This window comes from Neobacillus cucumis (genome assembly GCF_023715505.1).
Genome location: NZ_JAMBOH010000002.1, coordinates 57672 through 173014, shown reverse-complemented (window position 1 = coordinate 173014; position 115343 = coordinate 57672). Strand labels below are relative to the sequence as shown.

Annotated in this window: 94 protein-coding genes, 2 pseudogenes and 1 riboswitch (2 of these 97 cut by a window edge); of the genes and pseudogenes, 35 read left to right on the top strand and 61 right to left on the bottom strand. The window is 38.2% G+C overall.

From position 1 onward, the window contains the following. The 4 genes in view from M3226_RS03500 to M3226_RS03485 are tightly spaced (at most 60 nt apart) and all read right to left on the bottom strand, a layout consistent with a single transcriptional unit that may run on beyond the window. Window positions 1-809, bottom strand: partial view of a Gfo/Idh/MocA family protein gene (locus tag M3226_RS03500; RefSeq protein ID WP_251562635.1) — the 5' portion only. It extends 211 nt beyond the left edge of the window; the window shows 809 of its 1020 coding nt (coding positions 1-809); its start codon is at window positions 807-809; the stop codon falls past the left edge of the window. 60 nt (window positions 810-869) lie between these two features. Beyond that, window positions 870-2294: a sulfatase family protein gene (locus M3226_RS03495; RefSeq protein ID WP_285857714.1), complete on the bottom strand. Its 1425-nt coding sequence runs from the start codon at window positions 2292-2294 to the stop codon at window positions 870-872. An 11-nt stretch (window positions 2295-2305) separates the two neighbouring features. Next, entirely contained in the window at window positions 2306-3130 is an 825-nt protein-coding gene (locus M3226_RS03490; RefSeq protein ID WP_251562631.1) for a sugar phosphate isomerase/epimerase family protein, read from the bottom strand. Then, the gene (locus M3226_RS03485) at window positions 3127-4149 is read right to left on the bottom strand and encodes a Gfo/Idh/MocA family protein (protein ID WP_251562629.1); all 1023 of its coding nucleotides are present in this window, start codon (window positions 4147-4149) and stop codon (window positions 3127-3129) included. Before M3226_RS03485 ends, M3226_RS03490 begins: the two co-directional genes overlap by 4 nt. 409 nt (window positions 4150-4558) lie before the next feature. Between M3226_RS03485 and M3226_RS03480 the strand changes: the two genes are divergently transcribed. Next, the gene (locus M3226_RS03480; protein WP_374110535.1) at window positions 4559-5494 is read left to right on the top strand and encodes a DMT family transporter; all 936 of its coding nucleotides are present in this window, start codon (window positions 4559-4561) and stop codon (window positions 5492-5494) included. Window positions 5495-5505: 11 nt separating this feature from the next. Further along, the gene (locus tag M3226_RS03475; RefSeq protein WP_251562625.1) at window positions 5506-6078 is read left to right on the top strand and encodes a cysteine dioxygenase; all 573 of its coding nucleotides are present in this window, start codon (window positions 5506-5508) and stop codon (window positions 6076-6078) included. A 98-nt stretch (window positions 6079-6176) separates the two neighbouring features. Here the strand turns inward: M3226_RS03475 and M3226_RS03470 are convergent, their stop codons facing one another. From M3226_RS03470 to M3226_RS03405, 14 genes are all read right to left on the bottom strand, one after another. Continuing rightward, window positions 6177-8183 (bottom strand): beta-galactosidase, encoded by a 2007-nt coding sequence (locus tag M3226_RS03470; RefSeq protein WP_251562623.1) that lies wholly within the window; start codon window positions 8181-8183, stop codon window positions 6177-6179. Between the two features lie 39 nt (window positions 8184-8222). Beyond that, the gene (locus M3226_RS03465) at window positions 8223-9041 is read right to left on the bottom strand and encodes a carbohydrate ABC transporter permease (protein ID WP_251562621.1); all 819 of its coding nucleotides are present in this window, start codon (window positions 9039-9041) and stop codon (window positions 8223-8225) included. After that, window positions 9041-10000 carry a carbohydrate ABC transporter permease gene (locus M3226_RS03460; RefSeq protein WP_251562619.1) on the bottom strand — a complete coding sequence of 320 codons (960 nt, stop codon included), beginning with the start codon at window positions 9998-10000 and terminating at the stop codon, window positions 9041-9043. Before M3226_RS03460 ends, M3226_RS03465 begins: the two co-directional genes overlap by 1 nt. An 85-nt stretch (window positions 10001-10085) precedes the next feature. After that, entirely contained in the window at window positions 10086-11366 is a 1281-nt protein-coding gene (locus tag M3226_RS03455; protein WP_251562617.1) for an ABC transporter substrate-binding protein, read from the bottom strand. Window positions 11367-11465: 99 nt separating this feature from the next. Then, on the bottom strand, window positions 11466-12533 hold the full coding sequence (locus tag M3226_RS03450) for a response regulator transcription factor (protein ID WP_251562615.1): 1068 nt from the start codon (window positions 12531-12533) through the stop codon (window positions 11466-11468). A 1-nt stretch (window position 12534) separates the two neighbouring features. Then, the gene (locus tag M3226_RS03445; protein ID WP_251562613.1) at window positions 12535-14343 is read right to left on the bottom strand and encodes a cache domain-containing sensor histidine kinase; all 1809 of its coding nucleotides are present in this window, start codon (window positions 14341-14343) and stop codon (window positions 12535-12537) included. Between the two features lie 166 nt (window positions 14344-14509). Further along, on the bottom strand, window positions 14510-15871 hold the full coding sequence (locus tag M3226_RS03440) for an MATE family efflux transporter (protein WP_251562611.1): 1362 nt from the start codon (window positions 15869-15871) through the stop codon (window positions 14510-14512). Window positions 15872-16125: 254 nt separating this feature from the next. Beyond that, on the bottom strand, window positions 16126-17529 hold the full coding sequence (gene thrC / locus M3226_RS03435; protein ID WP_251562610.1) for a threonine synthase: 1404 nt from the start codon (window positions 17527-17529) through the stop codon (window positions 16126-16128). 397 nt (window positions 17530-17926) lie between these two features. Beyond that, complete coding sequence (locus tag M3226_RS03430; RefSeq protein ID WP_251562608.1) at window positions 17927-18469, bottom strand: GNAT family N-acetyltransferase; 543 nt, start codon at window positions 18467-18469, stop codon at window positions 17927-17929. A gap of 75 nt (window positions 18470-18544) precedes the next feature. After that, on the bottom strand, window positions 18545-19648 hold the full coding sequence (locus tag M3226_RS03425; protein ID WP_251562605.1) for an iron-containing alcohol dehydrogenase family protein: 1104 nt from the start codon (window positions 19646-19648) through the stop codon (window positions 18545-18547). 73 nt (window positions 19649-19721) lie between these two features. Beyond that, a complete protein-coding gene (locus M3226_RS03420; protein ID WP_251562603.1) occupies window positions 19722-20915 on the bottom strand; it encodes an aminotransferase-like domain-containing protein in 1194 nt (397 codons plus the stop codon). A gap of 49 nt (window positions 20916-20964) precedes the next feature. Then, window positions 20965-21978: an ABC transporter substrate-binding protein gene (locus M3226_RS03415; protein ID WP_251562601.1), complete on the bottom strand. Its 1014-nt coding sequence runs from the start codon at window positions 21976-21978 to the stop codon at window positions 20965-20967. A 41-nt stretch (window positions 21979-22019) separates the two neighbouring features. Next, the gene (locus M3226_RS03410; protein ID WP_251562599.1) at window positions 22020-22784 is read right to left on the bottom strand and encodes an ATP-binding cassette domain-containing protein; all 765 of its coding nucleotides are present in this window, start codon (window positions 22782-22784) and stop codon (window positions 22020-22022) included. A 19-nt stretch (window positions 22785-22803) separates the two neighbouring features. Then, window positions 22804-23586 (bottom strand): ABC transporter permease subunit, encoded by a 783-nt coding sequence (locus M3226_RS03405; RefSeq protein ID WP_251562597.1) that lies wholly within the window; start codon window positions 23584-23586, stop codon window positions 22804-22806. 375 nt (window positions 23587-23961) lie between these two features. On the opposite strand from M3226_RS03405, the gene M3226_RS03400 reads away from it, so the two are divergent. Next, on the top strand, window positions 23962-24657 hold the full coding sequence (locus M3226_RS03400; protein WP_251562595.1) for a hypothetical protein: 696 nt from the start codon (window positions 23962-23964) through the stop codon (window positions 24655-24657). 306 nt (window positions 24658-24963) lie between these two features. Here M3226_RS03400 and M3226_RS03395 read toward each other — a convergent pair whose 3' ends face one another. From M3226_RS03395 to M3226_RS03355, 9 genes are all read right to left on the bottom strand, one after another. Further along, the gene (locus M3226_RS03395; protein ID WP_251562593.1) at window positions 24964-26322 is read right to left on the bottom strand and encodes an aspartate aminotransferase family protein; all 1359 of its coding nucleotides are present in this window, start codon (window positions 26320-26322) and stop codon (window positions 24964-24966) included. A 67-nt stretch (window positions 26323-26389) separates the two neighbouring features. Then, complete coding sequence (locus M3226_RS03390; RefSeq protein ID WP_251562591.1) at window positions 26390-27856, bottom strand: CoA-acylating methylmalonate-semialdehyde dehydrogenase; 1467 nt, start codon at window positions 27854-27856, stop codon at window positions 26390-26392. A gap of 45 nt (window positions 27857-27901) precedes the next feature. Then, window positions 27902-28129, bottom strand: a complete 228-nt coding sequence (locus M3226_RS03385) for a hypothetical protein (RefSeq protein ID WP_251562589.1) — start codon at window positions 28127-28129, stop codon at window positions 27902-27904. A gap of 80 nt (window positions 28130-28209) precedes the next feature. Continuing rightward, the gene (hydA, locus tag M3226_RS03380) at window positions 28210-29628 is read right to left on the bottom strand and encodes a dihydropyrimidinase (protein WP_251562587.1); all 1419 of its coding nucleotides are present in this window, start codon (window positions 29626-29628) and stop codon (window positions 28210-28212) included. 37 nt (window positions 29629-29665) lie between these two features. Further along, entirely contained in the window at window positions 29666-30952 is a 1287-nt protein-coding gene (preA, locus tag M3226_RS03375; protein ID WP_251562585.1) for an NAD-dependent dihydropyrimidine dehydrogenase subunit PreA, read from the bottom strand. Window positions 30953-30986: 34 nt separating this feature from the next. Further along, window positions 30987-32363 (bottom strand): NAD(P)-dependent oxidoreductase, encoded by a 1377-nt coding sequence (locus tag M3226_RS03370; protein ID WP_251562583.1) that lies wholly within the window; start codon window positions 32361-32363, stop codon window positions 30987-30989. Between the two features lie 35 nt (window positions 32364-32398). Continuing rightward, the gene (locus M3226_RS03365) at window positions 32399-33622 is read right to left on the bottom strand and encodes a Zn-dependent hydrolase (protein WP_251562580.1); all 1224 of its coding nucleotides are present in this window, start codon (window positions 33620-33622) and stop codon (window positions 32399-32401) included. Between the two features lie 460 nt (window positions 33623-34082). After that, the gene (locus M3226_RS03360; RefSeq protein ID WP_251563209.1) at window positions 34083-34694 is read right to left on the bottom strand and encodes a DNA-3-methyladenine glycosylase; all 612 of its coding nucleotides are present in this window, start codon (window positions 34692-34694) and stop codon (window positions 34083-34085) included. A gap of 51 nt (window positions 34695-34745) precedes the next feature. After that, entirely contained in the window at window positions 34746-34964 is a 219-nt protein-coding gene (locus M3226_RS03355; RefSeq protein ID WP_251562578.1) for a hypothetical protein, read from the bottom strand. Between the two features lie 323 nt (window positions 34965-35287). On the opposite strand from M3226_RS03355, the gene M3226_RS03350 reads away from it, so the two are divergent. The 8 genes from M3226_RS03350 (at window position 35288) to M3226_RS03315 (ending at window position 42095) form a co-directional block, all read left to right on the top strand. Next, complete coding sequence (locus M3226_RS03350) at window positions 35288-35434, top strand: hypothetical protein (RefSeq protein WP_251562577.1); 147 nt, start codon at window positions 35288-35290, stop codon at window positions 35432-35434. 448 nt (window positions 35435-35882) lie between these two features. Further along, complete coding sequence (locus M3226_RS03345; protein WP_251562575.1) at window positions 35883-37250, top strand: alkaline phosphatase; 1368 nt, start codon at window positions 35883-35885, stop codon at window positions 37248-37250. Between the two features lie 95 nt (window positions 37251-37345). Next, the gene (locus M3226_RS03340) at window positions 37346-38044 is read left to right on the top strand and encodes a DUF4352 domain-containing protein (protein WP_251562573.1); all 699 of its coding nucleotides are present in this window, start codon (window positions 37346-37348) and stop codon (window positions 38042-38044) included. An 84-nt stretch (window positions 38045-38128) separates the two neighbouring features. Then, a riboswitch (TPP riboswitch) is annotated at window positions 38129-38237 on the top strand. Between the two features lie 160 nt (window positions 38238-38397). Beyond that, the gene (locus tag M3226_RS03335) at window positions 38398-38985 is read left to right on the top strand and encodes a thiamine phosphate synthase (RefSeq protein ID WP_251562571.1); all 588 of its coding nucleotides are present in this window, start codon (window positions 38398-38400) and stop codon (window positions 38983-38985) included. After that, window positions 38969-40096: a glycine oxidase ThiO gene (thiO, locus tag M3226_RS03330; protein WP_251562569.1), complete on the top strand. Its 1128-nt coding sequence runs from the start codon at window positions 38969-38971 to the stop codon at window positions 40094-40096. Before M3226_RS03335 ends, thiO begins: the two co-directional genes overlap by 17 nt. 10 nt (window positions 40097-40106) lie before the next feature. Continuing rightward, complete coding sequence (thiS, locus tag M3226_RS03325) at window positions 40107-40310, top strand: sulfur carrier protein ThiS (protein WP_251562567.1); 204 nt, start codon at window positions 40107-40109, stop codon at window positions 40308-40310. 1 nt (window position 40311) lies between these two features. Then, window positions 40312-41079: a thiazole synthase gene (locus M3226_RS03320; protein ID WP_144562287.1), complete on the top strand. Its 768-nt coding sequence runs from the start codon at window positions 40312-40314 to the stop codon at window positions 41077-41079. Further along, window positions 41076-42095 (top strand): thiazole biosynthesis adenylyltransferase ThiF, encoded by a 1020-nt coding sequence (locus tag M3226_RS03315; protein ID WP_251562565.1) that lies wholly within the window; start codon window positions 41076-41078, stop codon window positions 42093-42095. The genes M3226_RS03320 and M3226_RS03315 overlap by 4 nt, the downstream gene beginning before the upstream one ends. A 94-nt stretch (window positions 42096-42189) precedes the next feature. On the opposite strand, the gene M3226_RS03310 is transcribed toward M3226_RS03315, so the two are convergent. Further along, window positions 42190-43221 (bottom strand): LacI family DNA-binding transcriptional regulator, encoded by a 1032-nt coding sequence (locus M3226_RS03310; RefSeq protein WP_251562564.1) that lies wholly within the window; start codon window positions 43219-43221, stop codon window positions 42190-42192. A gap of 327 nt (window positions 43222-43548) precedes the next feature. On the opposite strand from M3226_RS03310, the gene M3226_RS03305 reads away from it, so the two are divergent. Continuing rightward, complete coding sequence (locus M3226_RS03305) at window positions 43549-47976, top strand: pullulanase X25 domain-containing protein (RefSeq protein ID WP_251562562.1); 4428 nt, start codon at window positions 43549-43551, stop codon at window positions 47974-47976. A gap of 229 nt (window positions 47977-48205) precedes the next feature. Further along, complete coding sequence (locus M3226_RS03300) at window positions 48206-48610, top strand: DoxX family protein (protein ID WP_098530700.1); 405 nt, start codon at window positions 48206-48208, stop codon at window positions 48608-48610. A gap of 113 nt (window positions 48611-48723) precedes the next feature. Here the strand turns inward: M3226_RS03300 and M3226_RS03295 are convergent, their stop codons facing one another. The 4 genes from M3226_RS03295 to M3226_RS03280 all read right to left on the bottom strand — a co-directional run bounded on the left by M3226_RS03295 (window position 48724) and on the right by M3226_RS03280 (window position 51696). Further along, a complete protein-coding gene (locus tag M3226_RS03295) occupies window positions 48724-49095 on the bottom strand; it encodes a hypothetical protein (RefSeq protein ID WP_251562560.1) in 372 nt (123 codons plus the stop codon). A 25-nt stretch (window positions 49096-49120) separates the two neighbouring features. Further along, window positions 49121-49636 (bottom strand): acyl-CoA thioesterase, encoded by a 516-nt coding sequence (locus M3226_RS03290; protein WP_251562558.1) that lies wholly within the window; start codon window positions 49634-49636, stop codon window positions 49121-49123. Window positions 49637-49853: 217 nt separating this feature from the next. Then, window positions 49854-50756: a LysR family transcriptional regulator gene (locus M3226_RS03285; RefSeq protein WP_251562556.1), complete on the bottom strand. Its 903-nt coding sequence runs from the start codon at window positions 50754-50756 to the stop codon at window positions 49854-49856. 376 nt (window positions 50757-51132) lie between these two features. Next, a complete protein-coding gene (locus M3226_RS03280) occupies window positions 51133-51696 on the bottom strand; it encodes a GNAT family N-acetyltransferase (protein ID WP_251562554.1) in 564 nt (187 codons plus the stop codon). A gap of 203 nt (window positions 51697-51899) precedes the next feature. Between M3226_RS03280 and M3226_RS03275 the strand changes: the two genes are divergently transcribed. From M3226_RS03275 to M3226_RS03240, 8 genes and pseudogenes are all read left to right on the top strand, one after another. Next, complete coding sequence (locus M3226_RS03275) at window positions 51900-53120, top strand: ATP-grasp domain-containing protein (protein WP_251562553.1); 1221 nt, start codon at window positions 51900-51902, stop codon at window positions 53118-53120. Window positions 53121-53134: 14 nt separating this feature from the next. Then, the gene (locus M3226_RS03270) at window positions 53135-55123 is read left to right on the top strand and encodes a hypothetical protein (RefSeq protein ID WP_251562552.1); all 1989 of its coding nucleotides are present in this window, start codon (window positions 53135-53137) and stop codon (window positions 55121-55123) included. A gap of 104 nt (window positions 55124-55227) precedes the next feature. Continuing rightward, window positions 55228-56262 (top strand): annotated as a pseudogene (gene argC / locus M3226_RS03265) (N-acetyl-gamma-glutamyl-phosphate reductase). A gap of 12 nt (window positions 56263-56274) precedes the next feature. Continuing rightward, window positions 56275-57504 carry a bifunctional ornithine acetyltransferase/N-acetylglutamate synthase gene (argJ, locus tag M3226_RS03260; protein WP_251562551.1) on the top strand — a complete coding sequence of 410 codons (1230 nt, stop codon included), beginning with the start codon at window positions 56275-56277 and terminating at the stop codon, window positions 57502-57504. A gap of 16 nt (window positions 57505-57520) precedes the next feature. Then, window positions 57521-58294, top strand: a complete 774-nt coding sequence (gene argB, locus M3226_RS03255) for an acetylglutamate kinase (RefSeq protein WP_251562550.1) — start codon at window positions 57521-57523, stop codon at window positions 58292-58294. Continuing rightward, window positions 58291-59469, top strand: coding sequence for an acetylornithine transaminase (locus tag M3226_RS03250; RefSeq protein WP_251562549.1), 1179 nt, complete (start codon window positions 58291-58293; stop codon window positions 59467-59469). Before argB ends, M3226_RS03250 begins: the two co-directional genes overlap by 4 nt. A gap of 393 nt (window positions 59470-59862) precedes the next feature. Further along, window positions 59863-61692 carry a hypothetical protein gene (locus tag M3226_RS03245; RefSeq protein ID WP_251562548.1) on the top strand — a complete coding sequence of 610 codons (1830 nt, stop codon included), beginning with the start codon at window positions 59863-59865 and terminating at the stop codon, window positions 61690-61692. A 162-nt stretch (window positions 61693-61854) separates the two neighbouring features. Next, window positions 61855-63459, top strand: a complete 1605-nt coding sequence (locus M3226_RS03240; protein ID WP_251562547.1) for an amidohydrolase — start codon at window positions 61855-61857, stop codon at window positions 63457-63459. Between the two features lie 244 nt (window positions 63460-63703). On the opposite strand, the gene M3226_RS03235 is transcribed toward M3226_RS03240, so the two are convergent. Together M3226_RS03235 and M3226_RS32685 are read right to left on the bottom strand one after the other, a co-directional pair. After that, entirely contained in the window at window positions 63704-63862 is a 159-nt protein-coding gene (locus tag M3226_RS03235) for a hypothetical protein (protein ID WP_251562546.1), read from the bottom strand. A gap of 558 nt (window positions 63863-64420) precedes the next feature. Continuing rightward, window positions 64421-65129 (bottom strand): annotated as a pseudogene (locus M3226_RS32685) (alkaline phosphatase). A 592-nt stretch (window positions 65130-65721) separates the two neighbouring features. Here M3226_RS32685 and M3226_RS03225 point away from each other — a divergent pair. Beyond that, window positions 65722-66708, top strand: a complete 987-nt coding sequence (locus M3226_RS03225) for a metal-dependent hydrolase (protein ID WP_251562542.1) — start codon at window positions 65722-65724, stop codon at window positions 66706-66708. A 261-nt stretch (window positions 66709-66969) separates the two neighbouring features. On the opposite strand, the gene M3226_RS03220 is transcribed toward M3226_RS03225, so the two are convergent. Beyond that, window positions 66970-68370, bottom strand: a complete 1401-nt coding sequence (locus M3226_RS03220; RefSeq protein ID WP_251562540.1) for an MFS transporter — start codon at window positions 68368-68370, stop codon at window positions 66970-66972. Between the two features lie 132 nt (window positions 68371-68502). Between M3226_RS03220 and M3226_RS03215 the strand changes: the two genes are divergently transcribed. Then, the gene (locus M3226_RS03215; protein ID WP_251562538.1) at window positions 68503-69642 is read left to right on the top strand and encodes an MGDG synthase family glycosyltransferase; all 1140 of its coding nucleotides are present in this window, start codon (window positions 68503-68505) and stop codon (window positions 69640-69642) included. Window positions 69643-69755: 113 nt separating this feature from the next. Here M3226_RS03215 and M3226_RS03210 read toward each other — a convergent pair whose 3' ends face one another. Continuing rightward, complete coding sequence (locus tag M3226_RS03210; RefSeq protein ID WP_251562536.1) at window positions 69756-70586, bottom strand: alpha/beta fold hydrolase; 831 nt, start codon at window positions 70584-70586, stop codon at window positions 69756-69758. Window positions 70587-70862: 276 nt separating this feature from the next. Then, window positions 70863-72440, bottom strand: a complete 1578-nt coding sequence (locus M3226_RS03205; protein WP_251562534.1) for a bifunctional metallophosphatase/5'-nucleotidase — start codon at window positions 72438-72440, stop codon at window positions 70863-70865. Window positions 72441-73091: 651 nt separating this feature from the next. Between M3226_RS03205 and M3226_RS03200 the strand changes: the two genes are divergently transcribed. Next, window positions 73092-74573 carry a S8 family serine peptidase gene (locus M3226_RS03200; protein WP_251562532.1) on the top strand — a complete coding sequence of 494 codons (1482 nt, stop codon included), beginning with the start codon at window positions 73092-73094 and terminating at the stop codon, window positions 74571-74573. 147 nt (window positions 74574-74720) lie between these two features. Here M3226_RS03200 and M3226_RS03195 read toward each other — a convergent pair whose 3' ends face one another. Beyond that, on the bottom strand, window positions 74721-74879 hold the full coding sequence (locus tag M3226_RS03195; RefSeq protein ID WP_251562529.1) for a hypothetical protein: 159 nt from the start codon (window positions 74877-74879) through the stop codon (window positions 74721-74723). Between the two features lie 335 nt (window positions 74880-75214). Between M3226_RS03195 and M3226_RS03190 the strand changes: the two genes are divergently transcribed. After that, a complete protein-coding gene (locus M3226_RS03190) occupies window positions 75215-75985 on the top strand; it encodes an IclR family transcriptional regulator (RefSeq protein WP_251562527.1) in 771 nt (256 codons plus the stop codon). Between the two features lie 202 nt (window positions 75986-76187). Further along, window positions 76188-76649, top strand: coding sequence for a nucleoside-diphosphate kinase (gene ndk / locus M3226_RS03185; protein WP_144562309.1), 462 nt, complete (start codon window positions 76188-76190; stop codon window positions 76647-76649). Window positions 76650-76700: 51 nt separating this feature from the next. Here the strand turns inward: ndk and M3226_RS03180 are convergent, their stop codons facing one another. Beyond that, window positions 76701-77645, bottom strand: a complete 945-nt coding sequence (locus M3226_RS03180; RefSeq protein ID WP_251562525.1) for an alpha/beta hydrolase — start codon at window positions 77643-77645, stop codon at window positions 76701-76703. Window positions 77646-77703: 58 nt separating this feature from the next. After that, window positions 77704-79350, bottom strand: a complete 1647-nt coding sequence (locus M3226_RS03175) for a flavin-containing monooxygenase (protein WP_251562523.1) — start codon at window positions 79348-79350, stop codon at window positions 77704-77706. Window positions 79351-79632: 282 nt separating this feature from the next. Between M3226_RS03175 and M3226_RS32480 the strand changes: the two genes are divergently transcribed. Both M3226_RS32480 and M3226_RS03165 read left to right on the top strand, forming a co-directional pair. Next, complete coding sequence (locus M3226_RS32480) at window positions 79633-80328, top strand: response regulator transcription factor (protein ID WP_251562521.1); 696 nt, start codon at window positions 79633-79635, stop codon at window positions 80326-80328. Window positions 80329-80455: 127 nt separating this feature from the next. After that, window positions 80456-80905, top strand: a complete 450-nt coding sequence (locus tag M3226_RS03165; protein ID WP_251562519.1) for a hypothetical protein — start codon at window positions 80456-80458, stop codon at window positions 80903-80905. 333 nt (window positions 80906-81238) lie between these two features. On the opposite strand, the gene M3226_RS03160 is transcribed toward M3226_RS03165, so the two are convergent. From M3226_RS03160 to M3226_RS03145, 4 genes are all read right to left on the bottom strand, one after another. Next, window positions 81239-82708, bottom strand: a complete 1470-nt coding sequence (locus M3226_RS03160; protein WP_251562517.1) for an NCS1 family nucleobase:cation symporter-1 — start codon at window positions 82706-82708, stop codon at window positions 81239-81241. A gap of 319 nt (window positions 82709-83027) precedes the next feature. Further along, complete coding sequence (locus M3226_RS03155) at window positions 83028-84953, bottom strand: FUSC family protein (protein WP_251562515.1); 1926 nt, start codon at window positions 84951-84953, stop codon at window positions 83028-83030. Between the two features lie 528 nt (window positions 84954-85481). Next, window positions 85482-86747 carry an MFS transporter gene (locus tag M3226_RS03150; RefSeq protein ID WP_251563207.1) on the bottom strand — a complete coding sequence of 422 codons (1266 nt, stop codon included), beginning with the start codon at window positions 86745-86747 and terminating at the stop codon, window positions 85482-85484. Between the two features lie 62 nt (window positions 86748-86809). Next, a complete protein-coding gene (locus M3226_RS03145; RefSeq protein ID WP_251562513.1) occupies window positions 86810-87823 on the bottom strand; it encodes a zinc-binding alcohol dehydrogenase family protein in 1014 nt (337 codons plus the stop codon). Between the two features lie 152 nt (window positions 87824-87975). Between M3226_RS03145 and M3226_RS03140 the strand changes: the two genes are divergently transcribed. Then, entirely contained in the window at window positions 87976-88851 is an 876-nt protein-coding gene (locus tag M3226_RS03140) for an AraC family transcriptional regulator (protein WP_251562511.1), read from the top strand. 169 nt (window positions 88852-89020) lie between these two features. On the opposite strand, the gene M3226_RS03135 is transcribed toward M3226_RS03140, so the two are convergent. The 4 genes from M3226_RS03135 to M3226_RS03120 all read right to left on the bottom strand — a co-directional run bounded on the left by M3226_RS03135 (window position 89021) and on the right by M3226_RS03120 (window position 93186). After that, the gene (locus M3226_RS03135; protein WP_251562510.1) at window positions 89021-90199 is read right to left on the bottom strand and encodes an NAD(P)/FAD-dependent oxidoreductase; all 1179 of its coding nucleotides are present in this window, start codon (window positions 90197-90199) and stop codon (window positions 89021-89023) included. 36 nt (window positions 90200-90235) lie between these two features. Continuing rightward, entirely contained in the window at window positions 90236-90646 is a 411-nt protein-coding gene (locus tag M3226_RS03130) for a DUF1641 domain-containing protein (protein ID WP_374110543.1), read from the bottom strand. A gap of 668 nt (window positions 90647-91314) precedes the next feature. Next, complete coding sequence (locus M3226_RS03125; protein ID WP_251562506.1) at window positions 91315-92166, bottom strand: aldo/keto reductase; 852 nt, start codon at window positions 92164-92166, stop codon at window positions 91315-91317. A 36-nt stretch (window positions 92167-92202) separates the two neighbouring features. After that, window positions 92203-93186, bottom strand: a complete 984-nt coding sequence (locus tag M3226_RS03120; RefSeq protein ID WP_251562504.1) for an aldo/keto reductase — start codon at window positions 93184-93186, stop codon at window positions 92203-92205. 206 nt (window positions 93187-93392) lie between these two features. Here M3226_RS03120 and M3226_RS03115 point away from each other — a divergent pair, with 206 nt between their 5' ends. From M3226_RS03115 to glsA, 4 genes are all read left to right on the top strand, one after another. Continuing rightward, window positions 93393-94310, top strand: coding sequence for an AraC family transcriptional regulator (locus tag M3226_RS03115; RefSeq protein WP_251562502.1), 918 nt, complete (start codon window positions 93393-93395; stop codon window positions 94308-94310). Between the two features lie 678 nt (window positions 94311-94988). Continuing rightward, complete coding sequence (locus M3226_RS03110) at window positions 94989-95222, top strand: hypothetical protein (RefSeq protein ID WP_251562500.1); 234 nt, start codon at window positions 94989-94991, stop codon at window positions 95220-95222. Next, window positions 95209-96960: a SulP family inorganic anion transporter gene (locus M3226_RS03105; protein ID WP_251562499.1), complete on the top strand. Its 1752-nt coding sequence runs from the start codon at window positions 95209-95211 to the stop codon at window positions 96958-96960. The genes M3226_RS03110 and M3226_RS03105 overlap by 14 nt, the downstream gene beginning before the upstream one ends. A gap of 234 nt (window positions 96961-97194) precedes the next feature. Beyond that, complete coding sequence (glsA, locus tag M3226_RS03100; protein ID WP_251562497.1) at window positions 97195-98124, top strand: glutaminase A; 930 nt, start codon at window positions 97195-97197, stop codon at window positions 98122-98124. 480 nt (window positions 98125-98604) lie between these two features. Here the strand turns inward: glsA and M3226_RS03095 are convergent, their stop codons facing one another. The 5 genes from M3226_RS03095 to M3226_RS03075 form a co-directional block, all read right to left on the bottom strand. Beyond that, on the bottom strand, window positions 98605-99393 hold the full coding sequence (locus tag M3226_RS03095) for an ABC transporter permease (RefSeq protein WP_251562495.1): 789 nt from the start codon (window positions 99391-99393) through the stop codon (window positions 98605-98607). A 1-nt stretch (window position 99394) separates the two neighbouring features. Further along, complete coding sequence (locus tag M3226_RS03090; RefSeq protein WP_251562493.1) at window positions 99395-100168, bottom strand: ABC transporter permease; 774 nt, start codon at window positions 100166-100168, stop codon at window positions 99395-99397. Next, window positions 100158-101138, bottom strand: a complete 981-nt coding sequence (locus tag M3226_RS03085; RefSeq protein ID WP_251562492.1) for an ABC transporter ATP-binding protein — start codon at window positions 101136-101138, stop codon at window positions 100158-100160. Before M3226_RS03085 ends, M3226_RS03090 begins: the two co-directional genes overlap by 11 nt. A gap of 358 nt (window positions 101139-101496) precedes the next feature. Further along, window positions 101497-102276: a Cof-type HAD-IIB family hydrolase gene (locus M3226_RS03080; protein WP_251562490.1), complete on the bottom strand. Its 780-nt coding sequence runs from the start codon at window positions 102274-102276 to the stop codon at window positions 101497-101499. Between the two features lie 326 nt (window positions 102277-102602). Continuing rightward, complete coding sequence (locus tag M3226_RS03075) at window positions 102603-103337, bottom strand: AEC family transporter (RefSeq protein WP_251562488.1); 735 nt, start codon at window positions 103335-103337, stop codon at window positions 102603-102605. 309 nt (window positions 103338-103646) lie between these two features. On the opposite strand from M3226_RS03075, the gene M3226_RS03070 reads away from it, so the two are divergent. Continuing rightward, entirely contained in the window at window positions 103647-103985 is a 339-nt protein-coding gene (locus M3226_RS03070) for a replicative helicase loader/inhibitor (RefSeq protein ID WP_251562486.1), read from the top strand. 135 nt (window positions 103986-104120) lie between these two features. Here the strand turns inward: M3226_RS03070 and M3226_RS03065 are convergent, their stop codons facing one another. From M3226_RS03065 to M3226_RS03045, 5 genes are all read right to left on the bottom strand, one after another. Continuing rightward, entirely contained in the window at window positions 104121-108590 is a 4470-nt protein-coding gene (locus M3226_RS03065; protein ID WP_251562485.1) for a hypothetical protein, read from the bottom strand. Then, window positions 108568-109314 (bottom strand): DUF6063 family protein, encoded by a 747-nt coding sequence (locus M3226_RS03060; protein ID WP_251562483.1) that lies wholly within the window; start codon window positions 109312-109314, stop codon window positions 108568-108570. Before M3226_RS03060 ends, M3226_RS03065 begins: the two co-directional genes overlap by 23 nt. Next, a complete protein-coding gene (locus M3226_RS03055; RefSeq protein ID WP_251562481.1) occupies window positions 109314-110825 on the bottom strand; it encodes a hypothetical protein in 1512 nt (503 codons plus the stop codon). Before M3226_RS03055 ends, M3226_RS03060 begins: the two co-directional genes overlap by 1 nt. Beyond that, window positions 110816-111889: a Wadjet anti-phage system protein JetD domain-containing protein gene (locus M3226_RS32475; protein WP_251562478.1), complete on the bottom strand. Its 1074-nt coding sequence runs from the start codon at window positions 111887-111889 to the stop codon at window positions 110816-110818. The genes M3226_RS03055 and M3226_RS32475 overlap by 10 nt, the downstream gene beginning before the upstream one ends. 274 nt (window positions 111890-112163) lie before the next feature. Next, window positions 112164-112355 carry a hypothetical protein gene (locus M3226_RS03045; protein WP_251562476.1) on the bottom strand — a complete coding sequence of 64 codons (192 nt, stop codon included), beginning with the start codon at window positions 112353-112355 and terminating at the stop codon, window positions 112164-112166. A gap of 172 nt (window positions 112356-112527) precedes the next feature. On the opposite strand from M3226_RS03045, the gene M3226_RS03040 reads away from it, so the two are divergent. Then, complete coding sequence (locus M3226_RS03040; RefSeq protein ID WP_251562474.1) at window positions 112528-112797, top strand: DUF2188 domain-containing protein; 270 nt, start codon at window positions 112528-112530, stop codon at window positions 112795-112797. Window positions 112798-112848: 51 nt separating this feature from the next. Here the strand turns inward: M3226_RS03040 and M3226_RS03035 are convergent, their stop codons facing one another. The 3 genes from M3226_RS03035 to M3226_RS03025 form a co-directional block, all read right to left on the bottom strand. Then, the gene (locus tag M3226_RS03035) at window positions 112849-114525 is read right to left on the bottom strand and encodes an ABC1 kinase family protein (protein ID WP_251562472.1); all 1677 of its coding nucleotides are present in this window, start codon (window positions 114523-114525) and stop codon (window positions 112849-112851) included. 8 nt (window positions 114526-114533) lie between these two features. After that, window positions 114534-114674 carry a hypothetical protein gene (locus M3226_RS03030; protein WP_251562469.1) on the bottom strand — a complete coding sequence of 47 codons (141 nt, stop codon included), beginning with the start codon at window positions 114672-114674 and terminating at the stop codon, window positions 114534-114536. Window positions 114675-115011: 337 nt separating this feature from the next. Further along, a protein-coding gene (locus tag M3226_RS03025; RefSeq protein WP_251562467.1) for an MFS transporter crosses the window boundary here: on the bottom strand, window positions 115012-115343 show its final stretch. It continues 1039 nt past the right edge of the window; the window shows 332 of its 1371 coding nt (coding positions 1040-1371); its start codon lies beyond the right edge, outside the window; the stop codon is at window positions 115012-115014.

The window sequence follows — 115343 nt, the reverse complement described above, 5'->3', positions numbered from 1 at the left end:
AATATCGAGTTTCGAACTACTGTTATTTCATTTTTTCTATGCGGATAATAAGATAAACTTTCAAAGACATTATCAATAATAAATCGTCCTTTGTTACCCGCTACTTCACAAGATTCGATAGGGTGAATGTTATCCATGTCATAACTACCGGTTAAGTGCCCGACAGCACCAGATTCAAATTCAAGATTAATAGAAGCTGTTGACCATACAGTCCGATCAGGTGCCTTTGTCATAAACGACTGAACTCGTTTAATGTTACCGGCAAAGTAACGCATGACATCAATAGAATGCGGGTGAAGCGCTCTCATATGAATCCAAGGGCTTGATTCAATCGGATTGCCAATCGTTAATTTCATATTAACGAAAAGCAAAGTCCCAAGACTGCCATCATTGATTAACTCTTTTGCTCGATAAGCGACCGGCACAAAACGATGGTTAAGGTTGCAAGCCAAACGTACCCCTTTTTTACGCGCATATTCAACTAATTCCCCCGCTTCCTCAATTTTATTAGAAAGAGGTTTTTCTACTAATACATCCTTCCCCGCTTCCATTGCAATCATCGCCGGTTCGTAATGGTGTGACCCCTTTTCCTGACCACCTGTGGCAATACTAACCACATCAATTTCCTCTTTTTCGAACATCGTTTTTATATCCGTAAATGCTTTAACACCAAATTCTTGTCCCACTGTAACTGCTAAGTCTCTATTTAAATCACAGACAGCCACTAATTGGACGTCCTTATTTTGTTGATAGGCACGGCAATGATTCTTACCAATATTATTAACTCCAACAACCGCTGCTTTAAGCATGTTTTATCACCCTTTTCAAGTTATAAATGCTTCGAGGGAAATCCCCTCGAAGCATTTTTTTTACTTGCGTATACTTTCTTCTATCTGAACGATTGGTTCTTCTTTCTGTTTTTCCTGGAGTTTCTGTGCAGTGTTAAGGGAACCAATGTACAAGGATTCGTAGGCTTCTTCAGACGTTTTAAATGGTCCCCGTTCAAGTCCGTGCCAGCTCAAATTTGTATACATTGGATTCGTACGGCCTGTTTCCCTTTCTCGTTTCGCAATGTAGGCATCCATTCTTCCCAAAAGAAGATTAACCATCTGTGGTTCTTTTTCAGCCACATTTTCAAGTTCATTTGGATCCTTAATCAAATTATATAGTTCAATTTCAGGTTTAAAATGAAAATCAGGTTCAAGTGCTCTTATAAGTTTCCACTCTGGTGTCCGCCAGCCATGTTTTCGCATCCATGTACACTCAGTAATGTAAAATTCAGACACATGCTCCATTTCTTCCTTCCTTCCATTGATCAATGGAAGAAGATTTTGCCCATCAAACGGAATGGAAGAATCGATACCAAGCAAGGCAAGAATTGTCGGAGTGATATCCTTAATTAGTGATATATTTAAAAAACGCTTTCCTTCAGGTAATTTCCCTGGATATTTTAATATTAAAGGTACAATTAAATTGTGTTCATATAGGCTGTGGTGATCGTACCAGCATTGATGCTCGTTTAGCGTTTCACCATGGTCCGAAGTCATAATAATTAAGGTTTCTTCCTCGATACCCAATGATTCAACAGTCGCCAGAATATTTTGAATACATGCATCCATATAGGCTAATGCTCCATCATATTGGGCATCTACATATTCAGAATCTGTACAGCCTTCCGGGATCCATGAGCTTAAAAAATCAGCAAATGGCTTAAAATTATACATTTCATTCAAGGAGTCATTGTCAGGGTCCTTCTCATTACCACCATAGAACATTTTTTCATATGGTTTTGGCGGTAAATAAGGAGAATGGGGATCCATATGTCTTAAAAATAAGAAAAATGGCTGATCCTCTTCTGCAAGTCTTTTCAATTCAGGAATTGTCACATCATTTAAATTTCCCGCCTTAGGGCATCTATTAGTTTCATCAGGCTGCCAAGCTTCATAGTCAAGATACTTTTGAAATCCTCGTGCCGATGGATTCCCTGTAAATCCCACACAAGTGGTGTTGTACCCGCTCTCCCCAAGAATTTCAGCAAGTGTTTTCACATGATCTCCCAGGGGTCCATTATGCCTTAACGCAACAACATCTGTCCCAAAGCAATCCATGCCTGTCAACATCGAAGCATAACCTGGGGTGGTGGGAATGCTTGGACTAAAATGATTTTCAAATAACACTCCACTTTTGGCTATTTGATCAATATGAGGAGTTGTTAAGCGATGATATCCATAAGAGCTCATTCGATCCCTTCTTAAACTGTCAATGCCAAAAAGTATCACATTTGCTTTTTTCATGCTTTGCTTACCTATCCTTTCTTTACAAGATTTTTTGACCTGGCACCTAGGGTTTTTAGGCAAGCATTTAAATAGCCATAGCTTTCTGCTGCTATTATAGACACCTCTGCTAATGAGTGTTGATTTGCTCCAATTACTTCCAAACAAACTGGACCAGAGTAATTCCCATCAACCAACGCTTGGCAATAACCGTATAAATCAATGTCCCCGCGGCCGCAAGCCTGATTTTGAATCTCTCCTGGCCCTTTTGCACGTCCTCGACAATCTCGAATGTGAATATGTCTCACATGATTTAATATTTTAGGAAGCTCCTCCTCAGGATTTTCATTGCCCCGATAAATATGGCTAGGATCCATATCGATTCCAAAGGCCTGTGAAGAAATTTCATTCATTGCTCGCAATGTAGTTGGCGTATTGTAAATGGCATTTCCAACATGTGCTTTCACGCAAAGTGTTAAGCCATACGTTTCTGCCTTCATAGACATGAGATTAAGTTTTTCGATTGATTGTAGAAGGTCCTCTTCAACTCCTGCCTTCCCTCCAGGACCTACATTAATAATTGGAATTCCGATCTCTGCTCCAGCCTCAAATGCCTTTGTTAGACGGTCTTCATCAAGCGAGGCAACTTCCATTGACAATAACTCAAGGCCATATTGGTCGGCTATGGAACGTATTTCAACAGCTTGTTCTTTCCATCGGTCAAGCTCAAGATGTTCACACATACCTTTAATAGCCGCAATTTCCACTCCATCATAACCTGCTAACGCTATGTGCTTTGCCGCGGTCGCAAAATCAAAATCCTTAAATAATACTGAATTTACACCTAGTTTAATCATTTTAGCCCTCCTGTTATTGGCTCCAAATTTTTCACTTCGACAATGGTTCCAGTATTCCAAGATTCAATAGCAGCTTCGATAATCAACTGTGCTTTAAGGGCATCTTCACCTGATCCATTTACTTGATCATAGGTAACACCAGAAAGGAGCTGGTCGACGAAAGAGTTGATCCGACTTTTAAACGTTTCGTTAAAATTACGCATTCCACCTAGATAGCTGTAATTTTCTGTCTCAATACTATGACGAGGATAAAAAGATAGTTGTTCACAGGCGTCCTCCAAGACAAACCGGCCTCTTGAACCGACTACCTCACAAAGTTCTAGACCATAGCTAGCTCCGGCATCATAACTTCCTACTAAATTACCAATGGCGCCATTTTCAAATTCAAGGAGAATTTGCGTATTGGACCAAATGGAGCGGCCTTCTCCTTTCATCATAAACGCAGCTACTCTTTTGACATCACCGCAGAAATATCGGATAACATCGAAAGAATGCGGGTGCAATGCACGCAAATGGAACCATGGTGAGCTTTCAACAGGATTGTTAATCCACATTCTCATATTAATCATATGAACTTTGCCAAGCCGGTCATTTTCAATCCATTCTTTGGCTCTTTCAGCAGCTGGTGTAAATCGATGATTAAGGTTAATGGCATAAGGAATACGGTTTCTCTTCGCAAGTTCAACCATTTGGATTCCTTCTTTTATATCATTTGAAATTGGCTTTTCACCAAGCACAGGTATGCCTGCTTCCAACAATTGAATTGTTGGGGTAAAATGTTCACCGCCATTTTCTTCTCCTTTTGTGCATACGCTTACAAGATCAAGTTGAATTCCACTTTCTAGCATTTCGTTGACACTGTAGAAAGCCTGCCCGCCAAACTTTTCCGCAGCTTGATCTGCTTTAGCTTTCACAATATCGCAGACTGCTATAATTTCAGTGTTTGGATTTTCTTTATAAACAGATGCATGAATGCTGCCGATATTACCGACACCGACTATCCCTACTTTTAATTTCATCTTCATTTCCTCCATTTATAGAAATTCTATTAAAAGCTCCTTTGAAGTTTGGTAGACTTTTCAAAATGGTATATTACTGTGCTTATAAGCTGCAGTTATCAATCTGTCATCATCCAGGTTTATTTAAAATAATCAAAATCACCTCCAAAATGTTTATAAAGTAAAACCGGTATGTAACCGCTTTACGATGAACTTTTCTGTGGTAAATTCTTGATTTAATTTAATAGTATTTGAAATTGAAAAAAACATCATTGTCCATTCAGCCAAATAGATGGGCAATTACGCCGTATTCTTGAAAACTTAAATATTTCATTTCGTTTAAATACTGTTCAATAATCCCACTTACAGATTACACATTATTTTTTTAGATAAGCATAAGATTTAAATATCTATTATTTTTGAAAGGAATGTGCAACTATTGCCTTTTAATAGATCAAGATTATCTGCGTCACTTTATGCATTGATATCAATTAGTTTTTGGGGAGTTTCATTTGTATCCACGAAGGCGGTGCTAGAAAAACTTGACCCCTTTTCAATCATTGTTCTTCGTTTTGGCATAGGAGCCTTGTTTTTACTTTTATTATTAGTATTAAAGCGTATCCGGCTACTCGTTTCTATTAAATATCTCCCCCATTTAATAGTACTTGGCATTCTTGGAGTATTCGTCCATCAAGTACTCCAGGCGACAGCATTATTAACCATCAATGCTTCTTCTGCAGGATGGCTAATTTCGTTATCCCCTATCTTTACAGTCATCATATCCATTCTTTTTTTGCACGAAAAGATGACCATAACAAGGGCTGTAGGAATGGTGCTGGCAATTACAGGAGTCCTTCTAGTTACATCGACAAGAAGTGGACATTCCTTTCAATTCTCCATAAATATAGGATTTTTCCTAATGATAATGAGCACGTTGAATTGGGCTGTTTATTCGGTACTATTAAAAAGCTTGCGAATTCCTTATCCGCCTCTTTTGGTGACATTTTATATGAGTTTAATAGGCTTGATCCTGACTACACCATTTATCATACGCAGCAAGGGATGGGTATCCCTTTCACTTTTGAATCATACAGAATGGTCACATATGTTGTTTCTGGGTGTTTTTGTTTCCGGAATTGCTTATTGGTACTGGGGGAAGGCGCTGGAAGTTTTAGAGGCATCCAAGGTTTCGATGTTTCTGTATTTGGAGCCTGTCTCAACATTGGTTGCTGCCGTTCTGCTTTTACAGGAAAAAGTTTTATTCATAAGTGCTGCCGGAGGAATCATAATTATAATTGGAGTCATTATTGTTAATGGTCAGCTAGTGCCTCTGTTGTTCAGCTTCTTCAAGAATAATCGTCCATAGGAGGAGCGCATATGACTTTGACAAGTAGAATAAAGAATGTGTTAGATACCTTAAAAAAGCCCTCTAAAGCACAGTTAAAGGATGCTCTATTAAAACTAGATATAAAACTTAAGGATTTTGATGACTTGCCAGAACCTTCCCTGGGTAAACCATATAATCGTAAACTTCTTTTCAAAAATGAGGAAGTAGAAATGCTCGTAATGAATTGGTCTCATCTGGAATGTACCCCTCATGATCATGGTAATTCCCATGGCTGGATACAAGTCCTTTCTGGTACTTCCCTTAATTCAGTTTATGAGATGAGCGGGACTGGCTTACCTGCTGAATTGTTTCGTGAGTATCACCATCAAGGGAAATATTTTTATGCCCCGAAAAATGCCATCCATAAAATGCAAGCCTCTAATCAGACTGACTTGGTCACACTCCATCTGTATTCCCCTCCTATTACCGGAATGAAAGTCTATAATCTGGAAAAATGTGCGGCTTGTGTTGTATCTGACGATTGCGGGGCATGGTGGCCTGATGAGCAACACCAAAAGGTAAAAGAGATTCAACTTAAGAACAATATTAAAAATAAGGACTGACATATCAAAAAAGGCAACTACCCAAAATAATAGGTTAGTTGCCTTTACATGTTAATTCATTAAACATCAATCACTAACAACAGAACCATGCATAGATTTTACAGCTCTTCTATAATAAGGACTCCCCAAGGCTCTACGTCCAATGTTTGCGCCTTAGTCACAGTACTATGAGTTAACAATTCGACACCGTCTTTATGGGGATACCTTAGAGAATTTGGAACCTCTGAGTAATTAAAGTAATAATGAACATGCTTTCCTTCTTGGTTTATCCCCGACTTAACGATTAACGGAAAGGCGAGCTCTTGGTCTACTCCCCACAGATTCGCCTTTTTTATGGCATGCTCCAATATCTTTTGCATGATCGCTGAACTAGGCATACAACCAATATAGGTTGCTAGTCCTTTACCATACTGATTTTCTGTGACAGCTGCATACTTTCCCCAATGCGGGTGATCATAATATGCTAATACTTTTGCCGTGGTTGGTGTTAGTAGTTCCATCCAAGTTTCCACCGTATTATTTTCTTGGCCAACCTGGAAAGGATCATCTGTTAAGGAAACATTCTTCGGTTCAACGAACATATTGTAATATATTCCGCATGCCTCATTAATAATACCAGGCTGCGGAGTCGTTCTTACCTTTACATGTTCGTCCGTAAATCCACTCTTGAACGTATATATTACGTGACCACCGTTTTTAACAAACTCGTTTAATCGCTCTAGCAAGCGGTCAGGAGCAGTATACAAGGCTGGAACAATGATCATCTCATAGTCTTCAAAATGATCACTAGATGGATGAACAAAATCACAGCCAATATTCATTTTGTAAAGCTCATCATACATCATTCGAACAATATCATTGTAATTTTTGGAACTAGAAAAATTAAATTTAAACCAATCGAGAGCCGTCAATGATTCATTGCTAACTAATATAGCAACTTTATTATTTTTCTTCAGATTTACTAGATGTGGAGAGAGTCTTTCAAAATCTCTGCCGATTGTTTTTGCTTCATTGTAGACAGGATTGGGTTCAAAATCATGGCTGAGCAGCCCTTTCCAATAGGTTTCAAACGAGTTGTGAATAGAATGCCAATGCCAGTAGGCGACCATGTTAGCTCCTGAAGCTAAATGAGAAAATGCCTGAAGCCTTAGCTGCCCCGGATATGGCACCCAATGGGTAAATGCTTGTGCTTCGGTTTCAACAACAAGATAATTGGTTCCCTTTGTAGAGCGAGCTACGTCTCCGCCAAAAGAAATTTCAATTCCGGTTAAATCGTCCTGTGATGGATGATAAATGTCTACTCCAGTAATATCAAATGCCTTAGCCGCTTCAAAATGGTCTACTCTTGGTTGAATCCCGTAGGAATAACCGCGCCATTCAAAATCAAAGTTTTGCATAACAAACTGGTCCTGACGTTTATACTCATTAACTATTGAAACCTGCCAGGAAAGAAACTCCGTTACTAGCTGTCTTTGAAATCTTGCAAACTCTGATCCTAAACTGCCATTTATTGTTCCAACAACTGAAGGGAAATCCTCCCAACTATTAATACGATTGCTCCAGTAATCAAGACCAAAAAGGTTGTTAATATTATCTAGTGTTTTAAACTGTTCTTTCATGTATTTAACGAATAATACCTGAACATTCGGACCCGCAGTGTCATAGTGCTTTGTCTCATTATCCGTCTGGTAGCCTATTACGGCTGGGTGATCCTTTACATGTCCAATCAATTTTCGGATAATCCGTTCGGCATAAAAAAGATAAGTTGGATTGGTGATATCCATTATCTGACGAGCCCCATACTTTCCCGGTCCCTTTGGGGTAATTGCCAAGACATCTGGATGTTCTTTCACCATCCAAGTTGGGATCGCATAGGTTGGTGTCCCAACAATGACTTTGATTCCCGCACTGTGCATGGCATTCAGTACCCGGTCCACTGAAGAAAAGTCAAACACCCCATTCTGCGGTTCATGGGTGCTCCACGTCGATTCAGCGATACGGACAACATTAATCCCTGCCTCTTTCATCATCTCAATATCTTTTTCTAATCGTTCATAAGGCATGTATTCATCATAATACGCAACTCCGTATAACAATTGTTTCATAACATTTTTCACCTTCCTACTTTGTGCTAACCAATTGCTTTATTTAATCGCACCATCTGCAATTCCCTTAAGAATATATTTTTGGAAAATCGCATAGAACACGACAACAGGCAGTGCCGTAATAATAAGCCCTGAAAGAATTTTAGGCCAATCACTGTTGTATTCGCCAAATAACATGTTAACGGATAACATCAAGGTATAATTATTCACATCTGTCAACATAATCAATGGCAATAAGAAATCATTCCATAGCCACAAGATATCTAAAATAAGGATGGTCGCTGTGATTGGCTTTAGAAGAGGAAAAATGATTTTCGTAAAGATCTGAAAGTCATTACATCCATCAATTCTTGCCGCTTCCTCTAGCTCTTTTGGGATGGTTTTAACGAAACCGTGATATAAAAAGATGGCCATGTTAACCCCAAGCCCAATATAGATAAGCCCTAATCCATAAATAGACCCCTGTACATGTAACCCTTTTGCAATTTTGGTTAAGGTAATCATAATAGAATGAAAAGGGACAAGCATTGATGCTAGGAATAAAGTAAAGATAAAATTACTTAATTTCCCTGGAGTCCTAGCTAATTTATAACCTGCCAGGGAACCGCATATAACAATGCCTGCTAATCCTATTACCGTGACAAGGATTGTATTCCAGGCGCTATGAAATAAATCTAGCTGCTCAAATACACCTGTATAATTTTCAAAATGCAATTTAGTTGGCAGCTTTAAAACGGATTTAAAAATTTCTCCTTGTGTTTTAAAGGAATTAATAAAAGCCATGTAGATAGGGAAAAACGATATGGCCGCAAAAATTGCTAGAATAAGAGTAGCCGCTACTCCGTATAGTCTTTTCATTATGCTTCCACCTCTTTCTTTTTCAACACTTTGACTTGGATCAATGTAATCACTAAAACAATCAGAAAGAGTATCATTGCTTTTGCATTGGCATAACCATATCTAAAATTATTGGAGAATGCCTCTTCATAAATATTAAGGGCCATTACCTGTGTCGATCTTCCCGGTCCGCCTGCAGTGAGTGCATAAACAACATCAAACACTTTGAAGGCACCATTCAATGTTAAGAAAGCACAAATGGTAATCGCGTGCATAATCATTGGAATCGTTACATGAATAAGTCTTTGGAATGGATTTGCTCCATCAATCATGGCCGCCTCTTTTAGGTGTGACGGTACACCCTGCAGTGCTGCCATATAAATGACCATCATATAGCCAATCCCATGCCACAATGAGACGATTAGGATAGAATAGAAGGACACTTTTGCGTCACCGATCCATGGTTGATCAAGAAGATGAAAAATGGCTTTTTTCGATAGTTCCGGAAGAACATTTGAAAAAATAAAGGAAAACATTAACGCACTAATAATCAAACTTAACATATTTGGCATAAAGAATATCGTTCGAAAAAATCCTTTCGTCCTAACCCGGGTTTCAATAAAAAGTGCTAGAAGTAACGCGATTACATTTTGGAAAACAAACATGAACGCCGTATATTTTAAAGTAAAGAAAAAGGAATGACGAAAATCTGGGTCATCTTTAAACGCTTCAATATAGTTACTAAGACCAACAAAATGAAAGGTTTGCGATAATGCATTCCAATCGGTAAAGCTATAAAAACCTGCCCCAACCGTTGGAATCAACAAAAACACAAAATAAAAGATAAAAGCCGGAAGAACAAATAATAGTAGACTAAGAGTACCTTTTTGTTTTTTTAAACTTAAGGTGCTTTTAGAGTTTATTTTCGGTTGAACCTGGTTTATAGCGATTTGATTGCTTTGTTTCCCTAACTGTGGCATTGCACCCACCTCACTGACAGTTAATTTTTGATAATGATAAAGACAGCTGTAGAGCTGCCTTTATCCTTGGCTGATCATGATCAATTTACTTATTGTTTTTATTGAATTGATCCCAGGCACGATCCAACCCTTTGATGACATCCGCTTTGGATACATCTCCTGCAAGATAACTTTGGAATAATTTTTGCGACTCGTCTTTAACAGCAGATGGTATTGCAGGGTCCTGGTAAGCCCTTCCTTGTGAAACATAATCAGATGATTCTTTTAACCACGGGAATGGTTCAAATGTATGAACTTTTGAGACGGCATTAAATCCAAGACTCTTATAGAAATCACTGGAATCTTTATCATCAAGAATATAATTGATTAGATCTTTTGCCACAGCTTTGTTTTTACTCATTTTGGAAACAGCAAGTGATGTTGATGTACTCAAATTCAATAAAGTTGCTTTAGGATTATCATTAATAGGCAGTGGTGCAACTCCAAATTCAAAGTCTTTATTTGCACTTACAATAGAATCAGCCATCCATGGACCTTGTACCCACATCGCAGCCTTGCCATTTGCAAAATCAGAAGCACCTTGATCTTGTCCGTTCTCAAATGCACGCTTTGTTCCGTTTGCATTGACTAAATCCATGACATTAAACAAGTCTTTTACATCTTTGAAAGATCCTTTTCCTTCATTCATATCCTTAATAAAGTCAGGTGTAGTTGTACTGATGTCCCCACCTACAGTAAGAGGTAAAAATAATTGCGGGATGTAAGCATCTTTATAAGTTAACAAAAACGGTGTAATATTATGTTGTTTTAGTACTTTAACAGTTTCCTTCATTTCGGACATTGTTTGTGGGATTTTTAAGTTCAAGTCACTAAAGATTTTCTTATTGTATAAGTATCCCCATTGAAGAGTCTCTAGTGGAACTGCTACTACTTTTCCGTCGGTTGTGGTTACAGCTGGTTTAACTGTGTCATACAACTTATCAGCAAACGGTTCCTTTGATAAATCTTCTAGATAACCTGCCTTATTAAAAAGCGGGATATCATTTATTGCATGCAGACTAAAGATGTCAGGGCTATCACCTGAAGCTAATCTGGTTTTTAAAAGCTGTGACGCTTGGTTTACATTTGGTAATTCCAATTTGATTTTGACATCAATGTTTTTATCTTGTTTTTCTTTTTTAACAAACTGATCAAAATATGTTTCATATTGCTTTTTGAATCGTGGTTGTCCAATGAAAACCTTAAGTTCAACTTGTTTTGACGCCTTTGTGTCATTTTGGCTTGAAGCAGTATCATTTGAACTACAACCCGCTAACAAACCAATACCCAGCATTACGCTAAGCACAGACGAAATCGCTTTCTTCATTTTTGTGGCCCCCTGTTAAAGTTTTAACTTACACTTTAATCATAGTCACTTCTCTCAGTTAAGAATATTGAAAATATTAGCGCTTACATTTGGACTTTTTTAACCTTGCCTCATTTCTCCGGGTGAAATTTTGAAGTACTTTTTAAACACACGATAAAAATAAGAAAGATCCTCATACCCCACCATTTGGGCAATGCTTTTAATTTGAAGTTCATTTGCTTCTATCAATTTTCTCGCATATTCCATTCGTCTGCTCACAATATACTCTGTGATATTGCATTCATACATAGCTTTGAACGCTTTGCTTAAGTATTCTTTACTAACAAAAAACTTGTTGGCCAACACATCCAATGAGATATGAGATTCTGCAAAATTTCGTTCTATATACTCTTTAATTTCCTTCAAATCGACTCTACCTTTTCGTTTCTTAAACTGGAGTATATATTCAATATAACGTTTTCCTAATTCCTGTTGTTTCTTCATGATTAAATCCAGTGAAAGGCCGCTATCATAGATTAATTCTTCATTGTTATACACATCTAAGACATTACAATTATTCTTAATCATTAGCTCTTCTAAAATTAGAATAAACTCGTGTTCAATCTTTGCAAGGGCATTGTTGTCAATCCGACCGATTTTCTTTAATTCTTTGAAAAAACGCTGCATACTATTTTCAAAGCCCTCTATATTTAATTCATCCAAAAAAGATACAATCGTTTTTTTATAATCTATAATTAACGTAGATATATCTTTATTTAAAAAGGAAAAAGGTTTCAAATAGGACCTTAGTTGACTTTCAATCTCCTTCGTACATTTTTCTAAGGTAAGATTTAATTCGTCTGCATTGATCGGTTTTAATAGATACTCATTTACTTTCGAGCGAATCGCCTGGCGCATATAGTTAAAATCATCATAGCCGCTTGCCACAATCAGTTTAATCTGAGGGTAACGTTCTGCTACAACTCGAAGTAATTCCATACCATCTACACCTGGCATTTTCATATCCGTGATGACAATGTCCGGGGTCCATTGTTCAATTAACTTCAATCCTTCCTGTCCATCAGGTGCCTCCTTTATAGCTGTGATTCCATAGAACTCCCATTTTCCAAACATTTTGATCGTTTCTCTTGTCCATTTTTCATCATCAACAATTAATGTTTTTATCATTTTATACCTCCAGTAGCGTCCGCGCGGGAATTCTTATAACTATTTGTGTTCCAATACCTAATTCGCTTGAAATATCAAGACCGTATTCATTGCCGAAATACAATCCAATCCTGGCGGCAACATTTTTAATTCCTATGCTTCCTCTTGTATTCAATTGCTGGGAAAATTTATTGATTTGGTCAAGGAGATATTTCAATTTCTCCTCTGGTATTCCTACTCCGTTATCTGTAATGGTTATTTCTATTTCATCGAATACTTTTTGCACCTCAACCGATAGTTTCCAATTTCCAACTTTTTGTTCGAATCCATGAATAAATGCATTTTCCACCAACGGCTGTATCGTCAGCATTGGAATTTTATATCCTTCGGTACCTTCCTCTACAAAAATATCCGTTTCGATTTTGCCATCAAACCGTTGATTTTGAATATATAGATAATTTTTTATATGTTCGATTTCATTTTCTATTAGAACCATATCGCCTTGCTTTCCAGTTATATAGCGGAACATATCACTTAGTGCACTGATGACCCTGTAAATACTTTCCGCATTATGGGCCACTGCCATTCCTCCAACTAACTGAAGGGTATTATAGAGAAAATGGGGATTAATTTGTGCCTGCAGCGCCTTAAACTGAGCCTCTTTAGTGGCAATTTCACTTTTGTACTCTTTTTCTATTAATTCATTAATTCGAAAAACCATTGATGTAAATCTTTTTTCAAGCAGGCCAATCTCGTCATTACGATCGGTTTCAATTCTTACGTTAAAGTTATTTTCCTCGACCTCATGCATTGCATCCACTAATTGAATAATAGGCCTAGTCGTTCTTAATGATATAAAAATAGATAAAAATACTGTTAGTATAATAGAAAAAACACCTATGATAATGGCATAAACCAATGTCTTAGTTACACCATTCATTATGATAGTTTTAGGGATAACCTTTACAATGGCCACTTTATTGTTAAATGCCTTTTGAAAGAAAATATAACCATTTTTAGATTTTAGATAATAAGCATCCTTTTTACTGTTATTGATTTGCTTCGTTATTTTATGTAAATCAACAGCTGGTGCTTTATTAGTGTTAGGGTTATAAACGATTTGTCCTTGGTTATTTAATAAATAAACAGAGCTGTCTTTTTCTGATTTCAACATCTCAATAACACTATCGACTATATTCCAATTAACATCTATAGATACTCCGCCTACCATTTTTCGATCCTCAAATCGAATAATACTTCTGGTTAGTGAAAAATTTTGTTTAGAACCTCTAGTATCAAAAATATAGTGTGGATTGACCCCTAACTTTGCCCAGTTTGTCCCCTCAAGATTAGCTATTTTCGATACTTTAAAATCTTCTTCTGTTATAGAGTAGACTGTACCTTTTTCTTTAGCATAAATTGAGAAACGATCAAGATGCTCATTCCTATAGTAAATCGAATATAATTTGTCTTTTATATAGTTTAATGTACTAAAATTCAATGGTACATTTTCATCATTGGTTTGACTTATACTAGGTATTAATTTCTCGTCAATTAAACTAGCAAATAAGATTTTGTCACTTTCTTTTAATTTTTCATCCACATATTTGCCAGCTAAAACGATTCTCGACTCATTTGAACTGATCACTTCTTTTTCATAATTTCGTTGAGATACATTGATGGAGAAAATTATTAGGATTAGTAACGGGACAATCATGACAGATAACAACAGGAACATTAATTTATATCGAATATTTGCTGCTATTTTACGAAGAATTTTTTGCTGTAAATAATTCCGAACACGATTCGGGAGTCTCCTAATATTCAACATAGTGTTTTTCCTTTTCACTTATATTCTTTTAATTAACTTATCTTTCAATTATAGAATTGTCAAAAGTAATTATGGGGAAATAAAAAAATCCCCTTACGCTATTACTAAATAGCATGAGGGGATATCATTTATGGTAATCGAAATATGACATTCATCGCCGCAAATTTTAAACGTTAACCGACTTGCTTTGAGCAATAGTAGATGATTTGCTCTTTGCCAATGTCCAATTGTAAGACTTAAATCGCCAAGCATTTGTAATACATTGAAAAATGATTAAACTGCAAAAAGCGGTCCAAGCACCCGTCTGTCCAAGATGATAAACTTGAGTTAACAAAATAGTGCACGGAACAAAGAAAATCCAGTTTAACAATAAAGAAGTTCGAGACAAGAAGGTTGTATCTCCTACTCCCCTAAGCCCGCCTGCAAGAATAATACCTGATCCGCTAAACAATAAAATGAACGAAGCTAAATGGATCAGGGAAACAGATGTTAAATACACGGCAGAATCTGCGGTGTACAATTTGGCAACTGGTAAGGCAAAAACAAACAATATGATTGAAATCAAAAACATAAACCCTAAACCAAGGTAAACGGTTACCAAGCCAAACCGTTTCGCTTCCATCGGTCGCCCTTTGCCGATCTCCTGCCCAATACCAACGGTAGACGCAGCACCAAATCCATTTGCTGGCATAAACCCAAAGGACAGAATGTTTAGGGCAATTTCATTGGCTGCAATCGCCACTGTACCAAGCCGAGTGATACAAGCGGTAAACACTAGCATACCCATACTATTGGACAACTCTGTAATTCCTAGTTTCGAACTCTCAATCAGAAGCAATTGAACCTGATGCCTCTCAATCGGAATCCAGGAACGAGTAAAATATTTTTCGTTTAGGAATCGGAAATAAACAAGCAGATTGAGGAGAAACGTAATTCCTTCAGCTACGACCATACTCCAGCCTGCCCCTTGTAATCCTAAGTTTGGAAAACCAATCTTTCCATATGCTAATACATAGGTTAAGAACACCACTAACGCGCTGTTAATTAAAGAGATATTCATTGGTGTACGAGTATCACCCGTTGCCCTCATATACGCATAAAAAATAATATTAAAAACAGTGAACATCATCGCAAACATACGCACTTGAACATATGGAACCCCAAGCTTTATAATTGCTGCGTTTGAACCCATGACTTCTAGAATAAAATGTGGGATAACATAACTAGCAACAAATAAGAGAATGGCTTGTAAAGCCGCTAAGATCAAGGCTATTTGCATTCGCTGATTGCCCAGCTTCATATTTCTTGAACCATAGTTTTGAGCAACCAAATAATTGATGGCTCCTTGATTACCAGAAAACAATGCCCATAAATTGTACATTAAAACATTGGTGATCCCTACGACTGCAATTGCTGTAGCCCCCAACTTTCCAACAATCATCAGGATTAGCAAACCTGTAACGGTCATCGATGAGAAAGTTGCAATTGATGGAATGGCCAAACGAAGAATTTCCTTAACTAATTTCATATCATCCCGCCGGTCTTCTTAATAGTTAAAAAACGATTAGTTTATGTAAATAAGAATTCACATAGCACATGAAAGCGCTTTTCATCTGTTAAAGTTTAAGTTATTTTAATCTTTCAATAAATGGGCAAAATGCACAAAAGAAATATAAAGTTTTTATGCAAGTTGTTTACAATGATTTAGTACAATAAAAATCCCCTTACGCTAAAAAACGTAAGAGGATAACTTTAAGGAAATATATTAATCTAATTCTAGGTTTATTGAACTGAATAACTAAACAGCTTTTCTAACTTCCGAGTGATTTCGTCTTTGTCAGCTTCAACAACTTCTAGGTACTGTGATTTTTCAAACAATTGATTGATTTCCTCAGGGAATGTTTGATCAATGTCACAACGCTCAATCGATTCATTAAATTTTGCCGGGTGAGCTGTGGCCAGAGCGACGCAAACTTCTCTCGGATCATTAAACGTTTCGTATGCAGCCACACCACAAGCAGTATGTGGGTCTAATAAATAGCTTGTTTCAGCATAGTATTTGCTGATCGTTTGCAAGCATTCTTCCCCTTCAACCCCATGTGCAGCAAAATCCTTTTGAACCTGCTTTAGAAGCTCCTCGTTCACAACGATTTCCCCTTCAGTCTTGAATGTTTCCATCAATTCAGAAACGGCATTAGGATTTTCATCAAGCAGATAATATAGGTAGCGCTCAAAGTTGCTGGCTACCTGAATATCCATTGAAGGGCTATAAGTGCTGCGGAACTTACCAGGCTTGTAAACCCCATTTTGGATAAAACCTTCTAAAATATTATTTTCATTTGTTGCAACGATTAGTTTTCCAACAGGAAGACCCATCTTCTTGGCAAGATAACCGGCAAAGATATCACCAAAGTTTCCAGTCGGCACGCTAAAGTTAACACTGTTTATGCCTTTCTCCTTTTGAACTTGGAAATACGCATAGAAATAATAAACAGTCTGTGCCAAGATACGAACAAAGTTAATAGAATTAATCGCGCGAAGATGATATTTGTTTTTAAATTCTACATCTGCAAACAATTCCTTGATGATTCGCTGACCATCGTCAAATGTTCCTTTAATGGCTAAATTTAAGACACTTTTATCATCAACAGTCGTCATTTGTAATTCTTGCACCTTACTCACTTTACCATGTGGGTGCAAAATACAAATGCGAATACCTTCTTTTCCTCTAACACCCTCGATGGCGGAGGCACCCGTATCACCTGATGTAGCTCCAAGAATATGAATGGTTTCACCTGTCTTCTTTGACACGTAGGAATATAAATTTCCTAAGAATTGCAGAGCAATATCTTTAAAAGCAAAGGTTGGACCATGAAACAGTTCGAGCACATACATATTATCCTTAACCTTATGAACAGGTGTTACCTCTGGATGGCGGAAGGTTGCATAGCTTTTCTCGATTAAAGCCTTCAGCTCGTTGTCTGGAATTTCACCATCAACATAATAGGAAAAAATTTCATAAGCTAATTCCTGATAAGTGAGATTAGACATTGCCTCTAACTTCTCCGCTGGGATATGTGGGATTTTCTCTGGCACTAGAAGTCCCCCATCATTTGCCAGACCCATTAAAACAGTATCAATAAATCCAATTTTACTTACATTTCCGCGTGTACTAACAAAGTTCATAATCTTCCTCCAAGTAAAAATTAATAGTATGACCATCTAGACGAAATATTTAGGTAAAGAGGTTATTCAACTTAATATAATGTGTTTTCTTACTGGTTTGTAATTTTCTGAATATTACTCTTAAATTAATCTAACTTAACTGAATACTTATTAACAATACCAAAATCATAATTCCATCCGATATTTCTAAAATAATAATTATAAATTACATTTTAATATATAAATGAACAGCAAGTCTATAAAATGTTGTTAGAATATTCATTTTTATCATTTACAAATATCGGTATATCTATCGAATCCCCTTTCAAACAAAAAAATCCCCTTTAGCAGGTGTAAAAAATCCAATGTGATATCATGGACTGTTACACGGTCTACTTAAAGGGAAAGGGAAAATATTTTAATCTAATTTTTCTCCAAATCTTATATCAAATCGATAGCATTTGGGAGAGTTATCATCATTCACAAATTCTCTTGTAAAATCTCTCTTAAACCCAAACCATTCATAGAGGCGAATGGCTTTGGCCATTTCATTGCCTGTGAATAAATAAATAGATTTAGCTTCTATTTCTTTTGCATAATTTACACATGCTTTTAATAGTTCTATTGCTATCCCGCGTCCCCTTGCTTTTGGATGAACAGCGAGCAATCGGATAAAAGGATCATAGATAGGAACCTCCATTCTCTTATATGCTTTTTCTGCTGTTTTAAAGAGCTGAACTGTGCCTAATATATCTGAACCTTGCTTTGCAACTAAAATCCGATCTACATGCGGATTATCAAGAGACGTCTTTATATCCTCCAGATATCCTTTCCAAAACTCAGGATCTGAAAAGGAATGTTCATACTGTTGATAGCTAGCAATCAATAATTCTTGCACGTTTCCTTTTTCTTCTTCCGCTAATTCTTCTACAATAATATTACTAATAAGATCACTTTTCATTCGCTTTTCCTCCTCTCCATTCTTTGTATTAAAAACCGCTTTACACCCACTTACATGGGGTAACCGGAAGTCAACTTATATAGCTGTTACATTCAAACTCTTTTCCCCTATCTCATTCGCCTTTTTTATCGCATTTTCAATCAATTGATTGTTTACATCAAATGATAAACTGTCTACATCATCTGAGTTTACTTTTACACGGGTTGCTATTTCGTTTATTTTTTTTCCTAAATTGTCTTCTAAACCCAGCTGTTTTAGAGAGACAGGCAGATTATATTTATTAAGCTTTGTAATTAAATCATTTATTTCTGACTGTGGTTTACCCTCTAAAATAAATTGAGCAATCAATCCAAATATCACTTTCTCTCCATGAAGACTTCCATGTGTATCTGAAAGGTAGGTCATACTATTATGAATGGAATGTGCTATCGCCGTTTTATGTCTTTCTCCCACTAAACTTCCAACTAAACCAGCCAAGGCGATGATCGCATTTATCACTTCCTTAAAAGACCGGGTAACGCGTCCTTCTTTATTGGCGTCAATTGCTTGCAGAGAGTTTTCATCAAGAATGGTTAATGCTAGTTTGGCTGAGTTTAAAGAAATTTGCAAAGCGAAATCATATTCCTCATTTCTGACATATGGTACAAACTCATACCACTTCACAATGGTATCTGCAATACCTGCCTGTAAATATCTTACCGGTGCTTCCACAATGATTTTCGGATCTACTAAAATCAATTTCGGAGATTTATTTAATGAAATAAATTCTGTAACCGCCCCATTTTCGTTATAGACAACGGACAGGGCTGACCAAGCTGCGCATGTTGCTGCAATAGTTGGAATGGTCACAACTGGTAGATCAACGTTTTCTGCAACTGCCTTAACTGTGTCGAGTACCCTTCCACCTCCTACTCCAATCACAATACCTGCCTTTGCCTGTTTTGTAAGTAAAGTATATTTTTCAATAGCTTGTTTTGTACAATACCCAGAAAACAATTCGGTTTGATAGGAAATGCCAGCTTCATCTAAACTTGTAAATAAATTTGGGCCTGCTTGTTCTAATGCCTTTTTACCTCCTATTACAATCGCTATTTTACTAATTTCGGAAATATATTTTCCTACCAATAAAATACTATTTTCTTCATTAATATATTTTTCAGGTGTATTAATAGTAAACATCCTTTTTGCCTCCTCTTTATTACAAGTCGTATTTGTCAATTTAATAACAAAGTGATGCTTCAAGTGATTGTTTTTATCGATAATGAGCATAATAAGACTCTGCCAGTATTTTTATCCCACGTCTTATTTGCTCTTCATTACAATAGGAAAAGCAAAGTCTTAGTTGATTTGAACCTTGATTCGTTTCAAAAAAGGACTTTCCTTCGACTATACTTACTCCTCTTCGAAATGCCTCATCTGCAAAATTTGTTGTAACCACTTCTGGACGGAAACTAAGCCAAAGGAAAAATCCACCCTCTGGAATATCGAAAGTTACATCATCACCGAAAAACGTTTCGATACTTTCGATCATAATATCCCTTTTTTGGCGATACGTTGAAATCAATTGTTCTAAATGATCCTCAAAAGAAATTCCTTCTAATAAACTTGCAATTATTTGTTGGGTGAAAGGGCTCGTTTGACTTCCTAGCATTAGTAAGTGAATATTTTGCAAAACCTCATCATTCGCAATAATCCATCCTAACCTTATACCTGGGGCAATAATTTTTGAAAAGGTTCCTACATAAATGACCCTTTCTTCCGCAAAAGAATAAATGGCAGGGGGATAACTGTTCTTAAAACTCAATTCAGAATAGGCATCGTCCTCCAGAATATAAAAGTTGTACTCATTCGCTAATTGTGCCAGCCTTTGTCTTCTTTCCAGTGAAAGACTTACCCCGCTTGGATTGTGGAAATTTGGCATACAATAGAATAACTTGGGTATCTTCTTATTTAACTGCCTAGCCTTTACAAGTGTCTCCTCTATTAAATCGACCTGAACTCCTTGTTTATCAATCGGAAACGATTTTATCTTAGCACCAGCCATTCTAAATGATTGAAGGGCATTGAAATATGTCGGGCCCTCTACCCAAACTTCATCATCAGGATTTACAAGCACTTTGGCCGCCAAATCAATGGCCTGCATCGCACCTGCAGTGGTTATAATTTGCTTATTCTTTACATAAATAGACCTTATCTTCGATCGATTCCTAATCCATTCAATTATCTTTCTTGGACCATCCCCACCAGAATAGTGGAGGGCCTGTGTCCCATGATTCAGTATTGCATTTGATGCAGCATGATTTAGTTCAGCTATAGGAAACAAATGAGTACTAGGATATCCAAATGATAAATGCACATGGAATGGATCCGTAACTGTTGTCCCTCCGATTGAAGGAGAGGAAGGGAGATACTTCGCATATTGATAGTTTTGTAGTTGTTTAACCATGTATCAGTTCTCCTTTATGTAATAGTAGCTAAATACTTTTTACATTTTTTTATTTTGCAAAAATCTCATTATCAACCAGATCAGAAACATTAACAGATTTTTGAAGGACGCCCGCCTCTTCAAATGAATCTGCCACCTTTTGAACAGCTTGGATATCACTTTCTGAAACTGGGCGGAATTTAGAATTTACTTTCCTGTTAATCTCTCTAGAAACATCTTCCGATAAGCCTGTTATTTTCGAGTAAAGTTTTACGTATTCATCCTTATTATCATGCTCCCATTCCCAAGCCTTTTCGAACCGTTTTACCACATCTTTTAATGCCTCTTTTTTTCCTGGATCTTTAAGAGCTTCTTCTGAAACAGTAAGGAAACCTACCCCGCTGCTAATACCTTTCCCAGTTCTTAACACACGTGCTCCAGTGTTTACGGCAATGGTCATATATGGGTCAAATGTACCCCATACTTCAATTTCACCAGCCTTAAATGCAGCAGCTGCATCTGTTGGCAAAACAAATTTAATCGTAACGTCCTTTGTGGTAAGCCCTTCTTCTTTTAAAGCCTCAATCACTAAATGCTGTGCAATACTTCCTTGAGCAGAAGAAATTACAATGGTCTTCCCTTTTAGATCTTTAACTGTCTTAATTGCAGAACCGTTTTGAACAAGAATACCAAGTGACTCAGTGGAAGAAACACTCGTTGCTATAATTTTTATTGGAACTCCGGAGGCAGCTGCTGTTAGGATAGGAGTATCTCCAGCAGGAGCCGTATCTACTGATCCTGATTTAACTGCCTCAAATAATGGAGCAGCCCCTTGAAAGCTCGCCCATTTCACTTTATATGGCGTTCCTTCTAAAACTTTGGATGCTTCCACTTTTGATTTCGTTAATCCCGCTTGATCACCGAGCACTAGAGTCACATCTGAAAGGTCTACTTTACCATTTGCATCTGCCTCTTTTGCTTTGTCATTACCACAGCCCGAAATGATGGAAATAATGACTGCAAACAGAATAGGCAAGTACCATTTCCTTTTGTGAATTCTGTGACTTTTGTAAAAAAAATCCATAATCAATTTCCCCTTTTTCTTTCTAAATTTTTCTCATAAACCTAAGATTGAACTTGTTTTAGTGATTGGTACTCTCTTCTCATGACACGAGATAAGACTTTTCCTTCTAATCTCCAAAAGGCACTGCTTCCCCTTTCACGAGGTCTTGATAATGGAATTTGTAAATCCATTGCAATTTTTCCATCTTCGATTAATACAACACGATCAGCAAGAGTAATGGCCTCCGCTACATCATGAGTAACTAAAACGGCAGTAAACTGATGTGTTTTCCAAATTCCTTCTATTAATTCCTGCATTTCAATTCTTGTCAATGCATCTAGTGCCCCAAGCGGCTCGTCTAATAAAAGCAATTTTGGTTTTGTTGCTAATGCTCGTGCAAGCGCAACTCTTTGACGCTGCCCTCCTGATAAAACGGTTGGCCAATCATTTGCTCGACTTTTTAGGCCCACTTGCTGTAATGCAAGTAAAGACTCTTCCTTCCAATTACCTGTTAGACCTAAGCTCACTCCCACATTTGCCACTATTTTTTCCCATGGAAGAAGACGTGCATCTTGGAACATAAAACGTGCCATTTTATTTAAGGAAGATAGACTTTCATTATTTTGAAGGATTTCACCACTACTGGCTTGCTCTAACCCAGCAATATGCCTCAATAATGTACTTTTTCCACATCCACTTTGTCCTACAATGGCCACAAACTCACCAGGAGCTATCTCTAAATTAATCCCTTTTAGTACGTCAACTGTTCCAAAAGTTTTTGTTAAATTTATTATTTCTAACTTTATGCCTCCCTGTTTTATATCCATTACGCTTTCTCCCCTTTATTTACGACTTGTTATAACTCGGATTCCACTTCAATAATTTAGATTCCAATAATCTTGCTGCAGAGTCTGCAAGCTTTCCAAGAATTGCGTAGAGTAGAATGGCCACAATAACCACATCTATTTGCATAAATTCACGGGCGTGCATGGCCATATATCCAATCCCAGAATCAGCAGCAACTGTTTCCGCCACAATTAATGTTAACCACATAATACCTAGGGCATAACGTACACCCACCAGTACAGATGGAAGAGCTCCTTTAAAAATCACTCTGATCAACAGCTTGCTCCTCGGTAAGCCATAGACTTTTCCCATTTCAATGAGCCCTTTGTCAACTGAGATAATCCCATAATAGGTATTAACGTATATCGGAAAAAACACGCCGATTGATACTAAAAAGATTTTTGCTTCCTCTCCAATTCCTAACCATAGAATGACTAGAGGGATTAGCGCTAAATGCGGAATATTCCGAAACATTTGAATAGTGGTATCTACATGCCGTTCAGCTATTGGAAATACCCCATTGACAACACCAAGAATAAGGCCGAGCCCTCCTCCAATTAAAAATCCTGAAAATGCACGGCTAAAGCTTACTTGAATATGGGTAAACAACTCACCTGTCCCGAAAATGCGAAAGGCACTGTCCAATATATCTGTTGGTGCAGGCAATGTATCTTTGGCTATAAGTCCTGCAGATGTAAAAACCTGCCAAATCAAAATCATTAGTACAGGTAAAATCCATGGTGCTATAAACTTCATATAGGTATTCAAACTAATTTTTTTCATTTATCTTCTCCTTCCTAAAATCCTAGTAAACATATAGGTTTATTGGTATTCATACTATCATTTAAAATCTTTAACTGGCAATAGATTGGCTGATGGAATAATTTTTATTATTGATTAACAAATTCTATTAATTTATTAAAAAAATCCTCAAACAATAAAAAAGGGCCTTTCAATCTAACGACAAAAAATATTCCTTCTTTGTTTTTCGATAGAAGATTTACTCATAAAAACTCAACAAATAGGAGGAAGCCCCGCATTTCACAAGAAAGTGACGATGAAAACTCCTCATACTTATAGAGGAAGATGAAAAAAGATATGGAATTATACTCTTACAAGGAAAATACCCTTGTAATGAATCGGAAAGGTTGTGAGTGAATGAGACTTTCAGATTTACAGCCAAAGAAAAACTTCAGCTACATATTCGTTCAATTTCCAGGAATGGAAATGAATGTCCCGATGCTCTCAAACGGTGAGGGAAATGTGGCCAAAGAGGATGTGGCTTTATGTGTCCAATTAAACAGTAAGCAAAAGGTTAAACAAATTTACTTTGTCCGATCACAAAGTATAAAACCATTTGACTTCACTGACGAGGGAATTGGTGCAAAGGCTTATTATCGTGTCATTAAACAAAAAGAAAACGCTCAGGACTCACACACAAAAGAGGATTTCGTCACGGTTATTACAGATGAAGTGGAAATTGTACAAAAGAAATCGGAAACAGGATTTAACTTCATTTTGATGTTAAATAAACGTGAAATCGGAATCGTCGCTATGATTGAAGAAGTTGTTTTACAGTTAGAGCAAGAATCATGGCAACATAAGGAGAAAACGAATGACCATGTAGCTGTGAAAACTCTCGGTAATAAATATAAGGCTATCTTTAACAGGATTGCCAAAAAGGAGATCTTCTCAGGAGACAGTATCTTTCAGACTATAGTAGTTATTAATCCAATCCGAATTCTTTCGGAGGCCGGTAAAAGAAAAGTTAAGGTATTCTCTCCTGCCGCATTAGATTTTATCGGTCCAGGTGATCGGAACCAACCTACTTTAATCATGAGGGGGTGTGGATAAGGTTTGTCCATAACGGATCCAAAAACTTCATATTTTTTTAAAGTCGAACTAAAAGGATTAGTAGATAATCCTTCTCGACATAAAAACCCATTAAAATATTGAAGGAAGTGAGTATTGATTCTCAGCATATTTTTTAGAGAAATATGCTAATTAATTGATAAAAGGGACTTAACCGCGGAGTTAAGTCCCTTTAGATTTCTATTGGTTAAACAATTATAGTAACTTACCTTTAGGAGACGCATCCCGATGAGATTGAGTTCTATTTATTTTCAAAGAGATACATAAATATCCCTAGCTTACAATGACTTAATTTACCTTATAAATAACTTCTCTTAACGTTTTCACAATAAACTCTAAATCTTCGTCTGTTGAGGATAATGGTGGTGAAAGCGTAAGAATATTATTATATCCTGCAACCGTTGCCCCGTTTTTACCAATAATCAATCCCTTATTCTTACATTCGGCGATAATCTGATCAATTTTAGCAGGAGCTACTGGCTCCTTGGTTTGTTTGTTTTCAACTAGTTCAATCCCTAGCAGCAGACCAAAACTGCGAATATCACCAACAAGCGGATGATTACTTAATTCATTTAGTCCTTGCCTTAACTGTGCACCTAAAGCTTGAGCACGCTCTACTAAATTTTCTTTTTCATAGATTTCTATATTTTTTAGTGCTACCGCACATGCGGCAGGGTTTCCGCCAAACGTGTTGACATGCCGGAAATAACCAAATTCATCTGCACTCTTGAATCTTTCGTATAAATCACGGCGAACAGCAGTGGCCGATAGTGGAAGATAACCGCTGGTAAGCCCCTTCGCCATTGTGACAATATCAGGTTTAAGGTCAAAGTGCATATGACCAAATTTTTTCCCCGTTCGGCCAAAGCCGCAAATCACCTCATCCATTATAAGGAGGACTCCATACTTTTGGCAGATTCCCTTTACTTTTTCCATGTAAATAGGATCTGGTACCAGCACACCTCCCCCAGTGATGACTGGTTCCATAATGATCGCCGCAATGGACTCCTTGCCTTCCCATATGATAGTTTTTTCTATTTCTAAAGCGCATTGCAGATTAAATTGTTCAACCGTCTGCCCTTCTGGACGACGATAACTATCTGGCGGGCTAACATGGATAAAACCTGGAGCAAGTGGTTCGTAATTAAATTTCCGAACTGCCTGCCCAGTGGCTGCCAAAGCCCCCATTGAATTCCCATGATAGGCTCGATAACGTGAAATAAATTTATAACGAGTTGGTTCCCCATTTTGCTGGTGGTATTGACGGGCAATTTTAAAAGCGGTCTCATTTGCTTCGGAGCCACTGTTGGAAAAAAAGATGACATAATCCCCTTCTAGCCACTCATTTAATTTCTCTGCTAGCTGGATGGCCGGGATATGACTTTGTGAAAGAGGGAAATAGGGAAGGCTTTTTAATTGTTCGTACGCGGCCTGGGCTAACTCTTCTCTTCCGTATCCCACATTTACACACCATAATCCAGACATGGCATCTAAGTATTTTTTACCATTCATGTCCGTAATCCAGGAACCCTTTCCTTCTACTGCGACGGTTGGGGCTGCTTTTTCTTTATATGGAGACATATGATGCCATAAATATTGCCGGTCTTTTTCAAGCAGTTCTTCTGCTTCATTTTTAATTATGGACATTCATCTCGTCCTTTCTGTTTCGAAAGTTTTAACTCTGTTTGTAACCTTAACATTGGTTTCCCTCATCCTATCCATAACGAGCAGTCAGCATTTTCTTCCTCGTATAAAATTCGACGCCGTCTGTACCATTTGCATGTAAATCACCATAGAATGAATCTTTGTAACCAGAAAATGGGAAGAAGGCCATTGGGGCTGGCACCCCAACATTAACCCCAAGCATCCCTGCATCAATTGTTTCACGGAACTGACGCACGGCTGAGGCACTGTCGGTGTACAGGCAGGCACCGTTCGCGAATCGAGAAGAATTGGCAACATCAATGGCTTCCGTTAAACCTTTTACTCTAACAATCGAGAGAACCGGTGCAAAAAGTTCCTCCTGCCAGATTTTCATATCTTTCTTAACATTATCAAAAATAGTAGGTCCAACGAAGTAGCCTGGTCCATTAATGGCTTCAGCCTTACGACCGTCTCGCACCAGGGTAGCACCTTGAGCAATACCGGACTCGATATAGTCTATAGTCCTTGTCTTATTCCCTTCACGGATGACTGGTCCCAGGAAAACACCATCAGCAAGACCATTCCCGATGATTATTTCATTCGCTAAAATAGATAATCGCTTGACCAATTCATCGGCAATACTTTCTTCCACCGCTACAACAGCGGCTGCCATACAACGTTCTCCAGCTGATCCAAAGGCTGCATTAGTAATTTCTTTTGCGGCAAGATCCAGGTTTGCGTCTTTTAATACGATTGAATGATTTTTGGCACCCGACAGGGATTGGACCCGCTTCAGATTTGCAGTTGCTTTTTTATAAACATATTCGGCAACAGGCTGGGAACCGACAAAAGAAATCGCTTTGACATCTTTATGTTCGAGCAGTCCATTGACAACATCATGGGCACCATTGACAAGATTAAGGACTCCGTCTGGCAGGCCCGCTTCAGCCATTAATTCTACTAAGCGAGCCGCTAGGAGTGGTGTCCGTTCTGAAGGTTTTAATACAAATGTATTTCCACACGCAATCGCAATCGGGAACATCCAACATGGAACCATCATGGGAAAATTGAATGGAGTGATCCCGCCTACCACTCCCAGAGGATAGCGATACATTCCTGATTCGATATTTGTAGCGATATCAGGCAGCTGTTTACCCATCATTAATGATGGGGCACCAGCAGCAAATTCTACACACTCTATTCCACGCTGCACCTCGCCCATAGCTTCAGACAGGGCCTTCCCATTTTCAATCGTGACAAGCTTGGCCAGTTCATCCCAATGATCAACAAGGAGCTGCTGATACTTAAATAAAATTCGTGCCCGTTTTGGAACTGCTGTCTGGGACCATGTTTTAAAGGCCTCTTTCGCAACCTCAACTGCCTGATCGACATCTTCCTTTGTAGAAAGCGGGATCTCCGCTATTGTCTGGCCAGTTGCTGGATTGACTACAAATTCTGTTTGATCAGATCTTGAGTCGACCCATTCTCCTCCAATGTAGTTCTTTAAACGCTTGATTCCTTGTGTAAAAATTGTCATTCCCTCCTTATTTTTAATCAGATTATGCCAATCTTTCTGTCACTTTCAAGGTTGACAATTTTGTTGTTGAATCAATCTAACGGAAAAATACTTTCGGGCCGCAGGAGTTAATAAGTGAATTGTTTCCGTTTCCTTTGAGCCATTGCTGTCCTTTTTTTCAAAATAAACATATGCTCCGCTTAAATTTTCCGTAATCGTTTTAATTTGAAAACCTTTCTGAATGTAATAATCAACTAAATCCCGTTCTTTTAGAAACTGTTGATATTCGGACATTATTCCTTTACTCCTTCCTCTAGTTTATTAGAGAAGGGGTAAAATCCATCTTTCCATAACCCGGCTTCTCTTGCAATCTCTTAAAATGTTAGAGTATTTTCTTGTTCGGACTTTTTATCGGATCTATACTTCGCACGTTTTAAAAATTGTCCTGCACCTGGTTTTCCAACAAACTGTTTTTCACGGATAACAAATTCACCACGTGAAAGGACGGATACTGGTTCTCCAGTTACTTTCATTCCTTCGAATGCATTATAATCAACAGCCATATGGTGCGTTTCAGCCGAGATGACACGTTCCACAGTTGGATCAAAAATAACAATGTCAGCATCTGCACCAATCGCAATGGTTCCTTTTTTGGGATACAAACCAAATAACTTAGCGGCTTTTGTGGAAGTAATATCGACAAACTGATTAATCGAAATTCGTCCTTTCTTAACCCCCTCGGAGAAAAGTATACTAACACGGTCCTCGATGATGGGTCCTCCATTCGGAATTTTTGAAAAATCACCTTTCCCAAGGTCCTTTTGACCAACAAAGTCAAAGGAGCATTGATCAGAACCTAAGGTCTGCAATTGTCCTGTTTTTAAGCCATTCCATAACTCGGCTTGATTCCATTTCTCACGTAAAGGCGGAGACCATACGTATTTTGCTCCTTCAAAATTTGGCTTTTCTAAGTAGGATTGATCCAAAACCAAATACTGTGGACAAGTTTCTCCCCAGATATCGACGCCTTTGCTCCTAGCTTCGGCAATTTTACGGGCAGCTTCCGCACAAGATACATGGACCACATAAAGTTGAGATTTTGCCAGTCCTGTTAATGTGGCGGCTCTTCCAGTTGCTTCCGCTTCCACTTCTGGCGGCCTTGTCAGGGCATGATAAATGGGATCAGTATTTCCTTCTTCCAAGGCTTTTTTGACTAAATAATCAATCACATCACCATTTTCCGCATGAACCATGACGAGGGCGCCAAGGTCGCTTGCGGCAATCAATGTTTTGAATAGTGTTTCGTCATCGGCTTGGAACTGATTTTTATAAGCCATAAATACTTTAAGGGAGGTGATACCCTCTTCTTCAATCATTTTAGGCAGCTCGGCAAGTTTTTCATTATTCATTTCTACAATTTGAAGGTGGAAACCATAATCAATTACCGCTTTATCTTTTGATTTGGCATGCCAAGTATCGACGGAACTTTTTAGTGTTTTCCCTTTTGTAGTTAAGCAGAAATCAATGATCGTTGTGGTTCCGCCAAAAGCAGCGGCAATCGTACCTGTTTCAAAGTCATCCTTTGTAACCGTTCCGCCAAACGGCATATCGAGATGGGTGTGTGGATCGACACCACCAGGGAACAGGTAACAGCCTTTTGCATCAATCACTTCTGCTCCAACGGCGGGTAAATTCGCTCCAATTTGAGTAACAACCCCATTTTCAATACAAACATCGGCCCGAAAGGTATCGGCTGCCGTTACAATGGTTCCGTTCTTAATGATTTTTTTCATGCTAACCCTCCATGTCTCATTTGAGAATTCAGTCTCTTTATTTTTTTACAATATCAGTTTCACAAGAAAGTGCTCCGAGTGCCGCTTGTCTTTCATTCCATGTCATTGGAGGAAGTTCACTTGGTACTTCAATCATGTCAATTGCATCATCAACCGGACAGACGATGGAACATAAATTACAGCCGACGCAGTCCTCTTCCCTTACTTTAAGAATGCTGTTTCCTTGTTCATCTTTCAGCATATCGATACATTGATGGGATGTGTCCTCGCAGGAAATATGGCATTTATTGCAATTAATGCAAACATCATTATTGATTCTTGCAACAATACTATAGTTCAAGTCAAGGTTGCCCCAGTCCGAGTATTTCGGTACAGATTTACCAATAACATCCATGACAGAAGCGATACCTTTTTCATCTAGATAGTTATTTAACCCATCAATCATATCCTCGACGATCCTAAAGCCATGGTGCATGGCAGCTGTACAAACCTGGACACCGGTTGCACCCATTAACATGAATTCGACTGCATTTTGCCAGTTTGAGATTCCCCCAATACCAGAAATGGGGATATTGATCCTTGGGTTTCTTGCACATTCCCCGACCATATGTAAGGCAATTGGTTTCACCGCTGGCCCGCAGTACCCTCCGTGGGCCCCCTTCCCGCCAACATGTGGAATGGTGTTCCAAGTATCAAGATCGACCCCTGCTAAACTATTAATCGTATTAATCATACTAACGGCATCTGCACCACCACGTACCGCCGCCTCAGCTGTAGTCGTAATATCGGTTATATTCGGAGTGAGTTTTACGATTACTGGAGTCTTAGCTACTTCCTTTACCCAAAATGTTTGTTTTTCAACAAGTGCCGGTACTTGCCCTGATGCAGATCCCATCCCTCTTTCTGCCATTCCATGAGGACACCCAAAGTTTAATTCAAGTCCATCTACGCCCACCGCTTCTACTTTTTTTACAATCTCATGCCATTTTTCTTGTTTTGGCTCGACCATTAACGAGGCAATGATGGTGTGATTTGGGAAACGCTTCTTAGTTTCGGCTATTTCTTTAAGGTTCACCTCTAGTGGGCGATCGGTAATCAGTTCGATATTGTTAAAGCCGGCTACTTTTTGTCCATTAAAGCTGACGGCTGCAAATCGTGAAGAAGTATTGATGATCGGCTCACCCAGTGTCTTCCATACGGCACCGCCCCATCCTGCTTCAAAGGCGCGTTGGACTTGATATCCTGAGTTTGTCGGGGGTGCTGACGCTAACCAGAATGGATTTGGTGATTTTATTCCAGCTAAATTAATCGATAAATCCGCCATAATCCTACCTCCTTTTTATTCTAATTTAGTGAGTCTATGCTGTTTCAACAATCGAAGGACTAAGTAATTGATGAATAGAATAGGCACTTTCCTTCCCTTGTTGTACGGCAGAAACAACCATTGCATCTCCCTGTTGTCCTTTTCCAAATATGACATCTCCACAGGCAAACACCTTTTGATTGGATGTTTGATAATTAGATGGATTAATCTTCACCACTCCACCGTTATGCTCTAAATGAAACTGTTCGATCAGTTCCAAAAATCTGGATTGACCATTAGCCTTTATAACGGCATCAACTTCAAGGATAAATTCAGTTCCTTTTATTGGAACAGGACTCCGGCGTCCATCTCCCCCTGGTTCTGCCAGCTCCATTTTGATACATTCGATCCCCTTTACATTCCCATGCTCATCGCCTAAAATCCTTACTGGCGCCGTAAGCCATCGAAATTCAACCCCATCTTGTTTAGCAAAATCATATTCAAATTCGTAAGCGGTCATTTCCTCCGATGTTCTTCTGTAAAGGATTTTGACATTGACGGCCCCGAGACGAACGGAACTCGTTGCTGCATCGATGGCGGTGTTTCCTGCACCAATTACGGCAACCTTCTTTCCAAGAAGTTGACTTGAAATTGGTTTTGTTTTTGTTTCTCTTACAAATTCGATTGCGTCAAATACGCCTGATAAATCCTCGCCGCTTATCCCCAATTCTGGAACTTTGGACATGCCAATCGCGAGAATAATAGCATCATATGTTCTCAAGATTTCTTGTACTGAAATATCTTTGCCTACTCTCGTGTTTGTTCGAATTTCTACATTCAAGCTCTCGATTTGCTTCACTTCCCAGTAGGAGATGTGGAGAGGGAGCCTAAACGCCACAATTCCATATGTGTTTAATCCTCCGGCCTTTTCCTCTGCTTCGAAAATAGTAACTTCATAACCCAGCAAAGCTAGTTCCCTTGCAGCCGACAAGCCCGCTGGTCCCCCGCCGACAATTGCAACCTTTTTCCCATTTTTCTTTCCAGGACTAAACAGGGATTGCTCATTTTGGATTGCCCAGTCCGTCGCATATCGCTGAAGGTTACCGATCATGATTGGCTTGGTAGAATGGTTCAAAACGCAGGAACCCTCACATAATTCCTCCGTTGGACAGACGCGCGCACAGCTAGCTCCAATTGGATTTGCCGTTAAAATGGTTTTGGCCGATCCTTTTAAATTGCCAGAAGCAATTTTCTTGATAAATGATGGAATATCAATCCCAGTTGGGCATGCTTTAACACATGGTGCATCATAGCAGTAAAGACAGCGATTTGACTCTTCCATTGCTTTCTGCTTTGTTAATGCAGGAGTTATTTCTTGAAAATTCAGACTTAAATCTTCTAACAATATTTTCGAATGATTTTCCGCACTCAATTGCCAAAACCTCCTTCATTTCAATAAATTATCCATTAAAAAGAGAGTACAGTTTCTAACAGGACATTTACTCCTTTTGCGCAATCCTCCCAGGTGGTAAGCTCCTCTTCACAATGACTCTTTCCATTGATACTTGGAACAAAGATCATGGCAGTTGGTATATAGCTTGCTAGGAATTGGGCATCATGACCCGCACCGCTCACCATTCTTTTATACGAGTAGTTTAATGACTTAGTAGATTTCTCTAATAAATCGCATATTTTTTCATCAAATACTACGGTTGAGCGGTCCCACAATTTTTCAGTTTGGATGTCACAGCCCTCATTAGCCTGAGAGTGTTTGAGACCTAAGATAATTTCTTCAACTTGCTTTATAACAAATGGATCTTTATGTCTAGCCTCTAATGAAAAAACTACTTTATTCGGAATAACGGTATGAATGTTAGGAAGGACATTCATTCGGCCCATTGTAAAAACTAAATCTTTATCAAGAGCACTAAGCTTCTGACGGGCTTCGCCGATCAAGTTATTGGCAGCAAAGAGAGCATCCTTTCGCATATCCATTGGAGTGGTACCAGCATGGTCGGATTCCCCTGTAATCTGAATTTCATAACAAACCATCCCAAGCACACATTCCACTACACCAATTGAAAGGGACTCCCGTTCTAGAATCGGCCCTTGTTCAATATGTAATTCCAAGAATGCTGCTGCTTCTTTTAAACGGGATTCCTCTTTGCCAGCGTAGCCGATTGAATGTAACGCTTCTTCAAAAGAAATACCAGCCACGTCTCTTTTCTTTACCATTGCAGCTTTATCGAATTTACCGGACAATACTCCTGACGCCATCATGGATGGTTCAAATCTAGCTCCTTCTTCATTTGTGATATTGGCGATCACGAGAGGAATACGAGGCTTAATGTTATTTTCAACTAAAGTACGGGCAACTTCTAAACCAGCTACTACGCCTAATACTCCATCAAACCGTCCACCTTTTTTAACGGAATCTAAATGGGAACCAATTACGAGCGGCGGCTTTTCTTCAATTCCTGCTAATGTCGCATAAATATTCCCCATATCATCAATTTCGACCGACATCCCCAACGCTTTACAGCAAGAGCAAAAATAATCTCTTGCTAAGCGATCCTCTTCTGATAGAGCTAAACGGGTTACACCATTGTTTTCTGTGAGTCCGAAATTTGCAAATCGTTCAAGTGTGGCCTGTAATCGTTCGCCGCTGATTATAATTTTTTGATGTACCATAATCTATAGTCTGCTCCTTTCATTTCTTTCTGGCGTATGCAATACACTTTTGTTAATTCTTATGCAGTTGATTTCCTGTAAAATGCTTTTCCCTGGAAAACCAAATGTCTATTATATGTCTTAATTTAAAATCCTAGATTGATTATCTTCCTTACATGCACATCATTCCATTATATGGTAAGATTATCTGACAAATAATTTAGGAAAGCGTTAATACTTGATACACAGTTTCTCTCAAGGCCCATTCTAGTAATTCATAAATAAAATTTACGAAGAGTTATCGAGTTGTGAAGAATATCATTCATATTTAGCCTTGGATAATGCGAGGTTTCTAACGTTCCAAAGAGCCCATATATTCCTTTTGGGCATTAATTAACAAACTGTTTCCTTTCTTCGAAATTTATGTAAACGGATACATTTTAGAACAAAAAACCTGATCCTCTTCGTCGAAACAGTAGGATCAGGTCTTTTGTTGTTTTGAAACATATTTATTATTAGTAACCCAGAAACGCCAAGGATAGTCTCGGGCTTCACCGGAGTTGTTAATTCCAATCCTTTTTCCGGATGATATGTTTTTTGGGCAGATACCTTTGGCAATATATAAAGGTGGACTGGTCAGGGTACGGCTATAGTCTTCCATTGAAATGCCCATTGATTTTGTTAGTTTGCCTGGGCCGTTCGTTAATTTTGTTAGTTCTTCAATACCTCTTCTAATTTTCATTAACTCAATACCGAACGCAGGTTCAAGAGCACGGATCAAAACGGCTTCTGGTTTTTCTTCACCGCCGCTAACTACATTGAAAAGGCAGTGAGTATGCATTACATAAGTATAGGCAAGACCGGAACGATGGAACATAACCTCTGTTCTTTTCGTACGCCTGTTTTGATAGCTGTGTGCTGCCCTGTCAGCCGGCCCCATGTATGCCTCTGTTTCCACAATATACCCCGCCGCTATACCCTCCTTCGTTTCTTTTATAAGAAGGCATCCGAGTAATGCTTTTGCCAATTCAAGAGTGGGCTGTTCATAAAACTCCTGAGGTAATGGTTCGATATCCTTTAATAAATCTGCTATGTGTATCACTCCATAGACATAATTTGTTTTATTGTATGACTGCTTTCTATTTTAGATTGGCTTATCTTTCTCTGTAATAAACCATCCACCAGATTTTCTTTCTATATTAAAAACCTCTTCATCAAATTGTTTTCTCAAGACTTTATATTCCTCATTTTCTATTTTAACCATTGCTACTTTTATTTTCTTAACGGTTATTTCTGGCTTTTGGACTTCAAAAATAAGGTTATGCATAATAAAGAAAGTTCTCTGGCGTTTCATTCTCTTCACTTCCTTCCCCTGCTTTTCTTAATATATAGAATTTGTCAGCTATGATAAATATCCTTGTTATTTTTTTGTAAAAATAAAATATTTTTTTAAATTTAAACTGCTTCTAAAAATATGTTTCTCCTCATTGGACATTTACTCCTCTTGCAGTGATTATATGAAAATTTACAGAACTTTTTCATTAAATTAGCATTTACTTAACAATTCTTAATTAATATATTATTAGTGGGGCTGGCAAGAGTGTCTATCATGGGTATTTGGCAAAGATAGAGCCCTATTGGTTATTATTTTACATAAAGATAAAGTTCATTTAAAGGAGTGGTATCATGCAAGACCAATTAGTTCAATATAACGGGAAAAATTATGTACTACTTTACCGATACTCCTCAGATTATTGCGAAATCCAAGATACGAAAAACCGATATCAAATCCTTCTAGTTGAATACTCCAAACTTTCATTTAATACAAATTAACGATTTAAACTAAAAAAGAAGTTCATTATTAATAACCAAAAGGGCATGGAAAATTTCCATGCCCTTTTTATTATTGGCTGTGTTAATGGTTATTGTTGATTTTCAGCGTTGATTGGAGCGGAAGGCGGCGAAGACTCCTGCGGGAGTACGGGGCAGGGGAGACCCCACAGGTGCTAAAGCGCCGAGGAGGCTCCCCCGGCACGCCCGCGGAAAGCGAAGCCGCCTGGAGTGGAAATCAACATTCAAGATTAACACAGCCTTATTATTAAAGAACCAAACGAACAAAAACCTCTTCATTTTTACTAAGACCATCATCTATAAAACTAAAACCAATCTTTACATTATATTCATAATAGATTAATAATTTCACTTTATAGTTTACTAGTAACCATTAAAATTTGATGAAAAATTCATTAATTTTAATTAAAAATCGGAGGAGGTTATCATTTTGTTTAAAAAAGTCTTAAAGAAGAAGATTTTACCGGTTGCAGTACTATCCACGGTAGCATTTGGGACTCTGCTTGGAGCCCTACATAATGACGTAGAAGCAAAGGAAGTTAAACAGAACAATGCAGAAATTAAGAATGTGATTTTCTTAATCGGTGATGGAATGGGAGTGTCTTATACTTCTGCTTATCGATATTTAAAGGACAATCCCTCGACTAAAGAAGTCGAGCAAACAGAATTTGATAAATATCTAATTGGACAACAAAAGACCTATCCGGAGGACCCGCATCAAAACGTGACAGATTCGGCTGCCGCAGCAACTGCAATGTCAGCAGGTATTAAAACCTATAATGCGGCCATTGGTGTAGATAATGACGGTTCTTCTGTAAAAACGGTTCTTGAAGCAGCGAAAGAAAAAGGTAAATCAACTGGATTGGTTGCAACTTCCGAAATTACCCATGCCACACCTGCTTCTTACGGTGCCCATGATGTCAGCCGTAAAAACATGAATGCCATTGCGGATGATTATTACGACGAAATGATTAATGGCGGCCATAAAATCGACGTCATGCTTGGCGGCGGCTTAAGCAACTTTGTTCGTCAGGATCGTGACCTTACAAAAGAATTCCAAAAAGACGGTTACTCCTATGTAACTAATAAAGAAGAAATGTTAAAAAACAATAATTCTCGGATGTTAGGATTATTTGCTCAAGGCGGAATGCCAAAAATGCTTGATCGTGAAACCTCCATGCCTTCATTACAAGACATGACCGAAACCGCCTTAAATAAATTAAGCCAAAATAAAAATGGGTTCTTCTTAATGGTAGAAGGAAGCCAAATTGACTGGGCTGGACATGATAACGACATTGTGGCGGCGATGAGTGAAATGGAAGACTTTGAGAAGGCCTTTAAAGCGGCCATTGAATTTGCGAAAAAAGATAAGCATACTCTAGTTGTCGCAACAGCCGACCATTCAACCGGCGGATACTCGATTGGTGCCAGAGGTGATTATAACTGGTTTGGAGCTCCGATTGCAGCAGCAGAACGTACACCTGACTTTATGGCAGAACAAATTTCCAAAGGGGCAGATGTTGAACAAACACTAAAAAACTATGTTAATTTACAATTAACATCTCAAGAAATTGATTCTGTAAAGAAGGCTGCAGCATCTAAGAACGTTACCACTATTGATAATGCGATTGAGACTATTTTTGACAATCGTTCCGTGACAGGCTGGACAACTGGCGGACATACGGGTGAAGACGTCAACGTATACGCATATGGCCCTGGCAGCAACCTGTTTGCTGGAAATATTGATAATACGGACCAAGCGAAACATATCTTTGATATTTTAAAAAATGGCAAGTAATATTGATAAAAAAATACCTATTTTTCCCGTTGGGCTTTGGTGTTCAACGGGAACTTTTTTGAAACCTACTATCTTATCTGAAAGGTGACCATCCTATGAAAATATTGACACCATTCATACTTGTTTTACCTCTTTTCTTGTTTGGCTGTAATGCCGTTCAAAATATAGAACCTACTGCAAAAGCAACTGAAAAACAAGAACATGTATCTGACAACCAGAAAGATAATTCAAATAATGAAAAAAGTAGAGCTAAAACTTTATCTGATATATATGTCCCTAATCCACAAGTATCCGATGATACCAACCTCCTTCAAGTAGGGCAAACGATAAAAGATAGTAAAGGGACAATAAACTTAAAAGAGATTGCCGCACAAAATAAAAGTTATGCTATTGGACCGATTGAAATGAGAATCAAGAATGTCAAACTGATTCACAATATGCCGACCTATTCGTTAATGGATTACTTTCATTATTACACAGATGACTATGAAGAATTTGATTTTATTAAGGTGGAAGTGGAGCTAGTCAATAAATCAGATCAAACAGTACATTTTGGACCAGTTGCTCATCTAACTACAAGTAATAGTGAGACAAGAACTTTCGAGGATGACTTTTATATAGACTATTTAGGCGGAGAAATAGAGCCTGAGGGTTCAAAGCAAGGAGCACTTGGGTTTATTATTGAAAAATCAACCCCTGAAATCCAATGGCTAGAAATTCAAACGAGTGATGTGCTTGATCAAAACCATAAAGAATTAGGTAAGTCGCAAAACATAAAAATTGAATTTAATTAAGATTTAATTTAGAAAATTATTTGACATTTCAAACACTGGTGTTAATATTAAACATGAAGGTAATTATTACAAATTAATATGAAATTAATCCGCTAGAGGTGCCTTTTTAAAGGGCTGAGATTGAAGTGCTACTTCGGGACTCTATGAACCTGATCTGGTTAATACCAGCGTAGGGAAGTGGAAAACGGGCTATTTGAGTGCGCACGCATATCATTTCAAATAATCAAACCACTTTCTTACATTAGAAAGTGGTTTTTTTGTTTTTCACTTGTTTCAATAAGCGGAGTCTTCTTAAGGGGTGACGCCAAATTTTAACGAATGCAAAAGAGTTACATATTATTTCGAACGGTAAGATGCCAATCGAGCAGTTACGGGAGGTATTAATCGATATTCATCCTTATATAACGTCGATTCACTTACGGGAAAAGCAAAAAAATGCAAGGGAACTTTTTCAGGCGGTTGAACTGCTTTCTAAAGATATCCCCCTTTCAAAAATTATCATTAATGACCGGGTGGATGTTGCTTTCATCACAAAGGTATTAGGGGTCCAATTAGCCTTTCACAGTTTAGAATCAGGGAAAGTAAAAAAAGCGTTTCCGCAATTAAAGGTAGGGAGTTCCATTCACTCTTATCACGAAGGAGAAGAAGCCCAGCTAAATGGTGCAGATTACGTGCTGTTCGGTCACGTCTACCCTTCCCACTCTAAACCAGGTAAGCCACCAAAAGGTATTGAGGAATTAACAAGAATAACCCAACTGGATATTCCGGTCATTGCGATTGGCGGGATCACACCTGAAAATACGAAACCAGTTATCCAAGCTGGTACAAGCGGCATTGCAGTGATGTCAGGAGTCTTAGATTCTCATGATCCTTTATCAGCAGTAAAATCGTATGTTAACGCATTAATAGATGGAGATGGAAAAAGTGGAAAATTCATATGATGTTGTGATTATTGGCGGTGGGATAAACGGAAGTTCGATTGCCTATCAACTATCAAAGATGGGGAAAAGAGTGGTTATCATTGAGAAGAACCATTTGGCCTGTGAAGCTTCCAGTGCAGCTGCCGGAATGCTGGCCGCACAAGCAGAGATTGAACAGGATGGTCCCTTTTTTCAGCTTGCGTTAAAAAGTCAGGCCATGTTTCCTGCCCTATCACATGAGTTATTAGACCTAACCGGGATTGATATTGAATTTATCCAAAAAGGGATGATTAAGATTGCCGAAACAGTAGAAATGGCAGCTGAAGTTCAACAACAGGCAGCCTTCCAACGAAAGTGGGATCCAGAAATAGAATGGCTTGATTCTCATAGTCTGCGAGAATTGGAACCCTCCCTCTCCCCTAGTGTGGCCGGAGGGATGTATCTTCCTAATGACGGGCATGTCCAACCGGAAAAATTATCGCTAGCATTTGCAAAGGGAGCTGAACAATTCGGGGCGACAATCCTTGAAAATACCGAAGTCCTTTCATTTATCTATGAACAAGACAAAGTCATCGGGGTTAAAACCACCTTAGGAAACTTCCATTGTAACCAGGTAGTCCTTGCAACCGGCGCATGGGCTTCAAGGCTCATGGCTGAAACAGGAATTGATATGACTGTTTATCCGGTCAAAGGTGAATGTTTTTCTGTAAAGACGGATTCTCCCATCATTAACAGAACCATTTTTTCAGATAAACGCTGCTATTTAGTTCCAAAACGCAATGGTGAAATCTATATTGGGGCTACCCAAGTTGATCATTCATTTGATAAAAATGTAACACCTGGCGGAATTGCAAGACTGATAGAAAGAGCGGTTCAACTTGTGCCTCAGATTATGGATGCCCCATGGGAGCGAGTATGGGCAGGTGTTAGACCGCAAACAGGGGATGGCCTCCCCTACATTGGTGAACATCCATTTTGGAAAGGTTTGTTCATTGCAGCCGGACATTACCGGAACGGAATTTTATTAAGCCCTGTTACAGGTACGCTTGTAGCTGATTTATTGGAAGGTAGACCGGATGAACAACTTCTCTCTGCTTTCCGGGTTGATAGAATTCAAGAAATGGTGCATTAGGGGGATATTGATGACAGTCTTATTAAATGGCGAATCTATACAATTATCTGAACAGATTGTATCTGTTTCAGATTTACTAGCACATTATGAAATCCATGATAAAGTCGTTGTGGTCGAAGTCAATGGAGAGATTTTAAACCGTTTAGAACACCAAAGTACTAGAATATCAGATAAAGATAGAATTGAAATAGTCCATTTTGTAGGAGGCGGTTGACATGTTGAAAATAGGTCCATTATCATTTAATTCACGTTTATTGCTTGGAACTGGAAAGTACCCTAGCTATGAAACCCAAAAGGAAGCTGTAGAAGTTTCACAAGCGGAAATTTTAACATTTGCTGTACGAAGAATGAATATTTTTGAACCAAGTCAGCCTAACTTCTTGGAACAGCTAGACACTAATAAATATACGTTGCTCCCTAATACTGCAGGGGCAAAAACCGCGGCAGAAGCAGTGCGGATTGCCAAACTAGCAAAAGCATCAGGTCTTTGCGATATGATTAAGGTCGAAGTGATTGGCTGTGATAAAACATTACTTCCTGATCCAATCGAAACCCTTAAGGCAACCGAGGAGTTAGTAAAGGAAGGATTTATTGTCCTGCCTTATACTTCTGATGATGTAGTCTTAGCAAGAAAACTCCAAGAAGCAGGGTGTCATGCTGTTATGCCGGGAGCCTCACCAATCGGATCTGGCCAGGGTATTATTAATCCGGTAAACCTTAGTTTTATTATTGAACAAGCAGTGGTTCCCGTGATTGTTGATGCTGGTGTGGGCTCACCTGCCGATGCGGCTTTAGCAATGGAATTAGGGGCGGATGGTGTTTTATTAAATACAGCTGTTTCTGCAGCAAAAGATCCGGTTAAAATGGCCAAAGCGATGAGTTTAGCGATTGAAGCTGGGCGTTTAGGATATGAAGCTGGCCGAATCGAGAAAAAGAGGTATGCGACGGCCAGCAGTCCAAAGGAAGGAATGAGTATCGGGTGAATAATCGGTACTCACGGCAGGAGTTATTTCCAGCTATCGGAAAAGCTGGGCAGGAAAAAATTTCAGCTAAACATGTTCTCATCATTGGAGCTGGTGCACTTGGCTCAGCAAATGCCGAAGCACTTGTCCGTGCCGGGGTTGGTAAGTTAACCATTGTGGATCGTGACTATGTGGAGTGGTCAAATTTACAACGGCAGCAGCTGTATACAGAAGAAGATGCTGAAAAAAGGCTGCCTAAAGTGATTGCAGCTAAAAACCGCTTAACAGCTATTAACTCTTTTGTATCCATAGAGGCATTGATTGCGGATGCCTCGGTTTTAGAGCTAGAAGAATGGGCGCAAAAAGTAGACCTCATCATTGACGCAACAGATAATTTTGAAACAAGAATGATGATTAATGATGTTTCCCAAAAGTATAAAGTTCCTTGGATTTATGGTGCTTGCGTTGGAAGTTATGGAATCTCGTACACCATTATTCCTGAAAAAACGCCTTGTTTCTCTTGTTTACTAGAAACAGTTCCCCTAGGAGGATTAACCTGTGATACAGCTGGAATTATTAGTCCAGCTGTGAACATGGTGGTATCCTATCAAATCAGTGAAGCCTTAAAAATTTTGGTTGGTGACTTGGATTCATTACGAAACAAATTAGTTTCTTTTGATTTATGGAAAAACCAATTTAGTGCGATTAAAGTAGACAAGTTGAAGAAAGAGGATTGTCCCTCTTGTGGGAAAAATCGCTCCTATCCCTTTTTGTCTTTTGAAAATCAAACAAAAACTGCGGTACTTTGTGGAAGAGATTCCGCTCAGATACGCCCTTCTTTTCCAATTGTCCGGGATCTAGTGGCATTAGAAAAAGTTTTAGAGAATCAAGGGGGAACCGTACAGCGAAATCCTTACCTTTTATCTTTCAGTCTAGATCCTTATAGACTAGTCGTTTTTAAAGACGGAAGGGTTTTAGTACACGGAACGAAGGATTTATCTGAAGCAAAAGCGTTGTACCATCGATATTTAGGATAGGAAAATACGAAAAAGAATAAGAGGTTCCTTCAAGATCTGCCGTTTAAAAAACAGCCTTCAGGAAGGCACCTCTTTATTTTCAGGTTATTTACCCTTATTTCTCTTTATGGAGTCGACTACATGAAGAACGTTCAACCAATTGATGTGAAATGATAATTCGTTTGGTTGGTTCTGAACTATTTTCAATTTTCTCGATTAAGCTCCTTGATGCTTCAAGTCCCAGTTTTAAAATATTGATATCAACAGAGGTTAAAGGCGGCTTTGACATTTCTGAAAGTAAGATATTATTAAAGCTGACAACGGAGATATCTTCTGGAACTTTTATTCCAGATTCATCTAGCTTATTAAGGACTCCTAGTGCCATGAAATCATCCACAACTAACAGCGCAGTTGGACGCTGGTGAAGTGCCATTAACTCATTAACTGCCTCTTGCCCCCCTTCCCTTAGGAATTCCTCATGTTTGATATATTCCTCTTTAATAGGAATATTTGAATTTTCTAGAGCCTGCTTATAGCCATTTAACCGGTCGACAGTAACCATTAGTTCTGGGCTTCCGCCAATAAAAGCAATTTGACTATGCCCTTTGTCGATCAAATATTCTGTCGCTTCCTTCATTGCACGAACATTATCGTTATCAACGTGAGTGATTTCCTCGATATATTTAGAAGGTTTCCCAATCACCACAAAAGGAAAATCCATTTCTCTTAAGTACTGGATGACCTTATCTTCAACTTTGGAATTTAATAGAATCATTCCATCCACTCGTTTTCCTTGCACCATTTGAATAACTGCCTCAAGAATTTCCTGATGGGATCTTCCTGTTGTCATCTGCAAGGCATATTTTTTTTCGTGGACTCCTTCACTAATTCCCTGCAGGACCGTTGGAAAGAAAGGATTTTGAAAAACAACATCCCCAGAGCTTGGCATGACAAGCCCAATGGTTTGGGTTGCTTTACTCGAAAGACTTCTAGCATTCAAGTTAGGATGGTAGCCGAGCTCCTCCATCACTTTTTTTACTTTTCGTTTCGTTGCCTCACTAATCCTAGGATTATTTGCAATTACTCTTGAAACCGTTGATGGCGCAACATTTGCAAGCTTTGCCACCTCTTTGATTGTAACAGTCACGTACTTCACCCTTCTCATAGGGATTTTCATCTCATCTTATCATATCAGAAATAGTACTTTGGTCGCATCATCAAAGTACAACATTATGGGTTGTTACTATCTCAATAAATGTAAACTAACAAAAATCTATTTTTCAGAAAAATTTGACTCTTAAACTAACTTTCTATTGAATAAACCAGCAAAAAATAGTATTATTTGTTTGTGAAAACGATTGCACTCTGTTTCTTGTTTTTTGCTATCTTACTAGATCCGTCATAGAAGGATAGTTATATCATTTTGTGCAAACGATTTCCCAATTAAATATTACATGGGAAAAGGGGTTTTTCTATGAAAAAGAAGCAGCGAACACTATTGTCGCTTGTCACCATTACAGGATTAATGCTGCAACTGTTGGCAGGTTTCTCTAGCGAATCGGTACATGCAGCAGAAACTGGAACTAAGCAGGTTGTTCTTGTAGGGAATTTACAAAAAGCGTTAGGAAACGCTGGGGACTGGGATCCATCATCCACCGTAACGAAAATGGCCAACCAAGGAAATGGGCTATACACCTTTACAGGGACATTGCCGGCGGGTACATATGAGTACAAAATCGCCATCGGCGGAAGCTGGGATGAAAATTACGGAGAAGGTGGTACTCCCGGAGGGAACAACATAAAATTATCGTTAAATGAACAAACAGATGTCACCTTCTACTACAATGATAACACACACTCCATTGCCGACAGCACCCATTACACTCCATTATCTGAGGACAAACAGCCCCGCATTGCTGGAACCCTTCAGCCTGCAATTGAGGCAGGTCCCGCATGGAGCCCTGCAGAATCAACCGCCTTGCTAACAGATGATCATTTTAACAATGTCTACTCTTACGTTGCAAAGGTGCCAAAAGGCAGCTATGAATTCAAGATTGTTCTAGGCAAGGACTGGACAGAGTCTTACCCTTCTTCAAATGAAAAGCTAAATGTACTAGCTGATACAACAATCACATTTTTCTATAAGCAAGAAACGAATGAAGTATATACAGATTATAAGCCAAGCGGATCGGATGGTTTAATTGATAAGTCTGCGCTTTATCATGATTCATGGGACAAAGTCTACCGGACACCATTCGGAGCCATTCCTGCTAATAAACCAGTAACCTTACGGATGTCCGCTAAGAAAGGGGACTTAACACGAGCGAGACTATATGTAAAAAACTATAATACGGGAACCTCAAATGTCATCTCTATGAAAAACGCTGGTTGGGCAGATACAACGGACAAAGGCCCTATTGAATTCTGGGAAGCTGTGTTCACTCCTGCTGACAAAGGAATCTACGGGTATAAATTCATCGCTGGGGATCAAGATGCAACAGTTGAGTACGGTGAAGACACTCAGGAAGGACACACAGGAAAAGCGGAGGATAAAAATGCAGGCTTATTCCAATTAACAGTTTACGATCCTTCCTACAAAACACCTGATTGGATGAAAGAAGCTGTTGTCTATCAAATCTTTCCGGATCGTTTCTATAACGGAAACAAAGCAAACGACACTGCGAAGGATCAGATTGGAGCACGCGGCAGCCAGCCAATTGAACATCCTGACTCTTGGTCGTCTCTCCCGGATAATCCATATGAACAAGGCACGGGTTCCTATAAAGGGGATGGAGAATTTACCAACGACTTTTTCGGCGGTGATCTTGCCGGTATCAAAGCAAAGCTAGATTATCTTCAATCTCTAGGCGTTAATACACTTTATTTAAACCCAATTGCCCTTGCGCCATCTAACCATAAATATGATGCAACTGATTATAAACAGGTCGACCCTATGTTTGGCTCGAAAAAGGAATTCGAGGATTTCACAAAAGAATTATCAAAACGTCATATGCACCTCATTTTAGACGGAGTCTTTAACCATGTTTCCGATGACTCTATCTATTTTGATCGTTATAACAAATATAAAACCGTAGGTGCTTATGAATATTGGTCAAGTATTTATGACTTGATGAACCAAGAAAAATTAACGGAAACAGCCGCCAAAGAAAAGGCGAAGAAGCAATTTATAGACGAAGGCCAAACCTTCAGCCCCTACGGTTTTGAAAACTGGTTCGATATCAAAAATGAAAAAGTAGACAATGAAAAAGTTAACGGTGTTTCGACAGGTCAGCATTATAAGTATGACGATTGGTGGGGCTATGATAGTCTGCCAGTGTTTAAATCAGTGGATGGTACCAAGGTCGACCACCCAAGTGAACTTAACAACACACAATTGGCCAATTATATTTTTTATAATAAGGATTCTGTTGCAAAGTCATGGATTGATGAAGGCTCATCTGGCTGGAGGCTTGATGTAGCGAATGAAGTGGACAGTTCCTTCTGGCAGGAATTCCGCAAGCAAATGAAATCGAAAACGATGACAGGTGCGGGAAAAACACTTCAAAAAGAGGAAGAGCCTCTTATTTTAGGTGAGATATGGGATGATGCATCCAAGTATTTCTTGGGAGATCAATATGACTCTGTCATGAACTATCGTTTCCGCGGCGCCATCTTAGATTACTTAAAGAACGGCAATGCCGCTAATGCACAGAACACCCTCCTCGCTGTACAAGAGGACTATCCAAAGGAAGCATTTTATGCCCTTATGAACCTAATGGGATCCCACGATACAGCTCGTGCAATCTTCCTGTTAGGCAATGGCACAGATACGTATTATAGAGCAGAACAAGATCCGAACTACAATTACAATGAAGGTGTCAAGCGATTGAAGCTGGCTTCCATTCTTCAAATGGGTTATCCAGGAGCACCGACCATCTATTATGGGGATGAAGCAGGACAAACGGGATCCAAAGACCCAGATGACCGCCGAACGTACCCTTGGGGTAAAGAAGATAAATCCCTGATTGCCCATTATCAAAAAATTGGGCAAATCCGTAAGGAAAATGCCGACCTATTTGCCTATGGAGATTTGCACCACGTCTATGCGAAAGGTGATGTACTGGCTTATGTCCGGACAAAAGGGGCAAAATCCGCCCTTGTAATAATTAACAGAGGGAAAAACGCACAGACAGTTGATGTCGATACAAAAGAGCTGCTTGCGAACGGTCTTCGTTTTGTGGATCAGTTAGATAAGAATTATCAAGCTACCACAAAGGATGGCAGGCTGAGCATAACGGTACCAGCTGAATCTGGTAGAATGTTAGTCTCGGCTAATGAGGTCAAGCAGCCAGTGACGGTTAAAAATGTAACCGGCAAAGTAGATTCTAAACAGGTTACTTTAAACTGGACAGGAACTGGTGCCAAATACAATGTTTATCAATCTACTGTTTCTGGTGGATTATGGACAAAAGTTAAAGAAACAACGAATCCGTCTGTAACCATTTCCGATTTAGATAATGGCCGTACCTATTATTTTACCGTTACAGCTGTAGATGGAAATGGTAATGAATCGGTACCTGCAGCCACAACATCCGGCTTAGTTCCACATTTCGATGTGACAAAGGCAAGCATTAAAGATCTGACAAAATTAGAGAACGGGGAACTGAATCTGGCGAAAGCTTCGAATGTAAATGCAACGTTTTACTTGTCTGGTGCAACAGAGGCAGGTGCTGCAGAAGGAGTTACAGCTCAGCTTCAAGTAAGGCTAAAAGGCCAAACAGATTGGCAATCCTCCCCTGCCCTATATAATGGCCAGGTACAAGATGGCCAAGCAAATGAGTTTCAAGGAAGCTTTACGGCCTATGAAGCTGGAACTTATGAGTACCGGTTGGCCTTTACACCTGATTTAGGGACCACCTGGGTTTACTCGTCAACTGGAGAAGTAACTTATGCACATAGTACATCCGATACTACCCCTCCCGCTAAAGAAGTTGTATTGGAAACACCTATTAAAGAGTCGGGCCAAGTAAACTTATCTTGGAACTTAACGGAGCCAGATCAGCCATATAAAACAATCATCTACCGTGACGGCCAGATTCTTACAACATTAAACGGGGATGTTACCTCTTACCGAGATTATCAGGTAGCAAATGGCACAGCATATAAGTACCAAATCCGCATTTTTGATCAGGCAGGTAACTATGTGGATTCAAATACAGTAAGCGTAACACCGGAAATTGTCATGGTTCAGGTCACCTTTAAAGTACATGCACCTGATTACACTCCACTATCTGCTCAAGTGAATATACCTGGAAGCTTGAATGGATGGAATACCGGAGCTTGGTCCATGAGCCGAAATGGTGCAGTAACCGCTGATTGGGAATATACAATAGAGCTAGAAGAAGGAACCGAACTTACCTATAAATATGTAAAAAACAATTCTTGGGAACAGGAAGGTTTAACTGACCATACACCTAATAATCCATCAGACGACGATATTAGCTACTATGGCTATGGTGCCCAGGGAACAGATATGAAAATTGTCGTCACCAATCAAGGGAATAACAAAATGCTTGTCCAGGATACCATCCTGCGCTGGATTGATCTTCCATTAGTCGTGAGTCAAATCAGTGTGAGCGGTTCGACTATGACCGTCACGGGAAATGCCATTAAAGGCGCAGACTTCACCATTAATGGAGAAAAAGTGGCTGTAGGCAATAATATGAATTTCACTCATTCATTTACGCTTCAATCAGGGATAACTTCTGTACCTGTTCACATTGAGCCTTCTACCGAAACCAAATCAACTATTTTTAAAAGTGATGGGGGCTCTATTAACAAAAACATAAAGAACTACTCGATTGATGTCGAAACTAAAACATTAAACGTAATTAATAATTAGCATCGAAAGAGGTCAGCCAGTTTCGGCAGACCTCTTTGTCCTGGTATTTAAGTCGCAATTAGATGAGGTCTTTTTACTCTAGTCATTCCGTGGTTTAAATAGTAATCTTACAAATAGACTAGAATAAGGAATGGATTATTTACCCAAAATAAATTATTCATTCCTTCAAATGATTTCCATTTTAATTACTTATACCGGAAGAAGGTAAGATATGACTGAAAATATAGTGTTGGTTAATATCGGGCTATTAATTATTCGGCTGGTTATTGGGCTAACCTTTTTTGGACACGGGGCACAAAAGTTATTTGGCTGGTTCGGTGGTCCTGGCATAGCCGGGATGGGAAACTGGCTTGAAACACTTGGGCTTGAAAAAGGAGCCAAAGTCTGGGCTACGCTGGCAGGGCTTTTTGAATTGATAGGGGGATTACTTTTCGCTGCAGGTTTTCTTACATGGATTGGTGCGATCATGATTGTTATCGTAATGATTGATGCTATTTTTACCGTGCATGGCAAAAATGGATACTGGATGACTAACGGCGGATTTGAGTATAATCTCGTTTTAATTGCTGTTGTCATCGGCGTAGCTTTGATTGGCCCGGGTGACTATGTTTTGTTTTTTAATCTTAATAACTAAAAAAAGCTGACTATTGTCAGCTTTTTTATTATGCATTAATAAAAACTGCACCTATTTGTGGTACGGTTCACCGTAAAAGTTCTAAGTGAGGTTTGAAAGGTTCCCTTCGGCTATTAACGGACTAAAGTTGGACCAACTAATGCTTCTGGTTTTTCCCCCAATGCCAACTTGCTAATATTAGCATAGCTGAGTTGTTTATACGTTTTTAGCAACTGCTTTAAATCAAGGAATTTTTTATCTGTTTTTAAATTTTCGATTTCCCGATAATAGACAGACAATACATAATCATCTTGTGACGTCGAATTGAATTTACCTGGGTCTTCATCCATAATTAATGAGCCCATATATTGATATCCAAACTGTAATTGACGAGTCAGTTTAATGATGTTTATAAATTTTCTATAAATAGATGGTTTTGCGGCATTTAATTTTTCGATAGCCATTTGCGCATTTTTCAATTGGTTGTAACTTGATGTTGTCAGCATAATATCTCTTCCTTTTTGATTCGTATTAGTCCCATGGTTTATCCAGTGAAAGTTTGGACACGAGTTCTTTATTTTTTTGTCTTTTTAGCTTACGAACTCTTTCACGTTCTTTTCCCGTTTCATAGAGAAATTTTTCTTCCTCTGTTTCTGGTATAACAGTTGGCACTTCTATCGGTCTTTTATCTTGACCTAGAGGAACAAAAGTTAAGAATGCAGTAGCTGCGATTCTACGGTTTCCGGTTTCAAGATCTTCGGCAATTACTTTACAGAAAATCTCCATTGACTTTTTACCTGTATAGCTGACAAATGATTCAATACAGACCGAATCACTTTGTCGAATCGGTTCGATGAAATTAACTGAGTCGGTCGATGCAGTAACACATTCCTTTACCCGTGAATGCCTGCGAGCGGAAAGCGTCGCACAAGCATCCATCTTCATCATTAGAACTCCACCAAATAATGTATGATAGTTGTTCAAATCATTAATGAGTACTTGATCCGTTTGAACAACACGCGTTTCTTTAACTTTTTTAGCTTCCATAAATTACCACCCTATATAAAAATACATTTGAAGCGTTCGCCTCATATGCATTAGCATTTTCACAAGGACAATTATAATATGACTATAGTGGAAAGATACAATGCCAATCCCATATACAATTCATAACAAAACAGTATGTAAGCGCTCTTTAGCCTATACAATGAAAAAAGCCTCCCCTTAACAAGGGGAAGCCTTCTAATATTTGACTCAATCTAGATTATGAATCATGGTTATGATTAGCTGTCGACAGCATTACTTTGGCAAATCGGATAAATTCTTTCGCAACCTGTGATAAGTATGCATCTTTTTTCCAGATCATCGCTAGATTCCATTCGATTGTCGGATTGGTTACGGTTATAGTTCGAAAATCATTTGCTAGTTCTAAACATGTATTCTCAGGCAGCAAAGTAATACCTATATTGTAAGCAACCAATTCTTGAATAAAATCTAATTGTGATGTTTCCGAAATAATTATCGGTTGAAAACCAGCTTCTCTGCAAGCAGTGATGACAAGGTTTCTTAACTCAAAATCCCGGTTGAACATAATAAAGCTCTCTTCTTTAAGTTCTTTCAATGACACTTCCTGTTTCCCGGCAAGACGATGAAACGAGGGTACAACTAGTTTTAATTTCTCATTAACAAACATATAATAGTCGAAATCAGCATTTTTTTCAGGAAGAACGACAACCCCAAAATCTAGCAAACCATTGACAACCTTCTCTTCAATCGGCTTAGAGCCATCCTCTTCCAATTGGAATGTCACCTCTGGATATTTTTCATGAAACGAGGCAATCAGTTGTGAAAAGAAAATGGAATTGGTAATCGCAGGAAGCCCAATACGGACATGGCTTTTTTTTAGCATGAACATCTTACCAAGTTCCGCATCCAATAGCTGCAACTGTTTTTCAATTATTAATGCATGTTTTTTTAGAATAAGTCCTGCATCTGTTAATATCAGCTTTTTTCTTGTACGAATTAATAGCTGTGTACCAAGTTCATCCTCCAATGATTTGATAATTCTACTGAGGGCAGGCTGCGTAATGAACAGATTTTCAGCTGCATTGGTGAAATTGCCAGTACGTGTAACTTCAATAAAACACTCCAAATGTTTAATTTCCACTCTTATCAAACACCTTATATACTTTTTGGCTATGTTAAAGTCTAGTGTTGATTTTTGACTCATTTGACTGAAACGAAAAGAAAACGTCGAGAAAATTCATTTTCTCTTTAGTTTTTCTTTTCGTTTCAGTCACTTTCAGCATCTGCTGAAAGCGTGCAAAATGGTCATTTTGCACGAATGAGTCAAAACTGCCGCATATCAACATCAGTGTTTAACAAAGCTTACTTTTTTAAAGATAATTTAGTTTACCACACTTTTTACTTTAGTACCCTCACTTGTGATTTATCAAAAAGGCAGACCAGCATTTTTCATAAACCTCATTTACTTATGATACGATTCACAGTATCAAAATTAGAAATAATTTAAAAAACTATAACTAAGCTTTACTATACGTTAGTTCCTTTTTCCTTAGAACATCTGACACAGGCTGGGGATCTCGCCCATACAATTCTCTGGCTTTATAAGCATGCACACCCTCATATATAGCATGCATTTTGTCATAAACCCATTTTTCTGTTTTAGTAACTGGAGACCAACAAAAAATGTCCATTTTATTTAACTCATTTGTAACCAAATGGATTCGTTCATAACGAATAGAATTCATCTTTAAAAAACCATTTTTCTCATAGAATTGTATTCTTTTTTCTGAGTCAGGATCTATAAGAGTAACTGGTTCAACTTCTAGTATGATCGCTTTCCCCTTTTGTTTCAGTTGGTCAAGAATCCTACTGCCTCTCCCATTTCGACGGTTGTTTCGGGCCACTAGTATGTAATCTATAAAGATAAAATCAGACATTTCGAAGTAAACAAGTACAAAGTCTTGACTTTCCTCTAATCGATAGATTCCTTGTTTTTCGTTAAAAAGGATTTCAAAATGCTTTCTCGATTTCATTTCTCTTTCTGGAAAATAGTCTGTCAATCTAGCATACCAGTTGTTCATTACATTACCCCTTTGCCCGAGTTTTTGAAATAACATCTATTTTGACGTCTTCCCTATTTTAGTAAATCAATGTAAATAATTTGTTAAAGTCGTTTGAAGTGTTTGTACAATTTATGTAAATCTGAAAATTTAGATATTATTCTTTGCTAGAATAAGGCTGTTATGATCTTTTAATTAATTCAAAAATAGGGAGAGTTATTCAGATGAAACAGAACAAGGGTAAAATAACGGCATTGCTGGGCTGGAGCCTGCACGCAATCGAAGCGATTGACAAAATGAATCGACCGTATGTGGTTGTGGGTCCCCCTGAATTTCAAGAATTTGCTGACACCCATGGTATACATCTTGTCCCATGGGTATTTGAAGATTTACAGATGCGATCAGAAGAACTCTATGAAAAATTAAAGGATCTCAATACTAAAGTTGCCGTACCGATTTACGAGGAAACCGTTGAATGGGCTGGTGCTTTAAATGCAAAGTTACACAAGAACCCACGTATTTTCCATAAATCCCTGCTACTCCGTGACAAAGGGTTGATGAAGCGGAAAGCCCAGATGGCTGGCATCCGTGTAGGAGTATTTGCAGAAGCTGAAAACAAGGATGATATCTATCGATTCTTAAATAGAGTAAACGAGACATTAATTAAGCTTGACGGGGATTTGAATGACCCGATACATGTGAAGCCATTTAATAAAGCTGGTACAGTTGGCCATCGAATGATTCGGGACCGACACGAGATAGAACAAATTTGCGATTCTGAATTTCCGCTCCTTATGGAGAGCCACCTTGATGGTCAGGAATTCTCCTGTGAGGCATTTATACATAATGGGAAAGTAAGGTTCCTAAATATTACCGAATATGTAAAACTTGGTCACTCCAATTTCGTACCTGCTTCCCCTTCGCTTGAAGAATGGCGGCCGATGATTAGGGAAGCGATTGAAAAGCTTGTAGATGCCTTTGAGATCAAATATGGCGTCATACACCCTGAATATTTCATTGCCCCGGATGGAACTTTGAATTTCGGCGAGGTGGCCGCTCGTGTTCCTGGTGGTCATATCTTTGAATTAATCGAAAAGGCATACGGATTCAGCGCATTTCAGGCACAAATTCTTTGCAGCGATCCAGAAACAACCGAAGAAGAACTTGACGCCTTTTTCCCTGAGGAAGTGGTATCTGCAACGGGATATGCAGGCAGCTTGATGGTCTATCCAAATGTAACAATTATTGAAAAACTTAATATCCCTGAGGATCTCAAAAACCATCCTTATTTTGAAAGACATGATATGTTCATTCCTGTTACCTCCAAAGTGGCTGAACGGGTGGGCTTTGGGAACCATTACGGAACGATTTTCTTCACCGGAAATGACAGCGAAGTGATGAGAACCCTCATGAAAAAATATGAAAAATATGATTTTTACCTTTAGGAGGGAACAGTAGGATGACGACCCAGTCAAAAAAGAAAAGGATGAGTAAACTAACCGCTGTCTTAAAAAATAGATTTGAAATCGCCTTAGATAGACTTGAGGAGGCAAAATCTTTCGCGAAAAGCATGTACCAGACAGACGTTTTTCAATTGGCGATTGAACTTGCTGGATCAGAGGATGGACTTGCCATTCTTTATGCAAATGCCCCTCGCTTTGACAAAGCGGGTGTCTTCCTTGGCGGACCATGGGAAGACCCTGCAAAAATGCAGCCCCCACTTGCCGGCGGTTCACTAAAGCTTAAAGGTGTCCAATCCATTATAGAATTGTTAAGTGAAATGAGAATGCTTGCAATTGCCAAAAGGGAATACATTCACGAAAGCTTTAGTGCGGAGGAGGCAGGCGCTTTTTTAAATGAAATCCTTGCACTAAATCTCGACCTTTTATTCCCGCCAGAAACGGAAGAAAACCGCATTCAATTAGATGATCACATAATTCGAGCACAGCGCTTGTTCCAATACCTGGGTCAGGAACTTTCGTTTAAGGCGATTGTTGATAAAATTGCTGAGGAAATTGACCGCCTTACCGTTCAGCGCCCTATTATGACTGGACGGATTTTAAACATGATTCACATGTTTGAACCCTTAATTGAAAGTGTACAGGATGAAAAAACTGCGGAAGCTCTTAAAAAGTACTCGCGTGCTGCCAATGGTCCGACACCACTAAGTAAGGATGTGTCGAATCAAAGGGAATATAGACTCGGATTAGCGGAGGCCTTTGTTGATGAACTTGAGGCTGAATGCAAGATGTTTGCAGGATCAATGAAAGAGACCGGGCTTGTTTCCCCCCATCACGCCGTACTGTTGCGATTCCTGAACCGGAAGAACCCTGACTTGATTCCTACAGCCCTTGATTTATCAGAAACAGGGACTGCTAGCTTTAATGCCAATCGAGACCTGATTCACGATATGATTCAACTGTCTATCTATCCTGAAACTCGGCAAGCAATATATGGCCTGGCAAGAATGCTTGACCGCGGTGTTCTTTCACAAGATCACCTGTTGCCTGCCATTCGCCGTTTGTTTGAACTCCCAATCCATTCTGAGGTCAAGCAAATCCTTTCGAAGCCTGAATTTGAACGGTGCGGTATTAGCCTGAATGGTGTGCTCGTTGCTGGGGTAGTTAGTGTTCTCGGACAGCCGCTTGGTGTTGGACAGGGTCTGAATCCTACTTGTCAGTCAGCAAGAGCCATATCGCTGTGGTCACAGCATGGAATTGGCCAGCTTTTAGAGTACATTGCCCGTGCCGCCCGTGATCATGATATTGACATGACATTTGAGGGTGAGAGCATCCACTCCAGCCTCATTACTGGTGGTGTTGCCGGAGAAATCCACCAGGATTTGGATCCTGTATCGATTGTTCTTGTATCTCACCTCGATAAAATATATAACGAAATGATGAAGCGAACACTCCTGCGCGGAGAAGACGGCCATAAGTGGGTGAACCCGGAATTTTACGGTGAGTGGATTCCTAAGGGCTTTATAAATGTAATTAATCCATTCACACTAAAGGTCGCCAATTATTCCACGTTCGTCAGGCTGTTCTATGCTACCCACCATCCTGAATATAACGAAGGGTACGAATTGATTTATCCAAATCCAGTTGGAATTTTCATCACCAACGTACACGGGGAGCTGCTCGGTCTTCACGCCGTATCGGTTCAAAGGATTAATAAAGACCATAACGGAGATTATCGGATTTATTTTTACAATCCGAACAACGACAGCGGTCAGAATTGGGGACAAGGCATTGAGCCAAGCGTTTCTGGTTTCGGTGAACTTGAAGGTGAATCCTCCCTTTTGTTTCATCAGTTTTTATCTAGAATGTATGCCTTTCACTATAACCCATATGAACAGGGTGATATCTATATGGTTGAGGATAACCTTGTGGAAGAAGTGGAAGCACTGGCAAAAGACAGCTGGGGCAAAAATTATGTATGGGCATAAGAAAACCGCAAGCGTACGGTTAGCAGTGTAGGGACTGGCGCTGAAGCTAGACAGTTCTCAAAGTTAAACCTTTAAATAAACAGATCGTCTCGAGGAGGAGCGTTTTGAAAGTATCTATTATCGGCACTACTGGATATGGCGGTGGTGAACTTTTTCGCTTGTTACATCACCACCCTGTATTTAGTATACACTCAGTGCATACGACAAGAGATGAGACCCCATTATATGAAGAGTTTCCGCAACTATACGGAATTACAGACTTAAAACTCGAGCATATCAATGTTGAAGAAATAGCGAAGCATTCAGATATCGTTTTTATTGCCGCACCTTCAGGTGTATCTAGTAAGCTTGTTCCGGCCTTCTTGGATACAGGCATTCAAATTGTTGACTTATCCGGTGACCTGCGGCTTACCGATGGAGAAGTGTATAGGAAATGGTATAAACACGAACCAGTTAAAAGCAGTTTATTGAAAAAAGCAGTTTATGGGTTGAGTGAATGGAATAAAGAAAACATTATAGATGCGAAATTAATCGCTAATCCTGGCTGTTACCCTACAGCAACGTTATTGGGTCTTGCGCCAGTGGTAAAAGAAGGACTGATTGACCCGGATATGATCATCATCGATGCAAAATCTGGTGCTTCCGGAGCTGGAAGATCTGTATCTAAAAGCCTTCTATTCTCGGAAATTAATGAAAATTTCCGAATCTAAAAGGTAAACGAGCATCAGCATATTCCTGAAATTCAACAGCAATTGAACAAATGGGATGCAGGAGTTTCACCTATTACTTTCAATACCCATTTGCTGCCAATCACAAGAGGAATCATGGCTACCATATATGTAAAGCTTTCAGAAAATATGAATACTGCTAGAATCATTGAATTATATAATGAACAGTATTTGAGGAATCCGTTCGTGAGGATCAGGCAGAATGGAAATTTCCCTTCTGTAAAAGAAGTTTCTGGATCGAATTATTGTGATATTGGCTTACATGTTGACGAGAGAACAGGAAGGTTAACGGTTGTTTCTGTCATCGATAATCTCATGAAAGGAGCTGCCGGTCAGGCGGTTCAGAATGCCAATTTGATGAATGGATTAGATGAGAAAACGGGATTAGAGTCTATTCCCATGTACCCTTAAGGAGGATTTGGAATGCCACTATTGTTAAAGGAAAAAATTGTTGAAATTGAAAATGGGAATATCCTATCACCACAAGGTTTTACAACAGCAGGGGTCCATGCCGGCCTCCGCTATGCTAAAAAGGACTTAGGGGTCATTGTAAGTGAAATCCCGGCTTCAGCAGCAGCAGTTTATACAACTAACCAATTCCAAGCAGCTCCTCTAAAAGTCACTCAAGAAAGCATTGCGTGTGAAGGTCTCTTACAGGCAGTTGTGGTAAACAGTGCATGTGCCAATGCTTGTACAGGAGATAGAGGTTACATGGATGCATTAAAAATGCGTTCCTTAACATCTGAAAAATTCGGTATCAAAGAAAATTATGTAGCCGTTGCATCGACTGGTGTGATTGGTGAGTTTTTAGATATGGAAAAAATCGCAAATGGAATTCAATCCTTGTCACCTGGTAATTCAAATAGTGATGCCGTTGATTTTCAAACGGCTATACTGACTACTGATATTGTGATGAAAAGCTGCGGATACTCAAGCGTAATTAATGGCAAAACCATTACGATTGGCGGAGCTGCAAAAGGATCGGGAATGATTCATCCGAATATGGCAACTATGCTTGGTTTCCTAACTACGGATGCAGCCATCTCCTCTGAGAATTTATCAGCTGCCTTAAAAAGTGTAATCAATCAAACCTTTAATCAAATTACCGTAGATGGAGATACGTCTACAAACGACATGGTTCTCTTTATGGCAAACGGTCTGGCCGGTAATGATCCATTAACACCAGAACATCCTGATTGGGAAACCTTTGTTGAACTTTTAACAAAAGCTTGTGAGAATTTATCCAAGCAAATCGCAATGGATGGAGAAGGTGCTACTAAGTTAGTTGAAGTGGAGGTTCAAGGTGCTGACACTCCTGAAGAGGCAAGATTTATCGCCAAACAAATAGTCGGGTCAAATTTAGTGAAGACTGCGATATTTGGAGCAGATTCCAACTGGGGAAGAATTATTGGAGCGATTGGGCAGACAAATGCTTTAATTAATCCAAATTCAGTTGATATCGCCATTGGTCCTATTAAGATGCTTCAAAATAGTGTACCTTGTGTGTTTTCCGAGGACGAAGCACGAAGCTATTTAAATCAGCCATTTATAAAAATATTCGTTGAACTGCATGTAGGGAACGGAGCCGGTAAAGCATGGGGCTGTGACCTATCTTATGACTATATCAAAATCAATGCCAGCTATCGTTCATAAGGATCGGTGATAATAGGTGAAATATATTGTGATCAAATGCGGCGGAAGTGTGTTAGATGAGTTAACCTCCTCTTTCTTTACAAGTCTTTCCGAACTGGAAAAGCGTGGTTATAAACTAGTCTTTGTTCATGGCGGCGGCCCTGATATAAATGACATGCTAGACTTATTTCGTGTAAAACCTCAATTTGTAAATGGGCTTCGTAAAACAGATGAGCAAACACTAAAAATTGCTGAAATGGTTCTTTCCGGTCAGACGAATAGAAAGCTTGTGGCCATGCTTCAGCAGTACCAATTCTCTGCGATTGGGATCAATGGAAGTGATGGTGGTTGTTTACAGGCTAATTATATAAACCGTGAACAACTAGGGTTTGTTGGAAAAATCAGTAAAGTAAATACAGAATTCTTTGAACTTGTCGTTAATCGGAACTATATCCCTGTTATTACCCCGATAGGAATAACCGAAAACGGTGAAAAACTTAATATTAATGCAGATTACGCAGCTGCAGAGGTGGCTAAAGCCCTTCATGCAGAACAATGCATATTTGTTACCAACGTGGATGGAGTATTCATTGAGGGCTCACTCGCCTCCTCCCTTTCCAAGCAAGAGGTTCATACCTTTATTGAAAATGGAGAAATAAGCGGCGGAATGATTCCAAAAGTTCAATCGGCCCTGAATGCTGTGGAAGAAGGCGTCGAAAGCGTCATGATTGTGTCTGGAAAAAATACATTTTATGAAAATGACCAATGGCGCGGTACTAGAATTTATCAGAAGGAGCCGATCACAAATTGAGTCACTTATTTCCAACTTACGCACGCTGGGAGATTGAACCGGAATCAGCCATCGGCAGTACAATGACAGACAAGACTGGCAAAAGATATCTGGATTTCACTTCAGGAATTGGGGTCTGTAACCTTGGACACCGCCCTAAAGATGTGGAGGAAGCTGTACGTAATCAACTTAATCAATTTTGGCACGTTTCAAACCTGTTCCAAAGTAAAAATCAACAGACAGCAGCAAAAATGCTTGCCGAAGCTTCCGGACTGGATCGGGTTTTCTTTGCCAATAGCGGCGCAGAAGCAAACGAAGCAGCCATTAAGCTCGCACGTAAAGCAACAGGAAGAACGAAAATTATCTCCTTTAAGAATTCCTTTCATGGCCGGACTTTTGCGACGATGTCAGCAACAGGCCAAGACAAAATAAAGCATGGATTTGGACCAATGCTCGAGACATTTGTATATGTTTCTTATAATGACATTGAAGCTGTTAAAAGTGAAATCGGAAATGATGTAGCCGCTGTTATGAGTGAGGCTGTACAGGGTGAAGGCGGAATTCATGTAGGTGATAAGGATTTTTTACAGGGTGTTCAAGAGCTCTGCAGACAACATGGTGCCCTTTTCATCATTGATGAAATCCAAACTGGGATTGGCCGTACAGGGAAACCATTTGCATTTCAACATTTTGACCTATCCCCCGATCTTGTTACATCAGCTAAAGGATTAGGAAGCGGATTTCCTATCGGCGCTGTAATAGGGAAAGAAAAATATGAGCCATTTTTTGGTCCTGGAAGTCACGGATCGACCTTCGGAGGAAATCCAGTCTCGATTGAGGCAGCTATTGCTACAATGGATGCTATTTTTAAAAAGAAATTTTTAGGGACGGTTATTGATAAAAGTGAGTTTCTCTTTAGCCAACTACGGAGTAACCTAAACCATTTAAATATTATACAGGATATTAGAGGTATTGGATTGATGGTTGGAATTGATTGCAAGGTTCCCGTGCCACCGCTTTTAAGTGAGCTTCGAAAAATGGGGCTACTTGTATTGCCGGCAGGAGAAAAGGTCATCCGGCTATTGCCTCCGCTAACTGTTTCAAAAGAAGAACTGAAATATGGTGTTTATATTATAAAAGAAATTCTGGAAAAAGAATCCCTGGCAGCCGATAAGCAGGAGATTATTATTAAATAACCAAAACAACTAATGGACCCGAGATAATTTCGTGGTCCTTTAGTTGTTTGGGCTTGGTTAAAATAATATTAAATCGCAATATTAACAAATAGAAGTGTGTTATCACCTAAAAAAAAGATATTATCAATTGCTATATTCACTATTCTGTGTTAAATTAATCAATAATAATTTGAATTTAATAAATATTCCAATAATTATTTGTTTGAAACTTAACTCTCCTGTCATTTGAATATCTTCTGTTCGGCTGGTAATGTGGTCGATAAATAACTAGCTAACAACCACACCACTTCCCGGTCTCAGCGTTCTATTTGTTTTTTTCTCCACATTAGTTATTCTCTATTTATTTTGTCAATATGATACTGTAAAGGCAAAAAGCAGAGAAGGGATGGATATATGGGACTTTTTCTATTTACTTCAGAGGATTCGTTTCAAAGGGCCTTTTATCAGTTATGGAAAACTTCCGCATTAACTAAAAGTTTATTTCAACATGCAGTTTTTGAAGAAGCTGCAGCCCTTCTCAAGGAACCTTACGGATTGGATACGATATACAAATATGCACATCTCTTTGATGAAGCCGGGGTATTTGCAGGGAAGCCATGGGAGAATGTCCGCAAGCTTAATCCCCCTCTAGTTAGAGGTACTTTGCATGCCGGCGGATTCATTGCAGCAGCTGAAGCAATGAGCAATCTCAGAATCCTCTCCATTGCCAGAGGTGATTATGAGCATCCAGAAATGTCTGCTAAAGAAGCAAGTGAATTTTTGACAAAGGTCATGGCTTTAAATCTAGACCTCCTTTTAATGAAGGAAACCGAGGAAAATCGGGTAACACAGCTTTACAAGGACAAACAGGCTTCTGAAATTCTAGGATTTATCTCAGACCATTGTTTTTCTTCCCATGTTTTTCAAACTTTGTATCAGGAAGTAGATAATCTCGCTGTCCAAAGGCCTATCGTAACAAACAAAATCCTGAAATTAATTGCCAATTCTAGAAGATTAGCCAACTGCCAAAAAGTTACGGATTCAAGTTTAATGAATTACGAAAATGCAGTCTATTCTCCATCGAATTTGGCATCCGATGCTAGGGAAAGTTATGAAAATAAATTGAGGGCCAGTAATGATTTATTACTTATCAAGGAAGCCGAGCAGCTGCGTGAATCCATGAAGGATACTGGTCTTGTTTCGCCCTTCCATGTATTATTTTTAAAATTTATAAATAAAGAAAAGCCAGATTTGCTGCAGAGCTTGTTGGCTGTGGACAATACAGCTAGAGAAAACCTTCGCTCGAATTTGCCTTTTGTGTCTTCATTAATCACTTCAGCCGTTACAATGAATACTAGGAGAAGCATTTATGGTTTAATGTGCCTTCTGCAACGGAATGTTTTTACGAGCGAAATGATAAGTGAACTAGAGAAACTTGTAAAAGTTCCTATACACGATCGGATTAAGAATAGGCTTATAAACGTTTATAAAATATTAGATTTATCTGCACTTCGTTCTCTTATTGTCTCAGGAATGATTAGTGTCTTAGGGCAGCCCCTAGGTATTGGCCAAGGTTTTAACCCAACATGCCAATCAACAAGGGCACTCAGTTATTGGTCACAAAAGAATCCTGTCACGCTGCTCAAATTGTTTAATGATTTTGTGGAACATGGAAAAATCACGATTCCTTTTGAGGGAAGACCGATATCTTCAGATGCGCTTCCGCAAGTCTCACTAGACGATGAGGATAATATTGATACCGTCTCACTACTCTTGATTCCTCATCTTGATTCTATTTATTTTGAAATGTTAAATGCTGCCAATGGACGCGGGCAGGATCCCCATAAGTGGATCAATCCCTCTTTTCATATAAATGGAGTTTGGAGCGAGTTTTCGGATATCTATAGTGACTCAGACTTTAAGGTACGGTTTTATCGGTACTATCACCCTTCGGAAAATCCAAATGTTAATGAAGGACTTCCCCAGCCGGCAGGGATTACCATTTACAATCAATCTGGTCAAGTGCTTGGTGCCCATGCAGTACTTATTCAAAGAGTCTGCCATGATCCTAAAGGCTGCATTCGTGTTTACTTTTATAATCCAAATAATGATAGTCTTCAAGTATGGGGAAACTCTATTAGAACAAGTGTTACAGGGAATGGTGAGCGTGATGGAGAGTCGTCCCTCCCTTTTGACGATTTCCTCTACTTCTTATATGCATTTCACTTTCCAAAACAAGAGTAATACCTCTCACATGTTGTTAGTAGTTATCCCTGCTATTTGTTTTAAACCCTAGGTTACTTCAATAGGAGTCATCTAGGGATTTAAAAAATAATCCCCAGCTTTTTTATAAAATCTTTTAATCCCTTTTACTAGATTAAAACTTTTAGAGAGGAAGAATATCCAATGACGATTCATAAACAATCTGTCCGGACTTTTATCAATGGGAAAATTTTCACCGCTAATCTGGAACTACCATATGCAAGCACCATGATTGTGCGCGACGGCAGCATTGCGTGGATTGGTGAGGCATCAGATTTAGAAAACATTGAAGGAGATTGTGTGGATCTTAAAGGTCAAAGAGTGCTTCCTGGTCTTATTGATGCCCATATGCATCCTTTGTGGCTGGCGAATGCATCCACCCAAATCGCCTGCACCCCTCCATTAGTCAATTCCATAGCAGATTTAATTGAACAAATTCGGAATTCATGCCAATCCAATGAAACAGGTAAATGGATTGAAGGCTGGGGTTATGATGAAGGGAAATTATCAGAAGGAATAGCGCCAACACGCTGGGATTTAGATGAAGCCGCAGCGGATATTCCGATTATCATTAGTCGGACATGTACCCACATTGCTGTAGTTAATAGCAAAGCATTGGAGTTAGCAGGTATTACTAGAGATACCCCCGATCCACCGGGTGGAAAAATCGACCGTGATCAAAATGGTGAACTAACAGGAATTTTACGTGAAAATGCAAAAGATCTCGTCCATCGTATTATGCCTGCAAAATCTCTTGAAGAAAACGCTGCGTCACTTGCAGAATTAGGTGATTTTCTGCTTTCACATGGAATTACTGCCATTACAGACCTTTCGAGCAGAACCGAGCCGATTGATTACCTAGAAATGTATCAAACAGCTGTCGAAAAAGGACTAAACCAACGTACTGTTCTCTATTATCTGTGGGATGATTTGAAGGACAAACCTTTATTGTTACGAGATAAAATCAAAAGAGAAAATCAAATTCACATTGGCGGTATTAAGTTATTTTCAGACGGAAGTGTCTCTGGAAAAACAGCATGGGTCAATCCCCCTTTTTTAGGGGAAGAAGAAAATTACGGTATTCAAACGACTACAAAAGAAGAGTTATTAGCTGCAGCAAAAGCAGCCGAACAGAACGATATTCAATTAGTTGTCCATGCAATGGGCGAGCAAGCAATCGAATTAATCATTGACACTTTCTATGGCAAAAAAGGCTGGCTTACCGATGGTCCTTCTATTAGGATTGAGCATGCAGCAATGCCAACACCTCAGGCTATTCTGCGTGCTGCTGAAACGGGCATTGCCTTTGTGACACAGCCCATATTTGTTTTTGCAGAAATTGAGAGCTATTATAAGAACCTCGGATTTGAGCGTACAAAGGAAACCTATCCGATTCCATCCATGCTGGAGGCAGGGATAAAAGTGGCATTTTCTTCCGATGCACCAGCTACTGCCTGGGCTGATCCCGTAAATCCATTTGTCGGGATCAAATCTGCTGTGACGCGCTTGGCTTATGATGGTGCAGATACTGGACAAAAACAAAGGATTGATGTAATTACCGCCATCATGCTTTACACAAAATCCGCTCAAGAAATCACACGGATTCCCCATGTTGGGCAGCTTGCAGTTGGCAATCATGCTGACTTTATTGTGCTTAATCAGGATATCTTGGAAATTAGCATTGACATGATTGATACCGTTCTGGTTCAAGAAACTTATTTGGCTGGAAATTTAGTTTTCCAAAGATAGTCTTTTCGGTAGGTAAAATTGCTTTATGCTGATAGTTGCTTCTTAATCCATATTTCTTTAGATGCCCTTCTGACTGTATCCATGTAAGTGGTACCCTCTATATGGGTACAGTCTCAAAGTAAGAATATGCTTAATAGGAACGAACACTATACTAGCCATTTATACAGCCATTAGAATAGAAAACACTTCTCACTCTAAAGAGGCTTATCTTTCTCTGTTATAAACCATCCATCACGTTTTCTTTCTATATTAAAAAAATCCTCATCAAATTTTTCTCTAAGTACACTTTATATTCCTCGTTTTCATATTCCTGTGCAACTTTAATTTTCTCTACTGTTATTTCTGGTTTTTGGACTTCAAAAATTAGGTTATCAATAATAAAAAAAGTTTTCTGACGTTCCATTTTCCCACTTCCTTCACCTAACTATTTCATACATATAAAATTTGTCAAATATGAATGAAACCCTTTTTAATTTTTTTGTAAAATTCAAGCTCTAATTTTACGTAGTTTTTACAAAAAATCACCAAAAAAAATCGAATCCTCCAGTAAGTTAAGGAATCAACTTGGACATTTCAAACCAACTAACTATTTTAAGTCGTTTATATACTTTTTTAATCTATAATCTGAAAAAGATCTTTGCAATATCACTGTTTTTCATTCTTCCACCGAACAAATGTCTATTTAGACCATACGCAAAAATGGGAACATCCTCTCCGTATGTCCTTTTAATGTCCAGCCTGTACTCGAATAGTGGTTGAGGTTAATCAATGCTTGCTGTATCTTCTACTTCCATTTCTAACGTTGATTGTATAAGTTTCAAATCCGCATAATAAAGAGAAAAGTGCATGTGTGTTTTAAGGTCGCTAGATCTTTCGTTTCATGTAAACGTGTGGCAATCACGAAAGGGTTGAAGTAATGGATCTAATCACACTTGGATTCCATTTATAGTTACCATTACAATCAATGCTCATCCCTCCAATAGAAATGATCAGCTGTTGCAATTACAATCGTATCTTCTCGATTTAAGACAAACTGAATCGCCTCTTTAAATGCTGCTTCAAAGTCTTTAATCTCACTCATTGCCCCTACGATATCATTATCATGCCCCGCCCAATCAATTTGACTTCCATCTACTAGAAGAAAAAAACCATTTGGGTTTTGCTGTAAACGTTGAATAGCACCCGTCGTCATCTGCGAAAGAGATGGAACAGTAGGATCACGATCAATCTGTTTTGGAAGTTCTAATGGTGCAATTAATCCTAACACCTGCTGGGTTTTATTTGTAACAAACTCTTGTAAATTAGTCACAAAGCCAAACTGATTTCTAATAAACTCATCTACTAAATTTCGGTCTTTTCGGAGGAAAAAAGAGGTTCCTCCCCCCAAGCATCACGTGAATTTTCTGTTTCCCTTCTATTCGCTCATCTAAGTAATCATCGGCAATTTGGTCATATTGCTCTCTCGAGTCAAGATGGGCGGCAAACACAGCCTGGGTTGCATGATTGACCTGACTTTTTCCTTTTCCTACTAAACCAGTAGATTTGCCTCGAAATTTAGCGTACTCTAAAACGGTTGGAACAGTTTCTCTATTAATGTTTAACCCGAGGGCGCCGTTATAAGTTTTATAACCCGTCGATAAAGCCGTACCCGCTGCGGCGAAATCGGTAATATTACATTGTGCATCTAATCAACTAGGTAGATTGGGATCCAACAAAGTATCTGTCAAATATAGTGGGTCTCATTAACCCCTTTTGGGAAACATGATTGTAATAACGAAGACCAGTGGTATAAGAAAAACTCATCCCATCGCCAATAAGGAAAATCCATTTTTTACTTTCTTAGTTCCATTAAAATTTAGAATAGGTATGAATGGATTCAGTAGATAGTCGTTTTGCTGAACGGTGGAATTTATCAAATCCTAACAACACCTTTCTCTTTTAAAGATCCAGCCTTAATTTTTATGGAACATTTCCTTTTTATTGAAAGAACACCTTTACTCATGACAAATCTTTTATAACATAAAAAGGCTGGGATAATGAGGTAATGCAATTGTTTTACAAAAAATAAAAAATTCCGTATTAAATATACAGAATCTTTACCATTTTTTAACGATATCTCAAGAAGAAATCGACTAATTATCTAATAATATAAAGGGACTCAGTGTTTGGAGGGAGTGAGTTATCGAGAAATCGAGGATTCAGAATAAGGCCTAATTTCTTTGAAAATTTAAAAAATCAAGATTAAGGCTAAGGAGTGAAAGAGTGGATACCTTTTCTCACGTTGTTATCGGCTTTGGCGTAGGTGCACTAGCTCAGCTTGATCCCGCCGTCTCAGCTAATGAAACCTTATCACAAGCAGTCATTTTAGGTACTGCCATTGGTTCTAATGCACCAGATTTTGATTTTTTTTATCGTTTGAAGGGAAAGGGAAATTATTTACGGAATCACAGGGGCCTGTCACATTCACTTCCTGCGCTTCCTTTATGGGGGATTCTTGTTTCTGGAATGCTGTATCCATTCTTCACTAGCACATCGTTTTTCCATCTATTTTTATGGACATTTTTAGCCGTCATCCTTCATGTGTTTTTAGATCTATTCAATGTACACGGAACACAAATATTTCGGCCTTACTCTCGAAAATGGATTACATTTGATTCCGTTCCTTTATTAGATCCTTACATTCTGCTCCTCCATTTTCTTGGATTCGGTTTAATCTTATTCTATCAAACAGGGATTACCTTTCTTTTCATTTATATATTCCTATTTTTCTACCTTGGGATCCGCACTATATCTTCCATATTAACGAAAAGACACCTACGGAGTTATTTTATTAATGCAATAAGAATCAAACTAATCCCCCGTATAAGGTTGTTTAAATGGGATATTTTGATTGAGACTGAAGAAGATTTCCTATTTGGCATCTTTTCACGAAAAGGTTTAACTATTGAACATTCCCTTCCCAAAAAGATCAACTTTCCGATTTTGGTCTTAAATAGTCGAAATGACCAGAGAATTTCAGACTTTCTTGCCGGTACTAATTTTGCGTATCCATTTGTTGATGTCAGAAAAAACGGTTATTTGGTTTATTGGAAGGATCTTCGTTTTCGCACAAAAAGATTTTTCCCTGCACTTGCCATTCAGTTTATTTCATCTGATTTCAAGAAAAAGAATAGCTATATTGGCAGGGTTAATTCTTTAAAGCAATATAAGAAAGTTGTAAGGAATTTAACCAATAGCTCTTCTTCTTAAAACTTAAAGACGATGGCCACAATTTGTGGTCATCGCCTTTTATAATGGACCACAGGCTCTGGTGGCAGGACAATAAATTTAGTAAAAAAATATCATACGAAATCTACACATACTTTTTACAAAATATTAATAATGAATCAACCTATTCCTAATATAATTTAGAGTAATTTACTATATTTGGAGGGATAAATTAAAAATTCAATTCTACCCTGTCTCAAATGGCGTTTTCAACATTTGGCAACAATAAGTAACCTTAATTACTTACACTTTTCCTGCTCTTTCCTTTAACGTTTTTAAAACAAATTGTATATCAAGAACATTATTTTTGGACATTTTCATATAACATAAGGCTGATGGTATTAGAAAGATTTGCAGTATAGATAAAGTATAGATATAACTATAAAGTTCATTGAATCTAGTGGATAAAATGCCAAGCAATATACCAACACCTGCGTTCCCGACTGTTCTTCCCAAACTATTGAAAAGGTTAGCGATACTAAAGGCAATTCCTCTTTGTTCAGGAAGATTTACATCGGTTAAGAGTGCCATCCAATTAGGAGTATTGGCTGATTGGGCAGCAGACGCAAGAAAAGATAAAACAAACATAAGTGTAATCCAAGGATTAATGAAAATTTGCCTTAAAATGCTAACTAAAATAATGATTTCATTATTATTTTCATTTGGTAACGATAGGTTAGACATTGGCACAAAAAATAATAACGCGATATAACAGGGCATGGTAATAAAAACAAAGAATGCGGTTAAATATGCTCGTCCTCTAAAGGTTTTCCTTTGGAATTTATCTCCCAGATGTCCGAAATAGAATGATGCTATGCCTCCAATCTGGAAAATGGCATAGAGATAGCCTGAGACAATCACAGCTGTTCCCATACTGTAGCCTTGCTGCATTATTTTAAATGTATATAAGGTCGGGATCCAAATCAGGCTCCCTGTTGCAATATTCATTAAGAATGTCTGCAAAAACAAATATACATTGCTTCCTTTTAAGATAAGAAATTTTATATGTTTGGTTTCCAACTTATAGTTATAATGAGTATTTCTTATCAATTCTTTCGGCTTTGATACTAATTGACCTTTGAATGGCTCTTGAATAAAAAGAAAACAAATGATGACAAACAATCCAAGAGAACCTACTATTTCAAATGGCCATCTCCAGCTATTGTTTGCAATAGTTAAAGAAGCCAAAATAGATCCAGCTATTCCACCCAAACCTTGGGCCATACCCCAAAAACTTAAAATTAAACCGCGTTTTTGATAGGGAATAAAATCAGTTAAAATACTGAAACCAATGGATGCTATACAGCCTAAGCCAAATCCGGTTACTACTTGAAATAACATAATTTGAAAATAACTGCTGCTGAATGAAGTAAAGAATATCGATACGGACCAAATCAAAGTTCCTATAATCATCATCCTCTTTAGTGGATACTTCCGTGATAGGTATCCCCAATAAATAGAGGAAAGGGAAGTAACCAAAATATTGGCAGCTGAAACAAAACCCAAACTTGCTATATCTACATTTAAATCCTTTGCTATGTATTGAATAAGCGGCGGAAACAAACCAATTACAATATGTTCAAAGGCAGCAAGTATGATTATTACAGCAATTGTAAAATTGATTCTCCATTTTGAGCTCTTCATAGTTTATAATGCCCCTTTGAAATGTTTTATTTTTATCTACAATATTATCTAAGTTTGCTATTTCTTATATCGATTTTTTTAAATCTTAATATGAAAATTACAATTTTAATATTCTTAAAAAGGGCTGATATTATGAAAAAGACATTATTGATTATTTCTTCCGACCATACAGGGCATGGACATAAAAGTATAACAGAATCACTTTGTGAGATAGTCAAATCTCATAATGAAGTAAAAATACATGTAGTAGATGGATTTATGCTTGGCAAACAGTTACTGTTAAAAATAGGAAAATCATATGGCCCGATAACAAGAAATTCAGAAAATCTATGGAAGATGATTTGGAAACTCTCAGCTTTGAAACCTTCTTTAGTGGACAATTTTATTGAAACACTTATAAAGGATAATTTTCTAAAACTACTGGCCGATATTAAACCAGATATAATTCTATCCGTTCATCCTAATTTTAATGGTTCAATTTTGAACATTTTAGAAAAGCAAAATATAACGATCCCTTTCATTACTCTAATTGCCGATCTTGTAAACATTTATCCCCTTTGGGCTGATAAAAGGGCAAATTACATTATTAGCCCAACTTTCGAAGCTCAAAGTAAGTGTATTGAATTTGGGATTCCTGTTGAGAAAATAAAGGTTTCAGGATTTCCAGTTCGATCCCGATTTTTTCTGAAGAACTTTAATCAACGAAAATTCTCTAAAGAGGAACAATCGTTAAATTGCTTGATCATGAGCGGTGGTGAAGGTGTAGGAAATATGAAGAAAATAGCAGAAAACCTGCTTGATCATTTTGATTGTACAGTTAAACTTGTAGCCGGGAAAAATGAAAAACTTAAAACAAAGCTGGAAAGATCCCTAAAGTCCCAATATGGTAATAGAGTAGAAATTTATGGTTTCACCCAAAATATCCAAGATTTAATGCTAACTTCTGATATTGCTTTTACTAGGGGGAGTCCTAATGTCATGTTTGAAGCAATAGCTTCCAATACACCGCTAATCATTACCGGTGCATTGCCAGGTCAGGAAGAGGATAATCCAGCATTTGCTGAAAATTTTGGTTTGGGAGTGGTATGTAAAAACCCGAAGGAAATTAAGCAGACAATAACCAACTTACTTGAGAATGATGGAGAAAAACTAAATAAAATTATTAACTGTCAAAGGAATTTTATAAATGCAAATGCAGCTGAAGACATTCTACAATTTATTCTGAAAGTTGGAGAGCCTTATTATGAAGAAGCACAATTTAACCTTTCTTAAATTCCATTATTTTTTTAATAACAATAAGCTGACTCGAAAAAGTCGTTGATTAACAACCTTTTTGAGTCAGCTTTTCTTATCTCCCTTACTCCTAATAAACGATGCAAAATTCGCTACAATTGATAATTTGTATGTATCAATATATTCTTAAAAACAAGCTCTGGTCTTTCCTCCGTAATTAAATGTCCTGTTTTTTCATAGGTAATTAACTTGGCATCGGGTAAATCCTGAACTAATTGTTTACCAACTTCCACTGGAACCACTCGATCTTCCTTTCCCCAAATTAATAATGTTGGGACTTGTATATCCTGAAGTTGCTTTGGTAATAAATCTCCCTCACGATGACGAATTAGTCGAATTAAAGCTTTATAAAATCCTTTTTCAGCTAGTGGTCTACCGAATTCACGAACCAATTCATCATTGATCAATGATTGATTAAAAAAAACATTCCCCAGGTGATATTTAACGTCTTTTCTTCCAATATAATATTGAATGACTTTTTCAAAGAACGGTAAATATGAACTAATTATGAGAAGTTTTTTTGAACGCTTTAAATATCCTGAACTACTTAATAAAATTAGTTTGTTAATTTTCTCAGGTGCGATTCGCGCCATATTTAGAGCAATTTGACCGCCCATTGAATGAGCAACAATATGAGTGTTAGCAAATCCAAACTTGTGAATACATTCAATCATTAACTTCGCATAGTTTTCAAAACTATAAACAAACGAAGTGGACTTCTCACTTTTCCCAAAACCGGGAAGGTCAACCGCGATTATTGAAAACTTCTTTTGTAATAAAGGTATAATACGACGAAATGTATAAGTAGAAGATGCAAAGCCGTGGATTAGAAGAATTGGTGGTTTATCATTCAATAAGTATTCACAGTACAAGTTGATATGATCTACTTTAATGAATGTTTGATTCAAACTATTAACACACAATGTGTTCCACTCCTCAAGTATTTATCATATAGTGTTTATTATTTATCAATTAGAACATGAGGATGCAGATTAAAAGTTCTCAATTACAATAATTATAGAAGTTTCTCGTCTCATCATTGGAAAGACAAGTCCATAAGAAGCAATGCCGGGCACCATTCGGGGTGACTTTGCATTTTCAAAAGAATAAAATGTTATCCATGGTTCATCAATTGCTTCATTAGCTTCTGCACATAAAAAAATCCACCTTCCTTTAGGAAAGTGGTAATCTTTCTCCATTCATTTCAGGGGATACTTTTGTTCGATATAGTGTAAAAAGGCAGTCACAACTTGTGGACCGGTTTCTACAATTCTACCTTTTTCGAATGCAGAGAAGTTATCACCACCCGAAGCTAAATAATTGCTAACGGCTACCTCATATTCCCTGTCAGGTTGAAGGTTTTGACCCTTACTGTCCTTCAGCATGATAATTCGGCTGCCAATTGGAGCATTAGGGTCCCACCTATACGTTAAACCAACAGTTTGTAACATATTATTCACCTGATCTTTTCTCCACTGTTGCTCTAAAGCTAGTTTAATTTGGTCCCCTGTTAAGATTAATTTAGTGATACTATGGCCAAATGGCATTTGTGTATATAGTTCTTCTAAAGTAATATTTCCTCGCTGTAAGCTTCCCCGCATTTCTCCTTGATGGACAAAGGCAATTTCTGTCCCCATGGCTTTCCGCTCAGAATCTGCAATCAATTTCGCGAATGGAGATTCACCATTTACATCTTGCCTCCGGCTGATTTCTTCAGGAATGAATCCAACAATTTGATTAAACTGATTACCCATTTTTTCCTTAAGCTTTTTTAAAAAAGTAACCGTATTTTTATCTGGTTCTATCTGATGATGTGAAGTCACAATAATCTTTGCTTTTTTCCAAACAATATCATTGGTATTACGATCTACTTCAATGTTTACTAGAGAAAAGGCTTCCCCGTAAGAATAGGCTTGAACAATCAGTTTATCATCTACCACGGTATTGGCAAAGTGATGGCTATGGCCGGCAAAAATAACATCGACCTCATCATCGATTTTTGGGGCCATCCCCACTAAAGCTTCTTGGGGATTAGTTCCTGACTGATTCGATTTTGCTGAAATATGTGCCAGTACAACAATCGCTTTAATCCCTTTTTCCTTTAATTGCTTAACTGTTCGATTAATTGCTGATACTTCATCCGTTATTTCTACTTCTTTTCGATTTTCATGGGATACATACATGTTGGTTTCGGTTGTGACCACACCAATAAAGCAAATTTTGATTCCGTCAATTTCCTTGATGACATATGGTGGTAACAAGGGTGCACCGGTCTTTTTTTCGATGATATTTGCAGAAATGTAAGTGGTATTGGCGCCTTTAAAGTAACCTGTTCTTTCATGGGATCCTCCAAAAATGAGACGTTTCATTTCAGCTACGCCTTCGTCCAATTCATGATTACCAGGTGTACCGACATCAATGTGAAGAAGATTTAAAAACTGAATTGTGGGTTCGTCTTGAAATTGAGAAGAAATCGGTGGGCTTCCTCCTACCATATCACCAGCATGAACAAGTAGGGTATTTGGGTTTTCCAGTTTATATTTTTTTAAATAGGCAGCCAAGTATTCAGCCCCTCCTGCCATGGACCCTGAAACCCTTCGATACTTGTTTAGTTGACCGTGAAAATCATTAATACCTAACAATTGTACTCGAACGTAGTGGTTGGATGTGGATTGCGTCACTGAGGATTGATTTTGTGAAGATACCGTGAATATACAGATACCAAAAGTAATACAGACTAAGATGACCAAAGAAGACATGATCTGAAATTTTAGCAACTTCCGATCCCTCCCTCATGATGTACTTTAAGGATAACTCTGGAATTTTATATCTGTTTGAATTGCATGTAAAGTTTTTGTTACAATTTTTTGTTAGGGCAAATCGTTAATTTTCAATACTAATTTTTCATTCTTATTATAACTGTCATACACTTACGGTAATTTCATTTAGGATTTTTTATTTCAGAAGCCCACGTTCGATAAACAAACCATAAAAGGGATGATAAATGACTCCGGCGTTTACCTGAGCCATCTACATTACACTATGGTATTTTTTTACATTTTAATATGGTTTCAACTTTAGAATAGAATCCAACTACCTCACCGCCTAGTAAAACTTCGGTACTACCTGATGCATTGGAAAAAACCTCCAGAACCTATAACTATAAAAAATACTTATTGGCATCCAAAAAATTAATTTTTTCGACAAGCTTCTGTCCAGTTCATGAGGAAATTCATTTAAAAAGAGTTTTAATTTAATTCTAGTGTTACTAATTTCATATCAATATAGAACTTTTACTAGTGAATTTAGCACAATAGTCGAATGTCTCTAATAAAATTGTCGTTCTTTATCGAGAAGTTCCTATATCCAATAAGTGGCTGTAGGACTAAAATAGAACTGTTAGATTAATTATTTAGGAGGTCTTTCTATTGAAAAAGAGAAAAAAAGGAATGGCGATAGCCGCAAGCAGTATCTTAGCACTCTCTCTCTCATCTTTTAATCTGCACACTTCTGCAACTTCACCATCTAAAAACTACCTCATCGCTTACAACCAGTCATCAATACCTAAAACCTATCAGACAGATATTAAAAATGCCGGAGGAGAAGTGGTAAATGCCATTCCGGAAATCGGCGGATTAGAAGTCCGCTCATCGAATCCTAATTTTGTAAACAATTTAAAATCAAATTCTAGTATTATTGCGGCTAACGTAGAAATGTACTATAAGCAGGACGACGAGCAACCGGCAGAAGCTGACGGTAAGCCTGTAACACTTCAACCTGATCAAGATGGTACATATTGGCGCTCACAATGGGATATTCGTCATTTAACCAATGACGGAAAATCCTTTAAAATTGAGTCAGGCGGTACAGAAGCAAATGGTAAGGTTACTCATAAGGCTGTAGTCGGTGTTATCGACACAGGTATCGATGCCAATCATCCTGACCTTAAAGCCAACTATGTTGGCGGTCAAAGTTTCGTCCCGGCAGGAGGTTATGCTGGAAATGACAAGACTGAAACCGGCAGCCCCCAGGATGTACTGGATCGTGAAGGTCATGGTACACACGTAGCTGGTTCCATTGCGGGTAATGGAAAAATAAAAGGTGTGGGCCCAGATCTAGGAATCATGGCTTACCGTATTTTTGACAGTTCTGGAAGCGCCCCAACTACACCAATTGTTCAAGCAATGATTCAAGCAGCTAAAGATAAAGTGGACGTTGTGAATATGTCCATTGGCGGCTATGACAATTTAAAATATGAATACAATGGGAATAACTATAGTGACATTGCAGATGTTCTCCTTTGGAAACGGGCGGTAAAATATGCAGTGAATAATAATGTAACCATTGTCGCTTCTGCCGGTAATGAGTCGTTAAACTATGCAGATAAAAAATCACTAACTGATTATTTGAATGCCAATTATGGTGATACCAACCTTGTTTTTAAAGGCGTCACCATTGAAACACCAGGTGGAGTTCCAGGCGTCATTACAGTATCCTCCTCAAATCAATGGTCGAAAGATCAATTGGCATTCTATTCAAACTATGGAAATAGCTTTATTACGGTAGCAGCTCCTGGCGGGGACAACGGTCCTAAATATGCTTCAACGGGGAATTTAGATGATCGTGACTTTACTTACCGTGCATTGTCAACATGGCCCACTTATTTAGAGCCTTATTTCACTACCATTGATCCGGAGCATTCTGGATATGCCTACCTTCATGGGACCTCCATGGCTTCGCCGAAGGTTGCCGGAATTGCTGGAGTCATCAAAGCAGCACACCCAGACCTGAAGCCAGCTCAGGTAGAGGCCCTTATTGAGAAAACCTCCTTAGATTATGGCAAACCAGGTCATGATCAATACTATGGTGCCGGTGAAGCAAATGCTTATTCGGCTTTAACAGGTAAATAGCATATAGTAAGGCCCATCTCTGTTAAATAGATGGGCCTTTATATCTTGTCAAAGGTTCATTTCAAAAGTAGAAAGGTACTTCTTGATCTCATATGTAAACTCGATTGAGTGCCAACAGTTTATAATTCTTTGCGTAGTTTGCTTTCATTAATGCATCCCAGTTACATCTAATGTAGTATTTGTTACTTGCTTTTTTTCAATTGTGGAAGCGTTTATTTTCTCTTTAATTTGAACTTTATTTATCATTTGTACATGCGAGCTGCCCTTTTTTCCTATTCCGATTACACCAATTTTAACCACACTCATCTATTTCCCTCATTTTTTGAATTTTGCTGAAAAACTATATAAATCTAGGAAATAATACCTTCATTCTTATTCGAATTTTGCAAATAATAGGTTTAATTTATAACTGCATAGAGGTACACTAGTATCATATTGTGGTTACACTCATTATAATGAATGTTTAAATTACATGTCAATAACGTTCTATTCATCTTTCCTCACATAAAGCTAGTAGAACGAGCATAGGTTCAACGTGGGATTTACCAATCACTGTATTTCACAGCTCTTGCTCCTAATCGGTTAAAACAATTCAAACATCCGTTATAATAAATAAGGTATATAGGGAGGAATACATACTTATGCAAATCGATAAAAAAGATCAAACTAAAACATCTAATGTTCAAGTAATCTCTCGTGCGGCTAAAATACTGAGGACTCTTAGAGCTTATCCAAAAGGATTAAGCTTATCGCAAATTGCTAAAGAAGTGGGCATGGCCAGATCCACCGTCCAAAGAATTGTTACTACACTTGAACAGGAGAGATTTATTGCAGCGGCTTCTGTTAATGGAGGTTACCGTCTTGGACCAGAGATTGCCATGCTTGCAGGCGCTGTCCATAGTGATTTAAGAGAAGAAGTCCGGCCATTTTTATTAAGCTTATCACATCAAATCAATGAAACGGTTGACTTATCCGTATTGGAAAATAGTAAGGTACTGTTTGTGGATCAGATTATCGCTCCGCATCCATTGCAGGCTACCTCACAACCGGGGGCATCTTTTCCATTGCATTGTACAGCAAACGGAAAAGCGATACTCGCTTCCTTACCTTTAGCTGAGGTAGAGAAACTGTTACCTGAGCATATGCAACAGTATACGGAGCATACCATAACGACTCGGGATGAACTGTTAAGGGAGTTGGAACAGGTTCGTAAAAAGGGAGTTAGTTTTGCAAGGGAGGAACACATTCCTGGAATTTGTGCCGTTGGCGCAGCTGTTGTTGATCAAATGGGAAATATAAGTGCGATCTCCATTCCACTTCCATCCACCCGATTCTATGGGCATGAAGAAAGGCTGGCAGAAGCACTCATTCATACTTGTCACAAAATCAACGAGCACTTTGAAATGAAATAACGAAGAATGAACCAAGTTGTGAGGCTGTTTAAACAGACCGTTTGAAATGTGTTGTTATTTCGTTAAAGGATGAATGGTTTGAATTCTGAGATTTTTTCCCATAATGGATGATGTGAAGAATTCACCTTTAAAAAGCGATCGGCTAATTTTTTTACTGGTCTGGTGGTTCTCATCAAATATCTATTTTTCAAGAGGTGATCGTATGAGTTTACAGCGCACGTTTATAATGGTAAAGCCAGATGGGGTGAAACGAGGGTTAATCGGAGAAATCCTCAAACGCTTTGAACAAAAAGGTTTTACCTTATTGAATGCAGAGCTAATGACAATGGACCGCACTAAAGCTGAGTATCATTATATGGAGCATCAGGAAAAGCCGTTTTTCGGTGAATTAGTTGATTTCATTACCTCAGGTCCTGTTTTTGCCATGGTCTGGGAAGGAGAAAATATAATAGAAGTTTCTCGTCTCATGATTGGAAAGACAAGCCCATCGGAAGCTATGCCAGGCACCATTCGTGGTGACTTTGCATTTTCAAAAGAAGAAAATGTTATCCATGGCTCTGATTCTCTTCTTAGCGCGGAACGTGAAATTGAAAATTTCTTTGGGCTCCTGAAGAAACGGATCTCAAGAGATGATTTTCCTTTCGAAGATCGAAAATCTGTATAATGACAGAAAGGACACTTCCATTCTCGGAAGTGTCCTTTTCTTTCTACAACATTATTTTGAGGCTACACTGCCTTGAAAAGCCTGCTTTAATGCTGATGCTGCCTGCTCTATTGCTTTCTTTCCTTGTCCGAGTGCACCCGGCATCCAGAAATAACCGTGAATCATTCCGTCATATCGTGTTGCCTCTACTTGGACCCCAGCTTCTCTTAACCGTTCTGCATAAGCTTCTCCTTCGTCACGGAGTGGATCAAACTCCCCTGTTAAAACCAATGCTGGAGGAAGTCCGCTAAGATCATTCGCTTGCAGCGGAGAAGCATAAGGATTTTTGCCATCCTCTTCACTTCTTAAATAATGATTCCAGAACCAGACCATGCTATCTTTGGTTAGTAAATAACCATCAGCGTTTTCAGTATAGGACTCCGTTGCATAGGAATGGTTGGTAACAGGATAGATCAGCATTTGGTAGGCCAATCGAATTTCTTTCTTGTCTCTTGCCATTTGTGCCACGACAGCGGCTAGGTTTCCGCCCGCACTGTCCCCGCCGACAGCAATTCGATTAGGATCGACCTGAATAGAGGCAGAATTTTCAACCACCCACTTGGCTGCCGCATAGGAATCATCCGCTGCTGCCGGAAATTTATGCTCCGGAGCCAATCGATAGTCTACTGAAACTACCACACAGTTTGCTCTATTTGCCAGCATTCGGCAAGGCACTTCTACTGTATCCAAATTACCGATGACCCAGCCGCCGCCATGGTAATAAACCAATGCAGGAAAAGGGCCATCTCCCTCTGGTGTATAAATACGAACCGGTATCTCTCCTTCAGGACCAGGTATCGTCTTGTTCTCTACCTTCCCTACTTCTTCAGGCTCACCAGCCAAAGCACTAAAATCAGTCGTCAGCCTCGCCTCTTCAGGTGTTAATGTATTCATTGCGGGAGCTCCCATCGCTTCCATTTGTTCCAATAAGAATTTTGCTTGCGGATCTAGTGCCATAATAAGTTTCCCCCTTAAGAATTTTTAAAGATTGATGTTGGATGAATGCTCAAGTTTATTACTTAACAACACTTTCTTCTGAAGCTTTCAATGTGAAACCATCATAGCCTTTTTCAGCAACTTCATCACAAATCTGACGATAAGGTCCAACTCCACCAAGATAAATTTGGAATCCGCGTGCCTTCCCTTCTATATTTGCACCCATATACCATGATTCTGTCTTCACATAAAGAGTTGGTTCGGCAACCTCTCTGCAATGCTTGGTCCAGGCATTTTCAGCTTCCACATTCACCTCGATGACTTCTTTATTGTTATCACGCATATAGTTGATGCAATCAGATACCCATTCGACATGTTGTTCAATCGATACCATCATATTACTAAGTACAGAAGGACTCTCAGGTCCCGTAAGCATGAACATGTTAGGGAAACCGGCAGTTCCGATTCCGAGGTATGTCCTTGTTTCTGCTCCGCCTGCCCATTTTTCCTTTAATGACACTCCATCTCTACCACGGATATCTATTTTAAACAATGGACCTGTCATGGCATCAAAGCCCGTTGCAAACACTATCATGTCAAGTTCATATTCAGCATCTGCTGTCCGCACACCAGAAGGTGTAATTTCCTCAATTTGTGCTTTTTTTACATCAACAAGGGTTACATTTTCTCGGTTATACGTTTCGAAGTAGTCAGTATCAATGATCGGGCGTTTGGTACCATAATAAAAGTTCGGAAGTAACTTCTCTGCTACCTCTTGATCTTTTACAACTTCCCGTATTTTAGAGCGGATAAATTCTGCAACGGTTTCATTTGCCTCAGGTGTTAAACTTAAATCATTATAAGAATAAGAAATCGTAAGAAGTCCACCTTTTTCCCAAGCAGCTTCATAGGTCCGGCGCCGTTCTTCCGGAGTATCGTCAAACGCTGAGCGGTCACGAGGCACTGCCGGTATCCCTGTAAGAGACGAGCGCATTTGGGTTCGAATTTCACTATAATTTTCTCGAACTTGTTTAATATATTCCGGGTCGTTTGGTTGATTTCTAGCTGGAGTACTATATTGAGGAGTGCGCTGAAAAACAGTTAGGTGTTCTGCTTCTTTGGCAATGACAGGTATGGACTGAATGCCGCTGGATCCCGTTCCGATAACTCCTACCCGTTTCCCTTTAAATTCTACTTTTTCATGTGGCCAGCGTCCGGTATGATACCATTCACCCTTAAAGCTCTCCAGCCCTTTAAATTTCGGTACATTGGAAGCTGATAAGCAACCAACCGCTGTAATAAAGTAACGAGCTGATACCGTCTGACCGTTATTCAAGTGAACTTCCCATCTATTCTTCTCTTCATCAAAGTGCGCAGAATCTACACGTGTCTTGAATTGAATATCCCGGCGCAAATCGAACTTATCAGCAACATAATTAATGTAGCTTAAGATTTCCGGCTGCTCAGCATATTTAGAAGACCACGTCCATTCCTTGAGGAGTTCATCAGAGAAAGTGTAATTATAATAGATGCTTTCTACATCGCAGCGGGCACCTGGATAGCGATTCCAATACCATGTACCACCAACATTGTCGCCAGTTTCAAATATACGGGTTGAAAAACCTGCTTCACGCATGCGGTGAAGCAGATACAATCCCGAAAATCCAGCCCCAACGATCACTGCATCCAGTTCAATGAGAGAATTCGATTTTTGAGTTAATGCCATTTTTCTCTACCTCCTCATTTTCTTATCCTTTAATGATTACATCTAAGTATAGGTAATTCAGCACATGTCTGCTCATTATTCCTGAGTTAAAATACTTATTAAATGTAAACGGTTCCAATTGTTAAAATACATAAGAAAATTAATAGCACTCCTCCTCTTATATAAAATTTAAAAATCTTCCAGAAATGCTCTAAGAAAGTCTATCTAAAGTTTAGTATATTTCGTATAATTTGAATATTCCTAATTTTCTATGTATTAAATCCCTATAATGAAGGTGATAATGTGACATTAAATTCTACCATTTTAGATAATATTCAAGATTTAGAAGAGGCTCACACACATGAAGATAAACTTTATAAAATACTCGAAATCTATATGAACCTCTTTCCTGTTAAAAACTCTTTTTTATTTAGATACTCCCATTTTGGCTTTCTTGGAGAAGGTATTATCTCGATTAATCTTAATGGGCTCGTTCACATCCGGGATATAAGGGATGATATTCGCTCTTTGCCCGTTATATACGCGGCCCTTTATGAAAGGAAGGCAAAGTATTGTAGTGGAATTGAATACCTTCGACAGGTGAACAGTAAATACATAACCTCATCAAATGTAAACTCCTTCTTAGTTGTCCCCATCTGTTTTAGCTCAGTAGCAATCGGATATATTTGCACCAACGAGTTTGAAAATAACGCAACCATTAACGATCAATTACTCACTTCTTTTACCCAATATGGCCGTCAGGTTGGCAAAATTATGGAAAAAACAAACGGACCGGTTGCTGCCAATTTATTAAGCAGAAGAGAACTTGAAGTGATGAAAAGGGTTTCCTGGGGGGAGAGTACAAAGGAAATGGCCGATACTATGTCCCTTAGTGAAGTTACCATCAATCAGTATGTAAAATCAGCTATTAAGAAATTGGGTGTACAAAATAGGGTACAGGCGGTTGCAGAACTGTTCCGGCAGGGAATTATTTCCTAATCTCCCTTGCCCCTATATCTTTATAGCCCAAGTGCTTTATCATTTAAAACAAATTCCATACAACAGAACTTCTTTGAACCATGTATAGAGGAAACAGTATTTGTAAAGCCTTCTAGTAATGATTTCGATGGAGGGAAAAACGGGAAAAACTATGTTTTCATTACGTGGAGATGCTCATAAAATCTATCTAAAACTAAAAAGAGCTTCAAAAAACAAAAAACCTTTCAAATCAATAAAAGAACTTATAGAAGTAGAAGATATTCAAAAATTTTATATTTCTATTGAAAGCGAAACACTAAAAAAAATTTATTATTGTATGATAAAAGAAAAAAATGGTTCTGGAATCATTCCAATTCTAATATCTTCAGCACCATGGCTCTTCTTCTTATTTTCAAAACAATTACAAGAATTCCTTTTCAAAGAAGGTAGTTTTCTTTGGGTCATCTTTGTTTTTGCTTACATAACTATTCTTACTTTAAGTGTGATTCTTCATTTTCATGAAAAATCTTGGGCTTCCGTCCATATTGAAATTATTCAAGAAATATTACATGAACGAAAACAAAAGTTCTCCGAATAATGTATCGGACATAATATCCAATATCCCAAAAAAGAACGACTAAAAATTTAATATCGGTCTATCATCTTCAGATTAAAAACCTGCTATTAACTTTTTTATGTTCTTGAGTTAATAGCAGGTTTTACACGCATTAAATAGGATAAATAATACACAGAGTAACCAACAAAGGCCCGTCTCTAACAGAACGGCGTTTGTTTCGCACATTTAGAAATTTTCCTGAGTTAATCCAAGAGTATACGGGCTGACTCTTATTAGAAATTTTGGCGACCTGGCACGTAAAGTTAAAAATATCACGGACAATTGCTACACTAATAGAAAGTGATGAAAGGCAATTTAAATGGTAGTCTCTACATTTTCAAGCTTCGATTCAGACACTTTATCCGATTTCATTAACAAAATATAGGAAATGAATCCAAAACCAATCCCTAAGAACCAAGAATAGGTGTACAACTCTTTAAATGCTGGGATAATTAATCCAATAAATGATGCTATCAGCCCTATAACTAGGGCAATTAGTGCCTTAACATTCCATCCATTTGTATACTTATATAGTCCGTCTTTTTTATAAAAACTAGCTAAATCATATTTCCTGCGTGCAACTAAGAAATAATCAGCAATCATAATTCCACCGACCGGTCCAAGTGCTCCACCGATTGCCCCTAGAACATTAAAAATGGTTCCTGAGTTGTTATACCATAGCCAGGGTGCAAAAAATAACGCAACCACTATCGAAATGAGTCCGGCTTTTACAAAGTTAAGTTTTTGCGGAAATAAGTTTACTAGGTCATAGGCAGGTGAAACAACGTTTGCTGCCACATTTACAGACAAGGTAGCAATGAGCAGTGCAAAAGCTCCCAGGAATAAAACAAACGGGTTTCCGAATTGCTGAAGTAATTCGACTGGATCCCAAATAGGTCTACCGAAAGCAATGATGGTGCCCGAAGTTGTAATAATACTCATAATAGCAAAAATAATCGCTGTTCCTGGTAATCCAATTGCCTGGCCGATAACTTGATCTTTTTGACTTCGTGCAAACCTAGTAAAATCCGGTATATTCAGAATTAATGTAGCCCACGTTCCAATCAGTCCGGTAATCGAAATTCCAAATGCACTCCAAAATGCTCCACCCGTTAATTTTGCTGGTTCATCAAAAAGTGGCCCTAATCCATTCGATACTGTTATTGCCCAAATAACAAGAGCTAACCCTAAAACAATAACGAGAGGGCCTGCCCAAAGCTCAAAAAACTTAACTCGTTCCATGCCATGTGAAATCACCCATGCATGCAATATCCAAAAAAGAGCAACTGCAAGGGCATCATTTAGCCCCATACCTAAAATATGGATGGACGATAAACTATTCCAGCCTGGTATTAATGTCCCTAGAACAGCGCCTACTGCTTTGCTTCCTAAATAGGCTTGAACGGCAAACCAGAATATCGCTACAAATGCCCTTATAATGATCGGAAGCTGTGCCCCTTTATATCCAAAAGAAGCACGAATCAGAACCGGGAAAGGGATCCCGTATTTAGCACCCGCTGCACTATTTAGCCACATCGCTATAATAAGAATAATATTGGCGGTTATCACTGTCGCTAAAGCCTGCCAAACACTCATTCCTAACCCAAGCAAACTTCCTGCTGTTTCATATGCGACAATATTATGGACCATCCCCATCCACACTGTCGTATAGTTCAGCCAATTCCAATTCCTCTTTTCCTTATTAAGAGGGGCAAGGTCCTCATTATATAAAGAGGGGTCTTTTACTTTTAAAGGATCTTGATCTTCCATTGATAACGTTCGCATGGTATTCACTCCTTTTTTTTTGACGCGCCATAGAAAGGTGGATTGGATTCTTAAATAGTTTTAACTGAATGTTCTGAATTATATTTACATAATATAGCCCCTTCCCTACTGACTTATGGTTTTAAACGTACCAACTTATTGTTTAACATGATTGTATTTTACTGAAAGAATGGCTAGTTGTAACAAAATTGGTAAGAAAAGCTAACAGAAAATAAATTGAAAAATGTAACCTCTGGATCATATCAATTATGTAACACAAAACAAAGGCCCATATGAATAGATGGGCCTTTGTTCATGCAATATCTTCCGTCCTACAAAATTATTTCGGACTGTTTTGGAGTGTCTTTTGTAAGTTAATAAGCTCTGTTTGAATAGTTGGGAAGGATTCTATTTCGGGAACTTTTCGAATAGATGGGGACCTTTGCAAATCCGCTGCGATTGCGGTTGTTTCACAAACATAAAGTAATTGGGAAAGTGTATCTTCAGAAAGCAACGGACGGCTATTTGTTTTAGCACAATTTTCCAGTAAATATCCTAGCTGTTCAATCGAAAAAACTACAGTCCAGTAATAATCTAATGCTTTTCGATCAGCTGGAATCTCACCTAATGCTGTGTTATACAAAGTTTTTAAATTATTGATATTCGTTTTCATCTTTTTTAACTCTCTGCTCTCTCTCGCATTAAATCCCTTTCCTTGATCGGAAAATAAAATAAGTAAAAATTGGGCCTGACTACGAATGGTTTTCGCAACTAAATGAGGAAGACGCCTCGACGCAGATCTTCTTCCCACTAACCATACACCCATAAGTCCAATGATACTACCAATCAAAACATCCAAAATTCTAGCAGAAGCAAAATAAGTAAAATCAAAATCCCCCAAACTCGTGCTTTCAGCCATGAGTAAAGCATTTGGTGTAAAAAACAATGCGGCTAACCCATAATTTTTTACAATAAACAGTTCTGTAATAAACGTTAATAATAATACAAACAAAGCAATAATATAGCCGTCAGGATGCAGGGAAAGAATGATGCTGGCAATCAAGATACCCAGCAATGTACCAATACCTCTTTGAATGGCACGATGAAAGGTGGCGACAATGGAGAATCCTGACATAACAGCTACACAGGATAACGGGACCCAGTAAGACCGTACAAATCCAAACTGGAAAGCGATAATGGCCGCAATAATCGTTATGATACCAAACCGAAAAGCAGCAATAAAAATGATAGAATTCTTATCAAATGCACCCCCAAGGACCGTCTTAATGGAGGGCTTAGAGATTTCAACCACTTTATTTATTTTGGAAGTTGGTTCGTTCATGATAGCATCTGTATCATAAATTAATTTAAACAAGTAAGCAATACGATCCTCCATCTCATCTGGTTGCAAGATTTCCCCTGCAACGATTTTTATCTTACTCTTCCCGTCTAACGATAGAGCCGTTTTTCGGAGAGATTGCCCTAATTCTGGTGGTAATTTGGTATCATGTTCTGAAAAATTTTCAAGTATGTAAGTAAAAATAGAATGGGCAGAAGTATTTAAAACATATAATCGTTTAATAAGGTCTGTTTGTCTCCAGGAGATATAACCTGATGCAAGTGTTTCATCCGCTTCGTTTAAGACTGACATCACACGATGTCTTGACTCATTAAAACGCTCTGTTCCAACTGAATCGATAAAGGCAGATAGTTCGATTAAAGCCCTTCTCATAACACCAGTTTCTGGACCATGCGGATGAAAGAAATAACCAACCATCGCTATGATCCAAGACAGACTCCCGCCAAGGAAAACAAGGCCTGCTCGTAAAGGAGCAGATCCTGGATCAACAGGCATACCAGTTGTCATTGCAAAAACGAGTACAAGAAAGATTGCCGAAGGACCTGCAATTCTTAAAGCTCCAAAAATAAATATGGCAACAGCTCCAATTACTCCCATTAAAATAGCAATTGCAAGTGGATATGGAGCAACAAGTGTACCTAGTGCAGTAAGTAATGATAAAGCAAGTACAATAATAAAAATCTTTTTAGCCCTTTGAGCATAGGGTATATTAAAAACGTAAAGATAGGTAAAACCACCCATTCCAGCTATCAACCCATATTCTAAATGATCTAATAATAATCCAATTATAATTGGCAATGAGGCTGCTACCCCTGCGGAAAAAGCCTTTAACCAAGGAAAAGGCTTTTTATTAACAGACAAAGCCTGTTTTATCATGGATGGGGATTTAGAGGATCTTTCTGGCATGCTTTTCACTTCTTTCTAAATAACTAATACAAAATAAGATTTTCATTATTATTATTTAATTAAGTTAAAATACTACTCCTAGATTATTATCTCCCAACCAGAAATAAAACCCAAGCGAAGTCTCTTCCTTGGCCCTTGTTCTTAATATAAATTTATGTCAATATTTTTAAACTTTACTATTGTAAAATAAAAGTTTATAAATTAATCTGTTAGGAAAATAAAAAAATCCACTAAGACCAGTGGATTTGCAGTCAGACATATGTAGCCCTTTAAGTAATGCTCATTCCTTTTAAAAATTTATTAACAAAACCGACTGCCCAATGGATAGCCGGTTTGTTAGACTCTTCTATTCTTATAGCCATAGCTTACACTGATTTACACTTCAAAAAGCCTGTTTAGGTACAAAATTCGCATCATAAGCAGATTTAAATTACAGAATAAAAATTAGAGGAGCTGATCATTCTTTCCATCGGGCCAAACTTAAAGCGCTTTAATTTTAAAAAAGATAAAAACTAAACTTTTTAGTATTTAAACTGTGATTTTTACAGATTCTTTTTTAGTACTTGCATACTTAATCGGACGAACAAAACGGATTACTGATAAGGAAGCAACAATAGCCAACCCGCCTGCTAATAAAAAGGCTGATGTGAACGAACCAGATTGATCCACAAGGTACCCTGTTAATGCAGGTCCAATTATCCCAGCTGTATTGGCTAAAAAGTGCATAAATCCACCGACTGAACCCACACTACTTTGCTCCACAACATCCTGTACGATTGCCCAGTAAATGGCTCCTGTTAAGTAAAGGAAAAAGACGGACAGGGCAACTAATGTTACGGCACTGACTGTGGTTGTTACAAGGCCGGCACAGCCAATACAAACAGCTGAAATAAATAGACAAGTGACGAGCACAACTTTTCTTGAGAATAAAACACCTTTGTTTGTAAATTTTTTAAAAACAAAATCTGAAACAAATCCGCCAGAGGCAAGTCCGATAAAGCCTACAATCCATGGAATCATTGTAATAACACTCATGTCCTTTACATCCATATGACGGGCATCTACCAAATAACTTGGGAACCAGGTTAAGAAGAAGAACAAAATATAGTTATAAGAAAAGAACGCAAATGCAGTAAATAATACCGTTTTTTGTTTCAAGTAAAAAGTTAATGGGCGTCTTTGCTGTGAAACATGGTTGATATTTACAACAGTTGACTTTTCTTTAGAGGCTGCGGGCTTTTCTTTCACAAATTTCCACCATAAAACCGCCCAAACAAGACCAATAACCATTATTAAAAGAAATGATATTTTCCAGCTGAATGTAATGGCGATAAACCCTACAATTGGACCTGAAATGGCACCTCCGAGTGGTGTTCCACTATTCGTTAAACCAACAGCAGACGCACGTTGGTCAGCTGGAAACCAGTTATTGACCATTTTACTGATGGTTGCCGAAAGCGGCCCTTCCCCCATACCGAATAAAACACGAATGACAATTAAACTAGTAAATCCCACTGCTAATGCAATAGCACCACTAAATAAGGACCAAACAATCATTGCAACGAACAAAGTAAGTTTGGCACCATATTTATCAGAAGCCATCCCGCCTATAAAGTTGAAAATTGCATATCCAACTGAAAAACTACTAAAAATAATTCCCAACTGGGTTGCTGATAAATGTAAATCCTCCTTAATAAAAGGAGCACCAATGGATAAGGCAGATCGGTCAAGATAATTAATTACGCCAGCTAAGAATAATAAAATCAGTACAGGTAGTTTATCTTTTGAGAACATTTTTGATAGCATCATATACCCCCTATTATGTTGTTAACGCTTTCACATAATTCATAATTTAACTATACTTCAACAATAGCCTTAATTACTTTGGCCTCAGGGGTTAACCATCCTTCAAATTGATTGATCATCTCATCAATGCTTGCACGATGGGTAATATACGAATCAATATCCACTCCACCACTTTTTATAGAGTTTACTACATATTCAAAATCTTCTCGAGTAGCGTTACGACTTCCCATTAATGTCAGTTCTTTTTTATGAAAATCAGGATCATCGAATAAAATATTACCTTTAGTTAAACCAACGTAGATTAATTTCCCGCCATGTGCAGGATAGTTAAACGCATCCGTCATTGAATTACCATTTCCAGTTGCATCAAATACAGCTGTTGGCATTTCTCCTCTTGTTATTTCCTTGATAGTCTCCAATGAATTTTCCAATGCGTTCACTGTAAAATCTACTTTGGCCCATTTACGACAAAACTCCAAACGTTCTGGGTTTACATCCATTGCTATCACTTTAGCTTCCTCTTGCTTAGCAAATGCCATTACCCCTAATCCAATAGGTCCGGCACCAATTACTAGAACGTATTCCCCCTTTTTAAGTGAAGAACGTCTAATGGCATGTGCACCTATACTTAAAGGTTCAATCATTGCAGATTGATCTAATGTAAGCCCATTGGTTTTAATTAAATGATTGTACGGAACGGTAATCCATTCACTCATTCCACCTTCAATGTGGACACCTAATACCTTCATATCCGTACAGCAGTTTGTTTTGCCATTTCTACAAGCAATACATTCACCACATTCCATGTAGGGAATAACGGATACTTGATCTCCTTCCTTTAATCCACAAGAGTTTTCCCCTATAGATTCAATTTGACCAGAAAGTTCATGACCGAGTACACGAGGATAGCTAAAAAAGGGTTGGTTGCCTTTGTATGCATGGTAATCAGTGCCACAAATGCCAATGCGGCGAATATGAACTAAAGCTTCTCCTGTTTTAAGTACAGGAGTTTCCACTTCTACCATTTTAAATTGATTTGGTTGGTTACAGACTATACTTTTCATTTTTGGGGTAACACTCCTTTTAATTTATAAAATTAGAAAACCCTTTCATTTTGAACTCCCCTCCATCTTATCATCAATATTTGAAATAAAAGTTACATTTATTGCTTTATTTATACCCTTTTTTGATATACCATTTATGTAGGTGATATCTATTGAAAAGCGTTCAAAAAATTTCAAACAATAACTTGTTGTTTCCTTTTTCTTTCATATACCAAGATACAAAGAGCCCACAGAAAGAACTGCCCGACCATATTCATGATTATTATGAAATTGTTTATGTCTACAGTGGAAAAGGGACTTTTTTCATCGATGACATTTTTTATGACATGAAACAAGGTGACGTATTTCTTATCCCAAACAATATCATTCATCGTGCAATGCCTGATAAGGAAGAACCTGTGACATCTACCATTATATTTTTTAGCCCAACATTACTTTATAATGTCTTACTTGATGATTCTTTTTCTTATTTAAATTTGTTCGAAATGGCAGCGAAAATTAAACATTATAAAATATCCCTTCAGCTTGAGCATCAAAAAAAAATAGAACAACAACTTTTAAACATATTTCAAGAAACTATAAAAAATGAACTGGGATCTAGACATGCCTCAATGCTAATTGTTCACCAACTCATACTTGAATTATATCGGGCCCACATGGACAATAAACAGCACATAGTGGAATCTAACACCTATGGACCAGATTGGATTAAAGAAATTTTAGTCTATATTAATAACAATTTAAGTCATCCATTAACCCTGACTGAACTTGCAAACGAGGCACTAGTCAGTGCTTCCCATTTTAGTAGAGTATTTAAACAAACAACTGGGATGGGATTGACCATTTATTTGAATCATAAAAGAGTTATCAAGGCTAAAGAACTATTACTAAAAACAAATCAAAAAGTTTCCTTTATTGCCGAAATGTGTGGGTTTGAAAGCATAACCCATTTTCATAGAATCTTTAAAAAATATATGGAAATGACCCCAGCGACTTATCGAAAAGAGAATAAGATACCATATTCATAATATTGCCCTTGATTAGAAAAAATGTTTGTTAAGTAACACAGCATCTATTCTGGCGACGGCTCGAACATTTCTATAAAAAAAAGAAAAAACCACAGTGTGAGGAAACACTGTGGTGCTTTAATTTGAGAAAGCCGTATTCATAAATAGTAGCTTAATAGCTTCGTTAGTATTAATAAGCTAAACTGAACAATGCTTTAATATGTGATAAGTATCGAACATTACTAGCTTCTTTCATTAATGACGCTGGCATCCCTTTTAGTGGAATAGCGTTCGCACCAATAGTAGCTACCGCATCTTTACGTCCCAAGCTTGCAAGGGTTCCAGAGTTAACTTGAGAGAACTCTTTGAAAGCTTTGTTCTCTAAGAAGGCAAAGACATTGTATCCTGTTTGTTCTCCCATTTGCCATGCAATTTGGGCAGTAGGCGGGAATGGTCGTCCTTCTGGACCAAAGACAACCGCACTGTCACCGACAACGAATACGTCTTTATGTGAAGTAGATTGAAGATATTCATTAACGGTTGCGCGTCCACGATCCACATCAAGCCCTGATTGACCTACTAGAGGATTACCTTGTACTCCGCCAGTCCAAACGAACGTATTAGCAGTAATCTTTTGTCCATCTTTTAAATCAATGACATTTCCTTCTACGTTGGTTACAGGAAGGCCTGTTAAGAATTGAACACCACGTGCCTCTAAACTCGCAGTAGCTCGTTCAATTAATGCATCTGGTAAAACAGGTAAGATTTTAGGGCCTGCTTCTACTAAAAGCAGCTTTACTTCTTTTGGATCCACACCATAGCTTCTAGCAAGTTTAGGCATGATATCAGCGATTTCTCCAACCAACTCAACACCGGTCAAACCACCGCCGCCGATAAGAATCGTTGCGTCTGCATCATTTTTCGTTTTTGCATATTCAGCGATCCGTTCTTCGATATGTTGATAGATTTTATTCGCCTCTTCAGCTGATTTTAACACCATGCTGTTTTCTTCTAATCCTGGTATACCGAAGTAAGCTGTTTTGCTTCCTAAGGCCACGACTAGCGCATCATATGATAAAGTAGATCCATCTGAAAGTTTTACTACTTTTTGATCTACTGAAAATGACTCTACCTTTGCGATTTTAAGCTCAATATCTTTTCCTTTGAAAAGCTTCGCTAAAGGCATGGCCACTGCCTGTTCTGCAACACTTCCTGCTGCCAAACGATGAAGTTCTGTGATAATTTGATGTGTAGGGTACTGATTCACCACAGTAACTTGTGCTTGATCTTTATTTAAATATTTACGAATATTAATAGCAGCTAATAGTCCGCCATATCCGGCACCTAAAATAACAACTTTCTTTGACATAGTCTCTCCCCCGTCTCTATGGATGTACTGGTAAATTTATTTCGCTGAGCGTTCTGCCGAAACCTCAAGATAAGCGTTAATAAAACGGAAAAGTTTCTGAGCTTGAGGGTCTTTAATCATTTTCAAAAGTCCAAATAAACCGATCACTTCATTACTTTCATCGGCACGATCTTTTGCTTCAATTGCAGTAGCAGCTAGATTTTTCACCGTATCTTTAACAGGTTCTACAATCTCTGTAATGGCTCCAATTGTATCATTTTTTAATACTTCATCTGTTGCAACTGACTGGGCAAAGTCATATGACTTTGTTAATATATTCACAAGTTCGGTCAATTTTGGAAGCTGTTCTACTAAAGTGGTTAATGATTCCTGAACCTCCGGCTTTAGCAACTGATCAAGTACATCAAGTTGTTCTGCTTTAGTTGGTTCTGACTTTGGTCTGTCCATAACTTCTAACATATCTTATTCCCCTTTCGATAGGCTGTTAAGAATTTGGGCTAGTAATATTAAATTAATAGAATGGCCGATATGTAAAATAAATGAAAGACCATTATATATAATTATTTATTCCTGCCAGCTTTTCTCCTAAACAATATAAACACTATATAAAAATTATTTACTAACAAGATAATATGATAGAGTAATTTAGGTTTTTTTTCAAGGATTCATTTTTTTACAATCATTTCTTAACATTCTGAATAATAGTAACATGTAATATCAAACATTTTTTTACGGTGTGTATAAATTTCTCTCTCTCCCCTAAGTTCTAGATTATTTCCTAAAAGAAAAACCTAAACCACCAAAATCGAAGGCTTAAAAAGCCCTCAATTTTAGCGATTTAGGTTTTGCCTGGATAACCAGTAACAATCCAATCGGGTTTTGCCTGAATAACAGTAACAATCCCAATTAGTTTTGCCTGCGTACACCAGTAACAATGCTGAATTCACATTATTTATTTCATATAACTACATTATAAATAGTACTTAGATCCTTACAATGGTTAAATGACGCCAATTTGTTCATTTTTAAACAAATTAATCATAATTGTTAATTATCTTCAGGTAGTGGACTAACACAATCTTTAATGTGATAGAAAAGTTACAAAAGTAAAAACATTAAATATCTAGTTTACGGGTACCGATCCATTTTACAATTTCGGGATCGTTATGGGAGAAAAACAAGCTGTTATTGGTATCTAATGAAGCAATTGAATCCATATCCTCTTGGCTTAATTCAAAGTCAAAGATATTAAAGTTTTCAATAATTCTTTCTTTATGAACAGATTTTGGAATGACTACGACGTCTCTTTGCGTCAACCAACGTAAAATCACTTGAGCAACTGATTTATTATACTTTTCGGCTATTAATACTAAAACTTCATTTTGGAACATGTTATTTCTTCCTTCAGCAAAAGGCCCCCAGGACTCTATCTGAACATGGTGCTCTTTCATCAGTTTAGCACTTTCTATCTGCTGGCAGAAGGGATGCGTTTCAACCTGGTTTACGGCAGGGGTAATTTCATTATGAATAATCAAATCTACCAGACGATCTTTCTGAAAGTTACTAACACCAATTGCCCTGATTTTTCCCTCACGGTACAATTCTTCCATCGCACGCCAAGAACCATATACATCACCAAACGGCTGATGAATTAAATACAAATCCAAATAATCCAATTGCAGTCTTTCCAGTGATTTTGCGAAAGCTTTCTTTGTGCTCTCATAACCCGTATCTTGGACCCAGAGTTTTGTAGTAATAAATAATTCCTCTCTTGGTACGCCACTCCGCTTGATTGCTCTGCCAACTGCTTCTTCATTCAGATAAGAGGCAGCGGTATCAATTAGCCGATAGCCTGCCATAATAGCGTGATAAACGCTTTGTTCACATTGATTGGCATCTTGAATCTGATAAACACCGAAACCAAGTATAGGCATCTCTACACTATTGTTCAAAGTTACTTTTTGCATTTGAAATCCTCCAGTTTATTTTTATTAAACAAGATATTATTTGCCCACTCTATTTGCGTATTCTGCCGGATATCGATCTCCGGAAATCTCAATCTTCGAGAGCGTATTGTTCAAATCACTTAGTTCCCCGGTGGTCAGTTCAACCTCAGCTGCGCCAAGATTTTCTTCCAGACGGTTCAATTTGCGTGTACCGGGAATCGGAACAATCCATGGCTTCTGGGCAAGTACCCATGCTAGTGCGATTTGAGCCGGCATTGCGTCCTTCCCTGCTGCGATCTCCTTTATTAGTTCGACCAGAACCTGATTTGCTTCGATATTCTCAGGTTTAAAACGAGGCACAATGCTTCGGAAATCGGAGCTATCGAATGTGGCATTTTTGTCAATTTTCCCGGTAAGGAATCCTTTACCCAACGGACTGAACGGAACGAAGCCAATTCCAAGCTCTTCAAGTGTAGGCAGTAGTTCTTCTTCAGGACTTCTCCACATCATTGAGTACTCACTTTGAATGGCAGTAAGCGGATGAACCGAGTTTGCACGCCGAATCGTTTTCACCCCTGCTTCAGAAAGTCCCCAATGCTTAACCTTGCCTTCCTTGATTAGGTTTTGTACTACTCCAGCTACTTCTTCTATCGGCACATTTGGGTCAACCCGATGTTGATAGTAAAGGTCAATGGTATCAATCTTAAGGCGTTTGAGCGATCCTTCGACTGATTTCCTAATACGCTCCGGCTTACTGTCAAGCACCTGTTTTCCATCTACCATTTGGATTCCAAATTTAGTAGCGATAACCACTTTTTCCTTGAATGGAGCAAGCGCTTCGCCTACCAACTCTTCATTTACATATGGACCATACACTTCGGCAGTGTCGAAGAAAGTAACACCTCGGTCAATTGCCTCATGGATCAACCAGATCATTTCTTTCTTGTCAGATGCCGGTCCATAACCATGACTCATTCCCATACAGCCGAGCCCAACAGCAGAAACTTCCAGGCCACTTTTTCCTAATCTTCGCTTTTGCATTATGAATCATCCTTTCATTTATTTTGTTGTTACCTTAAATTCCAAATGTTATTGGTTCTAGCTCCTCCTAATTATGCAATAAATGTAAAAGCGACCGTTATCCAAATCCTCTTAAATGATTGCCTATTCCTCTCACACCCACTTACGCACCAGAAGGATATGCATTATAATGGAACAATCAAGAATGAAGGCGCAAGGAGGAACTTATGTCTGAACAAATCTATAAAAAACAGGATAAGCTCGCTAAACTCATAGAGCAGCATACAGGCCGGGACGGTGTTCACGAGACCACAATTCCGTCTCTATTTTTCATTCGCCAATCTACTGATATCGGACCAAGACACAAAGTTTATAAGCCTTCCTTGTGCATTGTAGTTCAAGGTGTGAAGGAGAATTTGTTAGGGATTGAGCGATTTCGTTACGGTCCTTCCAATTACCTTGTTACATCAGTTGACTTGCCGGTTACAGGACAAGTCATGGAAGCATCCGCTGAAGTGCCATATCTGGCTATCAAACTTGAATTTACGCCGCATCAAATCATTGAGGTTATACGGGATATGGGAATTCGAGTTGGCCCAAAAGAAAATGCTAAACGAGCGATGTTTGTCAGCCGCATTGAAGTTCCTTTGTTGGAAGCAGTAATTAGGTTAGCTTGTTTATTAGACAATCCAGAAGATATCCCGGTGCTTGCTCCTCTCTTCACGAAGGAAATTCTCTATAGGGTTCTTCAAGGTAAGCATGGTGTCACTCTTGAACAAATGGCCATTGAAGGAAGCTCTACTAATCAAGTCAGGGACGTAATTGAACACATCATGAAAAATTATGTTAAGTCCATTCGCATTGAGGAACTTGCGGAAATAGCGAATATGAGTGAGTCTTCGCTTCATCGTCACTTTAAAGTGGTTACCACTATGAGCCCGATTCAATTTCAAAAACAATTGAGACTGCAGCAGGCCCGTCATCTATTATTGTCTGAATCAACGGATGCAACGGATGTCGCATTCCGTGTAGGCTATGAAAGTCCGTCACAGTTCAGCCGTGAGTATTCCCGTATGTTTGGGCTTCCTCCTATAGAAGATATCAAACGTTTGAGAATTGAATATGACCAAAGGATTAATGGATGATTCCCTATGGGGCACCCTAACCGAAGATTGTTTACTTTATAGTTGATCGAATAACAAGTGAAGCTTATTATTTGATGAACACAACAAGCAACGATATAGGAAGATATTCACTGAAACCCTCCTAATTTCGTTGCTTTCCATTTTCTTTATTTCTTTTTCCTTTTTTGGTAATTTAATAATTTCACCAGTTTTAACATCTTCTTAATTCTTTACTCTTATTTGTCTTTCATGATCCGATGAAGGACGCTTTCCCACTAGACACCTCTCATATTGTCTTTCATTACCTCGATGAAGGACACTTTCCTATCAAAACCGACTAGTTTTATCTTTCATCACCTTGATAAAGAACAGCTCCCATTAGAACCACTCCTTTGATCATTCATTAATTCGGTAATAGACATCTTCCCGCTAGAATCCACTCCAATTAGGTTCTTTATCCAAACATTCCTAGTAGAATTTCCTCAAAAAAACAAGTCATATACTAGAGCTAAAGCGGGATTTAACAACTACTTTTAAGATTCCTCACACTATAGTCATGACATAAAAAGGCAACATTTTACCTACAATTTATTAACAATTTTTTCACATTTTCCCATTATATTATATATATATGTGATATAACATTACATCTAATGTTATGTATTACACCGATCATTATGTGAAATAGGAGGGAAATCTATGTCTACCATTTCAAGAATCTTAGATTTTAACAAGGAGTTCGACAATCAACACAAGTATCAGGAATTTCAAACGACAAAGTCTCCAGAAAATAAACGTCATTTTTCATGTATGAATACTCGGTTCCTAGAACTGCATCGAAAAGCGATGGGATTAAAAAACGTAATGAGGTCCATTCGAACGAGACAAACTTATCTAATCTTGAAAGCGGGGTGTTTTAATGATCGATTATAACCGATTTAAAGGCTATAATCTTGGCCATATTCAAAAAGATGTGGTGGCTGGATTAATTGTTGGGATTGTAGCGATTCCTTTAGCAATGGCCTTTGCAATTGCTTCGGGGGTAAGACCGGAATACGGGCTTTATACCTCGATTATTTCCGGGATTTTGGTCTCTCTTTTCGGAGGATCCAAATATCAAATTGCAGGGCCGACAGGAGCCTTTGTTCCTGTATTATTGGGAGTGGTGCTGCAGTTTGGTTATGAAAAATTATTGATTGCCGGTTTTCTGGCAGGCGTGATTATTTTTCTAATGGGTGCGTTCAAATTAGGGAGGTTTATTAAGTTTATTCCACGGCCTGTGACCATCGGGTTTACGGCTGGAATTGCAGTGATTATCTTTTCTGGCCAAATTGCCAATTTCTTAGGGCTGAGTAACTTAAAAAAAGAAGAAGCATTTCACTTAAACATGAAAGAAATTCTCTTAAACCTGCATACCATTAACGTCTACAGTGTTCTGGTAGCTTTTATTAGTCTAGCCATTGTTCTATTGGCAACAAAATATATGCCAAAAATCCCCGGAGCACTGTTGGGGATAATTGTCTCAACTTTAATTGCTTCTTATTGCTTTCCGAATCAAGTTTCAACTATTGGTTCTACATATGGAGCCATTCCTACTGGGCTACCAAATTTTGAATTTCCGCAGATTACCGGTAGTTTAGTCATTGAACTTCTGCCTGCCGCTCTGGTTATTGCCATGCTAGGTGGAATTGAATCCTTATTATCTGCTTTAGTGGCGGACAGTATGACCAACGAAAAGCACAATAGTAATAAGGAGCTGATGGCGCAAGGACTGGCCAACATGATAACCCCTTTATTTGGAGGGATCCCAGCTACAGGTGCTATTGCACGAACAGCAACTAATATTAAAAACGGCGCGTTCTCACCCTTATCCGGTGTTATACATGGGGTTGTCGTATTGATGGTATTAGTCATGCTCGCACCATATGCCTCGGCCATTCCATTAGCCAGTATGGCACCGATTCTTATGTTTGTTGCATGGAACATGAGTGAACGCAAAGAGTTTCTCCATATCTTTAAAACCAAAACAATGGATTCGCTTGTATTAGTCACTTCCTTCCTCTTAACCGTTGGTATCGACCTGACCACTGGTGTCGGCGGAGGAATTATTTTAGCGCTAGTGGCATTTGTTCGGAAAATGAGCGAGACTTTGAAAGTGTCGAAGGTTTTGCCGGACCCGGCTGATAAAATGGTGAAAAAAGAAATCGTACAGCAAGGTTCTAACTGTCCGCAAATTCATATTTACACATTAGAAGGACCATTATTTTTCGGTACCACTGAACGATTGGAAGAAGAAATTGAAGAAATTCTTAGTTCGAAGCCGCGAGTTCTTCTATTAAGAATGAGCAAGGTTTCCTTCATTGATACTTCAGGTGAAGCTCTCCTCTCCAGAATCGTTAAACAATTAAAGGACCAAAAACAACATGTCATGATTTCCGGTCTACGCGAACAACCGAAAGAATTACTTTGGGCAACGGGACTGAACAAAAAGATAGGTGAAAAAAATATTTTTGAACATACCGGTGAAGCTCTCAATGCCGCACTGGCACAACTGGAGATTAATAAGTGTAAAGGCTGTAAACAATTTGCTTTCAGCGAATGCGCAAAATTATCTTACCAGCCAATAAAGACAACACAAGCTAAAAATTCAATCGTGGCACCAACAACCTAATCAGATTTAACGCTCAGGGTTTCAAGTTCAAAAATCCCTTTCCTTGTAATATTAGGAAGGGGATTGTCTTTTAACACTTCACGTTTTAAAAATTTTTGTATTCCTCACATTGTCTAATGTCATTTAATCTAATTCAACCAGAAAAATCATTTTCTATAAAACATGTATACATTGAACAATTTTTATCATGTATGAACTCAATTTCATAGGCAAAACTACTATGGGTGATTCTTTATGCCATGTCAAACAAGTGGTGAATTAAAACTATTAGTTGATGAAGCAAAAAAATATACAAAAGATGGCAAGGTTGCTGACTATATTCCCGAGCTGGGTAAAGCAAATCCAGAGGATTTGTCCATTGCCATTCATTATCCAGACGGAAGATGTATCTCAGCCGGAGATATTAATAAAAAGATTACACTGCAAAGTATTTCAAAGGTTATAAGCTTGGCTCTTGTCTTAATAGAAAGAGGCTTTCAATATGTATTTGAACGGGTTGGAATGGAACCGACTGGAGACCCTTTTAATTCGATTGCCAAATTAGAAACAATGGCACCAGCCAAACCGCTAAACCCTATGATCAATGCAGGAGCACTTGTTGTCACCCACATGATTAAGGGGGATTCAGTTGAGGATAGGTTGAATCGGTTATTAGCCTTTATTCAGGAGTTGGCCGACGACTCTTCCATCGGCTATTGTGAGGAAGTCGCCCGGTCCGAATTCGAAACGGCTAATTTAAACCGGTCATTATGTTATTTTCTTAAGCAGCATAATATTATCATTGAAAATGTTGAAACATTATTAGATTTATACACAAAACAGTGTGCCATCGAAATGAATTGTCTGGATTTAGGAAGGATCGGAATGATTTTTGCGATGGATGGAAAAGATCCTCTAACTGGAAAACAGATTATGCCTGAGGATGTAGCGCGAATCTGTAAAACATTTATGGTTACGTGCGGGATGTATAATGCGTCAGGAGAATTTGCCATCAAAATTGGTATTCCTGCTAAAAGTGGCGTATCAGGCGGTATCATGGGGGCTGTGCCTGGGAAATTTGGAATCGGAATTTTCGGCCCTGCACTGGATGAAAAAGGTAACAGTGTGGCTGGAATTAAACTATTGGAACTTTTATCTAGAAATTATCGGTTGAGTATGTTTTAAAGGCTATTTTTCCTTAAAAACGGCAAAATAAGAGGCATGGAATGTTTATATCCGTGCCTCTTATCTGCTGTAGTATCTGATTTTTTTCTCCTTTGGGGGTTATAAACCGTTCTTATCCTCTGTAACTCTTAATTACTTTTTCCTTAAGGAGTTATGAATTGTCCTTATCCCCTGTAGCTTTAATAATCTTTTTCTTCAGGGGATTATGAACCATTCTTATCCCCTGTAGCTCTAGTAATCTTTTTCCTCAGGGGTTATGAACCATTCTTATCCCCTGCAGCTCTAATAATCTTTTTCTTCAGGGGGTTATGAACCACTCTTATCCCCTGCAGCTCTAATAATCTTTTTCTTCAGGGGGTTATGAACCATTCTTATCCCCTGCAGCTCTAATAATCTTTTTCTTCAGGGGATTATGAACCATTCTTATCCCCTGTAGCTCCCAATTTTCTCTCTCCTCGGGACTTTTAATCCACAATGATTTTAACTACTCGCACTAGTATAATTCGCAAGTGCAAACTTCCAGAAACGACGGGACAGCCAAAAGAAAACAACAGCGACAATGAGTGACACAACTGTTGTTCCACCATTCCACTTTCCGATTAAAGAACTTGCCGGAGTAAACGTAAGAAACGCGGCAGGAAAAACATAGGTTAAAGCCAGTCGCAGCCAACCTTTATACATAGTGATTGGAAACCGAGTCGTTTCAAAGAAAGAGTTGAATAAAAAAGATAAATCATCCATTCGAATCACCCAAAAGGCGGTGGTCATCAATAACATCCACAAAGAATAAATAATTAATAATGCCGCAATAATGCTAACCAAAAAGAAACCTACATCAAGCAATGACGGTATGAAATGCCTTTGAACTAAGCCATAAATAATTAATCCAACCCCTAATAACACATCAATCAAGCGCCAGAAAACAAGATGCCTCAGACTGACGAAAAACATGCTATCAACGGGTTTTGTGAGCACATAATCTAATGTTCCCATTCGAATATGCATAAGCAGTCTCGGCATATTCGGGCGAAGAGCAAAATCAACCAACCCTTGCAAGGTATTGAAAATACCAAGAAGAATCAGAACATCAGCATATGCCCAGCCCCCCAATTGATCTGTTTGATAAAAGAAAATTTGGACCATCAAAATCGAAACGATAATACCAAATAAACTTGAAAAGAGATTCCCTATAAACTCACTGCGGTATTCGAGTTCTTCTACCAGACAAGTTCGAAAAAATTCTTTAAATATCCCCCAATATCGCCTCATGTTATCCTCCCACCGCCTGATTTTTCTTTAATCCAGCCTTCCATAACCAACCTATTGCCACAATCAGAAGAACAGTCCAAATGGAGGAACCTATAAATCCTACCAACATGGTTTTCCGATCAGCTGTTTCTGTTAGAATTTCTAAAGGAAATCCAATCATATATCGATAGGGTAAGAAGGTACTGATTTGTTTCACTACAGGCGGTAACAGAGAAAACGGTGCAATCCGGCCTGAAATAAATAACGAGACGGTTTCGAACGTGGCATAGACAGCTGTCACTTTGGTCATCCAAAAACCCAATATGCCAAACATAAAACTAAAAGCAAATCGAATAATTGCTCCTAATAACAGCGCAGCTAAAAATAGTCCCCACTGGCTGAATGATAGATGTAACTGGAGAGAAGGAATAAAGATGGAAAGAATAATCCAACAAGGCACAAGAATGACTAAAAACAAACCTTTATATACAATATTTTCTGCGATTGCCCAATGAATTGGATGAAAAGGCCGAACAATTTGATAGGAAAACGTCCCTTCCCTTATTTGCCGATCCATTTCCCAAACGTCCCAAGCACTTGTCAAGCGCTCTACTATTATCAAAGAAATAAAATATAAAATAAAAGAATCTCCCTGGTCTGGATAAATATTCATCCACACCATCATGGTAATCAAAGGTTGGATCATCGTACCAAACATCCAGACCATTGTCGATAGCTGATAAGAAAACATCTCGACATATTTCATCCGTAAAATGGCTCGATATTTAGTATTCATGTGATTCCTCCTGGAAAGCTAAGGTAATCACTTCTTCCATCGGTGGATCTTGTATATTTAGATCGTTGATTTCGAAATTAGCCAGTAGTTCAGATGAAATAGTCGGTACACGATCCCGTGCGATTCGAAGTGTCAATTTCCCATCTTCAAAGGAAACCACATCACCGAATGACTCCCATCGACCATGTGAGCCTGAAGGAAGTCGAACCTCTAACAATTTATATGGAGTTAATCTTTCCGTTAAGACTTGTAACGCTCCGTCATAAAGTAGTTTCCCATGATTAATGATTAACACCCGCTCACAAAGTGCGGTGACATCGCCCATATAATGTGAAGTTAGCAGAATCGTTGTTTTGTGTTCACGATTATATTTAGCAATAAATTGGCGTACTTTTTCTTGGGTATCCACATCCAAGCCAATCGTCGGTTCATCTAAAAAAAGAATCGATGGACGATGTAATAATGACGCGGCTAATTCGCATTTCATGCGCTGACCAAGACTTAGATTTCGTACGGGTTTACCAAGTAATGGGGATAATTCTAGTAATTCAACAAGTTCATCCAAGGTTTGACGAAACACTTTTTCGTCAATTTCATAGACGCTTTTATTTACTAGAAAAGTCTCAATTGGGGGGATATCCCAAATCAATTGACTTTTCTGCCCCATGACCAAACTCATCATTTTTTTGTACTCGTTCTTCTGTTCCTGTGGTTTGAATCCATTCACTTCGATTCGGCCGGAAGTAGGATGCAGCAAACCGGCTAACATCTTAATCGTGGTCGTTTTTCCTGCTCCATTCGGCCCTAAAAATCCTACAATTTCACCCGTATTAATGTTGAAAGACACGTCCTTCACTGCTTGAACGGTTTGATATTCCCGTTTGAATAAACTGCGTAAAGCTTCTGTCCAGCCCTCCTGCCTGACATGGACTCTGAAAGACCTATTTAATTCTTGAACTTGAATAGACATGTTTCCTCCGACGATAAAATAATAATTTACTCTATAAGTATAGTTTTTAAAATTGAAGGATTACAAGCATAAAAAGTCAGGAACTTCATACTACTTATTGGAATTTTTAATAAACTGTTCAATAGTTATGCACTTCTTATTTATAATAGGATACTTTTTGTTTTAATACTTTAATCTTAATGTAAACTTTAAAATTTTTTCGTATATTAATAAAAAGGCATGAACCTGGTAAATACCTAGTGCATGCCTAACCTATAATGGAGGTGAATTTTACTTAATAATCAAAACAGGGCAATGCGATAACTGAGAAACTTTTTGACTAATATATTTTCGTTCTTTTAAGTTAATCATTAATTAATTATAAAAGACCAACCATTTGAAGACCATGGAGAATTCCATTCTCTTCAACAGATTTTGTTTCATATTTGGCCACTGACTTTACTATCTCTTCAGCATTCCCCATCGCTACACTATTTTGTATTGTTGAGAGCATTTCCATATCGTTAAGTCCATCGCCAAAGGCATATTGTCGTTCTGGGTGAATACCTAGTCTTTCAACGATCTTTTTAATCCCTTGGGCTTTTGATCCTCCCTTTGGGAGTACATCGACTGAAACTGGATGCCATCTCACAAAATCAAAATCATGAAACCTCTGTTCGTATTGTTTTAATTCCCCTTCTGGGCAAAAAAGAAGCGTTTGAAACAACTCCCGCCCTTTGTAATAATTCGGATCATGCATCGGGAAACGGTCGATTTTTAATGTAGCAATGCTCTCTGTTATATATGTATGCTCTGGCACATTCGCTCTCATATCCTCATGGTCCATAAAGACGACAGGATGATTGTTATGAAGAGCTGCTTCTGTTAGCTTTTCAAGGGATGAAATGTTTAATGGATTTCGATATAATTCTTCCCCTTTTAAGACAACGTATTGTCCGTTATAACTAACATATGTATTAATATCTAATTCTTTTCGCAAATCCTCGAACATAAATGGGGCTCGTCCAGTTGCAATAGCTACTTCATGTCCAAGTTCTTTTAATTTAAAAATCGATTCTTTCGTTGAGAGAGGCAATTTTTTATCATGGTTAAGCAAAGTTCCATCAATATCAAAAAAAATAATACTGCGATTCATCATTTTAGTTACCAACTTTCAATGTATAATCTAGTTTACTTATTTAATTCAATGTCATTAAAATCCCTTTGACGTGCTCAGATTCATCTCAAATATAACTCTGACCATTAAACCGTTCTTCATTCAACTAGTTTAACCTGAACTTAGAGATTCATCAAATAAAGTTTGCAAAAATATACAAGATAACGATACTAATTAAAATAGTAATGTTGGAAATAGTTGCTATTAAACGTGTGCTTTCCATACTATATTTAAATTCAACGCTATAAGTGATGGATGATGCCGCAAGTGGCAGTACGAGTCCGATCAATATCGTATAACGAAACATATCATCGTTTGGAAGAAGAAAAAATAAAGTAAAACCAACAAGCAAATCCCAGACCATATCGAAAAGTTAAAAATTTCAACATCGGTTTAATAAATTTTTTCTCAAAATTAAAATTTAAATAGAGTCCCAAAAGTAATAAGGATAAGGGCATATTGGCTGCCGATATGGTACTCGCCACATTAATAATCATGTCAGGTAATTTTAAATGACTGAAATTTAAAATACTCGCGATTACGTAAGTCATTAAAGGAATTGATTTACTAAGTTTCTTTACAATTTCAACAGGTCTGAGGCGTAACCCTTCTTCTGAAAAATAACTTCCTAATATATAGGCAATTCCAAAGACAAGGAATGATGTTCCTACATCAAACATACTAAAATAGGTTAATCCACTCATCCCCCAAATCGAATAGACAAGAGGAAATGCAAAGAGGCCGACATTATATCCTGAAGACATGATCATAAAAGAACCTTTAAGTTCCCTTTCCTCATTTTTAAATACCCATAAGCCAAGACATGTGGTGACTAAACCATATATGAGGACAATAATAGGAATTAAAATTAGAGAAATTTCTATTTTTACAGAATCGAAGGTAACAATGACTAATGCAGGAAGAGTTATTTTAAATATAATTTTTGAAATAACTTGTCCATCTTTTTCTTGTAAAATATTGAAACGTTTTAATAGATACCCCAGGGCAATGATGATGATAATATAAAGAAATTTCTGGTTCATTTGTAAAGTATGCTCCTCTTATGATTTTTGACACGTAACTACCTTTTTAATTTTAACATCGATGTAAGCAATTGGTGTTCTAGGAAATCTGGAAATAGTGAATATTACCGAATGATAAAAATTTTTTTGACTCTGTCCTTTTTAGAGATAGAAATAAATGGAAATATTATAGAGAAATGGATTGTGAAAAGGCCATAAGGATATTGCTAAAGAAGGTAAACACCCCAAAAGCAAAACAAAGAATCGATATCTGAACGAGTTGAGCGTCAATTTTTAGGAAGGTAAAATTGGGGCACAGGAGGAATGGCGATGACCAAAAAAGAGGCAGTGAAACTATTAACACTAATTGAATCGGTTTATTCCCACTTCTTGGTGAAGGACGAGACCGTTCTGCTATGGTTCCAATTTTGTTCTGAAATGGACTATGAACAGGTGATGGCAAAGCTAATAAAACACATTAGAAAAAGTCCCTTTCCTCCTGCGTTTACCGACATTGCCGTATTCCCTTGCGAAGAAACTCATTTTCCAGCAACCCTACAAGAATGGATGAAGAAAAGACGTGATAGAATTGAACGCGAAGGTAACCAGCCAAAACAAATTCCAATACCTGAGTGGCATGTCGAATATTCAACAAGAAAATCTATCTGAAGCAAAAGGCATCCTTTTAGGCGCGTTCTTTCTGATGGTGCTTTTTAAAATAGAGTAATTTCCTGTTACAAGTAAAAATCCCACCTCCCATATGAAAGTGAGATTTTTACTTTAATCCTAGATTGTATCATTGTGTTACTTTACCTGAGAGACTTCCTCTCCCTGGTAAATTCGAAAAGCTGGAACGATCGTATCCGAAACAATTTCTTTTCCTTTTTCACGAATGAAGTCCAATTTATAATAGGCGTCAAATCTTTGGCTGATTTCCGTTTTCACCAGTTCTGGTGGAGTGACGACGATGAATTGGAACTTCAGTTTCTCGGCAACTGCGAATATCGGGTCAAGGACATGTGCCGATGCAGCTTGTCCGAATGGATTATCACAGACTAACGGAACCCAGCTTTGGTCTGTTTCGCTTTTAACTGATAATAACATCATCATCATCACCATTCGAGCCGATAACTTTTGCCCTCCACTGCCATCGGATTTTGTCTTAGAGCCTTGATTAATAGTCTGCCATGTTGAATAATGCTCTCTTTGCGGTTTTCCGTACATAAAGGCATTATCCGTCCGCATATTATAGACAAGCAGCTCAGGATATCGATTTCTTAGTGATACAAATAAAATTTGCTCATCACTAATGAGTTGTTTTATTTCTTGGTCTAAGGATTGATTCACATCATCAATCACATCGAACTGTTGGGTTATCTTTTTAATAGCAGCAACAAAATGCTGCTTCAAAAGTGGTTCGATATCTTCTGCCTTTTTAGGTAAGATGTCTTCCTTGAGCTGAACAAGCGGAAAGGACCCTCGTTCATTTTTCAGCTTCATTTTCGCAATCATGGAACGAATAGCCTCTGAAATACTCATTACTTTCATGCTGGCACGGCTAGCCCAGAAGTTTTGAGCGTTTTCTGCCCTTTCTTTATCTCGCTCTAATTGCTCCAATCCACTTTGTGAAAAACGCTTCATATTTTTGATTATACTTTGGATATGCGCATAATGCCTTGTATCCAGATGATCCAGTGTGGTTAGGACTTCATTTTTAAAGCGAATCTCCCAATCCTTTCCTTCAATCGTGTTCTTTACATTACGCAATGATTGTTCGATTTTCGCGTGCTTCTCTTGGCCTTCTTCCTGAATCGCTTGATGTTCTTCACACCAGGATAGGATACCTGCTTTTCCTTGACTCTTAATTCTTTCTAAATCATTGTCCGTAAATGCCGCCGCTTCTTCCTTTAGGATAACGGATATGGTTAATAAATCCCCTTCAAAACCTGCAATTTTCGTTTCTGATTCTTTTTGTCGTTTCTCCGCCTTCTTTACTTCTTCTTTCGCTAGTTTCGTTTGGTCTTTAATTTCTATCTCCTTTATCTCTAAGTCAAGGTCTTCCCATGCTTCAGGCTGTTTTTCATGCTTTTCGACTTTCTTACCTGACTTGTCGCGCTGTTCGGTCGCAAGCTTTAAGGAGGTTTCTGCTACGGTTACAGCCGTTCCTTGTTCCCGTTCTTCTTTTTCCGCTGCCTTCGCTTCCTTTTGTGCGGTTTGGAGCATATTTTCTAATATACTAATAGGTTCATCCGGTTCTGGAACTTGGTTCCACTCCTTCTTTTGCGAATCGAGTTTTTTCTCTAATTTTTTTTGCTGCTTTTGTTCGGTTTCTTTTCTTGCTTGAATCACGAGCAATTCTTTAGCCTGTTCTTCTTTTGACTTTTGGAGCTGTTTTAACTCATCGATACTTCCATTTATCTCTTTTAATAAATGTTGGGATAGGCGTGGGACCTCTTCACTTTGGTCTGCTTTTTCATCAGCAGGAAAAGCTGCCCCCTCTATAAAGAAGGAAATTTCCTTGATATTTTGTTCGGTTGTAAGTTTCCATTCTAGATACGTTTGATTCCACTTGTTTTGCAGGTCAACGATGTCTTGGTGCTCTTTTCCTATTTCTTGCTGTAGAGAACCGAGGGCGTCCTTTTGTTTCTCTTTCTCCAGTCTCACCCGTTTATTCTCTTGATATAGGGTCTTTTCTTGGGCAAACACCTCTAATGTATCAACATCTTTTGACAGCTTTCCTATTTTTCGCTTCGTAGTTTCTATCTGATCTTTGAGCAGAAGCAGTAATTCGTTTTCTTTATCTTCCTGTGTGGTGATTTCCTGTAATTTCGATTTCTTTGAAAGAAGAGCGTTCTGTTCTTGATGGAGTGCTCTTTCTATATCACTAGATAGAACGCCTAATAAGAAACGATCGATTTCTTTTAAAATACGACGTAAGGAAGTTTCTGTTTTTTCCATTTCAACGAGAGTATCTTTCTTCTCTTCTATTTGTTTAGCAATCTTAATTTTCCAGTTAGTAAATAGATTTTTATCGGTTAATAGCTCTCTCTCGGTTCCGTTGATAATCACAAAGGATGGTTGGTGATTTTCGCGGTTCATTTCCTCACGCAAGAAAATGGGAACAGGACTTTTGAACATTCTTCCTGAAAGAATCTGCTGATTAATTTTTTGCCATTGATGTTGACTGACAACTAAACCATATGGAAGAAGCGGATACATCAAGAGATAGTTTGTCATTTCATCTGAACTTAAAGATTGAAGAAAATGGGTTCCATAAAACACATCAATACCAGTCTTCTCATCGATCCATTCCTTTAATTCTTTCACATCTTTATTAGGAATCCAGAAATGCTCATCATTTAAAGAATGATCAAGTTGTGTTTCCCAAAGATCTTTTTTAATTTGTTCCCCCTGTTCTCGGTTATGGACCAGCATTTCTTCTATCTGTGTGGCATACTTCGATAAGAGAGAGTGGGTAAACGGCCCTGTGACACCATCTAATAAACCATGAAGCTTATCTAGCAGTTTTGTTTCTTTTTGCTTTTGCTGTTCATTCGTAACTTTTAATTCTTCACATTTTTCTTGTGAGAACTGAATGGATTGGACGAGAGTTCCATGTGAAGTAGCAAGTTGATTTTTCCTTTCGCTAGATTCCTTCTCTTTTGCTTGCAGCCCTTCTAACTTAGCCTTTTTGTCTTCTATTTGTTTGTATAGGTTTTCGATTAGTCCCTTTAAGTCATAGGTTAAGCGGTCGCCAAATTCTTGAACGAGTGCCACTTCCTTGGATTCAAAGTTATGTATATCCGTATATAGAAAACCAATTTCCGTACTAAGCTGCGCCATGTCTTTTGTCTTTTGTTTATCTTGCCGCGACAGCTCGGTTCCTTTTTTATTAAGAAACTTTTGAAACCCTACATACTGCTTAACCGCTTCTTGAATGGAAAGATAGGAATGTTCCCATTGCGAGAATGCTTCTTTTTTGATTTCATCCATTCTTTGATTCACTTGCTCTAAACCACTATTTTGTTCCAATTTATCAATTTGCTGTGAAAGAGAGCGTATACTCTGTTCGTTTTCATACCACTCTTTCAATAAAAGTTGAAACGTCAATTGTTCTTTTCGTACCTGCTTTTCTTTCACAATCTCTAGTAAAGAAGTATGCTTGGTCCGTTCTTCCACTAATTTTTTTTCCCAATCCATCACCTCTCTGTGAGCTTTTGCGTACTCTAAATTGTCTTTTTGATAACGTAAATCTGCTTGCCTTAATATTAATTTCTCAATATTTTTTTCTAAGGTAAGCAGTGCTTCCTCTTCCGTTTGTTTCAAATGCTCTAAAGCCCCAAGCAGTTGCCTTCCTACCTTCATGCTTTCTAGAACAATTTCTTTATGTTCTACTCCTTTAGCTAGATGCTCTTCAAATGGAACAATGTCTTCTAAAAACTCCTTATGGGCTTGCTCTCTTTTTAATAGAACAGGCAGGTCCTTCGCGATACTGGCCTGGCTCTTGAATATCTCAACAAGATCATTCTTTTGATGTTCGGTTCGATGTAAGACTTGACCAACTGTCGGAATAATTCTTTTTTGGAACAGGGAATAATCATCCTCTGCTCCCTCAAAGTATTTCCCAACGCCCCCCTCATCCTTGTTTATGTCCTTCATAATATCCCAATCTTTACGGTTAATTCCGTATGTATCAAGGATGCGATAGTGCTTCTTCGTATCTCGGTAAACGTCATATCCATTCCATTTTAAATAATCCTTCAAGCTTTCGGAATCAGCAACCTCATCATTCTCATAAAGTGGAATATGCTCAAGCGCTGCCTCTTCTTTCCGTTCAAATTCTCTTGTATAAAATGTAATATTAGGAAGGATCTTTGCTTCCTGCTCCAATGTTTTACTTTCACTTCCACTTTCTTCACTCATCGAAATCCGCTGTTCAGCTGAGAACATTCCTCCCGTCACCAGATGCCTGTGGTCAGCACCGTCCAATTCCCATTGGATAAGAACATGAAAGGTATAGGGAATAAATTGTTCTTTATTATTAAAGAAGAACTGCTGATAATAACGGTTATTTTGTTTTCCCCACGAAGTTCCAGGTTTCAATATTTGGAAAATAGTTTGCAGGAACACACCTTTCCCGCCCCCATTCATCATGGCAATGAGACCATTTGTGGATGTCTCGTCATTATGGAAATTAAAAGTAGTATCTTTGTATTGCTTTTGCATGCCATCATATTTGAGGCCAACAATTCTAATTCGATGGATTTTCGGCATGCTCATCCTCCTCTGAAGTCATTAATTTTTTAAATAATTCATAACGATCATAATCGTGATACAAATATTCAATTCGCTCAAAAAGCTCTTGTCTTGGAATCGCCTTTGGAATATCGTCCCGATCAAGGATGACGATTAGCCCTTCCGTCTCTAATAAGCGCATCGCACCGGCGATTAACCCAATTCTGGTTCGTCTATTGCTTTTTTTAACAGAATAATCATCTGTGTCAACCTCCATGTATTTCCATGTGGTCACTACTTCTTTCATATCAATTCCTTCTTCTACTCCAAAGGCAGGTTTCGCTTTAATGATATTATCCCAATTCATTATTAGGTCGTTCACTTGCCGCTCTAATGCGTAATAGCTGATTCCTTCCCGCTTTGTGCGAATTTTTGCCGCTTGATTACGATCGATTGCTGCCAAAAATGACATGATGACAACGCTCATCAGATGAAAGTGTTTTTTTGTTTCAACTTGCCGATGTTTTTCTTTCAATTGAGTAAAATTCGTAGCAAAGACAGAGCCGGTTGGCTGGACCACTAATTGGATGCGTTTTGGTGATTCAATGATATATGTACCGGACTCATCCGCTAATAAAAGAACGGTCTGCCTCACTTCCGGATTAAAATAAGCCTGGAAGTGTTCACTGTTCTCGTCGATTACTTTTTCTTTTAATAGAGTAAAAAAGACTGCTGAAGCCCTTTTAATCGTTTCTGCATTCATTACTTCTCCTCCTGTACACATATTTTAAAAGGAGTTATTTTCATTCTGTACCAGGTGAAAGGCTCCGCTCGATGATCGAATGATGTAAAGATCTTCAAGCCTTCAAACACTTGAAATTGCGGATACTCCATCATTAATTTATAAAGAAGAATTTCCCTCTCATCGCTTAAGGTATCTTCTTTTCGATGCAGGACTTGAACCTTCAGCGGCTTTTTATCAAACATCATCCATAAATCAATCGTTTCAGATTCTTCAAACCATAAATCCTGCACTTCTAATGGCAACTCTACTATATTAGCTAATGAAAACTCTCCGTAGGTTTGTAAATATTGAAAAACATAACTCCATGCCTTAATAACGGAGTCCCAGTTCGTTACGCGCTGACGAGTAATGCTTTCTTCCACCTCATCCTCAATTACAACATCCGACGTTTGAGTTTCGTTAAATTCCTGCTCTCCCCAAATCCAATCGAGCGGCAAAATAAACTCATTCTTCGGTGAAAATATAGGAGAAAGCACTCGTTCTATTTCGTTAAAACCTTGAACGCCTTCCTTCATTAACCAATTTTCATAAAAATGTTCACGAAATGAAACCAAGCTGTTTTCCCAGAACAATGAGGGGTTTTCCGCTTTTAATTTCATCTCATAGGAAATATTCTGAATAACTAGCTTAGCAAAACGATCATGCAATTGCCTCGTATGGCCAATTTTTTCTTGAAGAAGAATGAGTTCCTTCTGAATCAAATCATCTTTTTCATTCCTTCGTTTTGTTTTTTCTATCATACTAGTGATTGTCCGGAAATGATTTTTTTCTTCTTCAAATTGCTTTTCAATTTCAACACGATTGTCAGCTCGTTGCCATTCTTCTTCCATCAATAAGATTTTGGGATTGTTAATCATTTCCTTTTGAAAGGTAAATTCATTTGCCATTAAGCGGTTTACTCGTGAAATGAGGTGATCGAGGTTTCGAGTAGCCTTTCGAAAATTACCGTTTTTAATCAGCTGCATACTATAGAGTTGTTCAATTGTGATGGAGAACTCCTCAGCCATTTCCCTGCTCATAAAAATCATTTCCTGAGCCACATCCGTGAGTTTATAAACGATAGACCCTCCCATCTCAAGATTCGTATATAATTCATCCATTGTGACATAGCGGAATGTTTGCGTCTCCCAAGATTGTCTTATTTCATCGTAATATAAGGCTTCAAACGGTTTACTATACTCTTCTTTTCCCTGATATAAAAGCCCACTTGTAATTCGTTCAATTTGCTTATCATCTGCTAATAGCCTCATTTGCTTAATGGAATCTTGGACTATATACTTGATATCTGCTTTGCGTCTATGATCATCATCGTTTAATTCTCGATAAAAGATGGTGAGGAGCACTTGCATGAGAATCGTTTGGATATGGGGCTTCAGCTCCCCTACTTCCATTCCCCTCCCGAGCTCAAATAGTGGATTTAACCGTTGCATACGCTGGGCAAATCCTTCCCATGATTCGTTCACTTCCATCTCCTCCATGATTCGATTGTTAAAACTTCTTGAGCGATCCGTTTATTTTCCTGCCATAATTGCCCTAATAGCGCTTGCTCCTCTTCAGTAAACCATTGAAAAAATAAATCACGGTATTGGGTGTTTTGTGTTTGACCGACTTTCTGGTCATTCTTTTGTTCTAAACAATCAAGCATTTTGCGGTAAATTTTCAAGGCCGGCTGGATACAGCTATCTCGGTATTTTTCAATCAGGCGAATAAGAATAGCATAGCCTGCGGCATCAAGATCTCCTGCGTAATAGAAAAGATAGGGTTTAGTTGGAAACATTCTAAAGAAATAGGAAAAGCTTCGCTCAATCTTAGTCCCTTCACCATAAATAATCAGTTCAGGATCATAATCCAGTTCATTCGCTTCCAATAACTTAATGGAAGTATGAAAGAAAGATAGATTTTCAACAATCAGTACGCGTTGAATATCTTTTAGTTCTTTCCCTTGTTTTATCCAAAAAACAAAAGGCTCCCCGTAGCTGACCATTTTAAGCTGTTCTTCTGATACTCCAATTCTAGTTAAAAAACCTTTTCCTTCTGGAAAACTATCTCCGTCTAATAGGAATTTTTCATGTTCAAAGAGTTCAAGGCTTCTTTCTTCGACTGACACGATTTCCCGTTCCTGACTGGACTTTAGAAAAGTATATACATTCTGGATTCGATTCCATTCCTCTTCCGTCTGCCATTCGGGATGCCGTTCATAAAAGGAAAAATCAAACAGATCGCCTAATTTCATCATCGCGAGACGATCCCATTTAGCTGCAGAAACTTTCATATTAACCCAGTAGTATAAGGCAAGTGCTGGTGTCCTTCCATTGTATTGATTATTTGTAATAGGGGTCAGTTGTCCCTCAGCCTGCAATGTTTCGATTGTACGATAAAACAACGAATAACCGTCCATTTCAAAATAATCATCCAAACGCTTACGTAACTGAATTTCTAAATCATTAATATTTATTTTCTTTTTTTGTTTAGGGTGTTGGATATCTTCAATAAAACTTCTTACCCTTGTTTCAATAATATTGATTGTAATCACCTTCTTAAATCTACTAAGCGTTGCGGAATTTGACTCTTGCTATCAAATTTGGACATCCTTATATTATAAACTAGTTACGTTTTTGTCGGTAAATGATTTTTTGATGAATGTATAGTTTTCTGCGAATAGACCAATACACTCAGGCACAAGGATGCCCTAATGTATTTCGTATCACAGAAATGTTTCCCGTTTTTGAAAATTTAATAAATTAGAAAAAAAAACGCACTGTGATAATTTCACCTTGCGGTTAGTGACCAGTATAAGAAATAAGTGTTTAATGGTGTAAGAATCCTTTTCCTATGTGACTAAGGAGATATTGAATGAGGGGCTCAGTTTCATTTAATACCTTCTCTGCTTGTAATACGTCTTTTATAATCATGTTTAACGCAATTTTTGAAACTTCTAATGGTAAGATTCTCTCTTCTTCAGGTGTCAATCTGCCGTACCTATCTAAAAACATCTCCATATATATTTGTCTTTTTTGTTCATCGGAGTTAAACTTTAAAATCCAATAGATAAAATATGCTACATCATGAACTGACCTGCTTATCGCTTTTATAGAAATGATGATTAGGTTTCTTATTTCGTCAATCGGGTAAACGTAAAGTATAAGAAAAAAATAACTTGGAGGTAAACCCATGACAAATAAAAGAGATAACCAAAATGACCGTGACCAATATTTTAAAGAGCGGGCAGGGACCGATGAGGCGAGGTTTCATGTCGTTCCACATGAAGAAGAAAGCTGGGCGGTAAAGGTTGAGGGCAAAGAGGAACCTGCCTACACAAGTGATTCAAAAAGTGAGGCTATAAAAGAAGCCAAACGGATGGCAGAAGAATCTAAAACGATTGCCTATATTCATGATGATGATGGTAAAATTGAACGACAGCATAATTACATGGAATCTTAAAATGCCCCGGGAAGTGAGCCTTCCCGGGTATTTTAATGCGAAGAAGAGAAGTTAAAAGCGGCCTGTTTTAATGATGGAATAAATAATCCATAAAAACATTAAGAATGCAATTACAAAACCAACTTCAAGTGCGTGTATACTGGTTAGAATCGTGTTGGTTCCGAAAGTGGCCCCAACAATTAAGCCCAATACCACGATACTAAAGGCGAGCAGTGTTAAACTAAACGAAAATTTGTTGCTTAAGCGATCAATTTTTGTAAAAATATCATCAAGCTCATGTACACTAATTTTCACCTTTAAGTCCCCTTCGGAGGTCTTCTGAAGAACGTCCTCCAGCTGTCCGGGAATTTTCGTAAAGCTTTCAGCCATGTCCTCTGCATCTTTCAAAAGCCTTTTTCCAAATTTGACCGGATTATAGCGTTCTACCAATAGTTGTTGAGAGTAAGGCTTTGCCAGTTCAAGCAGGTTTAATGAAGGATCTATATCCGAAATAATTCCCTCTAACGTTATTAACATTTTTCCCAGCATCATAAAGTCTGTTGGAATATAAATCTGATGATTATGTGCAACCGAAAAGAGTTCGTTGATCGTCAAACCAAAATTCAATTCGCCTAAAGGAGTATGGCTGAATTTTTTTCTGATTCTGTCGATATCATCATAAAATTGTTTTTCATCAACTGATGAGGGGACATAGGTAAGCCTGTACATAGCCTTCACGATTAAATCAGTATCTTCGTTCATAAGACCGATCATCAATGTGGTCACATCATATCTTTTTCTCGAAGATAGCCTGCCTATCTGCCCTAAATCTATAAAACCAAGCTGCTTCGTTTCAGGAATGTAGTGAATGTTACCAGGATGAGGGTCTCCATGAAAGAAACCTTCCCTTAAAATTTGGGTAACAAACGATTCTACTAACCTATCAGCAATCTGTCTTTTTTCCTCTTGAGGCAGGTTAAGCTGCTGGATCTCGGTAATTTTTATTCCGTCGATCCGTTCCATAGTAAGTATTTCGGCTGTAGTGTAATCCCAATAAATTTTGGGGACTTTTATGCCGTTATCGTTTTCAAATTGAAGCTGAATTGTTTCGGTATTCCGGCCTTCCTCCATGTAATCCAATTCATTTTTGATTGATTCTGACAGCTCATCCATCAAATCTGTTATATGGTAATGTTCGGCCCAATCGTAGTGGTTTTCCATCATCTTAGCTAGGTCCTTTATTATTTCAAGGTCCGCAAAAACCGTTTCTTTAATTTTAGGCCGCTGTACCTTAACCATTACCTCCTGGCCGGTTGGCAGTACCGCTTCATGAACTTGGCCGATGGAAGCAGACCCGACCGGTGTTTCATTAAAGCGAACAAATACATCCTCTCCCGCCTGTCCGAACTCGAGCTGGATTTTATCCTTAATCTCATTAATTGATACTTGATTGACATGATCCTGAAGAAGTTCCAATTCACGAATGACTTCAACTGGCAACAAGTCACTCCTAATACTAAGGAGTTGGCCTAACTTTATAAACGTCGGACCAAGCTCCTCTAATAAATGGCGTAAACAGTATCCCATTTCCTGCGAATTTCCCTCTTTAAAATCTGCGATTAGCCGGTCTTTTATAGTAAGGGTATCGGTTAAACCGATCTCTTGAACTATGTAACCAAACCCATGTTTCATCAACAGGGAAACAATTTCCCTATATCGTTTTAAACGTCTTATTCCATTTGTTCCCATCCTGCCACCTATATCTGTTCTGTGTTTGTTTTGTTATTGATTAACATCCCTTTTTCAATCCTATTCTTCACTTGATCATCCTGTTTATCTTTTCCATATAGATTATCTGCAAGCCCGAATAAAAAGCCATAGTTAAATAATTCTTCCATTTCTAGTTTCCTCCTTAAGAATGTTTTACTATTCCATACCCTTAAATGGAGGAGGTATATCATAAAAGAAGTATTAAAATTGATAAATTTGGAAGGCTCCATCCCTCCCCTTTTATCTTCACAGAACCGATGGGGAGTGCCGTGGAGTCTTTATCTCTGATGTTTGGAAATGCCCAGTAGCCGAATAAAAACAGACAGAAATAATAAAATTCTGTCTGTTTTTTTACTATTCTCCTGTCAAAAGGTAAAGCTAGTAAAGAAAAAATGAAATTATATATGCAGATTTGTATCAAATTCTTTCCGAGAATTTGATACAAATAAGAACAGGGAACCGTCCCTATGACAACTGTTTGCGAACATTCACTTCATCCTTTTCGTATTTGGTGTAGTTCAGCATGATAATCGCTCCAACAATAAAGAAGATAGCTGGCAGCCAGGTAAAGCAAAATTTAATAGCAGCTAAAGAGGTACCCGATTGAGTTACATTTGCCACATAGCCTGCTTTTTCCATAATGATAGAAGGGATAAAACTGCCTAATCCAGATCCTAATTTGATACAGAACGAGCTGCCAATGGCCGTTAAGAATCCACTTGCACGAATACCTGTTTTCCATTCTCCATAATCCACCGTATCAGATAACATAGCAAAAGGTAATGTAACCGCAATAC

What these genes read in the sequence shown, in the direction of transcription:
- argJ (WP_251562551.1), top strand. Translation starts at nt 56,275, where the DNA reads ATGCCACTATTGTTAAAGGAAAAAATTGTTGAAATTGAAAATGGGAAT.
- M3226_RS03130 (WP_374110543.1), bottom strand. Translation starts at nt 90,646, where the DNA reads ATGGACAGACCAAAGTCAGAACCAACTAAAGCAGAACAACTTGATGTA.
- M3226_RS03135 (WP_251562510.1), bottom strand. Translation starts at nt 90,199, where the DNA reads ATGTCAAAGAAAGTTGTTATTTTAGGTGCCGGATATGGCGGACTATTA.
- M3226_RS03035 (WP_251562472.1), bottom strand. Translation starts at nt 114,525, where the DNA reads ATGGGAACAAATGGAATAAGACGTTTAAAACGATATAGGGAAATTGTT.
- M3226_RS03470 (WP_251562623.1), bottom strand. Translation starts at nt 8,183, where the DNA reads ATGAAACAATTGTTATACGGAGTTGCGTATTATGATGAATACATGCCT.
- M3226_RS03145 (WP_251562513.1), bottom strand. Translation starts at nt 87,823, where the DNA reads ATGAAAAGTATAGTCTGTAACCAACCAAATCAATTTAAAATGGTAGAA.
- M3226_RS03440 (WP_251562611.1), bottom strand. Translation starts at nt 15,871, where the DNA reads ATGAAATTAGTTAAGGAAATTCTTCGTTTGGCCATTCCATCAATTGCA.
- M3226_RS03215 (WP_251562538.1), top strand. Translation starts at nt 68,503, where the DNA reads ATGAAAAAGACATTATTGATTATTTCTTCCGACCATACAGGGCATGGA.
- M3226_RS03490 (WP_251562631.1), bottom strand. Translation starts at nt 3,130, where the DNA reads ATGATTAAACTAGGTGTAAATTCAGTATTATTTAAGGATTTTGATTTT.
- M3226_RS03195 (WP_251562529.1), bottom strand. Translation starts at nt 74,879, where the DNA reads ATGAGTGTGGTTAAAATTGGTGTAATCGGAATAGGAAAAAAGGGCAGC.
- M3226_RS03150 (WP_251563207.1), bottom strand. Translation starts at nt 86,747, where the DNA reads ATGTTCTCAAAAGATAAACTACCTGTACTGATTTTATTATTCTTAGCT.
- M3226_RS03475 (WP_251562625.1), top strand. Translation starts at nt 5,506, where the DNA reads ATGACTTTGACAAGTAGAATAAAGAATGTGTTAGATACCTTAAAAAAG.
- M3226_RS03320 (WP_144562287.1), top strand. Translation starts at nt 40,312, where the DNA reads ATGTTGAAAATAGGTCCATTATCATTTAATTCACGTTTATTGCTTGGA.
- M3226_RS03495 (WP_285857714.1), bottom strand. Translation starts at nt 2,294, where the DNA reads ATGAAAAAAGCAAATGTGATACTTTTTGGCATTGACAGTTTAAGAAGG.
- M3226_RS03095 (WP_251562495.1), bottom strand. Translation starts at nt 99,393, where the DNA reads ATGAGGCGATATTGGGGGATATTTAAAGAATTTTTTCGAACTTGTCTG.
- M3226_RS03430 (WP_251562608.1), bottom strand. Translation starts at nt 18,469, where the DNA reads ATGAAAAGTGATCTTATTAGTAATATTATTGTAGAAGAATTAGCGGAA.
- M3226_RS03125 (WP_251562506.1), bottom strand. Translation starts at nt 92,166, where the DNA reads ATGCAAAAAGTAACTTTGAACAATAGTGTAGAGATGCCTATACTTGGT.
- M3226_RS03105 (WP_251562499.1), top strand. Translation starts at nt 95,209, where the DNA reads ATGATCGATTATAACCGATTTAAAGGCTATAATCTTGGCCATATTCAA.
- M3226_RS03400 (WP_251562595.1), top strand. Translation starts at nt 23,962, where the DNA reads ATGAGACTTTCAGATTTACAGCCAAAGAAAAACTTCAGCTACATATTC.
- M3226_RS03160 (WP_251562517.1), bottom strand. Translation starts at nt 82,708, where the DNA reads ATGCGAACGTTATCAATGGAAGATCAAGATCCTTTAAAAGTAAAAGAC.
- M3226_RS03115 (WP_251562502.1), top strand. Translation starts at nt 93,393, where the DNA reads ATGTCTGAACAAATCTATAAAAAACAGGATAAGCTCGCTAAACTCATA.
- M3226_RS03075 (WP_251562488.1), bottom strand. Translation starts at nt 103,337, where the DNA reads ATGAACCAGAAATTTCTTTATATTATCATCATCATTGCCCTGGGGTAT.
- M3226_RS03485 (WP_251562629.1), bottom strand. Translation starts at nt 4,149, where the DNA reads ATGAAATTAAAAGTAGGGATAGTCGGTGTCGGTAATATCGGCAGCATT.
- M3226_RS03455 (WP_251562617.1), bottom strand. Translation starts at nt 11,366, where the DNA reads ATGAAGAAAGCGATTTCGTCTGTGCTTAGCGTAATGCTGGGTATTGGT.
- M3226_RS03060 (WP_251562483.1), bottom strand. Translation starts at nt 109,314, where the DNA reads ATGAATGCAGAAACGATTAAAAGGGCTTCAGCAGTCTTTTTTACTCTA.
- M3226_RS03450 (WP_251562615.1), bottom strand. Translation starts at nt 12,533, where the DNA reads ATGATAAAAACATTAATTGTTGATGATGAAAAATGGACAAGAGAAACG.
- M3226_RS03080 (WP_251562490.1), bottom strand. Translation starts at nt 102,276, where the DNA reads ATGATGAATCGCAGTATTATTTTTTTTGATATTGATGGAACTTTGCTT.
- M3226_RS03085 (WP_251562492.1), bottom strand. Translation starts at nt 101,138, where the DNA reads ATGTCTATTCAAGTTCAAGAATTAAATAGGTCTTTCAGAGTCCATGTC.
- M3226_RS03305 (WP_251562562.1), top strand. Translation starts at nt 43,549, where the DNA reads ATGAAAAAGAAGCAGCGAACACTATTGTCGCTTGTCACCATTACAGGA.
- M3226_RS03220 (WP_251562540.1), bottom strand. Translation starts at nt 68,370, where the DNA reads ATGAAGAGCTCAAAATGGAGAATCAATTTTACAATTGCTGTAATAATC.
- M3226_RS03425 (WP_251562605.1), bottom strand. Translation starts at nt 19,648, where the DNA reads ATGTTTACTATTAATACACCTGAAAAATATATTAATGAAGAAAATAGT.
- M3226_RS03165 (WP_251562519.1), top strand. Translation starts at nt 80,456, where the DNA reads ATGGAGGGAAAAACGGGAAAAACTATGTTTTCATTACGTGGAGATGCT.
- M3226_RS03190 (WP_251562527.1), top strand. Translation starts at nt 75,215, where the DNA reads ATGCAAATCGATAAAAAAGATCAAACTAAAACATCTAATGTTCAAGTA.
- M3226_RS03030 (WP_251562469.1), bottom strand. Translation starts at nt 114,674, where the DNA reads ATGGAAGAATTATTTAACTATGGCTTTTTATTCGGGCTTGCAGATAAT.
- M3226_RS03390 (WP_251562591.1), bottom strand. Translation starts at nt 27,856, where the DNA reads ATGACAATTTTTACACAAGGAATCAAGCGTTTAAAGAACTACATTGGA.
- M3226_RS03070 (WP_251562486.1), top strand. Translation starts at nt 103,647, where the DNA reads ATGACCAAAAAAGAGGCAGTGAAACTATTAACACTAATTGAATCGGTT.
- M3226_RS03410 (WP_251562599.1), bottom strand. Translation starts at nt 22,784, where the DNA reads ATGGATATAAAACAGGGAGGCATAAAGTTAGAAATAATAAATTTAACA.
- M3226_RS03460 (WP_251562619.1), bottom strand. Translation starts at nt 10,000, where the DNA reads ATGCCACAGTTAGGGAAACAAAGCAATCAAATCGCTATAAACCAGGTT.
- M3226_RS03055 (WP_251562481.1), bottom strand. Translation starts at nt 110,825, where the DNA reads ATGGAAGTGAACGAATCATGGGAAGGATTTGCCCAGCGTATGCAACGG.
- M3226_RS03235 (WP_251562546.1), bottom strand. Translation starts at nt 63,862, where the DNA reads ATGGAACGTCAGAAAACTTTTTTTATTATTGATAACCTAATTTTTGAA.
- M3226_RS03385 (WP_251562589.1), bottom strand. Translation starts at nt 28,129, where the DNA reads ATGTCCGAATATCAACAGTTTCTAAAAGAACGGGATTTAGTTGATTAT.
- thrC (WP_251562610.1), bottom strand. Translation starts at nt 17,529, where the DNA reads ATGAACTTTGTTAGTACACGCGGAAATGTAAGTAAAATTGGATTTATT.
- M3226_RS03110 (WP_251562500.1), top strand. Translation starts at nt 94,989, where the DNA reads ATGTCTACCATTTCAAGAATCTTAGATTTTAACAAGGAGTTCGACAAT.
- M3226_RS03040 (WP_251562474.1), top strand. Translation starts at nt 112,528, where the DNA reads ATGACAAATAAAAGAGATAACCAAAATGACCGTGACCAATATTTTAAA.
- M3226_RS03275 (WP_251562553.1), top strand. Translation starts at nt 51,900, where the DNA reads ATGAAACAGAACAAGGGTAAAATAACGGCATTGCTGGGCTGGAGCCTG.
- glsA (WP_251562497.1), top strand. Translation starts at nt 97,195, where the DNA reads ATGCCATGTCAAACAAGTGGTGAATTAAAACTATTAGTTGATGAAGCA.
- M3226_RS03065 (WP_251562485.1), bottom strand. Translation starts at nt 108,590, where the DNA reads ATGCCGAAAATCCATCGAATTAGAATTGTTGGCCTCAAATATGATGGC.
- M3226_RS03465 (WP_251562621.1), bottom strand. Translation starts at nt 9,041, where the DNA reads ATGAAAAGACTATACGGAGTAGCGGCTACTCTTATTCTAGCAATTTTT.
- M3226_RS03395 (WP_251562593.1), bottom strand. Translation starts at nt 26,322, where the DNA reads ATGTCCATAATTAAAAATGAAGCAGAAGAACTGCTTGAAAAAGACCGG.
- ndk (WP_144562309.1), top strand. Translation starts at nt 76,188, where the DNA reads ATGAGTTTACAGCGCACGTTTATAATGGTAAAGCCAGATGGGGTGAAA.
- M3226_RS03155 (WP_251562515.1), bottom strand. Translation starts at nt 84,953, where the DNA reads ATGCCAGAAAGATCCTCTAAATCCCCATCCATGATAAAACAGGCTTTG.
- hydA (WP_251562587.1), bottom strand. Translation starts at nt 29,628, where the DNA reads ATGAAAAAAATCATTAAGAACGGAACCATTGTAACGGCAGCCGATACC.
- M3226_RS03280 (WP_251562554.1), bottom strand. Translation starts at nt 51,696, where the DNA reads ATGAACAACTGGTATGCTAGATTGACAGACTATTTTCCAGAAAGAGAA.
- M3226_RS03350 (WP_251562577.1), top strand. Translation starts at nt 35,288, where the DNA reads ATGCAAGACCAATTAGTTCAATATAACGGGAAAAATTATGTACTACTT.
- M3226_RS03180 (WP_251562525.1), bottom strand. Translation starts at nt 77,645, where the DNA reads ATGGCACTAGATCCGCAAGCAAAATTCTTATTGGAACAAATGGAAGCG.
- M3226_RS03340 (WP_251562573.1), top strand. Translation starts at nt 37,346, where the DNA reads ATGAAAATATTGACACCATTCATACTTGTTTTACCTCTTTTCTTGTTT.
- M3226_RS03045 (WP_251562476.1), bottom strand. Translation starts at nt 112,355, where the DNA reads ATGGAGATGTTTTTAGATAGGTACGGCAGATTGACACCTGAAGAAGAG.
- preA (WP_251562585.1), bottom strand. Translation starts at nt 30,952, where the DNA reads ATGGCGGATTTATCGATTAATTTAGCTGGAATAAAATCACCAAATCCA.
- M3226_RS03120 (WP_251562504.1), bottom strand. Translation starts at nt 93,186, where the DNA reads ATGCAAAAGCGAAGATTAGGAAAAAGTGGCCTGGAAGTTTCTGCTGTT.
- M3226_RS03270 (WP_251562552.1), top strand. Translation starts at nt 53,135, where the DNA reads ATGACGACCCAGTCAAAAAAGAAAAGGATGAGTAAACTAACCGCTGTC.
- M3226_RS03365 (WP_251562580.1), bottom strand. Translation starts at nt 33,622, where the DNA reads ATGGTACATCAAAAAATTATAATCAGCGGCGAACGATTACAGGCCACA.
- M3226_RS03090 (WP_251562493.1), bottom strand. Translation starts at nt 100,168, where the DNA reads ATGAATACTAAATATCGAGCCATTTTACGGATGAAATATGTCGAGATG.
- M3226_RS03420 (WP_251562603.1), bottom strand. Translation starts at nt 20,915, where the DNA reads ATGGTTAAACAACTACAAAACTATCAATATGCGAAGTATCTCCCTTCC.
- M3226_RS03415 (WP_251562601.1), bottom strand. Translation starts at nt 21,978, where the DNA reads ATGGATTTTTTTTACAAAAGTCACAGAATTCACAAAAGGAAATGGTAC.
- M3226_RS03295 (WP_251562560.1), bottom strand. Translation starts at nt 49,095, where the DNA reads ATGCTGACAACATCAAGTTACAACCAATTGAAAAATGCGCAAATGGCT.
- M3226_RS03175 (WP_251562523.1), bottom strand. Translation starts at nt 79,350, where the DNA reads ATGGCATTAACTCAAAAATCGAATTCTCTCATTGAACTGGATGCAGTG.
- M3226_RS03240 (WP_251562547.1), top strand. Translation starts at nt 61,855, where the DNA reads ATGACGATTCATAAACAATCTGTCCGGACTTTTATCAATGGGAAAATT.
- M3226_RS03445 (WP_251562613.1), bottom strand. Translation starts at nt 14,343, where the DNA reads ATGTTGAATATTAGGAGACTCCCGAATCGTGTTCGGAATTATTTACAG.
- M3226_RS03405 (WP_251562597.1), bottom strand. Translation starts at nt 23,586, where the DNA reads ATGAAAAAAATTAGTTTGAATACCTATATGAAGTTTATAGCACCATGG.
- M3226_RS03290 (WP_251562558.1), bottom strand. Translation starts at nt 49,636, where the DNA reads ATGGAAGCTAAAAAAGTTAAAGAAACGCGTGTTGTTCAAACGGATCAA.
- M3226_RS03335 (WP_251562571.1), top strand. Translation starts at nt 38,398, where the DNA reads ATGCCAATCGAGCAGTTACGGGAGGTATTAATCGATATTCATCCTTAT.
- thiS (WP_251562567.1), top strand. Translation starts at nt 40,107, where the DNA reads ATGACAGTCTTATTAAATGGCGAATCTATACAATTATCTGAACAGATT.
- M3226_RS03245 (WP_251562548.1), top strand. Translation starts at nt 59,863, where the DNA reads ATGGGACTTTTTCTATTTACTTCAGAGGATTCGTTTCAAAGGGCCTTT.